This is a genomic window from Corynebacterium sp. HMSC06C06 (assembly GCF_001807295.1).
In the GTDB taxonomy this organism is placed as follows: domain Bacteria; phylum Actinomycetota; class Actinomycetes; order Mycobacteriales; family Mycobacteriaceae; genus Corynebacterium; species Corynebacterium striatum.
On the sequence record NZ_KV788491.1, the window covers coordinates 15633 to 113979 of the forward strand.

Here is a 98347-nt window from a genome sequence, read left to right on the forward strand (position 1 = left end):
CCCCCCCCCCGGAGATTCAGCCAGATCACTCAAGGTTCCGCTTCATCCACGCTAGCGTGAAAACTTTTTTCGCAGCTCGACAAACGTTTTTGTAGCGCCATATAGCTTCCTGTGAAATTGAACACATTACCCATTTAAGGGGGTAAACCTATTCGATTTTACCCCCGTCACATAGCAAGCAACCATCACACAGAAGAATGGCTTTTGGAGAGCACCCTCCAGCAACAGTAAAACAACCATTAATACTGCCAATACCAGCAGATAATTCAGAACCTTCAGCAGCCCAACAAAAGGAAGTATCGCCAAGAAGGCCCAGGGGTATTCCGAAGCCATTCAGATCCTCAGCTTTCAACAAGCCACATGACTGAAAGTTAATAGCGTTAAGATTCTCTGGAGCAGCTCTCTACGAAGCGTCAGCCGCGGATGCGGCACGAAGGAGCGCCGCATAAGCGCCATCGCGGGCCAGCAGGTCGGTATGGGTGCCGCGCTCAACCATACGGCCGGCATCGAGGACAACGATCTGGTCGGCATCGCGGATGGTGGACAGGCGGTGGGCGATGACCAGGCGGGTCGCATCCGCACCAAGGACTGCTTCCTGGATAGCGCGTTCGGTTTCGTTGTCGAGGGCGGAGGTGGCCTCATCCAGAATGAGCACCTGGGGTTGGCGCAGCAGCGTGCGCGCGAGCGAGAGGCGCTGCTGCTCACCGCCGGAGAAGCGGTAGCCACGCGAGCCTACGAGAGTATCGAGTCCCTCGGGAAGCGCAGCGATGACCTCATCCACGCGGGCGGCGTTAAGCGCCGCCCACATCTGTTCCTCGCTGGCATCCGGCTGCGCGAAGAGGAGGTTCTCGCGCACCGTGCCATGAATGAGGTAGATCTCTTGGGAGACCACGCCGATGACCTCCGCGCGCTGCTCGGCAGGAATGTCACGCAGGTCTACCCCACCTAAGAGCACGGAGCCTTCCGTCGGGTCGGCCAAGCGCGCCAGGAGCGCGGCCACCGTGGATTTGCCGGAGCCGGTATGCCCCACAAGTGCGGTGGTGGTGTGGGCGGGGATGGAAAGGGAGACGTCGGAAAGCGCGTCGGTGTCGGTGCCGGGGTAGCGGTAGGAAACGTGCTGGAGGGTGAGGGAGGCGTCGGCAAGCTGGGCGGGCTCGGTGGCTTCTGTGAGCTCGGGCTCCAGGTCTAGGTACTCGAAGACACGGCTAAACAGCGCCATGGACGCCACCCACTGCGCGCCCACGTTAAGCAGGCCGGTAATGGGGCGGAAGATTTGAGTCTGCAGGGTACTAAACGCGATGAGCGTGCCAATGGTAATCCCCGGGCCCAAGCCGGCGACGAGATAGATCAGCGCTGGCATGACGCCAAAAATGATTTGCGTGAGCGCCACCATCGCTACCAGAGTGGCCACCGTCATGGTGAGGCTGCTGGCCACGGAGGTCGCCGTGGTGGTCACCGTGCCGCGCATGGCCGCGATGTCGTTGGTCAGGCGGGACTGGATTTCCCCACCGCGGTTGTTGGTGAAGAACTGCAACGATTGGCGCCGCAGGTAGGCAAAGACCTGGGTGCGCGGCGAAAGGCAATCGGGTGCTGGGCCAGCTGATCGACGTCCGCCGGGTCCTTCACCGCGGTGTGCATCGGCCGAGCCATGACCTAACCGCAGGAGACGATGGGCTGCGGGTCGTAGACCGTGGTGGTGGTTTCGCGCGAAATCTCGCGGCCGGAGAGGTCCTTAATAATGCGGGTATCCGAGGTAGTAAAGCCCGGCGCGCCTGACGACGGCGAGCAATCCTCACCCACCGACATACGGGTTGGCTGGGTAGTGGCCCAGCGACCGTTGTTGACAGACTCCACGTTGTAGGTCTTCACGCCCTTGAAGCGGACGGTGATCTTGCCGCCACCGAAGCTGGTCTCAATGCGGACCGGGGTGTTCGTGGTGTTCTTGAACTGCAAGTCGATGGAACCCTCGTACACGGTAGCCTCGCGGCCGGCCGGGTAGCGGGAGATGTAGTAAGAGTGCGGCGTGTGGGCCACATCCTCGAAGCCGGCGAAGTAAGCGGCATTGTAGAGCGTGGTGGCGAACTGCGAGATGCCGCCGCCCACTGCGGTGCCGGAGTGGCCGTTGATGATGATGCCGGACTCCACGTAGCCCTGCGCCGTGCCGCGCGGGCCGGTGTAGCCGTTGAGGGAGAAGGTCTCACCTGGGTTGACCACAGCGCCGTCGACCTGCGCCGCCACGCGGCGGATGTTCTCGCCCGATGCGCCAGAAAAGCCGCCGGTGGAAAACTCCGACACGGTGTCGTTGAAGGTAGCCTTTTCCGCCATCTCGGTGGTGTACTCCGCCGGATCCGGCTTGTAGTCCGCATCCCAGGTGCGCTCGTCGCCCTTGACGCGCTTGTCGAAGTCCTTCAAGGTCTTCTCCCAGTCGATAATCGAGCCATCGACCGATGGAGTCACATTCATCTTGTCGCCGCTGAAGGAAATCTTGGCATTCTGGCCCGGCACCTGCGCGCCATCCATGCGCTCCTCGAAAAGCTGCTGCGCCTTCGGGGTATCCACCTTCAGTTCCAGCTTGCCGTCCTTCGCCTCAATGGAGACGAACTGCGCGATTTCGTCCTTGCGCAGCGTGCCCGCGACGTTGTTCTCGCCGTTGATGGTGAGCGGGTTGTCGAGGGCCTTGGCGGCTTCGCCAGTGCGCATCGCCTCAATCGCGTCGTCATTGATAGCGGGCTCCACCTCGACAGGCTCTACCTCAACGCCCGCTGGGTCGAGCCAGTTTTCGGTGATGCTATTTTTCAAATCATCCGGCTCCACCGTCTGGCCCAGCACTGGCTTGGTCACCTTAAGCTGGCCGTTGTTGAGCTCCAGCATGCCATCCTTCGGCGCGAAGGAGAGCTCGTTCTTCACGCGCTCCAGCGCACCATCCAGTGCAGTGTCGTCAATATCAACGGCGACCGGGATTTCCTTTGTAGCCTTTACGAAGCTAAACAGACGAGTCACCGGATTATAGGAAGCATCCGGAATGCCGTCCACGGCCTTCTGGTAGTTCAGCGTCAGGCCTGACTCGGCAGGGACTAACTGGGAAGACTTCTCCCCGGAGGTGACGTTGACGGGCTTGGTCTCGACGTCGCCAAGCTCGCGCTCCAATTTCTCTACCGCAGCGGTGCGCTCCATGCTGGAGATGTCCACACCGCCCACGGACGTCGCACGCGGAACCTTGCCCTGATTAGCAATAACGTCCCACGTGTAGGCGATGCCCGCGATCAGGAGAAGGCCGACGATCACGCCGAGGGTGATGCGCCAGCCTTTGCCAGTTTGCTGTCCTACTGCCTTTTTCACGCCTTAAAGACTATCGTTCGAGCTGCAACATTCCTAGTAAGGTCCCGTTTACTCCGCCAGACGCCGGGCAGAAGCCTGCAGTTGCCCCTCGTTCAAGGTGCCGTCATCGAGGGCTGCCACGACGGCGTCGATAGCCGCGTCGAAGCCCCCGTCAGTGGACCACAAGGGCATGTCAGCACCCGCCCCAATCGCAGCGACCACCGCCTGCGGCACGTCCATCGTATCCGCGATGGATGCCATTCCACCCAGGTCATCGGTGTAAATGGGGCCTTCGAAATGCAGATGCTCGCGCGCGAGCTTATAAGCGGCCGGATTGATAGAAGCCGCCGTTTGGCCATCGCCCAGGCCCGGCACAGCGAGGTGGCTCATCATCAGGCCGGCCCCAGGGGCCGCGGGGACGGCCTCCTCGAAGGGCACGAACTCGTGGGTGTAGAGCTCCTCCAGTGGCGGGGTCACGGCCTCAGCCAGGTGGGTATCCCCCGAGGCGCGCCCGTGGCCTGGGAAGTGTTTGAACACGGCTTCGACGCCGGCCGACTCAAGGCCGCGGGCAAAGGCTGCGCCATACTCACCGGCTTGCGCCGGATCGGTGGAGAAGGAGCGGTCCCCCACCACTTCGAGCCCGCCGCCGTCGACGTCGAGGACCGGGGCGAAATCCACGTTGATGCCGTGTGCCTTGAGCACGCCGCCGATCTCCGCGCCGATCCTCTCCACATCCTCCGGGCTGCCGTCTGCGGCCATCTGCTGCGGGGCCGGGAATGCCCCGAGGACTTCGGAGAAGCGCTGCACGCGGCCGCCTTCAAAATCAATGGAGACCTTGAAGTCGCGGTCCAGTTCCTCTCGCAGGGCCACGATGTTGCGGCCCTCTTCGGTGAGCAGATTTGGGTCCGCCCAGCTGGGGATGAAGATGCCGCCCGCGCCGGCTTCGAGCTTCTGGCGTGCGTCGTCGTAGTTGACGGCCGGCGGCATGAGCAGGGAGGCCGCCAGCTGCCGGCGGTCCGTTGCGGCGGGCGCGGCGCTGGTCTGTGGGGTAGCACTGGCGCTTGACGACGCCATGTTTTCCGGCGGCGCGACCTCCTCATCCGCGCAAGCCACCAAGGTACTTCCGAGCCCCACCGCGGCGAGTACGGCAGCTGCGCGCACTCGTACCTGCGGACGCGAAAAAGCGGCTGCAGATTCAGCCGCGGGACGGAAGCAATGGGAAAGATGCATGCCCTCCAGTGTGCACGATTGGCCACGCAGCGGCCGTGAAGGGGGTTACTATGGCCCCTATGAGTAACGCAGAGACCATGTTGATTGCTTACGACGGCTCCACTCGCGCTGCCCGCGCCATGGAGCACGCGGCCCGCCTGCTGCGCCCGCGCCGCGTGGAAATCCTCACGGCGTGGGAACCGGTTGCCCGCCAGGCCGCGCGTGCCGTGAGCCGCACGGGTTTGCACCAGTCCACCGTAGCGCCGGATAACGTCGAGGACGATCCCGCTTACGAGGAGGCGCTGCGCATCTGCAAGCAGGGCATCGAGGTCGCCGAGAGCCTGGGGCTGAGCGGCCGCGCTCACCTGGTGGAGTCGGTGACCACGATTGCTTCCGCCATTGTCGACGCCGCGCAAGAACTCGACGTCGACGTCATCGTCACCGGCACCCGCGCGCTCAGCGGCTTCCGCGGCTGGTGGACCAACTCCACTGCCGAGCACATCGTGCGTAATGCGGGCCTTCCGGTGTTCATCGTTCCGCCCGAGCTTGACGACGACGAGGACGACGAGGAACCCGAGGCCTACAGCTAGCCGCATCCCCGGCGCGATTCGTACAGGAATTGCGCCGTGTAGCTGCTAGTATCTAGGACCATGGCACTCGAGACGGACTCCCTCAACAAGCGCACCCTCGGCCCAGCCGTGGGCAGCACCGTCGTGGGCATCGCCCTCGGCGTCATTACGGTGATTGGCATCGCGCAGTTCTCCAACGCTGACGTGGTCCCGGCAGGCAACGCTGTGTCTACTTCCGACGCCGTCATGGGTGGCCCGGAGTACGGCTCCCGCAACTAATGTGCGTGGCTTTTTCTCCCGCGGCATAGCCCTCCGCCCGCAGCTGCGCTGGCACCTTGTCGGCCTGCTAGTGCTAGCGATTATTGTCTTTAGCCAGCCTTTTGGGCTGACCGCCGCAGACACCAAACATGACCTCGCCGCGAACCCACTGGGGTTTCTGCGCGGCGCCCTGCACGCTTACACCGAGGTCTTCACCTTGGGCCAGCTGCAGAACCAGGCCTACGGTTACTTGTTTCCACAGGGCCTGTTTTTTCTCCTCACTGACTTCCTCCCCGACTGGATAGCCCAGCGCCTCTGGTGGTGGCTCGTCCTCGGAGTGGGTTTTTGGGGCTTCCATCGTCTCATTTTCGCCGCTCTGCCGTCGCTGCGGCAAGCGCCCGGCTGGTGGCCTTTCTTGGCCGCGCTGCTCTACTCGCTCTCCCCGCGCGCGCTAACCACGCTGGGCGCCATCTCCTCGGAGACTTGGCCGGTCATGCTCGCGCCTTGGGTCGTACTGCCTTTCCTGCGCCGCGAGCTGAACTGGCGCGACGCCGCGGCCGCCATCATTCCCGTGGCGCTGATGGGTGCGGTCAATGCCACGGCTACGCTCGCGGCCTGCGTGCCCGCCGCCGTGGTCCTGTTCTATAGCCGCGCTTGGCGCCCCGGGCTGGCCTGGCTCGCCGGCTGCGCCGCGGTATCGGTCTGGTGGATCGTCCCGCTGCTAGTACTCGGCCGCTACGCCCCTCCGTTTACCGAGTTCATCGAGTCCTCTTTTGTCACCACCCGCTGGCTCAACCTGCCGGAGATTCTGCGCGGCACCACCAGCTGGGCGCCCTTCGTCGACACGGAACGCAGCGCCGGATATGCCCTAGCCGTCGAGCCTTTCTTCGTTCTGGTTACCATCGCGGTGGCGGCCGTTGGCCTGTACGGGCTTAGCCGCCTGCCCCGCGTATGGCCGGTGATGCTGTGCGTGGGCATCGCCATCTTGGGCACCCACGCCGCGTGGTACCTGCATGCTCTCGACGGCCCACTCGCGGCGCTGCGCAACCTCCACAAGTTCGACCCCCTAGTTCGCATCCCGCTCCTGCTCGGATTCACCGCGGCCACCGCCCCCCTTTCGCTGCCTGACTCGGGCCGCGCGTGGCTGCGTCCCTCCCGGAAGCAGGCGGTTGCCGTGCTGGTGGCGGCGCTCGCCTGTGCCTCCTTCTCGCCCGCGTGGACCGGCCGCCTCCTACCCAAGGGCGCCTATTCCGCGGTCCCCGACTACTGGCACGAGGCCGCGGACTTTCTCAACGCCACCGCCCGCGATACCCGCACGCTGCTCTTCCCCGAGTCCTCCTTCGCGCGCCAAGGCTGGGGCTGGACCCGCGATGAGCCGGCGCAGGCGCTTCTCGACGTCCCCTGGGCCGTCCGCGACGCCATCCCTCTGGTTCCGCCCGAGGCCATCCGCGGTCTCGATGGCATCGTCGCCGCGCTTCACGACGATCCCCGTACCGGCACCGCTGCACTCCAACGCCAAGGTATCGGGGCGATCCTGTTGCGCCACGACCTCGCCTCCACCGAGGGGGCCAGTGGCCGCGACGACTCGCAGCTAGCCGCTTGGCGCAACGCCTCCTCTTACGGCGGCCAGGTCCACGCTTTCGGCCCCAATGACGAGGTTGAGGTCATCATCCTGCCGCACCAAGACTCCGCGGGAGCGCTCAGCACCACTGAGCCCGTACGCGTCGCAGGCGGCGGCGAGTCCTTGGCCTTCCTCGATGCGCATTCGGCCAACCGGCCTGCGTATGAGCTGGTGGAGGGCAACGCCGACATCGTCACCGATACCCCTACCCTGAGCGACCGCAACTACGGCACCCTCGACGGCCCCATCTCCGCCCCGCTGGGCGCTGAGGATCCCTCGACCGTGAACAACCGCCTGCGCGACTACCCCTCCGCAGGCCCGCTGACCACCGTGGAGTCCCACGGCGGCACGGTCCGCGCCTCCTCGTCTGCCGCCGACGCCGACTCCTTCGGCGGCGCCAATCCGGCGCGCTCCATCACCTCCGCAGTAGACGGGGAGAACTCCACCGCCTGGTGGCCAGCGCCTGGCGACACCGGCTGGCTCGAGCTCAACAAGGACCCCCAAACGCCCGCCTGGGACGCCCCCGTCATCGATCTCATGGCCACTGGCCACACCGAGGTCACCGTGCGCTCGGGCAGCGCCAAGGTCAAGGTCAAGCTCAAGCCTTATCGCTCCCGCCAGGTGCGCGTGCCCGGCGGTGCGACGCACTCTATCCGCATCGAACTCAAAGAGCGGGTGGGAATCGCCAACGCACAGGTCATGGGCTCGCCCATAGAGCGCGTGGTCACCGTCCCAGACACCTCACCGGACGTGCGGCAGTTCTTCTTCCAGCAGCTGCTCCAGGACTCCCGCATCCTCATCCGCGACTTCACCGCGCCGCGTTCCATGCAGGTCACGCTCGATTCCACAAAGACCGTGCTTATCGACGGCGCGCGCTATAACCCCGGCGACACCCTCACCCTGCGCCCCGGCAAGCACCGCGTCCGCACCACGGGCACGTGGATAAGCCTGCGCGAAAAGGGCTGGAATCCGCCCAGCACCACCCCGGCCACCGGCCGGGACATCACCGCCGCCTCCACCGAGCGCCTCCTCATCACCGGCGACGCCTTCAACGAGGGCCTGCGCGGTCACCTCGATTCCCCCACCGGCAGCATGGACCTGCAGCCCCGGGAGATCAACGCCGGCGGCCAGGCCTACGTCATTCCGGCGGGCGCGAGCGGAAGCTTCCGCCAAAGCTTCGTCGCCGAGCGTCCCTACCAGGTGGCCCTGGGTCTCGGCGGAGCGCTGGCACTGCTCACGGTAGCCGGTTGCCTGCTCGCACTTCGCCGCCGTCCACGCGAGCCCTGGCTGCCCGCCGACAACGCATCCACGCACACCGTGGCGGCGCTATGCGGGCTGGGCACCCTCGCCCTGCTGGGGCTGCCCGCCGTACTGGCAGGGGTGGCGGCATGGGCGGTGCTGAGGTGGACGTCGTTAAGCGCGGCTCCTTTGGCGGCCTCCCTCACACTGGCCGCGGGCGCCATGCTTGCCCGCGCCCCCTGGGCAAGCGGCGCCTACGCCGGCGACTCCGTCTTGGTGACCTGCCTGTGCGCCGCGGCCTTGGCCTGCGTTCTGTGGCCGCGCAACAACCGACGCCCCGGATCCTCCACCACCACATAGCTCACCGCCGACACCAGCAGACTCAACGCCACCGTGGCCACGAGGACCACGCCAAAGTGGGCCACCGAGCCGCTAAACATCGGCACCCCCAGCAGCGGGAAGACCACCGCGAGCACCGCAACGTGCCACAGAAACAGCGAATAGGACCAGCGGCCCAGCGCTTGGAAAACCTCGCTCGCCAACACGCTTTTCTCCGCGCGCGGGGCCAGCGCCACCGGCACCATCACGCACGCACCGAACACTGCACCGACAATGATGCGCCGCGCGAACTCGCCCGGCTCCGGATGCTCCAGCCCCCGCGGGCCAAACCACTCGCGGCTGGCCAGCCACAGGCAACCTGCCGCCAGCAGCCACCACGCCCACCGAATGCGCAGGGCCCGCTCCACCCAGCGCGGAAGGCGCAGGCCCTCCGCCTCTGCAGCGAGCAACCCCACCACGAACCAGGACGCATACGCCGGCGGCCAAATCTGCGAATTGACGTCACCTTTGTCGAAGTCCGCCACGAAAGGCACAAAACCCCAGCCCCAACTCAGCACTGCTGCAGCCAGAAAGGCCGCCATCCGCTGCTGCCGGTTCCACCCCCTCATGAGCCAGGCCAGGGCCGGCAGCACGAGGTAGAACGCGAACTCCACGCACAGCGACCACAGCTGGGTCAGACCCGGCGCGAGACCATCGACCACGTAGATCTGCGTGCTCGTGAGGTTGCTGAGCACTTGGGTGAGGGTGACGGAGTGGGCGTCGGGAAGCAAAGCGAGCACCAGCACCACGCACACCAGGTAGGCGGGCGCCAGGCGCGCCACGCGTGACCAGGCATAATCCCGGGTAGTGTGCAGATGGCGGCGGCGCCACAGCAAAAAAGCGCTCAACGCGAAAAAGACCGCCACGAAGTAATCGAAGCGCTCCGCAATCCCCCATCCAGTGCCAGTTTGGAAGGAAACGTGGGTGACCACGATCCCCAAGGCCGCGCATCCGCGCAATCCATCCAGCTCGGGAAGGTGGCAGGGTACAGTCTTTGAGGAAGCCAAAACGGTTTTCTCCTTCCTCCGGCTAAGATTCATAGGGCCATGACGCCACAAGCGAACTGATTGGAACTTTACTGTAATGAAGCGGCTGATTAATTGGAGCTCGCGGATGACGAGGGTGATCGTCGCCGCGATTGTCTTTCTTCTACTTGGATCCGTCCTCCCGCCGCTGTATAAGAATCAGGCCCGTCCGCTGCCGCTCAACCTTAATTTCACGGTCACCACCGAGCCCGCCACCGGGCCCGCGCTGAACATCCTGCGCGCGCTGCACCACGAGAAGCCTGCCGATCCCCACGGCGACCCGGCCTGCGAATCGGAGCAGGCTCCGCTTTATTGTTACATCGAGGACCGGGTGATCACGCTCAAGCGCGTCACCACCACCTCCGCTACTAATGACGACGCCGTGGCCTCCGCAGATTCTTCGCTCGAGGTCACGGCCGACGGTAAGACCATCGCGGAGCTCAAAGAGAGTTCCCTGCTCAACCGCGAATCTGCCTATCCCATCCCAGGGTTAAATAGCACCCAGCAGTTCAACATCACGCCACTGGGCACGGGTGCTTCTTCCATGGACTTCGAGCGCGACGGCATCAGCTACTTCTTCCCTGCCAAGGCAGAACAGCGCAGCTACCCGTACTTCGACCCGATGACGCAGACGGCCGCGCCCATCGACTTCACGGGCACGGAGAAGCGGGAGAGCATCCCCACGTACTCCTTCCACCAGGAAATCGACCCGGTTTCAGTGGTGGACTCGCTGAGCTTTGCACAGCAGGACAACCTAGAGCAGCTGCGCCGCTCGGGCCCTGCGAAGGCGATGTTTAAGCCGGAGTCCCTCGAGCGCTTCGGGCTGAGCCCCACCGAGCATGTCATCCTCGAGCCCTTCTACACCGTCAAGCGCGACGTATGGGTTGAGCCCACCACCGGCACCATCCTGGACGTGCACGAGGACATCAAGATCTTCCTCGCCACCGACGCCGACCAAGCCCGCCAGATGGTGGAAGAAAATGACACCGCAGACCGCGCGCTCTTCCAGGCCGACTTGTCGTGGTCCGAGGCCACCAAGCAGGAGCGCCTCGATTCGGTACGTACCACGATTGAAAGCGCGAAGATCCTGAGCATCGTGGGGTGGGTCGGCAAGGTTATCGGCGTGGTTTTGCTTGCCTATGCTGCCTCGTTGTACATGCGCCGCCACCGTGACCGCGCATAGCTGGAGCCGCCGCGTCCTTGTCGCGTGGGGTCTCCTGCTCGTCGGCGCAGTGTGCTGGCCTTTCCTGGTGCCGGGCGAGCTGCTGTGGCGTGACATGGCGTTACTCCACCACCCGGGCCTGACGGCCACGAACTTTGGGCTGGGTACCTTGCCTGCCCGCAACGCACCGCAAGATGGGGTCTTGGCGTTGCTGGGCGGCGATTGGTTCGCGCGTGTTCTGGTGCTGGCCAGCGCCTTGGCGAGTGCGTGGGGGGCGGCAAAGTGGGCGCACACTCCGCTGGCGGCTGCTGCCGCGATGGCGTGTGCGGTGGCCAATCCTTTCGTTCTTGAGCGCCTTCTGCAGGGGCAGTGGTCGCTGGCGGTAGCCGCGTGGCTCGCGCCGGTGCTGGCGTGGGCCTGCCTTAACCGACGCCGCGCCGTCTCCTGGCTCGCGCTTTGGGCGTCCTCGCTGACTCCCACGGGCGGGGTCTTCGGGGTGGTGATTGCGCTGGTCACCGGACGCTTCCGGCTTGCCGCAGGGGGCGTGTTGCTCTGGTTGCCGTGGCTGGTGCCGGCGCTGTCCAACAACTCCGCACCTGGTTCCGCAGCCGCGCAGGTCGCCGCCTTTGCTCCCCGTGCGGAAGGCTTCGTGGGCACCGGGGGCGCACTGCTGGGCTTGAGCGGAATCTGGAGCGCCGACGCCGTGCCCGCCTCCCGCTTCGCGCTCGCGGGCCTAGCCGTCGCGGCCTTGGCGTTCATGGGGTCCCGGCACCTAGAGCATGCTTGTCGGCGCCCCCTTTACCTCCTCGCCGCCCTCGGCCTCGGCCTGGCCTGCGGGGCGTGGCTCTTCCCCGGCGCGCTGGGGTGGTTTATCGCGCACGTTCCTGGCGCGGGCCTGCTTCGCGACGCCTCCAAGCTCACCCTTCTCGCCATCCCCCTCTACGTCGCGGGGTTGGGGGCGCTGCCGAATCTGCCTGCCGCGGTAGGGCTCCTCGCCTGCCTCCTGCAAGCCCCCGGCGCCCCGCGCGACGTCGCCGTGCTCGCCCCGCGCTCCGAACAACCCGTGGTGGACCAGCAGCTTGTCGACGCCCTCGACGGCCGCGTCGCCTTCTTCCCCGACCGCCCCTCGCTGGTGAGCCTGCGCGGCGGCGGCGTGGCCGTGGACCCGTATTCCAAGGCGTTAAACAAGCTCGAGTCGGGCGAGCTCATCGTCGATGGCGTGGTAGTGGACCAAGCCCAGCCGGCTTACGTCGCCGCCCACGATGCCTGGCAGCGCCGCGATATGGACGCCCTGGAAGAACTCGGGGTGGGAGCCGTGGTGGTCGATAGCCGCATCGTCGCCGAGACCGCCGCGCCTGCCCCCGCGGTGCCGTGGGCTCTGACCACGCTCTGGCTCCTGCTTGCTAGCGCTGCTTTTCCACTAGCTCGCCAAGCAGCTTCTCGAAAGCCTGGCCAGTCTTCTCCCACGAGTACCTAGCCGCCAGTTGCCGGGCATTCTCGCCCAAACGACGCCGCTCATCTGGGTCTTCCACCAGCTTCTGCACGGCGTGGGCGAACTCGTCCTCGGTATCGACGAGCACGCCGGTCTCCCCGGCGACCACGCTATCGCGCAAGCCAAACGTGTAACCCACCGTGGGAACGCCGTGCTGCGCGGCCTCCATCACTGCCAAACCCCAGCCTTCTTTGCGCGAGGGCATGAGATGGACGTCGGCAAGCGCGAGCAAAGCGTGCTTGTAATCCTCCGTGACCTGGCCGCGGAAGCGCACCCGCTCGGCCACCCCGATGCACGCGGCATACTCGCGCAATTGCGCCTCCCACCAGCCGGAACCGATGACGTCGAGGACCGCGCCCGGCATGCGCGCCACGGTGTCCATGGCATGCTCAATCTGCTTGTGCGGCACCAGCCGCGAGAGCGTGACCAGGTGAATCGCGGTCTCGCGCTCCAGCGTCGGCACGTGCGCGGGCAGCGGATCCACACCGTTTTCGATGATGCGCGCCCCCCTGATGCCTAGGTCCTCGAGGTCGTGCTTCGAGGCCCGCGAGACCGTCACGTAGGGGCTATTACGGTAGACCCGCGGCGCCACCTTCGACTCAAGGAACCAGCCCAAGCGCGCCAGCAGGGGGCCTGCAACCGGCCACTGCTCACGGTGGCAATGGTGCGTGAGCAGAACCGTCGGCGCTGGCGAGACCAAGCGCGCGAAGAAGGGAATGCCGTTTTGGGTATCGACGATGACGTCCACGCCCTTCAGTTCCCCCAACCCCAGCCGGCCGGCGAGGATAGCCAGCCACGCGCGCGGATACACGCTGAACTTCGCTCCCCCGCGGGAGTAGAGCACGCCCGCCCGGCGCTCCCGCTTGGCGGCGTTCATGTGCCGGGCGGTGCGAAAGACCACCTCGTGGCCCTGCGCCGCCAGGTACTCACCCACTCGCTCGAGGTAGCGCTCCGAGCCACCGCCCTGCGGGTGGGTGGAATCGCGCCAGCACAGTAAAAGAATTTTCATGTCGAGCTACTAGCCTAGTGGGTTATGAAACAAACCCGCGCCATGGCCACGCTTGCGCGTTCGTGGCGGCTACTGCGTTCCTTCCGCTTCGAACAGACCCGGCCTGACATCTTCTACGGTGGCCTGGCCTCCGACACCGCCCTGCTTGTCGACGCCCTCTGCACCGACCTCGGCCTCTCCCTTTCCGGCGCGCGCGTGCTCGATGTGGGCGGCGGGCCAGGCTACTTCGCGGAGGCCTTCGCTGGGCGCGGGGCGCGCTACTTTGTCATTGAGCCCGATGCGGGCGAGATGTCGGCCGCGGGAATTCAGCTGGCCAACGCGGTGCGCGGCGACGGCACGCAGCTGCCCTTTGCCGACTCCACCTTCGACGTCACCTACTCCTCCAACGTGGCCGAGCATATCCCGCATCCGTGGGATATGGGAGAAGAGATGCTGCGCGTGACCCGGCCCGGTGGGCTGGTGATCTTGAGCTACACGGTGTGGCTGGGGCCTTTCGGCGGCCACGAGACGGGCCTGTGGGAGCACTACGTGGGCGGCGCCTTCGCCCGCGACCGCTACACCCGCCGCCACGGGCACCCGCCAAAGAACGTCTTTGGCACCTCGCTTTTCGACGTCTCCGCGCGCGAGGGCCTCAACTGGGCCACCGCGCATGACGCTTTGCTCACCTTTCCGCGCTACCACCCCAGCTGGGCGTGGTGGGTAACGCGCGTGCCTGTGCTGCGCGAATTCTTAACTTCGAACCTCGTCATCGTGCTGCGCGCCTAGAGGTCTCTCGCGTGCAAAAGGACCTCCCCGCTTCACCATGATGGTGGGCGGGAAGGCCCTAAGTTTTGGCTTAGGCGTTCTCGACGCGCGACTTCAGTGCGCGGAACTCATCCCAGACCTCGGAAGGAACGCGGGCGCCCAGGAAGTTGAGCCACTCGGCGTTGTCTTCCATGTCGCCAGCCCAGTCAGCGGCGTTGACGGCCAGCGCCTCGCGGACATCCTCGATGTCGAAGTCCAGGCCCTCGATGTCGATGTCCTCAGCGCGAGCGGTGTTGCCCACGACAGTCTCGACGGCGTCGACCTTGCCTTCGATGCGGTCCACGATCCACTTCAGGACGCGGGAGTTCTCGCCGAAGCCCGGCCACAGGAAGCGACCGTCCTCGCCGCGGCGGAACCAGTTAACCAGGAAGATGGACGGCATGCGGTCACCGCCCTTGACGCCCATGTCGATCCAGTGCTGCAGGTAGTCACCAGCGTTGTAGCCGATGAACGGCAGCATCGCCATTGGGTCATGGCGCAGTGCGCCGACCTTGCCCTCTGCTGCGGCAGTCTGGCCGGAGGAGAGCAGGGAGCCGATCATGGTGCCGTGGTTCCAGCTGAATGCCTGGGTGACCAGCGGAACGGTGTCCGCGCGGCGGCCGCCGAACAGGATGGCATCGATCTTGACACCCTTCCAGTCGTCGAACTCCGGTGCCGCAGTTGGGCACTGAGAAATCGGGACACAGTAGCGGGAGTTCGGGTGTGCAGCCTTTGTGGTGGATTCAGGGGTCCAGTCGTTGCCGTGCCAGTCGATGAGGTGCGCAGGAGCGTCGCCCATCTCCTCCCACCAGACATCGCCGTCGTCGGTCAGCGCGACGTTGGTGAACAGGGTGTTGCCCGGCTCCATGGTCTTCATGGCGATCGGGTTGGAATCGTAGTTGGTGCCTGGCGCCACGCCGAAGAAGCCGTTCTCCGGGTTCACGGCGTAAAGGCCGTCCTCGCGCAGGTGCATCCACGCGATGTCGTCACCCACAACTTCCGCAGACCAGCCCGGGATGGTCGGGGTGATCATGGCGAGGTTGGTCTTGCCACAAGCAGACGGGAATGCAGCAGCGACGTGGTAGTTCTTGCCCTCCGGGTTGGTCAGCTTCAGGATGAGCATGTGCTCAGCCATCCAGCCCTCTTCTTTACCCATAACAGAAGCGATGCGCAGCGCGTAGCACTTCTTGGCCAGGATGGCGTTTCCGCCGTAGCCAGAGCCGTAGGACCAGATTTCCTTGGTCTCCGGGAACTGGGTGATGTACTTGGTGTCGTTGCACGGCCATGTCACATCCTCCTGGCCCGGCTCCAGCGGAGCGCCCACGGAGTGCAGTGCGTGGACGAAATCGCCCTCAGCACCAATCTTCTCCAACGCCTGTGCGCCCATACGGGTCATGATGCGCATGGACAGGACCACGTACGCGGAGTCAGTGAGCTGGACACCCAGCTTCGGGTCAGGATCGTTGATAGGCCCCATGCAGAAAGGAACCACGTACATGGTGCGGCCCTTCATGGAGCCGCGGAATGCCTCGGTCATCTCTGCCTTCATGGCTGCCGGCGGTGCCCAGTTGTTGGTGGGGCCAGCGCCTTCCTCGGTCTCCGTGCAGATGAAGGTGCGGGACTCAACACGTGCGACGTCAGACGGGTTAGAGCGAGCGAGGTAAGAGTTCGGACGCTTTTCTTCGTTCAGCTTGATGAGGGTGCCCTTTTCCACGAGCTCCGCTGTGAGACGATCTGCCTCTTCCTGGGAGCCGTCGACGAAGACCACTCGCTCCGGCTGGAATAGTTCGACACTTTCGCTAATCCAAGAAATGAGCTTTTCGTTGCTCGTTGGCAGCTCGCCAACGAGGCCTTTAATGGTGGCGGTCATCTAAGAATCTCCTAGTGGTCCGGTTCGTGAGGTTGTATATCGCCAAGGGCTATGCGCTGCACACAGTCAGAGCACACGTCCCCCATGGGTCATTCACCTCAAGATTAACCCCACGTCGGTGTGAATTACCGCTAAACTTTGGCATTCAAAGCCAATGTGGTTATATCCACACCGTTCACCACAACTTAAACAAGCGTACGCTTGGTGTGACATTAAGCATATGTGACTTTTACCCACCCCAATATGGGGCTGAAATATCGCGAGTGCCGCGTCATTTTGTACGGAAGAACTCACCCCCTCGCAGCTCAACCCGGTTATATCCGGTGCATAATATGCGTACGAATGCCCCCTGGCCTAGCGGCGCGGCACTTTGTTAGTTACCCAGACACAGGGAACAATAATGGGCAATGAATACTGCAGATAATCCTCAAAACTCCCCAGCTGGCGAGATGCCACACGGCCGCCCGCTGCAGACCGACTTCAACGCTGAATTCGGCAACGATCTTGATTACCCACGCCTCGGCAACGTCACCTTCCGCCGCGGCACCCTCACCGACAACCAGAACGCCCTCTTCGAAGAGCACTGGCCGCGCCTGGGCAAGATGCTCGCCGACGAGCGCATCGACCTCGACGAATGGTTCGGCCGCAGCGGCGCCAAAACCATTGTTGAGATTGGCTCCGGCACCGGCACCTCCACCGCCGCGATGGCGCCGAAGGAGCAGGACACCAACATCATCGCCGTTGAGCTCTACAAACCTGGCCTGGCCAAGCTACTGGGTTCCGTTGTGCGCAACGACATCGACAACATCCGCATGATCCGCGGCGACGGCATCGAGGTCATGGTCCGCATGTTCGCACCAGAGTCCCTCGACGGCATTCGCGTCTTCTTCCCGGATCCCTGGCCCAAGGCCCGCCACCACAAGCGGCGCATCATCCAGTCCGGCACGCTCAACCTCTTCGCCTCCCGCCTGAAGAAGGGCGGCGTCCTGCACGTAGCCACCGATCACGCCGGTTACGCCGAGTGGATCACAGAGCTTGTCGACGTCGAGCCCAGCCTCGAGTTCAAGGGCTGGCCCTGGCCCGAATGCCCGCAGCTGACCGACCGCCAGCTCATCACCAAGTTCGAGGGCAAAGGCCTCGAAAAAGACCACGTCATCACCGAGTACCTGTGGGAGAAGAAATAATGGCCGGCTCTTATCTGCTTGTTTGGGACGCCCCCAACATGGACATGGGGCTCGGCGCCATTCTGGGCGGCCGCCCCACTGCGGCGCATCGCCCGCGTTTCGACGCCATCGGCCGCTGGCTCGTAGAAATCGCCCTGCAAAACGACGCCCGCCCCGAGGCCGCGGTCTTCACCAACGTCACCCCTGGTGGCGCTGATGTCATCCGCCCCTGGGTCGAGGCCATCCGCAACGTAGGCTTCGCGGTCTTTGCCAAGCCCAAGCTGCACGAGGACGACGACGTCGATCCCGACATGATCGCCTACATCCAGGAAAACCGCGACAACCTCGACAGCGTGATCGTCGCCTCCGCCGACGGCCAAAACTTCCAGTCCCTCCTCGAGGAACTCGCCGCCGAAGGCAAGCCGGTGTGCGTCCTCGGCTTCCACGAGCACGCCTCCTGGGCCGTGACCCACGAAGACATCGAGTTCGTCGACCTCGAGGACATCGAGGGCGTCTTCCGCGAGCCGCTGCCGCGCATCAACCTGGACAATCTGCCCGAAGGCGGCGCCTGGCTGCAGCCATTCCGCCCACTCACCGCCCTGCTCAAACAGCGTTAGGAGAACCATGTTCTATGCTTGGGGCCGTTTTTCCTACGCCCACCGCAAGGTCGTCCCACTCGTCATCGTGGGACTTATCCTGCTGCTCTTCTTCGGCTTCGGCACCCGCCTAGGCGAGCGCATGAGCCAGGAGGGCTGGGAGGACCCGGGTGCGGCGTCGACAAGCGCGGCGAAAATCGAGCAAGAAACGTTCGGCCGTGACAATTCGGGCGACGTCGTCTTGCTCTTTGCTGATCCCGACAAGAACTTCGACGCCGCCAAGGCGCACCTCGCCGAGCTCAAGGCCAACCACCCGCAGGAAATCGAGAGCATCACCAGCTACTTCGATACCAAGAACCCCAACCTGGTCAACCGCGACCACACCACGGCGTTTGCCGCCATCAGCCTCAAGGGCGACGGCGAGCAGACCCTCAAAGACTTCCGCGCCATCGAGGACGACCTCACTGCCACCGACGTCCCCCTCGAAGTAGGCGGCGCCACCGCCGTGGCGGACGCCCTCGACGAAGGCATGGCCAACGACATCTCCCGCGCCGAAAAGGCCGCCCTGCCCCTCGTGGGCTTGCTGCTGCTCTTCGTCTTCGGCTCTGTCGTGGCGGCGTTTATGCCGCTTGTCGTCGGCGGCCTGTCCATCCTCGGTTCCCTGGGCATCCTGTCCGTCCTCGCCGGCTTCCAGCAGGTCAACGTCTTTGCGCAGGCCGTCGTCACGCTCCTCGGCTTGGGATTGGCCATCGACTACGGCCTGTTCATGGTCTCCCGTTTCCGTGAGGAGCTCGACAAAGGCCGCGATGTCCGCGAGGCCGTGGCTACCACCACCGCCACCGCGGGCCAGACCGTGGTCTTCTCCGCGGGTATGGTCGCCGTGGCTCTGTCTGGGTTGTTCCTCTTCCCGCAGGCGTTCCTAAAGTCCGTGGCCTACGGCTCCATCTCTGCGGTCGGCCTCGCGGCGCTGCTTTCGGTGACCGTGCTGCCTTCACTGTTTGGCCTGCTGGGCAAGAACATCGACAAGTTCTCCGTGCGCAAGACCTCTCGCCGTGCGCGCCGCATCGAGGACACCTTCTGGTACAAGCTGCCACGCTGGGCCATGCGCCACGCGAAGCTGATGACCGTAGGCATCTGCGCCCTGCTCATCGCGCTCACACTGCCGGTCCTCGGCGTGAAGTTCGGCGGCATCAACGAGACCTACCTGCCGCCCACGCACGAGACCCGCATGGCGCAGGACAAGTTCAACGAGGAGTTCCCCTCCTTCCGCACGGAGCCAGTCAAGCTCGTGGTGACGAATGCGACGAACGCGCAGCTTGTCGACGTCGTCATGCAAGTGCGGCAGCTCGACGGCCTCACCAAGCCCATGGGCCCGACCACGCCGACTAAGGACGGCACCACCGTCCTGGCCGCAGGTATCGAGGACCGCGACGACTACGCCCGCATCGTGCACGAGCTCGAGCAGATTGAGGCGCCGGAGGGCGTTGAGCTCTACGTCGGTGGCACGCCGGCGATGGAGGTGGAGTCTTTGGACGCGCTCTTCCATAAGCTGCCGTGGATGGCGCTGTACGTGGTGGTGGCGACGTTCCTGCTGATGTCGCTGGTATTCGGCTCGTTTATCTTGCCGATTAAGGCCATCTTGATGACGCTACTTTCCCTCGGCGCCACGTTGGGCATCCTCACGCTCATGTTTGTCGACGGCTTCGGTTCCGACGCCCTCAACTTCACCGCAGGTCCGCTGATGAGCCCAATTCTGGTGCTGATTATCGCCATCGTCTTCGGCCTCTCGACGGACTACGAGGTCTTCCTGGTCTCGCGCATGGTCGAGGCCCGGCGCGCGGGGCAGTCCACGGATCATGCCATCGCCAGCGGTACCGCACACACCGGCGGCATCATCACTGCGGCGGCGCTCATCATGATTGTGGTGGCGGGTGCCTTCGGCTTCTCCGACATCGTGATGATGAAGTACATCGCGTTCGGCATGATTTTCGCCTTGGCTTTCGACGCCACCATTGTCCGCATGCTGCTCGTTCCCGCCGTCATGCACTTGCTGCGTGAGGACAACTGGTGGGCCCCGCGCTTCCTCACCCGCCTGACCCACCGCCTGGGCGGCGACTCCCCCGAGCCCGTCGCTGCGCAGCATCCTGCTGTGGCTGCAGCCCCGGCCCCAGCACCCGCGGCCAGCCAGGTACTCGCGGAGGAGGGGGCGTCGGCAAGCAGGGCGAACGAAGCCGCCGTACGCGGGGACCGCAGTGCCGATACTGACGAGGAGCTCATCCCCTTCTCCGAGCTGGTCAAGCGCCTCAATTCCACGGATGGTCGATGAAGAAGAACTGGCTGACCTGGATAATCTCCCTGCTGATTCTGGCCGCGCTGGCGTGGTTCTTCCGCGACCAGCTGGACTTCATCTCCGAGGGATTGCGCCGTCTGCGCCACGCCAAACCTTTCCCCGTGGTGCTGGTGGTGTTCTTCGCGCTGCTGTCCATCGCGGGCATGGCGGAAGTGATGAAGCGACTCATCGGCGCCGGCGGCGTCAAGGTCCCATTGTGTGAAACCTACGCCATTACTCTGGCCTCCAACGCGTGGTCCACTACCCTGCCCGCCGGCCCCGCCTTTTCCGCAGTGCTCACTTTTCAGGTGCAGCGCCGCTGGGACGCGTCGGTGGCGCTGTGCAGCTACTTCCTGTTCTTGTCCTCGATTGTTAGCTCGATGTTCCTCGCGCTCATTGGGCTCGGCGGGGTGTTTTTCCTCAATGCCGATATGGCCTTGGGATCGCTTATCACCACGGTTGTCCTCATGCTCGCGGCACTCGGCGGCATCTTCTGGCTGACCTCGCACCCGGTGACCCTTGAGCGCTGGCTGCGCAAGCTACGGCCCGGCCCGAAACGGGACCGCGCGATTCAGGAGGTCCGCAACCTCGGCGAGGTCCACCTTTCACGCGGCCCCTTTGCTGTGGTTGCTGGTGCGTCTCTGGTGCACCGCCTGGCCGATATGGCCGCGCTATGGGCTTCCGTGTGGGCGGTAACCGGGGAGATTCCGTGGCTGCGCGCGGGTGCTGATGACACCACCCTGGCCGGCGTTGCACTGGCCTTCCTCGCCGCGAAGCTGGCTGGCTCCGCGCAGGTCACCCCGGGTGGTCTGGGCACGGTGGAGGCCGCGCTCATCACCCCTCTGGTGGCGACAGGCCTGACCGTGGTGCACGCCACCTCCGCGGCCATCATCTACCGGCTTATTTCTTTTGCGCTCATCACTATCATTGGATGGGTCATCTACTTCGCTCACTACGCCCGCGATGGCTTTTCTTACGCGGCGTTGAACCGGAAGGAATCCTAAATGCGCGTTGCCCCGCTTATCGACATCCTCGCTCTCGCCTTCTTCGCCATCCTCGCCCGCCTGGCGCATGGTGGCCTGAGCTTTAGCTCCTGGGTTGATGCCTTCTGGCCGTGGACCGTGGGCGCGCTCGTGGGCTGGGTCATCATCATGGCCACGAAGCTAAGCGGCCTGTGGAAGGAGGGCGCCGTGGTGTGGCTGAGCGCCGTCATCGGCGGCATGGCTTTGTGGATGCTGGTCAACGGGCGTCTGCCGCACTGGTCCTTCCTCATCGTGGCCACCGTGATGTCCGCGCTATTCTTCTTTGGCTGGCGCGCCATCGCGGCCTTTGCGTCCCGCTCGCGTGCCTAATTGCTCACGGTAATCCGCAACTTACCCATTGCGCGATCCAGAATATCTTCCGGATCTTCTCCACCGCAGGCATGCGCTACGAGGCAACCAAGTCGCTCTGTTGAAGAACTCGCAGTCTCCACCCTTACACCAGGTTCCGCTGTGCAATAGCCAGCAAGAATTCCTGGCTCCGATAGCGCTTCTTCGACCCCACTAACGGCTGTGATAGTTCCGGGAGGGACTTGGATATAGCGAACAGCGCTACTGTGACCATCGCGCCGTTGAGGAAAGACAAATCCATCGTTAAGAGCGTTTTTTCTACCGTGCTGGCGCAAAGCATCTGCAATGAGAGGATCAAAAATGTTTGCACCATGTACAGAACTGACAAGTAGGTGAATGAAGTCGCCGCCTGGGCGCACATGCCCTTCACCTAGAACCACCCCCTGGCCGTCCACCCACCAGCCCTCGACATGAAAGAGCCCCGCGTTCAGTCCCCATGTGTTTAGGGCAGAAATGACAGATGCGGCTATCTCTTCTTCATGATCGGAGAGAAGGACGCTAGGGTAACGGTGGCCGATTTCCACCACGCCCTCAAGCCTCTTATCAGTGATACCGACTACGACAGGTTCGGAGGCGTAGAAGTATCCCTCCGCTGAAAACTCAGTGCCTTGGACGAATGTTTCGACGAAGCCGTCCGACAGTGTTCGGAGCGCCTCCCTCGCACTCTCGAGATCAGTGTGAACACTCACTCCAGCACTACCTGATCCGCTGCGGGGCTTCACGACCCAAGGACCTGGTATATCTCGCGGTTCCTCTGCCGTCGCCGGTTGTTCGAAACCAGCATCGCGCAAGCATTGACGAGCCTCATCCTTCCGCTTCAATCTAGCTACGTCCTCTGGAGCGTTACCAGAATCGTCGAGAAGAGCGGTCTGATATGTGTAGTCTTCGCGGAAGCATACGTAGCCTTCACAGTCACTGTATCCAGTTGATTCCTTCCGAGCGAGCGCCTCGTCGAGGTTCTTTCCGTCTAATTCGATGAGCTCTACGCCTTGGCGAGCAGCGGCATCTCGAAGCATGCCTAGCTGATGATGACCGTGCGGCATCCGAGGGAATGCGCCGACCAAGCCTATTCGTTGCTTATTCAACGACGACCTCCACTTCCCGAAGTCTCGATTCAAAAGCTTCAATCTCTCTCCGAGACGCCGCGACTACTACAACTTCCGCAAGGATTGAACTCAATGTGTCGGCAGGGGGTTGCGTAATCACATCGCCGACATGCACGTGTTGTTGGGATTCTACGACGATAGGAGCAGTAGGAAGCTGACCCATAGATTTAAGTACTCCCTCTTTATCAGTATGTAGCTTGAATGTTGCCGCCACATAGCCATCACGGGGCACTGCAAATGAAGGTCTTTGCCCCGTTGCAATGCGTACCAAATCACGAGCGAAGGATACACCGGTTACCTGCGGTACCAAGTGGGAGGCAATGTAGTCTCCACCTGGTCGAGCAGCAATCTCGACCAACTTAACTGTTGATGTTCTAGCATCAAAGAAGAATTCCATATGGAACGCACAATTATTGATTCCGAGGGCTTTGATTGTCGCTTGTAGAAGCGGCTTCACCGCATCCTGAATGCCCTCTACGGCCGATGGAAAAACCTGCCCAATTTCCAATCGAAACTTAGCTGTAGTCGTTTTATCTGTCACGCCTATGAGATGAACGTCCCCCTCGTACACATATCCCTCAGCGCTGTGTTCACTTCCGGTCAGTAACTCCTCCACTACCATCGGTCCGCCCCATCGGGACACCGCAGCCGAGACTTCGTCCGCCGTATGGCACAGGGAAAACCCTCGAGATCCAGAAGCATCCACTGGCTTAACCACACACGGGACCGTGATTCCTGCACCCTCCATTACCGATTGTGCATTATCCCCCGGCTCAATAAACGAAAAGGAAGGAACCATATGCGGTGCGATACTTTGCACGGCCTTTCGCATCTCAAATTTGTTCCGTGCCTTCAGAGCAGCGGCCTGCGATGGTGCAGGAAGGCCGAGTTTATCGGCAAGCAAGGACACCGTCTCTACATCACGGTCGCTGAAAGTGACAACTCCACGGATGTCGTAGCGGGATGACAATTCATCCACTGTTGCAGTGACAGCATCTTGGTCATTGGTATCGAGCTGCACTGTCTCTACGATGCCGGCAGGTCGAACTTCCTTGTCAGTGAGAAGCACCGCACCATCAGATGCTTCGAACGCTGGTGTCCATTCCGCTGCAGTCCTCCGGTGGTTGAGATAGAGAACTACATCGTTGGCCATCTTGAAACGAACCTGCGATGCGCGGCGAACTGCGTCCGCATGCGTATCAGCTTCCACGAAACCTACTCTGTCCCACGAACATGCTAGTTCGGAGACCCAGGTATTCGGTTCAACTGTGATAACGCCATGTCCCGTTGGATCTTCAATGCTCCGTACCAAACCCCGCGGCGCATGAATGAAGCGAATAGCTGCTGAAGAACTAGGTTGTTGTGGCACTGAAACCGCATATTGACACATAGCACGTGCCCACTGCTCATAGAGATTTACTCCCCACGCCCGACCAATGAGAAGCATGATTCGGTCGCCTGGTGGGCGGCCTGCGCATTCGATGGGTGTGGTGCCCTTGAATTCGGCATGCAGTAGAGCGGTCTGCACCCCCAATTTCGACACCAAGTCCCGCATGGCCTCCTCCACCCCAGGATTGTGCTGTCCTACTTCGTGTCCTAATTCCACGGCACCGCTAGTCTCTTTGCTCGTAATGTTCAGAAACACCACATCACCATCGACTACGAGGCATTCGGCCGACGTCTCATCTCCCTCTATCAAGCTCTCGCAAATGTAGCGAGTATCCCATGGTCGGCCCGCTTCCTGGCGAGGTTCGCGTGCGGTCGACGTATGAGTCCACGCCGACGAAATTTCTTCTGATGAACGAATGATTGAGACACCAAGTGAGGCTTGACGGTTCGCTGGCTTAATCACACAGGGAGGCTCGAAGATGTCGCTTTCGCTCTTAACCTCAGTCCATTGAACTCCGCCCACACAGCGGCGGAACGCAATTTTATCTCGTAAGGGAGCATCTTCCCCTGCATGCGGCAGGCCGACGGCGCGAGCTGCAGCATTGGCAGCACCTACGGCATACTCCAAGCCCGGCACGATGCCATCGATATGCGTATCCTTTAAAAGCTCACGGATGCATTCAACAGCTGCATCAGAGTTGTTCTGATACTCGCACCACTCCCACCGCGAAAGAACAGATCGAATTCGAGGATCAGCAGATCGCTTTTCGAGTCCCTTCTTTTCATACAGTGAACGCTCCTCCACCACGATGACGCAGAATTCTGTGTCTGCCTCGGCAAGAGCGCAAAGTGCCTCGTGATTATAGCCAAACATCACTAGCGTCAGCGTTCGAGGAGAACTGCCGGAACCATCTGCAAAGCGTTCGTTCAATTTCATATTCATCGCCTTTTTCATTGATCTGTTTGTTGGTTTGTCAGTTTCAGTGTCAATAGCCGCGCTCTCAATGCTTAGCCGAGGATGGACCCTTGTCGCATTGTTTAGCGTCATGTTCTCCACTCATTAAGCGCACAACAAAGCAGCAGACAATAAGCACGGCAGCAGACAACGCGATCCATTGAGGAGCAACGATGACACCAAGCCCAAGACCGATTCCTTCCCCAGTGGCAACCACTAACTGTCGCGCCTGAACCGCTTCTAAAGAACCCGTCATTGGTAACGAAAGAAGCGCTGCATCCACTAGCGGAATAAAAAGAGTCTCCGCGAAAGAAAAAATGATGATCCCAAGAAATGGATTAATTTTCACCGCGACCAGGGCAATTACAAAAACTAAAGGAGAAACCAGCACCAACGTCTGATTCGATAGTCCGCTATCTCGTGCTTTCTTAATCAATCGCGTACCCAGAGGCTGAAGCAGTACCACCGAAAGGGCATTTACCGCAAATACCGCTCCTCGGATGACCGGCGACGTGTAATGCGCACTGACTGCTACCGCTATGGAAGAAAAGAGCTGACTATAAAGCATGTACCCAACCACCACGCCGAGAACAACCCAACGCACAGGTGCCTTGCCTAGGGGCTGAATTACCCTACGAGCAAAGGAACCCCGGACGTCAGCTTTCCGAGGTCTTAGCTTGTATGACAACGTCAACGCCGGTACAACTGCAGCGGCCAAGTAGCACGCAGCGGTATAAAAAAAGATCACATTCGACGCCGATGAGAACAAGACATTGCCGATGACTGGCCCGACCGCTGCCGAGACGTTCACCGCAATATTGATCGATCCAAAAATCTCTAACTTAGTCGTCTCAGATGCTTCAGATTCAACAAGGTAGTGCCGAATACTCGATCCATTCATGTTTATTCCTGCTCCAGCCAAGAGCAAGGCAACGACGAGTATCGCCACATTAGGCTGCAATCCGATAATAAAGAAAGAAACTGACGCGGCAACTAGACCAATCTGCATGGCCGCAGCGAAGGGGAGCAACCGTAGGAGTCTCCCCATCACCAAGGTTGATGCTCTTACCGAAATGCCAAAGGCAGCCATCGCACAACCAGCGATGAACGGAGAAACCTTATCGGGAAGCCAGAGCGCCAGAATCGGCATCACAGCGAAGTAGCCGAGATGCGACAGAAAATAGTCAAACACAAAACTATATCGAGCCAGCCGCGTCACACGTGCGTCAACAACCATTTGCTATCCGATCGCCCAAGGATTCAGGAAAACGACAACTTTCAGCCGAAAACTCAGTCACAGATGATTGTTCCAACAGTGCACTGAGGTATTCCCCCATTCGGCGCGAAGCCGTGACACAATTCATGAGGTCCTCATCGGTATAGCGCTCTCCGGATTGTCGCATTGCTCTAATATCACCGAAACCAAGAAGCTGTTCTCCTCCATGGCTCAGAGAATAGGGGGCTCGAATCGCATGCCTTACGGAGTATCGAATGTGTCCAGTATGGTGAAAGTCCAGGTTAGACGAAATATCTGGCAGAGTAGCTGGGTGATACCTCATTGGACACATTTCCGCCGGCGAAGTGTTTCCCCAAGGCTGAAGATGCCACGAGTTGTATCGCATTCGAGACGAAATTGCGTGTAGCTCGTCCTCAGTATGCCGATCCCCGCCTAGTACCCAACAGTAATGTGAGTACATGTCAAAGCGGGAAAGCTCTTCAATCGTCCCCTCATCAAGAGCCTTCCTTAGCGCCCCGATCTCCCGAAATCCCCTGGTCATAACAACGTCGCTTCGCGTCTGAAACTTTATCTGTTCAATAGTTTCAGAGGCCAGCTCGACAAAACCTGCGAGCGTGTACTCTCGGTCCTCGCAGAGCTTCGAGGGGTTCGTGTCTCCCTCGGCAGAGTTAGTAATGTCCACTTCCGATACAATCTTGCGACGGGTAACGCCCTCGATCCGTCGACACTTCTCATTTTCTAAACCTTGCGGAAGCCGACGCTTCGTTACACTCCCACGATCTTGACCGTTGAGAGTTTCGAGCGAATTCGGACCGCCAGCTTTCAAGAGCTCACAGGCCCGGAAAAAATACAGGACTCGTGCAGTAACCGGGCCTAGGACCTCCTCTTCAGTAAAGTCTAAAACATGAGCTGAGCAGTCTTGCTGGCTCGGCAGAGACCTAGGCTCCCTGAAATTCTGAACAGCTTCGCCATTCCAATAGCAACAAACCGGAGGAATTTCCCGGAGCGCTTGATTCACACTTCGAACCCTTCGGGCGAGCTCTCCTCGTTGATGATATTCCTTGATCACAAGCGATACGCGACGACTAATGGAAATCGAACTGCTCTGACAGCTCTCTAATTCACGTTCAACCGCTTGGGACAGGTCAGGGCAAAATACAGTTCGATAACCGATTTCATCCTCACGGAGGCAATCTACCTTCTCCTCAGTTGGGAAAACCTCTAGCTTGATCTTTCCATGCACTAGAAGGGAGATTCGTAGCGCGACCTGATCGTCTTTTTCACCACAAGGGTTCCAATCAGAATCGCGAAGCAATCGTCGTAAGACTTTCTCACGCGGGGAAAGACTGATCAACGCCTCACTTCCGGTCAAACGTCCATCAAACGAAAGCAATTTGTCTATCCAGCGAGAAACCTCGATTCCTTCCCCTACTTGACGTTCCATTGCAGACCAGAGTGAATGAAACTTCGACTCAACGTCCAAACAGTTCGGCTCTGATGCGCCGGCTTGCACGCCTTTTCGGCTTGGAAGCCGGCTAAAATTCGTTTTCACGTTGCTCTACCTTTTTCCAAAGCTCTTCAGGGGTACCGTTGCGCTGACCCTCCAAATCTTCATATATGCAATCCATCGGGCAAGCTTTCACACACTGCGGACAACCTGAGCAGAGTTCGGGGATTATCACAGGTCCATGATCAAGAACCACGATTGCCGCAAAAGCAACTGGGCAACGTCTAACACATTCTTGACAATTTATACATTCGCCCCCCGCAATAAAACGCGGAAGGCGTTTCCAGCGCGGATCAGGTTTTCGCTGCTGAATACGAGCTGTCAAGTCTAACGCCATGAGGCATTCTCCCCATCCCTCTAACAACACCTTTGATAGTGATGTACCTTACATCTCGTCTTAGCTAGTGTCCATCATTACACGCGATTTGTTTTATTTATCTTGAACGAAACCATGGATTGAGCTTCTTCGACGGACAGAATAACGCCCGGCAAACTCCGATCCGCCCCGAGTTCGCCTAGCATAAGTCTAGTGCCGTCGTGTACACCAGAAACCACCAACCGAGCGTAAAACGAAGCACCCCTCTACACGGCCAGAAGAGGCCCGTGCAGAGGGGTGCGCGCGAACGCTACTTCGAGCTCAGGGACGAACCAGAGATGGTCACGCCGACGCGGTTGAGCAGCATGATAACGAGGTTGATAACGTCGCCGCTGAGGTCAAGAATGCTGGACAGCATTTTTCCTACTCCTTATTTCCGAGGATGTTTTCACTTAAAGATATCGTGCAGCCCACCGCTCGGCGTTACACACCTGCTTGACGGCGCCGCTTCAACAGCCCATAGCTAGGGACTTACATCGGGGAGATGGTGTGCTTCTTCGGCAGGTCATGCTGCGTCTTGCCAGCGAGCTGACGCAGCGCCTGACGCAGCGCCAAGCGCGACTGATTCGGCTCCACCATCGCATCCAAGTAGCCACGCTCGGCAGCCACGTACGGCGCGGTCATGGTCTCGTCGTAGAAGTCCATGAACATCTTCTTGGTCATCGCACGCTGCTCGGGCGTCTCCGCGGCGTCGAGCTGCTTGCCCGCAATCATCACCACAGCCGCCGCCGAACCCATCACGGCAATCTGCGCCGTGGGCCACGCCAGGTTGATGTCACCGGTCAGGTTCTTCGAACCCATCACCGCGTACGCACCGCCATAAGCCTTGCGCACAATCAGCGACACCTTCGGCACAGTCGCCTCCACCACAGCAAACGCGAACTTCGCACCGCGGTGAATCAGACCAGCCTTTTCCTGCTCCACGCCCGGCAGGTAGCCCGGCGTATCGACCACGAACACCAGCGGGATGTTGTAAGCATCGCAAATACGAATAAAGCGGGCGCCCTTATCCGCAGCATCGGCGTCAATACAGCCCGCCAAGTGCATCGGATTATTCGCCACAAAGCCCACGGCCTTGCCGTCGATACGGCCGAAGGCGGTAATCATGTTGGGGGCGTAGTTCTCTTGGATCTCGATGAGCTCGTCGTCGTCGCCAAGCTGCGCCAAAAGCTCCAACATGTCGTAACCCGCGTTGGTGTCATCCGGCATGAACTCGTTGAGTTCGGTGTCCTCGGCCACCTCGCCGTCGGAAGGCGCATCGAACTCAGGTGCCGGGTCAAAGCAGGTCAACGGCAGGTGATCCAGCAGGTCCCGCACGAGATCGAACGCGTCCTCCTCCGACGGAACCACCGCGCTCACGTTACCGTTGAGCTCCTGCTGGCGCGCCGAACCAAGGTCGTGGGACGTGATTTCCTCGCCCGTCACCTCTTTGATGACGTTCGGGCCAGTCACGTACATCTCTGCCTCGCCGTCGACAGCGATGACGAAGTCAGTTGTCACCGGCGCATACACCGCGCCACCTGCAGACTTACCCATCATGATGGAAATCTGCGGGCTGCGACCACTAAGCGGCAGCTGGCGGCGGGCAATCTCCGAGTACATCGCCAGGGAGGTCACGGCGTCTTGAATACGGGCGCCGCCGGAATCCTGGATACCGATAACCGGGCAGCCAATCTTGATGGCCATGTCCATGATCTCGGTGACCTTCTTGCCGAAGATAACGCCCACCGAACCGCCATAGACCGTCTTGTCATGCGCGTAAATGCACACGGGGCGGCCATTGACGCGGCCGTAACCGGTCACAACGCCATCAGAGTAAATCGCGTCTGGGTCACCCGGGGTCTTGGCCAGCAAGCCAGTCTCCACGAAGGAACCCTCGTCCAGCAGCGCGTTGATGCGCTGGCGCGGGGTTGAGCGGCCAGCGTCGTCGCGGCGCTTGCGGGAGCGCTCGCTGCCTGGGTCCTGCGCGCGCTCAAGGCGCTGGCGCAGGTCGTCCAGTTTATGAGCAGTGGTAGTCACTACCGAATCTTCTCCTCGATCCAATCGTTCATGTGCTTGCCCACGATACCGATGGCCGGCTCATCAGGGACCGCAAGATGATCACCCTGCAGTTGCACAATTTCCAGATCTTTAACGATAACTCCCCAGCCGCCATCGGGATCAATCTCCGCATAACGCGGCTCGAGCTCGATGGCGCCATCGTGCATGCGCTCGGAGCGGAACAACAAGACCGGGACGTCGACCTCGGCCCAGCGGCGCATGTCGAGCTTGCCCAGAATCTGATTGTCCACGAAGGAAGCACGCTGGTGCTCCAGCACGCCCGCTGCCAGGCCGTGCTCGGAGGCGTCGGTGGTGGAGAGGAACTCGGCGAGCATCGTCATCAGGGCATCCTCGCCCATGGTCTCGAGCATCTCGTAAGGCGGCTCGAAGTCCAGGCCGTAGGTCTTCTTCGCAAACGCTGCGTAGCGACCCCAGCGGGCTTTGGTCTCTTCGAGGGTGTCTGGTGCTGGGTCGGAAGGCTGGGTGGTATCCAGAAGCGCAATGAACGCCACGTCCACGCTCTCCTCGCCGCGGGCCTTGCGCTGGGCGAGCTGATAAGCCACCTCATACGCCAGGGCGCCACCGAAGGACCAGCCGCCGAGCACGATCTTACGGCCACGCGCATGCTTGACGACGTCCTCGATATAAGCCTCCGCACGCTCCTCCAGGGAGCCCTCGAGTCTCTCGACGCCGTATACCGCCACGTCTTCCGGCAGGCGGCGGGTCAGCGGCTGGTAGACCACGGTGGTGCCGCCGGCTGGGTGGAACATGAACACGGCGGGGCCGTCGGCTTCGCGCAGCACGCGGATGTTGCCCTCGACCTCGGTTTCGAGGCCCTCGCGGACGAGGTCGGCAAGTGGTTCGAGAGTATCGAACTCGAGGACCTGCTGGGCGCTGACCTCAATCCCGGCGCGCTCGGTGAGACGCTCAGCAATGCCTTTGGCCGTCGCCTCGTCGATCTCCGGCAGCGGCGACGTCACGCCCGCTGCGGCCTTGCCGGTGAAGGTGGCCCAGGTGCCGAATACCATGCGCTCCGAGGCATCACGCGGGGCTACGCCCACGCCTTCAGCCTCGCCGCCTGAAGACTCCGCAGACTCTGCGGCAGCAGCCTCCGGCAGCTCGGTAGAGCCGCCGGCGACGGCCTCCTCGACCATGGTGATGACGTCGGCGAGGGAGGCGTCGCGAAGCGCCTGCACCTGCATCGGCGGAATCTGGAAGTCGTTCTCCACGCGGTTTTTGATGCGCATACCCATCAGGGAATCCAGGCCCAAGTCGATGAGCGGCAGCTCGCGCGGCAGGTCAGAGACGTCGTAGCCCATGGACTCCGAGACAATGAGCGAGAGGCGCTGCTCCACGGTCTCCGTCGCTGGGTCCCAGCGCACGGCCTCGATGTCGTTGGCCTCAGTGAACGCAGCCGGAGCCTCAACCGGAACCGGAATCTCTGCCACGCCCGGGATACCGGAATCGCCCAAGCTCAGCGCCGATGCAAACCCCTCCGCGATAAGCTGCGTCGACGGACCATTCACGAAGTACACCGCAATGGACAGTCCACCCAGCGATTTCGTAACCACCGTGGACACCTCGCCCTGCGGCGGCAGGTCCCCGTGCTCCTCCGAAGCCACAATCTGCGCACCCGGGCTCACTGCCTCAGCAGCGGCCTCCAAGATGGCCAGAGCAGACGGCGCTTGGTCAGCATTCGTGGAGAACGCCACCTTGCCCTCCGGCAGATTCACGCGTGCGCCCGGCAGGCCAGAAATACCCGAAGACGGGCGAGCGTTGGTCCAGAAGCGCTGGCGCTTGAACTGGGTGTGAGGGGCGTCGACAAGCGCGCCCGAGCCAAAGACCGCACTGTAATCAACCGGCGCACCTGCCACGTACAGCTTGGCCAGCAGATCCAGCAAAGACTCCGTGGGGTCGACCTTGCGCTTCAAGCTAAACAGCAACTGCGCATCGGACTTGCCCACCGCAAAAGCCGTGGACATCAGGCCCATTAGCGCAATCGGGTTCGGGGAGATCTCCACAATCTGCGTGTGACCGGAGGCAAACGCCGCTTCCGTGGCATCCTGCAGCAGCACCGGCTGGCGAGTCATGCGGATCCAGTAGTCCTCGTTATGGACCACCGCGCCTGGGCGGTAGATCTCGCCGCGATCAACAGAGCTGTAGAGCGTCGTGTGCAGCGGGCGCGGCTCGATGCCAGCGATATCTGCATAGAGCTCACCCAGAATCGGCTCCACCGCCGAGGTATGTCCTGCGCCCTTCACGTTGAGTGCACGGGCGAACTTGCCCTCTGCGTCGAGCTTTTCCACCAGCGCAAGGACCTCAGGGCGCGGGCCGCCCACTGTGGTCATGCCGGGGCCCGTATAGACGGCGGGCTCGATGTTGCCGTCGAGTGCCTCGATCTCCTCGGCGGTCAGCTCCACTACGGCCATGGCGCCCTGCTGCTCCTCGGTCAGGGAGGATTCGCCCTCGCCCATCAGGCGGGAACGGTGTGCGGCGATGAGCATGGCGTCTTCAGCCGACAGACCACCCGAAGCGTAAGCTGCACCGATTTCGCCCATCGACATGCCGATAACTCCCGCCGGGCGCACGCCGAAGGAAGCCAGTAGGTCCGTCAGCGCAATCTGGATGGCGGTAATCGCGACCTGGGCGGTCTCAGTGTCGTAGGTCTGAGCGTCGTCAGCAACGATGTCCAGGATGGACCAGCCAGACTCGAACTGCACGATGCGGTCGAGTTCCTCCAGGCGATCCTTGAACGCAGGAGAAATCTCCAGCACGTCCTTGATCATCTTGCGGTGCTGCGAGCCAAAGCCGGAGTACATGAACACAGGGCCCGGCACGGACGGCGAGTCCGCGGAGGCGATGCCCATGGAGACCTTACCGTCGGCTACTTGGCGCAAGCGCTTGACGACGTCCTCCTCGTTCGTCCCCGTCACCACCGCACGGGAGCGTCCGTGGTTGCGGCGCGCAAGTGTACGCGCAAGGGAGAGGAGGTCAGGGTGTTCCTGCTCGATGAAGTCGGCGAGCTGGCCAGCCGCGGCGGCGCGGCGGGAAGGCAGCAGGCCGGAGATCGGGAGGGAGACTGGGGCATCGTCGCCCACGCTTACCTGTGGGGCGGTCTCTGCTGGCAGGCCGCGGTAATCGGTCATGACCACGTGCGCATTGGTACCACCGAATCCGAAGCCGGAGATGCCCGCGACCTTCTGGCCGGAGTATTCAGGCCACTCGCGTGGGTCCTCGACGACCTCAAGGTGCTCGTTGTCGAAGTCGATGTAGCGGTTCGGCGCGGAGAAGTTAATGCTCGGCGGGATGACGCCGTGGCGCATAGCCTCGATGACCTTGATCATGCCCACGACGCCCGCTGCGGACTCGGAGTGGCCGATGTTGGACTTTGCGGAGCCCAGCAGCATCGGGGCAGCCATGGTGCGGCCAGAACCCAGCACGCGGCCAAGGGCGGTGGCCTCGATTGGGTCGCCGAGGATGGTGCCGGTGCCGTGGGCCTCGACGTAGTCGACGAGCTGCGGGTCAACGCCTGCGTCAGCGTAGGCGCGCTCGAGGACGTCGACCTGCGCGTCTGGGTTCGGGGCGGTCAGGCCGTTGGAGTGGCCGTCAGAGTTGACCGCGGTGCCCTTGATGACGGCGAGGATGTTGTCGCCGTCGCGCTCGGCGTCGGCAAGGCGCTTGAGCACGAGGACGCCCGCTGCATCAGAACGCACGATGCCGTCAGCGTCGTCCGAAAAGGCGTGGATAGCACTGGTCGGCGAGATAACCCCCAGCTCGCTAAAGCCGGTCGAGGCGTGCGGTGCAGCCAAGATGTTGACGCCGCCGGCGAGAGCGACGTCGGAAGCGCCGGCGCGCAGGTCGTTGACGGCCTGGCTCACGGCCACCAGCGAGGAGGAGCACGCGGTATCGACGTTGATGGACGGGCCGCGCAGGTCCAGGGCATAAGAAATACGGTTGGCCACCACCGCGGAAGAGGTGCCGGTCATGGCATAAGGGTGCGCCTCTGCTGGGTCAGCGACGATGAGCATGCCGTAGTCGTTGTTGGTGGAGCCCATGTAGACGCCAGTGGAGGTGCCGCGCAGCTGGTTGGCAGGCAGGCCTGCGTCCTCGAGTGCTTCCCATGCCAGCTCGAGGAGGATGCGCTGCTGCGGGTCCATGTTGGCAGCCTCTAGCGGAGACAAACCGAAAAACTCAGCATCAAAGCCCGCGATGTCTTCGATGTAGCCGCCGTCGGTGTTTTGGGTCGCGATCTTGTCCGCCACCACCGGATCCGAGGCATACTCTGACCAGCGGCCCATCGGCAGCGGGCCGGTTCCCGAACGGCCCTCCACCAGCATGTTCCAAAACTCTTTAATATTCTCGGCGCCCGGAAAGCGTCCAGCCTCACCGATGACTGCGATGTCGCCACCGATGATGCCGGTGCTGCGGGGAGTGGCGGAGCTGGAGGCGTCGCTAAGCGCAGCTGCCCCACCACCGTTGACTAGACGATCCGCCAGCAATGCAATGGTGGGGTACTCGTAAGCGACAGTAGGCTCGAGCTTCATACCCAGCAAGTTTTCCAGTTCACCGGAAAGTACAACTGCATCGCGGGAGGACAGGCCGAAGTTTTCTAAAGGCTTGGTATCCGTGATCTCGTCTGTGGACAAGCCGGTCGTTTGCGCGACCCAGTTGCGCAGCCAGCCCCTTAGTTCTTCAACAGTCATCTAATTTAGCTTTCTTTAATTGGGAAGTTTTTGCGCAGCACAAATCGGCGCATGCAATATATATCGGTTCATTGTCTCATTTTGTTAACTTCCGTCACGTTTACAACTCACCTGCGCTAGGCAGCTGCCCAAGAGACACAAAAGTCCCCCTTCTCCCACCGAGCTTGCGCACGCGGGAACAAGGGGGACTAGAAGAAGTTAGGCTTCGAAGTGCTTTTTCGCCACTCGGCGAGCGATCTTGCCCGAGGAGGTGCGGTTGATTTCGTTCGCACCGAACCAACGGATGATATCCGGAGTCAGACCATGGTGCTTCGAGACGGCGGTACGGACAACTTCAGTTGCAGCTTCGTCACCAGACGGGTCAGCGTTGTCAGCGCGCTCGATGAGCAGCACCAGCTGCTCGGTGTTGTCGCCCTCCACGGAGAAGGCAGCCACGGAGTCAGGGCGCACGTGCTCGGACGCCTCTTGAACGGTGCCCTCGATATCCTGTGGATAGTGGTTGCGACCTGCCACCACAATGAGATCCTTGAGACGGCCCGTGATGTAGAGCTGGCCATCCACGATGGTAGCGAGGTCTCCCGTGGCCATCCAATTGTTGTCATCTGGGGCCCCTTCCACGCGGGAGCCCTCGGCGAGGCGCTCCCCCAAAGTGTTGTGGAAAGTGGAGGCGGTCTCATCCTCGCGACCCAAGTAGCCCGCAGCCATGTTTTCGCCGTGCAGCCAGATCTCGCCGATCTGGGTGTCGCCAAGCTCTGCCCGTGTCTCCGGGTCCACGATGGTCAGGAACTGGACCGGAACCGTCTGACCATTCGACGCGAAAGCTACAGTGTCCGCAGACTTTTCTGAAATGACCGCCTTGCCAGCAGCTAATTGCTCGCGATCGAAGTGAGAAATCAACGGGCGCTCGCCCACCTGCGGGGTAGACACCATGAGCGACGCCTCTGCCAAGCCATAGGACGGACGCAACACCTCGCGCTTAAGATTGAGAGTGCTAAATACCTCCAAGAAGCTCTCCACCGCGGTTTCGGTAACTGGCTCGGAACCGATGATGATTCCATCGACATTGGAGAAATCAAGTTCCTCGCCCGCCTCCGGCGCACCGTAGCGAGCCGCGAGCTCGAGCGCGAAGTTCGGCACCACCGAGTAAGTGGCGGCGAAGTTCTCATCCATCGGCTGTCGGCTGATCTGGCGTACCCAGCGCTTCGGCTGCTGCACGAAGTCACGCGGAGTCATAATCTCGAAGTTGAGGCCCATGATAGTGACAAAGGAAGCAAGGATAATGCCCATGTCGTGGTGCATCGGCAGCCAAGAAACAATTCGCGATGGGTGCTTGAGCTGCACTGCGGCAAAAATCTGCAGAACATTGGTCATGATGGAGCGATTTGTCAGCAACACGCCCGCCGGAGTTCGCGTGGAACCAGAAGTGTATTGCAGGAACGCCGGCTGATCGATAGGTGCGCCCTGCAGGTTCGCAGCAGCGGCCTGGCCAGCCTCGGTCTCCAACAGATTCACCCACGACGCCGCCAAAGAGTCCGGCAGCGAATCAATAGAGATAACGCGCGGGCGCTCCGCAGACGGACGGTCGGCAAAGTACTTGCGCACGGCCGCAGCAGAGACGTTGTTCGTCAACACGATGGATGGATTCGAATCACCGAATACGGCTCGCAGATGATCAGTATGACCTGGCTCGTTCGGGTCATACAAAGGCAGCGGAGTCATACCCGCATACATCGCCCCCATGAAGCCGAAGATGTACTCCGGGGAATTGCCGGCAAGAATTGCCACGCGGTCCCCCATTGCGCCGACTTGTTGCAAGCGCGCAGCCACGACCTTGATGCGAGTGTTGACCTGGGAACGCGTGAAGTCGCGTGGAACGCCGTTTGGATCTTCGGAGTAAACCCACTGGCGTAGAACCGGACGATCCGGAACCCCAGCCTGCTTTTCCATTCCATAGACATGCTCACTGAGTCCTGCCAAGGTCAGATGTGGCGGAAGAGCTATTTGCCCCTTCTCGTCAAAGAACTGGCCAATCAACGCATTGAGGTCCATCTAATCTCCTTTTGGGTTTAGATTGTTTACTTTTGACATTAAAAATATCAGAGCCAAGGTCTCATACGTTACATCACGCAGATTTTCTAGGTGTTATCGATAATTTCCCGCGCCCAATCGGTAACCCATTGGTTCGCCGTGGTGCCCGGAATCACGTTCGGGTTCGTGGCATACATCGCGTGCACGCCGTTTGCTTCAATGAGGCCGCGGGCGCGCTCGAGCCCGTTCAGGCCGTCGAGTGGCGCATCGCAAATAGAGTCATCCGGCGCACAAATCTGGAACGTGCGGTCCGCCAAAGAACCGAAGCCATTTGCACGCGGACCCCGCATGGTAGCACCCGGAACGATGCCCTGAATCAGCATGTTGAGCGGCTCCAGAGCAATTTCCGCGCCCACGCCCGCCACGTGCACGCCAGGGTTCTGACCCACGCCATCCTGCCGGCGACCATCGGCCACCAGAGCAACGCCGGCGACAGCATCCGCCGGAATCGGACCATTATCGCCACCGATACGGTCAGCGACGTCGCCAGCAATCACCGCTCCCTGCGAGAAGCCCGCAATGATGAACTTGGTAGCCGGGCATGTTTCATGCATCGTGATGAGCTCGCCCTCCATGCGGGAGGTTCCCTCATCGCGGGATTCGTCGTAGCTCATCTCCTGCTGGGCGTTGATGTTCTTGAACTGCGCCGTGTACGGCAGCGTCCAGACCTTTACGTCCTCCGGCACATAAGCCTCCTTCAGCGGGTTGCTGATGGAGAGCATGAAGGAATTGGGATTTGCGGTCGGATTGATGGGATCATCATCGGCCTTGGATTCCCACGTGCCAGGAGCAGAGATAACTTCTACGCGCGGGCACCAGTCGGGTTGCGCGGGGGCCTCGACTTCCCCGGACTCTGGTGCCGGCTCACCGAGGTTGTTCTTCTCCTGTGCCTGATTGGAGTTGAAGAAATGAACCGCGCCAGCGCCGATGACAGCAAGTACGACGAGTACGGCAACAACCGTAAGTGTTTTACGCATAAAAACTTCTCTATCTTAGTTAGCGCACAGGGTGCCGCGCGCCTGGTCCGTCAGGACAGCGGTGAGCTCTTCGTGCGGCAGTGTGGCACGGCCCTGCTCGATGAGCTGACCTGCCACTGCGGGGATGGTCACGGCATCGCCTTCGCGGCATGCCGCTTGGCCGGCGCCGATGATCTGGTCTTCGGCACCATCCGTGTTTACTCCCGCTTTCTGGACAGCGGCTATGAATTCCCGCTCAGGACCCTGGCTTTGTTCCGGGGTTGGGATGGCAGAGATTTCACGCGCACCGCTATCTTCCGGGGCGTCGGAAGCCGGCGCGCGGGACGCAGATGCGCTCGACGACGCCGTCTCCGAAGCCGCCGAGCTCGACGCGGCGTCGGAAGTTGGGGCTGCGGAACGCTCAAGCGGGGCTACCTTGGTGTCCGTTGGATCGTCCGTGCTTTCGACCGTGGCGGAACCGCAAGCGCCCAGCGTAAGCGCGGCAGCCATCACGGCTGCACACGCCGCGGGAACCTTGATGCGCATGGTTACTTCTTCTCCGCTTGAACGGTGCCCATGATTTGCCGGATTACACCGTGCTGGAAGTCCTGGGAAAGGCCGCCCGATGCGATTTCGGTGTAATCGGTGGTTGGCCAGCCGAACTCGCCCTGCTCGAAGCCGCGCTTACCCCACTCGTCCATGATGTCTCCGTAGAGGATGTAGTGCGCCCCACTGTTTGCGGACCAGTAGATGTTGCCGTGCTCGAATTCCTGGAAGAAGCCGCCCTTGACTGGCTTTTCGCCGCCCTTCGGGAAGCCTAGCTTGGAGGCAGGGCCACCCAGCTCCTTGTACTTGGCGCCGATTGCACCATGGACCACGGAGTTGGACTCGTCTGGGTTACGGGTCAGGACACCATTCTGGAATTCCTGAGCGTAGCCTTCGCCGACCTTGACCACTGCAGCGGTCGGGTACTTGAGGTCGCCGTTTTCGTAGCCGTTTTCGCCCCATGCCTTCACCATGTCGGCAGGAATTGCCCAGGCACCGGTCTCGGCGGTCCAGTAGATGGAGCCGTGCTGGAAGTGAACGAAGCGTCCCTTGCCGTCTGGGGTCTTCTCTTCGCCGGTGGTTGGGAAGCCCAGCCAAGAGGTCGGGCCGCCGATCTCGGAGTAGCGGGCGCCGATGCGGCCAAAGATGGCGTGAGCGCCGGTTTCTGGGTGCCAGTAGGCAGTGCCAGCCTGGAAGTCCTCAGCTTTGCCGCCTGCGACGTCGTATTCGTTGTTAAGGCATTCGCCGATAATTCCGGACTCGGTCACCTTTGCGATGTCGCCGATCGGGGTGCAGTCTGCACCGCGGTCTTCCTTCGGGATGCCGAGGGCGTCAGCGATGGTTGGCCAAGCCTCGTTCATCTCGAACTGCCAGTATTCCCAGCTGTGGACGCCGGATGGGCGGAAGCGTGTCACGACCGGCACCCCTGCACGCTTGGCGTAATCCACGAAGGTCTGGGTGGACATACGGGAAATGACCTCGAGACCGACGCCTGCAGCGTTAGCTGGGCCCTTGGCCACGGAGGAGAGGTTGCCGTAGTCGTCCTTGCCGGAGCCGGAGGAAACGTAGACCTTCATGTCCTTGAGGGCTTCGATACCCAGCTTCGGGTCGTGGTCGATCCAGTCCTGCGAGTAGTGCGGGCCCCACATGTTGGTGGAGCTAAATCCGCCTGCATCCATCTGTGCTGCAGCAATTGCTTCTGGCATGCCCCGGGTGGTGGTGTCCAGGTAGCCGGAGAAGGAACCGACGAACTGGAACAGGTGCGGGTTGCGCTCCGCCAGGTTGACGGCTGCCGTACCGCCCATGGAGATACCCGTGATGGCGCGCTTCTGGTTGGAGCGGTATGCCTTATCCAGGATTGGCACGAGTTCCTTGGTCAGGAAGGATTCCCACTTGTAGTTACGGCCATTGTCCGGCTGCTGCCAGTCGGAGTAGAAGGAGGACTCGCCGCCGACGGGCATGATGACGTTGACATTGCGGTCAGCGTACTGGCTCAGGATGTTGGTCTCGATGGTCCAGCCGGACTCATCGTCGCGCGCACGCAGGCCGTCGAGTGCCCAGACCTCCGGGAACTTCTTCTCCGGGTTGGAGTACCAGTCGCGGGCGAGCTGAATCTGAACAATCTGCTCCTTATCCGGCATAGCTGCGGATTTGATGTAGACCTTGAGGTGGCGATTGGAGAGGTACTCCACGCGGGAGACAGCAACGCCCTCCGGCAGACCCTCGATGGTCGGGTACTCGGTGTTGAGCGGAGTACGCTGCGGCGGGTTGCTCGGTGCGAAGGAGTCGGAAAGACCGGAGCTTCCCAAGTTCTGGGTCAAGGCTCCGAGAGAAGACTGAGCGGTTGCGTTCGGCAGGAGAGCGAGGCCAACTGCTACAGCGGTTGGCAGAGCTGCGATGGCCAGACCCTTGCGAGCCTTGGTCGGGGAACCTGGAGAGCGCAGGTTAGGGGCAGACGCATTTTTACGCATGGATGAGTCCTTGTAGGTATGTCGAGGGAGCGCCCTAGTAATACGGTTTCCGAAGGTTCCCCTCCTCCGGACGACGCTACTAGGCCACGAAGTGCTGTCTATTGTGCGCTCAAGTTTAAGTTGAACTTGAGACTTTTGGAAGAGGAACACGCCCAAAACCACAAAACCGGCCGTAGGAATTCCTACGGCCGGCTTGTTTAGAGCTTCGCTAGATACTCTCCTTGGCGTTTACCAAGCGTTCATTACGTTGAGAACCTGTGGCTTGGACTGCTCCAGCTGGTAGCCAAACTGTGCCCAGTTGTGCAGACCCTGCATCGGGTAGTTGGTGGTCACATGCACACCGGTTGCGCGAGCCTTACCCTCCCACATGCGGGTGGTTGCACGCGAGAACAACTCCAAGACCGCGCCAGAAAGCTGGTGCTGCGGGAGATAACCAGCATCACCGGCACCCGGAATGCCCGTTGCAGCAGAGATGTACACGTCAGTATTGCGCAGACGATCGGTCTGGTAGAAAGGATCGTTTTCGAAGCGACGCGGGTTAAACAGCGAACCGTACATTGCGTTGATGTTGAATCCGCCGGCATCGAGAAGCGCGAGGCGCATGAAGGTCTGCGCACCTGGCAAGGTGGTGGTCAGGTAGCCGGAGAAGGACAGTACCTGGCGGAACTGATCCGGGTGCTTACCAGCCAAGGTGATGGCAGCGGTGGCGCCCATGGACAGGCCAGCGATCGAGTTGTTATTGCGGGCAACGCCGAAGTTACGCTCCAAGTAACCCGGCAGCTCAGAGGTCAGGAAGGTTTCCCACTGGTAGTTGGTCGGCGCAACCAAGTCATAGGTAGCCGGGCCGTTCCAGTCAGCATAGAAAGAACCTGCGCCACCAACCGGCATAACCAGGGTGATGTTGTGAGGCTCGTAGGTGCGGGCAGCATTCACATCGTTAACCCAAGCATTGGTGCTGTCGGTAGCACGCAAGCCGTCAAGCAGGTACAGGCCAGCGTTGCCGCCGTTTTTCGCAGGCTGGATCTGGACTGGGATGTTGCGGCCCATTGCTTGCGACCAAACGTCACAACGCTGAACCCACCAACCCACGCGGTCCCATTCGCACGAACCGGTGGCATCGGCACGCAGCCAGTCACGGTTTGCTGCCGCGGCTTCTTGAGTGCCTGTAGCTACGACGAGGCCAAGCGCGACCGCAACGGTCATTACCACTGTGAGTACACGCGCTTTGAGACCCGAACTCAGTGCAGTCATGTCTCTCCTTTTGTACTTCTCAACTTCGAGATCAAGAAAAATTTTTAGTGCTATTCACACTTATCGTCGCCACATGTCTAAACGTTACCGTCACGGAAATATAACGAGGAATCTTTAGCAGCTTAACCCACGCAGCCCGATTTCTCCCACCTTGTACCCCCGCGCACTACGGTGGCCGATCCGTCTATAGGTGGCGACACGCCGAAGTTTGGGAAAACTCTCCGCTATTTCACAAGGTAATCGTCAGGATCCGCCGAAAAAGTCAGAGTCCGCCCATCCGTCAATGCAAACTTGATGTTTTCAAAGAAACGGTGCGCATCAAGCGGGTCTTTATAGGTTGCAAAGAGCGTTTGGAAATCTGACGTTTGCAACGCCTGACGAGCCTTAGCAGTTTCCTTCTTGTCGTACCACTGTGGCAGCGAATCGATATCCACGCCCGTCAAAGCAGCCTGCCAGTACGAAGGCAGGTCCTTGTCATGGCCAATCCGTCCGTTTTCTATGCGTGGCTGGCGGGCGGCGAGGGGCGTCGCCAAGCCAATGTTATCGAGCACGCGCACGTCCAACGGGGCATTCATCGAAGTCATGCCCATGTTAATGAAGTACAAAGTAGGCGGCTCGTCCCGGCCGGGTTCGCGAGCAACACCTTTCCACGCATACTTGTTCTCCTCGCGTGGAAGCGCATATAGAACAGCGAGAGCATCACCTTTTTCAAGATCATCGATGCCCTCTTGGTAGGCCCCCATTTGCCGCATAGGGAGGAAGTCCCTCTCAGAGCGAGGTGGATCGCCTGGTTCCCGCTTGACGGCATGGGTCCAGAAGTCGCGCTCATCGACAATATTGATTTGCCCTTGGTAGGTATTCCAATCCGTGGGGTGTCCGCGCAGGATAATCACCACGGACCAAACTGCGCAGAAGAGTGCCGCACTGATAGACGCTACGGAGCGCAACGGGAGGACAAACACTGGCAGCAACATCGCAAAAAGCGGTAGCAAGAGCATCCGACCATGCATGAAGTCCCCGCCGACGCGCAAGATGTAGACAAAGTGCAAAACCGCTGCGCCCACCAACAAGTAAGTAATGCTGGCTTGGGAGCGAAGCCGCGTTGGACGCAGGCTAGAGCGATAGGTCCACAGGGCCCAGCCGCCCAACACGAGGAGTGGAATATAGAGGGCATAAGGGAGGGCGAAGTCACCAAGGTAGCGGAAACCATGGCTCCATGCAGCTTCCGACGCCGACTTAGCCACCGCAGTGTGGGGAGTCAAAAGGCCGTAGTAGCCCATGCGGAAAATCTGATATGCGCCCGGCAAGGGCAGCGCGGAGGCCAAGATTCCTAGCCAGGCTTTCCACCCACGGTGGGTAGTGAGCAGCAAAAGTCCCACCAGGCCGCCATAAAGGGCAAGCTCAGGTCGAACAAGCCAAGAAATGCCCGCCCACAGCGCTAGCCAGTACGGCATAGAGTCACTAGCGCACTCTTTTGCATTGTCGACGCCGCGGGTCCACTTGACCAACATCCACCACAGCACCGCCAGATAGAAGATGGACAATCCCCATTCGAGACCGGACGTAAAGAAATCACGCGCGGGCGGTAGCGCTAGATAAACGAGGCTGCCCGCCGGAGCTAGAACGGCAGTGCGGTGGGCCCTGCTCGTAGCCCAAGCGCCGATGAACATCGCGGCGACAGAGAAGAACAAGCCCAAGTAGATGGCGATACCTGACAGATCCGCACCTGTTACCCATCGCACGAGAAGGATGAGGTATTGCCACAGCGTCGAGGTATTGGTTTCTACTCGCTCACCGGCGTTAAAGACTGGGCCATTCCCAGCTTCTAGGTTGCGGACCGTGCGCAGGACGATGAGGCCGTCATCGGAAATCCACCGGCGGGCGAAGCCACCCCAAAACGCAAAAACACCAATAACAAGAGCTGACGCAACGGCACTATACCGAAGCAGATTCCTGTTATCAGTGTTATTCATGGGGAAGAAGTTTAACATCCCCCTTTAGATTTGGCCCCATTCGCGGCGCTCACGGCGTTAAAGCATTGGGATAATATAAACCGCCATTGCGATACAAGCCAGCCACAAAAGGGCGAGTACTTGCAAGGCATGATCCTCGAGCGCGATCTCATCAGGTGCGCCGCCATTACCGCGGTCGACATCGGCAGCATAGCGCAGCACGGCAATCGTAAATGGAACCATCGAAACCTGGTACCAGACGCCAGCTGGGCCATCAGCGGCGTTGGAAAGCTGGAAGCCCCACAGCGAGTAGGACATGACCAAAGCGGTAGCCGCAAGGGTCCAGACAAAGCGTAGGTAGGTCGGCGTATAGCCCTCGAGGGACTTACGGATCTTGGCGCCGGTGCGCTCGGCCAAAAGAATCTCCGAGTAACGCTTACCGGAAGCCATGAACAGCGAACCGAATGCCGCCACCAACAGGAACCACTGGGAAAGCACGATGCCCGCTGCCACGCCACCGGCCATTGTGCGCAACATGAAGCCGGAGGAAACCAGCGCGATGTCGATGACCGGCATGTGCTTCCAGCCAAAGCAGTAGCCCAGCTGCAAAGCGATGTACACAGCCATCACGATTGCCAGCTGTGGGCCAGCGGTGGCCAAGAAGGACAAGCCGATGGAACCGACAATGAGCAGCGCTGCCATCGCATACGCCAGGCCCACCGGCAGCACGCCGGCCGCGATGGGACGGAAGCGCTTGGTCGGGTGAGCCCGGTCAGCCTCGACGTCGCGAGCGTCATTGATGAGGTAAATCGAGGACGCACCCATACAAAAGACGATGAAGGCAAGGAGGACGTCGAGAAGCACGCGCGAATGGAACAGTGCGTCCGCACCCGCTGCTGCTGGAGCGGCGAGGACGAGGACGTTTTTAACCCACTGCTTTGGGCGCAGCGCCTTGATCATTCCGTCGACGAGGTTCTTCGGCGGCTTACGCTTGCGGCCGGTGTCGATGCCTGAGGTATGCGGTTCAGAGTGGAATACCCGCTGCGAACCGTCTTCGTGGTGTGTCTCGCTCACGCGGTCTTCCTTTCATAGCGGGTTAATGCCTCTGCGGTGACTGCGCCAATGGCAGCTCCAACCGCGGTATCCGTTGGGTAATGCACTCCGAGCACCATACGCGAAGCCATCATCACAGGCACACCAAGGAGCGGCAACGGATTGCCGGTTAGGTGTGCGACGCCCACGAGGAACGCGGTTGTCGACGTCGAGTGCGAGGACGGAAACGACAGCTTGGACGGGGTGCCCACGCCGACGCGAACGTAGGGGTAGTCAGGGCGCTTGCGGCGCACGATGCGCTTGATTACAACGCTCGCCGCGTGGGCTGTAAATGCACCCGCGCCTACGTATGCCCACTGGCGACGCCGCGCCTTGTCATCATGGTTGACCGCGTACATCACTGCGGAAGCACCCATCCAGCCGAGGGCGTGCTCGCCAAGGTGGCTCAAGCCGCGGGCGGCAGGTACAACTCCAGGGACGTCGAAAGCTGCGTTCTGGATGCTTTCCAGAACGTGTGATTCAGCTACAGAAAGCTTACTGGGCATCGAATACCTTCCTCCAGGATTCGCGGGAAGTCAGCTCCGGCATCGCGGCGCGATACTGCGCCTTCAGATCATCGAAGTTCTCCTCGATCTCCTTGAGCAGGCCGCGGGTCTGCTTGACGAGGTCGGTGGCCAGATCGCGGTCGCGTTTGCGGAAGGCCACGCCGGTACCGCCGGCGGTGGAAACTGTTGCGGAGTCCACGCGGGACAGGGTGAACCAGCGCGCCTCGTCGAGGGTGAGGTTGAGCTGCGGCGCCTCGTGGTGCGCGCGGTCTTCCTTGGTGACAAGGTGCTTCGCGGATTTGAGCAGCCATGGCAGCTTCTTGACCTTGCCGAGGCGGCCGCCGATGTTGCGGGTCGGCACGCCCGGCGCGCCGGTCGGAGCCGGCAGTTGGTCGGCAGACTCGATGATGACGGCATCGGAGTAGTTCTTGCGGATTTCCGCGATGCGCGGCAGGGAGGATTCCAGGATGTCGAAGAGGTGATCCGGGCCGGCGAGGAAGTCCTTCATAGCTTCCAGCTGGATAGCCATGGTGGAGTACTCCATGCACATCGTGTGCTTGAGGGTGGACTTGAAGATGGACTTCGTAATGCCCTTGACGTCGCCGTCGTGGTACATCGCAGCGACGATGAGGCGGTTGCGCAGGTGGAAGTACGCCTGCCAGTCGATGGCGTCGTCCTTGTCCGCCCATGCCATGTGCCAGATTGCGGCCCCCGGCCAGGTGACAGTTGGGAAGCCGTTAGCGGCTGCGCGCAGGGAGTACTCGGTGTCATCCCACTTGATAAACAGTGGTAGCGGCTGGCCGTTGGTCTCAGCTACGACGCGCGGGAAGAGGCACATCCACCAGCCGTTGTATTCGACATCGACGCGGCGATGGAGAGCACGAGAGTCGTACTTGCGTGGGTCGAGGTGCGACTGGGCGTCGCCAATAGCGCGCAATGGGTACTTGGCGAAGTCGTGGTCGTAGACCGCGTGCGGGGCCCCGCCCCACATGAAGTCGTGTTTGTTGACCTGCTCGCCAGTGGTGCGCAGCTGGGAGCGCTCCTGCAGGTTCAGCATCTGGCCGCCAACGATGATCGGCTTGGCGGCGTATCGCGCGGCCTGCACTGCGCGCAGGATGGAGTCCGGTTCGATGGCGATGTCATCATCCATGTAGAGGATGAACGGGGAATCGGTGTTCTCCAACGCCTCGTACATGATGCGGGAGTAGCCGCCGGAGCCGCCCAGGTTGCCCTGACGGAACTCGCGGAAGCGCGGGCCGAAGTGCTCGACGGCCTGCTCGTAGCCTGGCTCGTCTGCTGGGTGCTGGTTGCCCTGGTCCGGCATGAGAACGTAGTCAATGATGCCGTCGACCACTGGGTCCTCGGCGAGAGCCTGCAGCGCTGCGACGGCGTCGGTTGGGCGGTTGAAGGTAGGAATGCCCACGGCAACGCGCTTTTCCGACGCCGGGATCTCCGTACCGTCCGGCATGATCTGCGGGCCTGGCTCGTGCGGTGCGCACCATGCCGCATTAGAAAGGACGGTTTCCTTCTCTGCGGTGATGTCGAACCACAGCCAGCCGCCGTCTTCGAAGTTCTTCAGCGGCAGTTCGAAATCGTGGTGACCGCTGCCGACCAGGTGATTGGCCACGGAGATGCGCTGACCATCCTGCTTGGAGCGATAAATGGAGACGTTGGCTTGGCCTTCGAGCTCGAGGGAGAGCACGATGGACTTCAGCTGGGACCAGCGGCGCCAGTAGGAGGCAGGGAAAGCGTTGAAGTAGGTCTCGAAAGAAGCCTCTTCACCCGCTGGAATCGTCACCGCGGTGCGGTTGGTCCAGCTCAGGCGCTCGCGGTTTTGCTCAGACTCGATGAGATAGAGCATCCGGACGTCAAAAGGCTCGCCGCGCTTGGGCAGCAAGATTCGCTGAACAGGTTCGAAAACGCGGGTTTCGCTGCCAGCGGCGCTGGCGGAGGAATTGTTGGCAGTCACGATTACTTCGATTCTCCAAACGGTTTTATGACAATATTCAGTCAAACAGCCTAGTGGTTTGTGGCCGATAACCTCGCTCCCACACGGATTCATGGCTGCAGTGACGCGCATTTAACACAATCTGGCCGTGAGCACGACGATTAATCCGCACCGAAAAGGCCATAAATGCGCTCGCATTCTCCATCTATTAAAAAGCAGAGCCTTCTATCTTTCGATGAAGGTCATCTGCTTTCGCCCTCGGATGAATCAACTCTGCGCGAAGAATCGGAGGCACTCGACCTATCGCTTCTAGTTGGGAGATTAGGCCTCGACAGGGGCCTTATCGCCTACTGGCTCGATGCCCAGCTTGCCCAACATGTAAAGCACGCGGGCGCCGAGGTCATCAATAAGTTCGCACTCTTCCTCTGGCGTATTGGCCGCAGCGATATCCCAAATCTTGACGTCCTTGCCTGCTTCGTCGCGTGGGATCTCGCGGCCTAGGTACACGATGAAGTCAGGCATGCTGACCATGCGGTTGTTGGGGTCAACCTCGGTGTGGAAATGAGCGGCGTCGGCAAGCAAGGCGTCGCCGGCCTGTTCCTTGGTCAATTCAACAACCTTCTCCGCAAGGGCGTGGTTGGTGCCGGCAGAGAAACGGACATGGATGCGGTGCCCGCCGAAGTATTCCTTTACCTCGCGTTCAACCAGAACAGGGATGAATTCTTCGACCGTTGCACCGGCAGTATGGCGCGCGATTGCCGCGTCTACCTCGGCGTCGATTTCCGCGGCAGCGTGAGTGTTGCCGTACAGGTCGTGGAGGTCCTGGCGCAGGGTCGCGAGGCGGTGATCATTGAGATGCGTCATGGTACTCACCCAATTACTTTCTGTTCTCTGTTTGTTAACCTAATGTTAACCTTACGGAGTTTCACTCCTGTATTCAACACCGACTCACGGCACGCGTAAACCGGCAAAGCGCCGGCGTACAGACACAAAAAGCCCGCCGAAGAAGATTCAAAGCTCCTCGTCGGCGGGGATTGAAGCAGGCAAGCTGTTTTAGTGGCCGCGCTCCTGCTCAAGCGCCTTGCCCTCGTTCCAGAACGGAGCCAGCTTGTTGTCGAACATGCTCAGCGCGGAGACGATAGCCATGCACATGTCGACTTTGAAGCCCGATCCCCGCGAAAACCAAACCACTCTTGGGCAACACTCTTTTATTATTAATTAATCGGCCTTAAGCCCCCTTCAGGATAATTAACAGACTAAAAGCTGGGTACTTTAATCGAGTTCATTTAACGTATTGGACAGAGCGATCAGCGATGACCGCTCGCCCTTGTTCCCCATCACTACCCTATGAAAGGAGGCCTCAAGTGACCGCAACACTGACACTCGCCGATGTCGCCCGGCTGACCGGCGTTACGCGCCCCGCGGTCAACGAGTGGATTCAGCGCTTTAACTCAGAATCCATCGCGCCCTTCCCCTCCCCTTGCGGAGAAAATGATGGCCACCCCTACTACGCCATCACCGAAATTCAAGGCTGGCTGCGAGCAACTAAGCTCGGCCGCCGCGACACAGCCGTTGAAGACGCCCTCTTTTATTCTTCGCTCTACCGAATGCTGCTCGGCAATCCGGCACGCGCGGCGTTGGGCCTTTTGAACTGCAACACGGCTTCCTCCCCTCAGGATTTTTCGCCCTCTGCTGCAGTAATCGACTCTCTTACCGCGGCGTACCAGCGCGCAGCAGACAACATTCCTTCTGATGCCTCTGAAGCTGACATCGCACAAGCAGCAGAGCAGGTAGCCGAGGCAGCTTTCGGGCCCGCGGCCGCGCTCGCCCGTCTTGCAGATGACCTCAGTGCTCAGCGCCAGGTAACACTCTCTTCCCGTTTTACTTCCCGCGCTATGCAAGCAGTATCGGAAGCCCTCACGCTAGAAAACCCAACTCCACCTATCATCCCTACTGATGAATACAGCCTAGGTTTCGTCACTGGACTCGCCCGGGAACTCGAAGAAACGCTGGCGCTCAACATCGGATATCGAAAGGACTGCGCACCAGACTCTCTCTACTGGGCGGAACTAGCGTGCCGAAACGTGGAATTCATCGACGCTAGCGAGGAGATCCCAGCGAATTCTCTCATCGTCCACGCTGCTCCTTCCCCTGCCAAGAATGCGCCCGAATACTTCGAGCACCTCCAGGACTTGCTCGACAACTTGGACGAACGCGGCGCAATGTTCTGTATTTCCACCGCAGACATGCTTATCGAGGACTCTTTAGCGGAGGTCGTCCGACGGCGTTTCCTCGCACCGACTGAAACCGGCGCAATTGCACCACTGCGTTACAGCGCACGGCTGCCCCGAGGCATTTTTCCGGACCGCGGACAGCAGCAGGGCGCACTATGGATTCTCAAGCGCCCTAATCGCGAGGCCATAGGCAACCCTGCCGATGCTGCTGCCGTTATCGCTGACGTGCCGGACCTTAAGACACCCGGTCTCGTCTCTGACTGGGCAACCATGCTCACCACACCGGATGAAGCACGCAAGCACACCTTTGTCCGCGGTCGTATTCTTCGCGCCGCTGATGCCTGGCGCAGCCGTACTCATTCTCTCGATGACTCGGTCTTTTCTTCTACGTCGACGTCTTCCGCCGCCGATCTCATGCACACCGCGCATCAGGCAGGGTTAGACATCAGTTCAGCAGGGTTGGAGGACGCGCAGCCAAAGATTGGTATGCGCGCTGAATCGGGGGCAACGCGCCTTGAGTACCTACCGTGGAAGGCCGCGACCAACGCTCGCACTGGGGTGCTGCAGAAACTCAGCGGCTCCCGCATTGCCAAACGTGATCTCGCCCCTGAAGCAGTAGCAAAACTGGAACTCATCGGTGAACCCGAAATTCTGGGGAGCATTCCACAGGGCGCACGTTGCATCGATCGTCTCCGGCTGGAAGACATTGCACCGCGCGGCACCCTCACAGAACCGGGAGACGTGGTCTTCATCAAGAGCCCAAGACCACGCGCACTCATCGATGAGGAAGGCGGCAAACTAGTCACTGCACCGGCTCAAGCACTACGATGCCGCACCTTCCGTGGACGCAGCCACACTCCCTTGGAACAGGTCTGCATTCCCTACCTCGTAGAGAAGGCTATCAACGAAGCTGTCTCCTCCGAGTTGGGATCGGTTTACTTCCCCGTATTGCCTCGCAAGAATGCGCAGCACCTCAGCACAGTCGAGCAACAGCTCCGCGCACGACGCCAGCAGCTCTTAGAACAGTTACATAGCCTCGATGAACTTGAGCACGGCCTCGTCATGTCGATAGGTACCGGTGCTGTCACCGTCGCTGAATCTCGTGCACAATCCCCGCCAGGCTAATAACAGAGTTCAACATTCAAATACACAAACACCGTTATATGTAAGGAGAAAAAATGACTAACTCAGTCAAGGATGAGCAGAACGTAGAGGCTGCCTCCGCCACCACCCTCAAAGAGCTCAAGGACACTTTATGGAAGGCAGCAGACAAGCTGCGCGGTTCCATGGACGCCTCCCAGTACAAGGACATCGTCTTGGGACTGGTGTTCCTCAAGTACGTCACTGATGCCTTCGATGCTCGGCGCGCGGAGCTGCGTGCCGAGGGCGAGGAGCGCGGCGATAGCGAAGAGTACATCCAGGAAGACCTGGAGGATATCGACGCTTACCGTGAGAAGAACGTTTTCTGGGTCGACCCCATCGCTCGTTGGACCTTCCTGCGTGACAACTCGAAGGGCAAGTCGGCCGACGCCGGCCAGGAGTACCAGTCCATTGGCAAGCTCATCGATAACGCGATGAAACAGCTCATGCTGGACAATGAGTCACTGTTAGGTACCCTGCCCACGAACTTCGCCTCGGAAAGCGTTGACCAGCGTCGTTTGGGCGAACTCATCGACTTGTTCAGCACCACCCGCTTCACCGCGGAGGGTCCCGAGCGTGCTCGCGATTTGCTAGGTGAGGTCTATGAATACTTCCTGGAGAAGTTTGCCCGTGCTGAGGGTAAGCGTGGCGGCGAGTTCTACACCCCGCGCCCCGTCGTCCGCACTCTCGTAGAAATCCTGGAGCCGACCCAGGGTCGCGTCTACGACCCGTGCTGTGGTTCAGGCGGCATGTTCGTGCAGGCTGAGAAGTTCCTCGAGACCACGGAGAAGGACCGCACTGCTCTGGCCATCTACGGTCAGGAGCTCAATGAGCGCACCTGGCGCATGGCCAAGATGAACCTGGCCATCCACGCCATTAGCTCTGCTGGCTTGGGTGAGCGTTGGGCCGACACCTTCGCTCGCGACATTCATCCGGATAAAAAGATGGACTACGTCATGGCCAACCCACCGTTCAACATCAAGGATTGGTCGCGAAACGAGGAAGACACTCGCTGGAAGTACGGCGTCCCGCCCAAGCGCAATGCAAACTTCGCGTGGATGCAGCACATCATTTCTAAGCTCACTTCTCAGGGTGAGGCCGGTGTTGTCATGGCCAACGGCACGATGACGTCGAACTCCTCCGGTGAAGGCGATATTCGCAAGGCCATGGTGGAAGACGACATCGTCTCCTGCGTCATCGCACTTCCTGCGCAGCTCTTCCGCGGCACGCAGATTCCGGTCTGCGTCTGGTTCTTCGCCAAGGACAAGAAGGCCGGTTCCAAGGGCACCATTGACCGCACCAACCAGGTGCTTTTCATCGATGCCCGCGAGCTCGGCCACATGATTGACCGCACGGAGCGCACCTTCAGCGACGAGGACATCCAGAAGATCGCCGACACCTTCCGCCTGTGGCGCGGCCGCACCTCCGCACCGAAGGACGAGGCCTACGAGGACATCGCCGGCTTCTGCAAGTCCGCCTCCCTCGACGACATCCGCGATGCCGACTTCGCCATGACCCCCGGCCGCTACGTCGGCTTCGCCGAGGTCGAAGAAGACGACGAGCCCATCGACGAGAAAATCACCCGACTCACCAACGAGCTCACTGCAGCGCTTGACGACGCCGCCCGCCTCGACAAGGTTGTGCGCGAACAGCTGGGGAGGTTGAAGTAATGAAAAAAATCGTTTCGCTAAAAGAAGTATGCGAGTCTGACTACGGAGTCACCGCCAGTGCGACCGAACAGCCTACAGGCACCCATTTCCTTCGTATCACTGACATAGTTAACTTCACTGACTATTCCGGTGTACCTTTCGTCGACATCGATGACGAAGATCGGAGAAAAAAGCTACTTAAACAAAATGACATCGTTGTAGCCAGAACAGGTGCAACCGTGGGGGCTAGCCATCTCTTTAGAGGTACCGAGCCAACAGTCTTCGCTTCTTATCTAGTGCGATTCAGACCAAAGACCTCAGACGTCGACCCAGTCTTTGTTTCATATGTATTGAATTCCCCAGCATGGAAGCAGTTTATTTTTGCCAACGCTCACTCCAAGTCGGCACAACCGAATCTCAGTGCTGCGGCAATGATGGACTTCCAGTTCTCTTTGCCCGAAATACGCGAACAACAAAAGATCGCGTCCGTCTTGAAAGCACTCGACGACAAAATCGCCGCAAATTCACGCATTATCAAAATTGCCACTCATCTAAACATCAACCTTGTTGAGAAGGCCGTGACAAAAGAACTTGAACATCTGCAGAATCTCGCAGACATCACAATGGGTTCTTCCCCCAAAGGAGAGTTCCTGAATGAAGAAGGTATTGGTGAGCCTTTCTTCCAAGGCGTGCGTGACTTTGGCGAGCTCTTTCCATCTGAACGCGTCTTTGCGGAGAAGGCCGTGCGCACTGCCCAAGAAGGCGACATCCTGTTTGCAGTCCGTGCACCAATTGGTGAAGTAAATATCGCTGAACGCCCCTGCGTCATTGGCCGCGGCATCGCAGCAATTCGCGGGAAACAATCGCATCTAGGCTTGTTCTATCTGCTGAAGGGCCATCCTGAGCTCTGGGAAACGTACCAATCCAGTGGAACTGTCTTTGCTGGTATTAACAAGTCTGACCTTCACAACGCAGTAATTCCTGTGCTGCGTGACTCCGAAAAACTCGAACAGCAGCTCACTCCCATCCACGAACGCGCAATGCACGCTCTACGCGAAAACCAAGTCCTCGCCCGCACCCGCGACGAGCTCCTTCCTCTCCTCATGAGCGGCCGCATCACGGTCGGTGAGGCTGCGGACGTTGCGGGCATGGCGGCGTCGGAAAGCTAAGCAAACCTACCCCTACAACTCCTAAGGAGAAGCTCATGTTGAGCGAAGAATCCCTCGAACTCATTGTTCAGGACCACCTGGCGGAACTGGAATGGCAGGCCGGCCACGGCCCGGACTTTGCGCCGGGCTCCGGCGAGCGCGACACGTGGAATGACATCGTGCTGCGCGGGCGTCTGCGCAATGCCGTGCGCAACCTCAACCCGGGCGTACCGGAGGAGTACCTCGACCAGGCGATTGGTGAGGTCATCACGCCGAAGTCGCAATCCGCGATTGCGGAGAACCGGCGCATTCACCAGATTCTGGTGGAAGGCTACCGCGGTATCGAGTACATCGACCACGAGGGCAGTATCCAGAACCCAACCATCATCTTCCTGTCCTCGCAGCCACACATGAACGACTATTTGTCGCTCAACCAGGTCACCGTTGCGAACCTGGACGGCGAGCGTCGCTTCGATGTGGTCTGCTACGTCAACGGCATGCCGCTGGCATTCATCGAGCTGAAGAAGACGGGTGCGAATACCTCAATCGAAGGCGCCCACAACCAGCTGCAAACGTACGTCAAGGAATTCGGCATGGCCTTCCGCTTCGCCAATATTGTGATTCCTTCGGATGACCTCAGCGCCAAGTACGGAACGCCGTTTACTCCGTGGAACCACTTTGCGCCGTGGAACGTGGATGAAGACGGCAGCCCGGTAGACCCCAACAATATGGTTGTGGCCGGCGAGCCGGTCACGCAGCTGGACCTGTTGCTTGATGGTCTGTTTAATGTGGAGCGTTTTGGACAGCTCTACAGCGACTTCACGGCGTTCGATGACACCGCCGAGGGGCTAGTAATGCGCATCGCCAAGCCGCACCAGTACTTCGCGGTGACCAAGGCAGTGGGTTCCACGATCACGGCGGCGCGCGGCGACAAGCGCGCTGGCGTCATCTGGCACACGACGGGAGCGGGTAAGTCCATGGAGATGGAGCTCTACACCGCCAAGATTATGCGCCGGTCCGAGATGCTCAGCCCGACCGTCATTGTGCTCAATGACCGTACCGAGCTAGATGAGCAGCTCTTCGAGACCTTCAACCGGTCCACCATCCTTCCGGAGGCACCGCGCAATATCGAGTCGCGTGCTGAGTTGCGTGAGCTGCTGTCGCAGAAAACCTCCGGTGGCATCTACTTCTCTACCCTCCAGAAGTTTGGCTTGAACGGCCAGGGTGAGTTGCGTGAGACCGAGCACCCGTTGCTCTCTGACCGGAGCAACATCGTGGTCATCGTCGACGAGGCACACCGTTCCCACTATGGCTTTGGCGATACCGCCGCTGATGGTTACGCACAGCACCTGCGTAATGCGCTGCCGAATGCCACCATGTTGGCGTTTACCGGTACGCCGCTTAAGGAGTGGGACCGCGATACGCGCAAGGTCTTCGGTGACGACGTGGATGTCTACGACATGAACCGCGCCGTCGAAGATGGTGCCGTGGTGCCCGTCTACTTCGAGCCGCGCCTCATCCCGCTCAAGCGCATTGCTGGAATCACGTATGACGATATTGATGACTCTGCCGAGGAAGTACTCACGGGTCTCGACGAGGTGGAGCGCGACCGGATTCAGCGCTCCGTCGCCGCGTTGGAAATCATTTACGGTTCCGACGACCGCTTGGATGCGCTCGCTGAGGACTTTGTTCGCCACTGGGAAGACCGCCGCGAGAACATGCGGGAATTCATCGGCGCACCGGGCAAGGCGATGATTGTCACCGCCACGCGTTCCATTGCAGCACGCCTCTACTCCAAGATCGTGGCGCTGCGCCCTGAGTGGCATTCGGATGCCGATGACAAGGGCAAGATCAAGGTGATCTACTCTGCAGCGCCTTCGGATCCTGAAGAGCTCAAGGTCCACATGCGCCGTCCGAGCGCGCTCAAGGCCGTGAAGAACCGCATCAAGGACGTCGACGACGAGCTGGAAATCGCCATCGTTCAGTCCATGATGCTCACCGGCTTCGACGCACCGCCGCTGCACACGCTCTACATTGACCGCTCCCTCAAGAGCGCGCTGCTGATGCAGACGCTTGCCCGCGTCAACCGCACGTTCCGAGACAAGCAGGATGGCCTCCTTGTGGCCTACGCACCCTTGGTGGAGAACCTGGAAAAAGCTCTTGCGGAGTTCACCCTTAACCCCTCCGACGACGGAACCAAGGTCACAGGCCAGGACGTTGAGGAAGCACTAACTCTGGCGAAGGGATTCCTGGCTCGTCTCGACGACATTGTGGGAATCAAGTGGAAGAACACCGCTTTCATCGATGACACCAACCTTCGCCGCGCTTTGCTCGATGTCACTGGTTTCCTTCGCAATCCAAGAACCGAAGGCAACTACGACCCCGAGAAGCCAAATGCGCGTCCCGTCGCGGACGAGTTCAAGCGTCAGGCAGGAAGGCTCGCACGTGCATGGGCGCTTGCGTCCAACAGCCCGGCCGCCGATGAATTCCGTCCGAGCGTGCAGTTCTATTCCGAGGTCAAGAACTGGCTCATCAAGCTCGATGCGGGCGACCGCGTGGCCAATGGCGAGCCGATTAGCGACTCCATCCGCAACGCCCTAGGCAAGCTGGTCGTTGATTCGGCTGAGGCCACCGGTGTCATCGACATCTACCGCCAGGCCGGGATTGAGATTCCGAACTTGCAGGATCTCACCGTCGACCTGTTCAAGGACAAACAATCCCCCTCTGAGGTCTCGTTGCTGATCGATGCGTTGCGCCGCCAGCTCCAGCAGGAAGCCCGCACCGCCACAGGAAACAACGAGCTGCGCTCCAAGCAGTTCTCCGAGCGGATCACCGAGCTGATGAATCGGTACACCAATCAGCAGCTCACGGCCGCTGAAATCATCGCCGAACTCATCCGCCTGTCCAAGGAGATTGTCAAGGAAAGCAAACGCGGTGAACAATTCACCCCGCCACTAGGCAATGACGAGCTCACCTTCTTCGACGCGGTGTCGACAAACGAATCCGCAACCGAGCTCATGGACGACGAAGTTCTTGCTGAAATCGCACGCCAGCTCGTTTCCATGCTGCGTCGCGATGTGAAGACCGACTGGACAGTACGCGATGACGTACGTGCGAAACTACGACGCTCGGTCCGCAGGTTGCTACGCGACTACAAGTATCCACCGGACAAGGCGCCAGAGGCCATCAAGCTCGTGCTTGAACAGATGGAGAAATTCGCGCCACGGTATTCAGCGGCGGCGCGCGAACAAGGTGACGTTGAACACCGTGGTTAGCCCTGCAGCCGATAGCGCTGCTTCGGGCTCTTCAGCGGCTCAGTGCGAACGATGACGCCTTCCTCAACAAGTTCGTTGATGGTCCTGCGCACGCCGTTGAGGGACAGCCCTGCAGCCGCTGCCAATTCGCGGCTGGACGCTGTCCTGTGTTCGCGCAGATAGTCGAGCACGCGCCCGCGGGTTCCGCCACCCAACGCCGCGGTGTGCTCCGGGGTAGTCGGATTTCGCCGCGCAAAGGTGAGTTCAAATTCGGTTAATGAATCCCGTGGCACCGGTGGCGGCAGCAGCTGCCGCTCCAGTTGGTCGAGAATCTCGATATATCCGGTACCACGGTTTTCCGCAACGTACCCATCTCCGTCACCGGCAGGAGTCACCTCCAGCAACGCAGACAAATGCTGATTGCGCGCGCTAGACATACCCGCAGTGCCCAATCGATCAACGGTGACTGTTCCATAAAGACCACCGGGGTTGAGGATCTCCAGCCGGTCGACATACAGGTTCACTTGTACCTGCGTGCCCCGCGCCTGCGGCGAATAGTCACGGTGCATAAGCGCATTAGCGACTGCCTCACGCACAGCCTCCGGAGGGTAGTCCGGCAAGTCCTTACGGAAGACTCCCCCGATTACGCCTCCGACGCGCATATTGCGTCGGACTGCCCGCACGGCATCCGCGACCAGCACCGGAATGGGCCCCACCAGACTCTCGTTGTCGAGGAAGCGCTGCTTGCCTATTCCGGCCGATTTATCGGTGCCGGGATATGCTGCAAAGGTCACGTTGAGCCGCGGGAAAAACTGTTGCGGGTAAGTGCCCGCTGCCATAAGTCCGCCCAGAGTTGGCACTAGTTTTCCGTTGTCATTCCGGGTAATCAGGTGGAGCGCTAACATCGCCTCTTCATCGCTCAACCGTCCAAAAATGCGTTCATGGATGGAGCGCTCGCGGGCCAAGATCTCGGCCACAATGTCAGGATCCAGATCGTCGATGTCAGCATCAGGAACCGGCTCCAGATCCCATTCCGGCTGGGTTTTGTTTTCCTCCAGCCGGTCAATCTCGTATGGCTTTAGTACGCGGTCCCCATCATGGACCCGGATATAGCTGCCGTGATACTTCGACTGAGAAACGACCCAGCAAGGCTTCTCAAAAGGAGCACATTCGGGAATGGTGCCAACGACAATGCTCGCGCCCTCCCACTCAACAATGTCGATCTGGGCGCGAACCGACGGGGTCACGAGGTCTGCACATGCGCCAGCCAGGGCATCCGCCATGGCGGTAGCATCAAAGCCTGGTACCGGAACGAACCCGTTGTCTTCATCCAGCCCCAAGATGATGATTCCACCGGTTCCGTTAGCAAAGGCAGAGATAGAGCGAACAAGCTTCTTGGGAAAACCTCCCGCAGCTGCCTTGACCTCTACGGCACGCGTATCGGTGCCCTGAGATCGCAGGCTTCCAATGATCTCGGCGATCTCCGCTTGGTCATCGTCCCAGACCACAATCACTCACCCCTATCAGTGCTCAACGCTCCTGAACACCCTCAAACACTACACACAACACTACACACACTGTGGTGTGTTGTGTAGTGTTCGCACGTGTTCCTCGTCCGAAATCCTCACAGTGAGGGTTGATTTCGCAGGTCAATCATGATTTTCCCGACATACACAACACTACACAACACTGCATACAACACACCACCCAACACTCCATAGTGTGGTGTGTTGAGTGGAGTGTTGGGTGGTGTGTTGAGTGTTAAGTGTTCTGTTGACGGAGTTCGGCTTAGTGGCCACGCTCCTGCTCAAGCGCCTTGCCCTCGTTCCAGAACGGAGCCAGCTTGTTGTCAAACATGCTCAGCGCAGAGGCAATGGCCATGTGCATGTCGAGGTACTGATAGGTGCCCAGGCGGCCGCCAAAGAGAACCTGGTTCTCCTTCGCCTCGGCCGCAGCGCGGCGTCGATAAGCCTCGAGCTTGGTGCGATCCTCTGGAGTGTTGATTGGGTAGTAAGGCTCGTCGCCCGACTCAGCGAAGCGCGAGTACTCCTTCATGATGACGGTCTTGTCCTTCGGGTACTTATCCTGCCGCTCCGGGTGGAAATGGCGGAACTCGTGGATGCGGGTGTAGTCAACGTCAGCATCGTTGTAGTTCATCACCGGGGTGCCTTGGAAGTCACCGGTCGGCAAGACCTCTAGATCAAAGTCCAGGGTGCGCCAGCCCAGCTCGCCTTCCGCGAAATCGAAGTAACGATCCAGCGGGCCGGTGTAGACAACCGGTGCATCCGGGTTCTCTTCGCGAACTTGTTCGCGAACCTCGAACCAATCGGTGTCCAGCTGGACGTCGATAAGCTCGTGGTCTGCCATGTTCTCCAGCCATGCCGCGTAACCGTCTACTGGCAGGCCCTCGTAGGTGTCATTGAAATAGCGGTTGTTGAAGGTGTAGCGAACCGGCAGGCGGGTGATGTTGCCGGCCGGCAGCTCCTTCGGGTCGGTCTGCCATTGCTTGGCGGTGTAGTCGCGGATGAAAGCCTCGTACAGCGGACGGCCGATCAGTGCGATGGCCTTTTCTTCCAGGTTCTGTGCCTCATCGACATCGAACTCGCCTGCCTGATCCTTGATGAGCTGACGCGCCTCATCCGGCGAGTAATACTTGCCGAAGAACTGATTGATAAGGCCCAGACCCATCGGGAACTGGTAAGCGGTGCCATCGTGCATGGCGAACACGCGGTGCTGGTAGTCGGTGAAATCAGTGAACTGATTGACGTAGTTCCACACGCGCTCGTTAGAGGTGTGGAACAGGTGCGCACCGTACTTGTGCACCTCGATGCCGGTCTCTGGCTCGGCCTCGGAGTAGGCGTTTCCGCCTAGGTGGTTACGGCGCTCGACGATGAGCACCTTCTTGCCCAGCTGCGAGGCAGCACGCTCGGCCACGGTCAAGCCGAAGAATCCAGATCCAACAACGATGAGGTCATAAGAAGTCATGCCACCACCTTATTGCAGATCCCGCCCACTACCGCGGAGGACACCCAGATGACACGCATTAGAAGTCTTCCCAAGAATGCACCCTCAACGCGTGTCGCAACAAAATTCACAGCAATAACAGAAGTAACATCTTGCCCAACTGTTAACTTTTGTATGCGGTTTTAGCTGTCGAAACCTCCTGCACTGGTTAACTGCCATATCCAGCTTTCCCTGCGTAGTGCGCTAAGCACTCTCGGTGCGTGAGCATCCATCACGTGCAGTCCACACACGCTACGCAAAACCCTAGGGAGAAAACGTGCAATTACGACTACGACGCCGCATTGTTCCCACCAAGTCGAAGTGGTCCACGCCGCTCATCGCCGCAGTCACCTCGATCTCCATGGTCGCGGCCGCTGCCTTCGGCAGCAATCAGGTCCTGCGCACGCAGGAAAACGGCTCCGGCCCAATTGACGTTTCCTCGGCCTCGACCAGCTTTGGCGATGGCGAGACCGTCATTGTCGAAGACGCCGCCATCTCCGCACAGGGCGAGGGCGACGGCCCCCGCGCCGTGAAGCAGTTCCACCGCGACGAGCCTTTCTCTATGTTCGCCGTGACCTGGAAGGGCCCCCGCGACGTGGCAGCATTCGTGCGTGCAAAGCAGGCCGACGGCTCGTGGACGCAGTGGTACGACATGGATTCGTTGAGCTACAACAACGACGACCCCAACGCCGTCAACGGCACCGAGCTGATCTACACCGGAACCACCAACGACGTGCAGGTTTCCATCAGCAATGTGGACCTCGTCTCTGGTTCCAACCTGGATGAGAGCTTCAAGGAGACCGAGGTGGAGCCGGGTGCCGCGGAGTCCCTTCCAACCGAATCTGCTGCGCCTTCCGAAGCGGCACCTTCTGAGGCCGCACCTTCCGAGACTTCCGTTCTCGACCAGGCAGCCGAACAAGCCGCAGAGCAGGCCGCCAACCCTCGTCCGGCTCCGCTGCCATACAACGTTGGCGCCATCGCTCCTGTAGCTGACGTCGAGGAGCTCGATGCCGAAAGCCCCGAGCAACCGGCAGACCAACCGGCAGAGCAGCCGGCCGCCGCTGCTAACACCAGCGTCGAGGGCATGGAAGCTGTCTTCATCGACGGCAACGCTCAGGCTGGCGAGGCTATCGAGCAGACCGCCGTTACCGACGGCATGCCGAAGGTTGTCTCCCGCGCGGGCTGGGGTGCTGACGAGTCCAAGCGTTGCATGGGCCCGACCTACGACAACGGCGTCAAGGCCATGACCCTGCACCACACCGCGGGCAACAACAACTACACCAAGGCTGACGCGGCTGCACAGATGCGCGGCATCTACCAGTACCACGCCGTGAACCTCGGCTGGTGCGACATCGGATACAACGTCCTCGTGGACAAGTTCGGCACCATCTATGAGGGCCGCTACGGCGGACTCGACAAGGCTGTCCAGGGCGCACATGTCGGTGGTTTCAACTCGAACACCTGGGGTATCTCCATGATTGGTAACTACGATCAGGCTGAACCAACCCAGGCAATTCTCAACTCCGTGGCTGAGATCGCTGGCTGGAAGGCCGCTATCTCCAACATCGACCCTCGCGGTTACGCGGACCTGCGCTCCGGCGGTTTCAGCGGCTCCAAGTTTGCTGCGGGACAAATAGCTCACGTTCCAGTCTTCCACGGACACCGCGACCTGCACTATCACACTTGTCCAGGCAACTACACCGTTCAGCACTGGGATGAGATCCGTAATGCAACTTACAAGAAGTACCAGGCTGTAAAGAGCGGCTCTTCCGGTACCGGCTCCTGGGTCACCCCGGGCACCGGCAACGCTGGCGGCAATACTGGCGGCAACACCCCGCCGCCGGCAGCCGGCGTCCAGTCTTCCCTTGGCGGCACACAGGTTCCGGTCGCCGTCATCCAGGCCGTCGCAGGTATTGCCGCTGCATTGGTTGCCGTCCTGCTCAGGCGTTCAGGCACAAGCATTGATGGCGGTCAGAAAGTCGTCGGCGGTCTCACCGCCGCTGAGGTTCCGACTGTGGTCAACAAGGTCGTCCAGATCTCCGGCAACCCAGGTCTCCAGAAGTCTTGGACCGCCATCTTGAATGCCTTCGGACCGGTTCTCGGTTTGGCAGTAGGCGGCCCAGATGTCAACGCTGGCGTTGTCTCGCAGCTCTTCGAAAACGGCGTGGTGCTCTCCTCCAAGGACACCGGCACCCACGCGCTGGTGGGCAAGGTCGCCAAGACTTGGGCTGAGAACGACAACTCCACCAAGCTCGGACTGCCGACGACTGATGAGATTTCCACCGGCAACGGTCGCGAGATCCGCGTCAACTTCCAGGGCGGCTACATTCAGTACGACCCTGCGACTGAGAAGATTAACGTCTTCACCAACTAAGTCGCCGCCGAAAGCATAGAAGGAGCCGTCCTCCTACCTCACCGGAGTTGAGGAGGAGACGACTCCTTTTTCTATCGGTTTAGAACCACTGCTCCAAGACTTTGGCGACGCCGGATTGGTGGTTGGCCACGGTCACTTCATCTGCGGCCTCTTTGACGTAGGGATGCGCATTATCCATCGCCACGCCGTGACCCACCCAGGAGAGCATCTCAATGTCGTTGGGCATATCCCCGAACGCGATGATGTCCTCACGGTCCACACCAAAACGCTCGGCGAGCCATTCCACCCCTTTGCGCTTGGTTACATTCGGCGCCGCGACTTCGAGGATGCCTTCGTTCATCGAGTAGGTGACATGCGCAACCGTTGGGTCAACCCGTGGTGCGATGAGTGAGTACAGCTCAGGAGCAGTGAAGTGAGTGTTGCGGACCAGCAGTTTTACCGCGGGTTGGGAGGCAAGCTCGTCGATGCTTACGAGGCCGAATCCGTCAAAGAGCGCATTCTCTGAATAGTGGGGCTCCACCACAAAGAGCTCTTCGACTGGGTCCGCCAACGAGGAACCGGTGCGCTCGGCGCCAAACCCCACTCCCCCATAAGGCGCCAAGGCTTCTTGGGCCACGGCGATAACCTTACTGATGGCGGCGGGCTGTAGTTCATGTGCGCTGAGGATCGTATCGGCGGCGGAATCATAAATCACGGCGCCATTCGACGTCACGCATACAGGGCGCACGGTGAGCTGTTCAAGAACGGGCGCAATCCAGCGGAAAGGCCGCCCAGTCGAAAGCGCAAAGTAGGCACCCGCACTAACTGCGCGGGCGATTGCTTCACGGTTGCGCCGCGTGACACGGTGATTCCTGTCCAACAGAGTTCCATCAATGTCACTGGCGATAAGGCGCGGTGCCGACTGGGAATGGACCATGCCTCATAGTCTACGTGGCCCCACAGCTTAGGACGTGGCCCCACATCTTAAGATGTGGGGCCACGGAGGTTTTGTTCTAACTACAGTCAGCAGGTTCAGTATTTAGCTGGGACACTTAGCTGCGACTACTGGATCGTGTCATCCTCGTCAGAGTCCTCCCAGTCGAGGGAGCGCTTGATGGCGCGCTTCCACTCGCTGTAGAGGCCAGCGCGCTCTTCCTCTTCCATCTGCGGCTTCCAGACCTTGAACTCGCCGGCGCCGGTGTCCAGGATCTTCAGGTCCTCGAAGTAACCGGCCTGCAGGCCAGCCGCGAAGGCCGCACCTGTTGCGGTGGTCTCTACGTTCTTCGGACGGTGGACCTCCACGCCGAGGATGTCGGCCTGGAACTGCATCAGCAGCTCGTTGTGGGTCATGCCGCCATCCACGCGCAGCTCGGTAATCTCCACGCCGGAGTCAGCGACCATGGCATCGGCGACGTCGCGAGTCTGGTAAGCAGTCGCCTCCAGGACCGCACGTGCAATGTGGTTGCGATTTGCAAAGCGGGTCAGGCCAACGATGACACCGCGTGCGTCCGGACGCCAGTACGGTGCGAACAGACCAGAGAAAGCAGGAACAAAGTAGACGCCGCCGTTGTCTTTCACGGAACGAGCCATGTTCTCAATGGACGCAGCGTTAGGAATCATCTGCAGGTTGTCACGCAGCCACTGAACCAGGGAGCCACCCATGGAGACGGAGCCCTCGAGTGCGTAGACCGGCCTCTCACCTTCACGCTGGAAGCAAACCGTGGTCAGCAGGCCATTCTCGGAGAACTTCGGAGTGGTACCGGTATTGAGCAGGAGGAACAGGCCGGTGCCGTAGGTGTTCTTTGCAGAACCTGGGCGGAAGCAGCCCTGGCCGAACATAGCTGCCTGCTGGTCACCGAGGATGGCGTGAATCGGAACGCCCGCCAGCGAACCGCGGGAACGCACGGTGCGGAAGTCGCTCAGAGACGGGCGAATCTCCGGCAGCATGGAGGTAGGAATTCCCATCTCCTTGCACAGTTCCTCGTCCCACTTGAGAGTCTCGATGTCCATCAAGAGGGTACGGGACGCATTAGTGACGTCGGTTGCGTGCAGAGCTGGCTCATCGCCATCGCCCTCAGCACCGCCGGTGAGGTTCCACAGCAGCCAGGTATCGATGGTGCCGAAGAGCAAGTCACCAGCCTCGGCGCGCTCGCGAGCACCCTCGACGTTATCGAGGATCCATTTGACCTTTGGGCCTGCCGGGTAGGAGTTGATGACCAGGCCGGTGCGGCGACGCCACTTGTCCGGGCCCTCTTCCCCCGCCAGCTCCTTGCAGATCTGGGTGGTGCGGGTGTCCTGCCACACGATTGCGTTGTAGACCGGTTCACCAGTGTTTTTATCCCACACAACGGTGGTCTCGCGCTGGTTGGTGATGCCCAGCGCAACGATTGACTCGACGGCGACGTCGCCGTTGGCCAAAGCCTCGCCGACAGCACGGCGGGTGTTGTCCCAGATTTCCTTCGGGTCGTGTTCAACCCAGCCCTTTTCCGGGAAGATCTGCTCGTGCTCGAACTGGCCGACAGCGACCTGCTCGCCGTCGTGGTTGAAAATGATGCAGCGGGTGGACGTAGTGCCCTGGTCGATTGCTGCTACGAACTTGTTTTCGCTCATGGGTTTACTCCTTGCGTATTTCTAAAGATGCGGTGAGATGCGTATTTAAGCCAAAGCCATGGAAAGGAAACCGATGGCTACTGCAGCGAGCATCGGGGCGACGATTGGTACCCAGGCATAGCCCCAGTTGGCGCTTCCCTTGTCCTTGATGGGAAGGACGAATGCGTACATCAAGCGCGGGCCCAGGTCACGGACCGGGTTAATGGCGTAGCCGGTTGGGGTACCCAGGGAAAGGCCGACCGAAACGACGACGAATGCGACTGCGAAATACTTCAGTGCACCAATCTCACCGCCGGAAGGACCAAAGGCAATGAACATCAACAGTACGCAGGTACCGATGAACTCAGTGACCGCATTCCAGAAATTATTCGGGTGAGCAGGGCCAGTGAAGAAGATGCCACCGGTGGAGGCGTTCGCACCGGTTTCATTGCCAGCTTCGTCGAGGTTATTGGCGTCGAAAAGCTGCTTGAAGGCCGCCCAAGCAAGCAAAGCGCCGAGCATTGCGCCCAAAAGCTGGCCTGCGATGTAGGCAGGAACGAGGTTCCACTCAAGGCCGCCGTTGATGGCAACCATCAAGGTCACGGCCGGGTTGAGGTGGCCGCCGGATGGGTCCGCCACGCTGGCGCCCACGAAAACTGCCATGCCCCAGCCCAGGGCAATGACAATCCAGTCAGATCCTTTAGCACCGGAGGTGCGCAGGTTGACCAAGGCGCACACGCCGTTACCCAGCAGGAGGAGCAGGGCAGTTCCGATGAACTCCCAGAGGAAAGCATCCATTGCGGTCATGCTTTTAGTCTTTCTCTTGAATGGTCCTTATCCCTGCGGCTTACCCGCCGCGCGCACGAGGATGTCGTTTGCTTCTTGATCGGTAAGTGCTGCCTCAGCCTGGAGTTCAGCCTCAGTGTGCTCCTTGAATGCAGCGATTTCTGCTTGCTTGGTAGCCTCATCCCAGCCCAGCAAAGGCGCGATGAAGTCGGCCACCGCATCGGCGGAATCGACGCCGCGATCGGCGTACTCAATGGCGATGCGCAGTCGGCGGGAGAGAACGTCTTCGAGGTGCAGTGCGCCCTCATGGGTGACGGCGTAGCGCACCTCGGCCCACAGGTAGTGCTCCGCATTCGGCAGCGGTTTGAGCAGCTCAGGGTCGTCCTCTGCAGGAGCCAGGACTTCGCCCAGCAGGGAACCGTAGCGGCCCAGCAGGTGCTCGATGACGTCCTGGTGCACTCCGTAGCGCTTAGCCAAGGACGGTACCTGGTTAGCCAGCGCATGGTAGCCCTCGGCACCCAGGATTGGGGTGCGTTCGGTGACGGACTCTGGGACGTCGAAGGTCAGCTCCTTGACGGCCAGGTCAACGGCGTCCTTACCGATGACGCGGTAGGTGGTGTACTTGCCGCCTGCAACGGAGACGAGGCCCGGAGCAACCTTGGCCACGGCGTGGTTGCGGGACAACTTGGTGGTGGTGTCGGACTTGCCGGTGAGCAGCGGGCGCAGGCCCGAGTAGACGCCGACGATATCGGAGCGGGTGATAGTACGGGAAACGCGCTGGTTGACCTGGTCAAGAATGTAGTCGATGTCGGCCTTGGTCGGTGCTGGATCTGGCAAGGACAGACCCTTCTCCCAGTCGGTGTCGGTGGTACCGATAATCCAGTATTCGCCCCATGGGATGACGAAGAGCACGGACTTCTCGGTGACGAAGCACAGGGCTGCGTCAGCGTCGAGGGCATCCTTCGGCACAACGATGTGCACGCCCTTGGAGGCGTGAACGGTAAACTTGCCCTCCACGCCGGCCATTTCCTGAATCTTGTCATTCCAGACACCGGTGGCGTTGATGAAGACGCGGCCTTTGATGGTGGCCTCGCGGCCGGTTGCGAGGTCGCGAACATGAGCACCGATAATGCGGCCGCCACGATCCTTTTCGAAGCCGATGACCTCGGTGCCGGTGCGCACGTTGGCGCCGAACTCAGCGGCAGTGCGCAGGACGGTCATGGTGTGGCGGGCGTCGTCGACAAGCGTGTCGTAGTAGCGCACTCCGCCCACGACAGCGTCGTCCTTCAGACCCGGCGCAACCTTGAGCACGCCCTTGCGGGTCAGGTGCTTCTGCATAGGAACGCTCTTTGCACCGCCCATGAGGTCATACAAAGTAAAGCCACCGAACATCATGACGCGCTCCCAGACTGGGTGGGTGAGCGGGAAGATGAATTTCAGTGGCTTAACCAGGTGCGGCGCGAGGGTCGACATGTTGAGCTCGCGCTCGTGGAGCGACTCGGCTACGAGACGGAAGTCGAACATAGCCAGGTAGCGCAGGCCGCCGTGGAACATCTTTGAAGAACGTGAGGAGGTACCTGCTGCGAAGTCGCGGGTCTCCACTACTGCCGTCTTCAGGCCACGGGTTGCAGCGTCAACGGCAGCACCCGCACCCACGGAACCGCCGCCGATGATGACAACGTCGTATTCCTCAGTGGAGTAGTTCTCCCAAGCCTTCTCGTAGTACTCCGGATTGAAACTTTGGTTGCTTAGCGTAGTCATTACTGACCCCATCTCCTCTCTTGCCCCTGGCGCCACCTTGCTTAAAGGACGCTACGGTGGCCAATGGAGCGTCATCGTCGCCCAAAGTGGTCCATTCCCCGCCTCGGGCCTTGAAGATCTTTTCTCCTGGGATTCATGTTAAAGGTCACGGCGCGGTCGCGAATGTGAAGCTACTCACCCGTAACTTTCGCGTGGCCAACCAGCAATTTCCACGAGTTTTTATAAAGGAAACAAAGCTCTTTCACCCCAATTAAGGGGGAGTAGTGGGCATAGAAGAAGGGGCGTCTGGTCATATCCAGAGCCCCTTGGTTGATGCGGGTGGTACTAACGGCGCGTATTAAGCTTCGCCATTGCTTCGAGCACCTCAGGAATGCCAGCACGATCCGCCGAATACGTCACCGAGGACGCCTCCTTCACCAGCTCAATCGGTGCGGTCTCCAGGGCCACTACCTGCGCATGGTCGAGATAGACCTCGTCGCCATCCTCTCCCGCAAAGACAGTAATGTCCTTAGGCTCAGCGGCAACGGCGTCCAAGATACGTTGCGTTGCATTCCAGCGATTAACCTCAGCTGCTACAACGATGAGACCAGCAGGGGTATCAATGAGGCCGATACCTGGCACCTCTCCGAGCTGCTCCGCCACTTCCTTCAGCTCGCGCTTGATATGGCCAGAGACAATGTCATCGCCCTCACGCGACCACTCGACGACCATCTCGGGGATGGATTCGATGGCGGTGACGGTGGCGTCGTCAAGCGCATGCACGGCGATCACTTCGGAGCCGTGCTTGACGACGCCTCCCTGATGCTCAATCCTCCATAGTTCTTGTTGAATCGGGTCAAAGGTCGAGTCAGGATGCTGCGCCGCCTGCGGCGACACCAAGATGAGGATCTCCGACTCGGGATAGATTCCAGCGAATGCATCGTGCAGACGCGTGGTGATGGAGTCGCCGTCATAGTTCATCGCAGACTCATCGGCCACAACGATGCGCGGGATCTGCGTGAAGTTAGCCTTCATGCGATGCGGCAGGCGGGAGACGATAAGGCGCGACTGCGTCGCGGCGCTGAGCAAGCCCTGCTCCACGACAGAACCGGCGAAGACCTCCTTGCTGCTTGTCGCAAGATTAGCCTGAGCTTCTGCAACGTCGAGCTTGAGTTGGGCCATGATCTCCGTGACTTTGTCGCGCCCTTCCTCAAGCCCGCGGGTAGCCTCCTCGAGGACCGAGTTCAAGTTCTCCTTGACCCAATCAAGTGTCTCTGGGGCCGTATGCTTAAGCTCTTCGAGTTCGTCCGTCGAAGGCTTGGCGGTGATAGCAAGACGTTCCCTGAGCAGCTCGGAGGTTGCCTCGGTGATGCGGGTCTTGAGCCCCATCAGATCGTCGCGGAGGCGGCGCACACGGTAGCGCTCCGACTCCACGGCCTTGTCCTCGCGCTCGGCCTCCTCCAGGGTGGGCGCTCCTCCACCCATGCGGGCAGGAACCCAGAAAGCGCCCTTGGGCATGGGGCCAAACTCGGCCTCGTAGTCCTTCCACAGGCCCTCAACACCGGCCTGCATGCGGCGACGGATTTCGGCGGTGTCTGCCTCGACGTTGCCCGTCGGGGTAAATGGCTCCAGCGCCCGGATCAATAGCGGGGTGTTGCTGCGGCCCAGGTTCTTCTTCTGCCCTTTTGTCCAGATGCGCTGCGAGCCAAAGACCACCATGGGAATGACGGGGACGCCTGCTTCATAGGCGATGCGGGCCGCGCCGCTGCGCATGCTGCGTATCTCAAAACTGCGGGAAATCGTACCTTCGGCGAAAACGCCGACAAGCTCGCCCGCCTTCGCCAGCTCGATCCCGCGGCGGATGGATTCGCCCCCGTCGATGCGATCGACTGGAACGTGACCCATCATGTTCAGCAATGGGCCCACAACTGGGGTTTTGAATACGCCGGCCTTGGCGAGGAACCGTACCAGACGCTTCTTTTGATGCGGAATGAAGCCACCGAATACGAAGTCCATGTAGCCAGTGTGGTTGACCACCAACACTGCGCCGCCTTTGTCAGGAATGTTCTCTTCGCCCCACGTACGGATCTGCAACCCCTGCGCGATGGTGACACCTCGGGCCAGGGTAACAATTCGTTGGTAAAAGAAGTCTTTAATTGCGTTCATCATGGTCCCCTGACGAGTGGCGGATTGGATAGAGCAGTGAAATCAAAGCGCTAAAGGGTCTGGGATACACGGACCCCCGGGCTGCAAGAACCCGGGGGAGAGGCGTACATAATCAATACTTTTTACAGTTCCTTATTTCGGACGCAGAACATCCTTGCCCACGAATGGGCGCAGTGCCTCAGGAACAACAACGGAGCCGTCAGGCTGCTGGTGGTTCTCAAGGATGGCTACAAGCCAACGGGTGGTGGCCAAGGTGCCGTTGAGTGTTGCAGCGTACTGGGTCTTGCCATTCTCATCGCGGTAGCGAGTCTGCAGGCGGCGCGCCTGGAAAGTGGTGCAGTTCGAGGTCGAGGTGAGCTCGCGGTAGCAGCCCTGGGTAGGAACCCATGCCTCGTTGTCGAACTTGCGGGCTGCAGAGGAGCCGAGGTCACCACCAGCGATATCGATGGTGCGGTATGGCAGCTCCATCGCAGCGAGCATGTCCTTTTCCATATTCAGCAGCATCTGGTGCATCTCTTCTGCTTCCTCTGGCTTACAGAAGACGAACATCTCCAGCTTGTCGAACTGGTGGACGCGAAGAATGCCGCGGGTGTCCTTACCGTGGGAACCAGCCTCACGGCGGAAGCAGGAGGACCAACCGGTGTACTTGATTGGGCCATCGCTGAGGTCCAGGATCTCATCCTTGTGGTAGCCAGCGAGGGCGACCTCGGAGGTACCAACCAGGTACAAATCATCAGCAGGCAGGTAGTAGATCTCATCGGAGTGCTGACCCAAGAAGCCGGTGCCAGCCATGATGTCTGGGCGCACCAGAACTGGCGGGATCATCAGCTGGAAACCTGCTTCACGCGCCTTCTGCGCGGCCAGCATGAGCATGCCCAGCTGCAGGAAGGCACCGTCACCGGTGAGGTAGTAGAAGCGAGCGCCACCAACCTTGGCACCGCGCTTGACGTCGATGAGTCCAAGGGACTCGCCGAGCTCGAGGTGATCCTTCGGCTCAAAGTCGAATTCTGGGATGGCGCCAACCTCTTCAAGGACGATGAAGTCATCCTCGCCGCCCGCTGGTGCTCCCTCAACCACGTTCGAGATCTGGAACTGAAGATCTTTAACCTTTGCCTCAGCCTCAGCTAGCTCAGCCTCGGCCTTCTTGACCTTTTCCTTCAGCTCATTGGAGCCCTCCAGAAGAGCAGGGCGCTCTTCTGGGGAAGCTTGTCCAATTTTCTTGCCAAAAGCCTTCTGCTCGGAACGCAGCTCGTCTGCCGCCAAGATAGCGGAACGGCGAGCTTCGTCGGCAGCCAGGAGCTGATCGACAAGAGCTGGGTCCTCCCCACGGGTGACCTGGGAGGCACGGACAACGTCTGGGTTTTCGCGGAGGAACTTAAGATCAATCACGTTGAAAAGCTTACCGCACTACATGAGCCTTGCAGTGGTAATAACCAGCGAATTATTATGTGAATATGACCGCACAAATCATCACCGACGGACCAGTCCCCAAGCATGCCCAGCTTCGTGACATCCTCACTGAGCTGTGCAACACAACGCTCAAGCCAGGGGACATTCTCCCTGGTGAACGCATTTTGGAGGAGACGTATGGCGTTTCCCGCATCACGGTTCGCCGCGCCATCGGTGATCTTGTGGCCACTGGTCGCCTACGGCGAGTACGCGGAAAAGGCACTTTCGTGGCCCCTAATCCCCTCGTTTCACGCCTTCACTTGGCCTCTTTTTCCGACGAAATGGGCGCACAGCACGTCCAGGCTTCGAGCAAAATCTTGTTAGGCGGGCGGGCATCAGCCCCAGATGAGGTATCCGAGTTCTTCGGCACCGATTCCACTTTGACCCACACTCACCTTCGACGCCTGCGACTGGGCGACGGGGAACCCTATTCCATCGACGACGGTTGGTATAACTCTTCTTTTGTCCCCAACCTCCTAGAAAATGATATTTACAACTCTGTCTACGCCATTTTGGACTCTAATTTCGATCTGCCGATTACCGAGGCAGACCAGACAGTAACTGCTATTGCGGCTGACCCCGAGATCGCCGAGCTTCTCGACGTCGAACCTGGAACCCCCTTGCTGCACATCATCCGCAAGTCCCGCTCAGGCGACCGTCCCGTCGAGTGGTGTTCCTCCGTTTATCGCACCGACCGCTACCATCTCACCACCCGCGTGAGCCGCGCCCTCGAGAACTAGCGACCTTCTTCCACGCAGGCCGCATGGGCAAGCGGCCTCCCAGGATTTCCGAGCTATGCAGCACTAGCGGGTACTATAGGAGGCCTTATGAGTAAAACTTCCCCTTGGCGCTCATCCTTTGCCGTCCGCCTTTTCCTAGTGGCCGCCCTCGCCGCGGCCGCTTTCTTGGGCGCATATGGATTTTGGAGCCCCTCCACCGGCACCACCGCGGGCGAAACCTCAACGGATGAGACCGCGCCGACCTCCGAAATGGAAGTTGCCTCCTTTACCTCTGCCGAATCTGGAACCTGCTTGACATGGGACATCGACGCCAAGGGCGAGATCTCTAACTTCCAATCCATCTCCTGCGCTGAACCGCACCGCTTTGAGGTCGCCGCTCGCGAGGATCTCAGCACCTACCCCACCAGCGAGTTTGGCCCTACCGCCAAACGCCCCGACGTCACCCGCCAGAACGCGCTACGCGATGAGCTCTGCGCGTCCAGCACTTTGGGTTACTTAAACGGCAAATGGGATCCGGCAGGAAAGTATGACATCGCCTCAGTCTTGCCGCCGTCTAACGCTTGGGACAAGGGCGACCGCACCCTACTGTGCGGCTTACAAACCACTGATGAAACTGGTGTACCGCAGCTGAGCACCGGCAACGTGGAGGCAGTGGACCAAGCTGTCGTGGCCAAGGCCGGCGAGTGCCGCAGCATCGATGACAAGCAGATCATGCGCACCGTTGACTGCGCTCAACCGCACCAGCTTGAGACCGTATCCGTTGTTAACTTGGGCGAACGCTTCCCTAACGGTTACCCAGCCGGCGAGGAGCTCGACACCTACCTCAACGAGACCTGCACCGCCGCCGCTGAGAAGTACTTGGGCGGGGAAGAAAACCTCTACCAATCCACGCTGCAGCCATTCTGGGGCTCTGTCAGCGAGGCCTCCTGGAACGGTGGCTCCCGCTCAGTGAACTGCTCGCTGATGCACCCTAACAACGGTTCCTTCTCCACTATCACGGGCTCGGCCACGGGTGGCCGCGCTGCGCTGACCATCGATGGTGCCCCACCTGCACAGCAGCCTGAGCGCAACCCGATCCGCAACAACGCTTCGGCAGCGCCGTCCGCTGCACCATCTGCGGCCCCTGGCGCGGCAGCACCAACCCCTGCGGTAGCACCAGGTCAGTAGGTTCACGCCTCGGTCTGCCTCGGTCTACATCGGAAAGCTTATGTACCTGGTCAGTGAAGAACGCTTCGAAGAGATGGTCACGGATGCCCTGGACAAGATCCCAGATGAATTCGTGCACCGCATGCGAAACCTGGCCATCCTCGTGGAGGATTACAACGAGGACAACCCCCACCTGTTGGGCTTATACGTAGGGGTCGCACTCCCTGAACGCACTTTCGACCACACGGGTTTTCTGCCCGATACCATCTTTATCTATCGCGGCGCCCTGCAGCACTGGTGCAACAGCGAAGAAGAGCTCGCGCATGAAGTCGAAGTAACCGTCTTCCACGAGTTGGGGCATTACTTCGGCCTTGAAGAGGACGAGCTCCACCACTTGGGCTGGGGTTAGTCAGCCTCCTCCCCATCGCCTGTTTAGTACATGGTCGGTGCGACACCGCTGGCTTCATCAATATCGGTGTCGGCCCAGCGCTTAAGCGTCCACTGGCCAAAGGGTTTGCCGCCTGGCTCCATGAGGGTAAATCTGCCGTTGGGCATGTATCCGGTGTACGCAAAGTCGGCGTCGATGCCGGTGGCATGGCGGCTTACCACGCGGATGGCCGCGCCATGGCTGACAATCACGGCGTCGTCATCGTCACCGAGTTCCGCCGCGATCTCCTCAACCACCGGCTGGTAGCGGGCCAGGACGTCGGAATAGGTCTCGCCACCCTCCATACAGGCGGCGGCGTCGCCGTCAATCCAGCCGCGCAACGCCACCATGTAAGAACGGTGCGCTTCTTCGCTGCCGTCCATCTCAAAGTCGCCTGCGAGGATCTCGTGCAGCCCAGCCTTGACCTCAACCGGGACGCGGAACTGGTCGGTAGCCTCCGCAAATGAAGCAGCTGCCAGCATCGCAGTCTGCTGCGCACGGAGTGCCACGGAGCAGTAGAAGCGCACCTTGCGGCCTGCGGTCAGCTCCGCGAGCTCGCGGCCTACCTCAGTGGCTTGGTCACGGCCGCGCTCAGTAAGCTCGGCTCCCGGAGGGCGGGTATCGAGGAGACGCTCTACGTTGGAAAACGTCTGGCCATGGCGCACAAGAAAGATTCTTCCGGACATGGCACCTACATTATTTGCCCTGACGCGCCTGCGCTACCCATTCATCCGCGGCCACCAAGCGATCGAGATCACGCGGCTGTTCACCAATTTCCGCAACAGACGGCCACGAGCCCACAAACATGAGTTCCTCTGCGCGTAGCCACACCGCGCGCAGCGCCTCTGCTACCGGCTGGTCCTCAATGTGCCCAATGAGGTCCACATGGAAGCGGTAGGTACCGAAGGTCTTGCGGGTGGGGCGCGACTCGATGCGGGAAAGATCCACGCCACGGTGAGCAAATTCCTCCAACGCACCGACCAACGAACCAGGTTCATTAGGCAGCGTAAAAATCACCGAGGTCTTGTCGTGCCCCGTGCGCGCAGTCGGCTTGCCAGCAGGCCCAACCAGCACAAACCGGGTGGTAGCGTCTGCGACGTCTGCGACGCCGTCGGCAAGCGTGTCCAAGCCAAAGAGCTCAGCCGCACGCGCGGGCGCGGCCGCTGCGTCAATCTCCCCCTGCGCCACCGCCTGGGCAGCGGCACCGTTGGAGCTAGCCGGCACGAACTTCACGCCTGGCAGGTTCTCCTTCAGCCAACCACGCACCTGCTGATAAGCCACGGGGTGGGTGGCGAATGTCGCGACGTCGCCGAGCTGCATTCCTGGACGCACCATGATGCTAAACACCACTGGGAGGTCCACCTCGCGGTAGACCTGCACGCGCTCGCCTTCCACGAGGGCGTCGAAAGCCGCAGTCACAGCGCCATCGACAGAGTTCTCAATCGCCACACAAGCAAAGTCAGCAACACCTGCGCGCACCGCGGCCAGGGCTTCCGAAGGCGAGCTCACTGGCAAGGGTTCCACCTGTTCAAAGTGCACGCTCAACTGCTGCATAGCGGCTTCGGTAAAGGTCCCCGCAGGGCCCAAGAAAGCAATCTTCGTGCTGGCTTTTGTGGTGGTGCTCATAGGGGAAACCTTAGCCCACTAGACTGTGCTGCCATGGAGTTCACCCTGGAAAAGCTGCGCGAGTCTGTGTCTTCTCTTTCCGCAGAAGAGCATGGTTTCACCCACCTCGACTTGGACCGCCGCCCGCAGACGCAGGGAAGGCTGAGCGGTTGGATTCTCTCGGCCAAGGATTTGAACGACGTCGTGGGAATGCCCACCACGCTGGGGCATAAGGCGCGCACGTATTTTCCCGACGTCACGGACCCGTTCATCGCGGACTTGGAGGCGCAGGGCGCGCTTTTCATCGGCAAGTCGGCAGCCCCCGAGTTGGGTTTGCGCGTGGACACGGAGCCGGTAGGCCTGCCGCATCCAGACAATCCGTTGTATCCGGGACACACGCCAGGTGGTTCTTCTGGTGGCGCAGCAGTGCAGGTAGCGCGCGGTCTGCTCCGGGCCGCGCACGCTTCTGACGGCGGCGGATCCATCCGCGTTCCTGCAGCCGCGTGCGGTGTGGTGGGCTTCAAGCCCGCAGGGGAGGATCTCTCGGTGCAGGGTTTCATCACGCGCACGCTTGCCGACGCCGCTTTTCTCCACGGCCTCACTCCCCGCACGCCGCGGGCCCGCATTGGCGTGCTGACGCAGCCGCTCTTTGCTGACGTGGAAATTGCACCGCACATGCTCCACGCAGTTAAAGAGGCAACGACCGCGCTTGAAGCGCAAGGCTTTGAGACGGTGGCTATCTCGCCATATCCGCAAGCAGCTGAGACCTTCGAGACCTTCCAGCGCCTGTTCATGTGGCGCTTGGCCACGCTTCCTGATGCTGCCGGCTACACCGATTGGGTCAGGCAACGGGGCAAATTATTCAGCAAGGAAGAGCACACGGCCGCGCGCCTACATGCGGCAGCACTGCCTGAGCTTCTGGCGCAGTACTGGCAGGTAGACGCGGTTTTAAGCCCGATGCTGGCCTACGACCCTCCCCGGCGCGGCACCTTCTTGTCGCTGGATCATCAGGAGAACTTCGACGAGCAGACACGCTGGTCACCGTGGGGCTCGTTGTTTAATGTGGCCAAGCTTCCGGCGGTATCGATTCCTTGGCCGGTACACGATCACCCACCGGTCGGCGTCCAGTTGGGAAGCATCACGCTTGACGACGCCGAGCTTCTCGGCCTAGCGAAGGCTCTCCACCGATGACTAAGGATATGAACACAGCAAAGACGCTTAAGACGCTAAAAGCGCTCCGGAGCGAAATCCTGATAGTCCTCGTCATCACCTTTGGCATTTCCGGTGTTCGTTCTGCACTACGCTTGACCGATGCTCTGCTCAATCCGGCTCCGCTCAACGAGCAGTCGGTGACGATTAACGCGAGCCAATCCACTCTGCCGCTCATCGATATCGGGCTCCAGTTGTGCTCTGCTGCAGTGCTCTTTGCCTGGGGTGCGTTGGCTTTGTACTTGTTGCACGTGCACATGTCGCCGCGCACTATGCTCGGCGGAAGCGGTGCTCAGCCGACCACTCGGGTTCTTGCCTGGGGCAGGGATTGGCTGCAAGGCGCTGGTCTAGCAGCGCTAATTGGACTCCCGGGCTTGGCGTTGTACTACACCGCACTGCATTTTGGCTGGACCAAGGAGGTAGTCCCCACCTCCTTCGACAATGCCTGGGTGGAGATGCCCGTGCTGCTTGTGAAGTCTGCGGCCAATGCCTTTGCGGAAGAGGTCGTGGTGGTCTACTGGTTCATGACGCGCCTGCGTCAATCGGGATGGGGCCTGCCAGCAACTCTCGCAGCTTCCTCGATCCTGCGCGGTTCTTATCACCTTTACCAGGGCGTATCCGCTGGATTCGGCAACATTGTGATGGGCTTGGTCTACGGCTACTTCTTCCATAAGACCGGAAAAGTTTGGCCGCTTGTCATTGCGCATTTCCTCATCGACGCGGTGGCGTTCGTGGGATACGCTTTCCTCTTCTAAGACCCACATCACTACCCCGAGGTCTGTGAACCATTCCGCGGCGCCACCCGTCTCCTTGTTTATGAGGAGGAGGGCGGTGTGTGCCTTGTGGGGCGGATGTGAATTCGTTGTAAGGTTGAGCGCATGACTGAATCTGGACGAGACCCGCATCGCGAGGCGCGCCGCGCAGGCGATAGCCCTGTCCCCGCCCCTGGAGCAGATTCGAATTCCAGCTCGCCCGCCGACTATGTCCTCGGCGCCGACGGCAAACCCATCAGGGACCGCTACGGCCGCCCGGTGCGGCGTCGCCAAGCGCAGCAGCGCCCACCTCGTGCAGGTTCCTCCAGCGCCTCTGCCGTCGCTTCTTCCCCTTCCGCGTCGCGTGCTACGCCGCGGGCTAACTCGCTCCCAGCACAGCGCGCAGAGGAAACTCGCTTCGACGTCGGCGCCTACATGGAGCGCAACCAGCGCCCTGCTCAGAACACCGGATATCGGAGCACCCCGGCCGCTCCCGCCCCACGCCGCCCCACTCCCGAGGTGCCACGCAGCTATCGTGCGCCCGAATCAGCGCCGAAGCAACGCCCACACCGACGCCGCAAAAAGGCCAACCCCATCAAGCAATCCCTGGGCTGCTTTGGCTGGGCCGTGGCTATCCTGCTCGTTTTCACGCTCGTGTTTACCCTGTGGACGGACTCGCGCCTGACCCGCATCGAGGCCATGCCGGCCGAGCAGGTGGCCAAAACCGCCGGAACAAACTGGCTCCTGGTGGGCTCCGATTCCCGTCAAGGCCTCACCGAAGAAGAACAAGCAGAGCTCGGAACCGGTGGTGACGTGGGCGTGGGCCGTACTGACACCATCATGCTGCTGCACATCCCTTCCTCCGGCAAGGCGAAGCTCATCTCGATCCCGCGCGATAGCTACGTTGAGGTCCCTGGCTTTGGCATGGACAAGATCAATGCTGCCTTTACCTACGGCGGACCCCAGCTACTCACCGAAACCGTGGAGCAATCCACTGGCCTGCGCATCAACCACTATGCGGAAATCGGTATGGGCGGACTTGCCAACGTGGTCGACTCCGTCGGCGGCGTGGACATCTGCGTCAAGGAGCCCATCGACGACCCACTAGCGGGCATCAACCTGCAGGCTGGATGTCAGGAGCTACGTGGACGTGATGCGCTGGGTTACGTGCGTACTCGTGCCACAGCAATGGGCGACCTGGACCGCGTGCAGCGTCAACGCGAATTCTTCGCAGCGCTGCTCGACAAGATCACCTCACCGGGCACGCTCATTAACCCGTTCCGCACAATATCCCTGGTCAACCACACCGCAACCTCCTTCGTCGTGGGTGAAAAGGATCACGTGTGGCACCTCGCTCGCGTGGCCCTAGCCATGGCCAGCGGCGTGGAAACTGAGACCGTGCCAATTGGCGGATTCCAAGACACCACCGTGGGCAACGTGGTGCTGTGGGATGACGAGGCAACGCAGCAGCTGTGGGACTCGATGAAGTAAGCTGCGCAACAAAATAAAAGGGGAGAGAAGCCATCTTGGTTTCTCTCCCCTTTGCCGTGTAGCACTAAGGCTCAGGCTAAGCATCTAGAGCTGCCTCTAGCGCAGGGTCACCTGGCGGGACTTGATGTTCTCCAGCTGCTTGCGCTCGTCAGCGGTGAGGTTAGCGTCATTCTTGAGCTCCTCGGCCAGCGCCTTGTCCACGCGGGCAAGTTCAACTTCGTAAGAGTCGTGGGCCACCTCAGGCTTGAGGTCGAAGACCGGCGCGATGAGGCCGTGGGTACGGAAGACACCAGCGAACTTGGTACCCTCGCCCAGGTTCAACTCGCCGCGTGCAGCGACGCGGGCCAGGGCGTTGAGGAAAGCGTTCTCATCATCGTTAGGGCGGACCCAACGGATGTGTGCCTTGCCGCCGCCAGCGTTAGCCCAGAATGCGATGCCCTCAATGTCATTGCCCACCTGGTGGGACTCAATGACGGAATCGTTGGCCATCTGCATGGACTGCGCCACCTGCGGGGTGATCTGCGCGCCCTCAGGCATCCACCAAGCGAAGTCCTGGTAGACGTTGATATCCAGCTCAGCGGATTCCTCAAGCAACTCGCTCAAGGCCGGCTCGGTGCCGTCCGCAGCGGTGGACTCCAGAGCGGAGCCAGGCTTGTTGTTCTTTACCCAGTTAAGCGCATAAGCGAGGTCGCGCCCAGGGTTGTGGGTATGGGACTGGACCTGCAGGCCCACGAATGCCTCGCCACCAAACTCCTCATCACGGATGAGGGCCGCGGATGCACCTGGGAGCACGGTCGAGACGTAAACGTCCTTGTCGAAGCCCTTCAGGGAAAGCTTTGCCGTTGCGGAAGGAACGAATTCCTGCATTGCAACGAGGGACGCCTCAGCGGCTAAACCGCCGAAGGGGCGGGGATCCTTTTCGAGGGCAGCGCGCTCAGCGGCGCGAGCAGCGAGCTTTGCCTGACGACGGGACATGCCCTCAGGCAGCTGTTCGTTGTTCTTTTTCTTCTTGGCCATGCCCACCAATTTACCTGCTGCCTACAGTTCTATGGCGTGTAGGGCTACTTCTGGTTGATTCGTGGCGAGGATATCGATGCCGTTCGACCACGCCCACTTCATATCGTCGGACCTATCCACGGTCCACAGATAAGTGGGCAGGTCGAACGCCCCAATGTCATCGGGACGCATTTTTGCACGCAACAGTGACATTCCCAGCCCCGTCGGACGAGACAGAAGGATATCTGGGAAATGGCGTTCCCAGTCACGCCGCAAGTAGAAACGGTCCACCTGAGGGACAAGGGACTGCATCCGGCGGATTGCTTTATGGGAGAAGGAAATCATGTGGATGCGGGGGTCGTCGAGAAGCCCGGCGTAGCGCAAGCGCAGCACCAGCTGTTCTTCAAGGACATCGCCCTGGCCGGAGGGATGCTTGGTTTCGATGTAGAGATGGTGCGGATTATCGCCCAGCATCTCTAGCAGTTCATCGAGCAGCAGCATGTTCTGCCCATCGCCGATGTCGACGTGGCGCAGCTCGTCCCAGTCCATCTGTGCGATGCGGCCGGGCCTACCTGCGGTGCGATCCAAGGTGGGGTCATGGTTGACCACAACTTTTCCGTCCCTGGACAAACGAATATCGCACTCGACGCCGTGGATAGGCAGCTCGAGCGCCTTAGCAAATGCGAGAGGGGATAGCTCCGGATATTTACCGGAGTATCCCCTATGGGCGACAATTTTCACTAGCCGAAAATCTTGGTCTTAATTTCGTTCAGCGTCTCGTAAGAAGCGTTGAAACGCTCCTTCTCATGCTCGTCGAGCTGCAGCTCAACAACCTTGTTGATACCGGAACGGTCGATGACAGCTGGGGTGCCGATATAAACATCCTCAACGCCATACTCGCCCTGCAGGTACGCAGAAACCGGAAGCACAACTGCCTGGTTCTGAATGACTGCACGGGTGATGCGTGCCAGGCCCATGCCGATGCCGTAAGACGTGGAACCCTTGGCGTCGATGATGGTGTAGGCAGCGTCGCGAGTATCTTCGAAGATCTTCTCGATGCGCTCGTTGTAGCCTGGGTCCTCTTCGGAGCGGTGGGACAAGGACACACCGCCGATGTTGGCCGAAGAGACAACCGGGAGCTCGGAGTCGCCGTGCTCACCGATGATGTAAGCGTGTACGGAAGTCGGGGCGATGTCATCCATCTCGGAGAGCATGTAGCGGTAACGAGCGGAGTCCAGGATGGTGCCGGAGCCGATGACGCGCTCGTGCGGCAGACCGGAGGCCTTCCACACTGCGTAGGTGAGCAGGTCCACTGGGTTGGAGGCCACGAGGAAGATGCCGTCGAAGCCGTTCTTCATGACGTCACCAACGATGGAGTTCATGATGTTGACGTTCTTGTCCACGAGCTGCAAGCGGGTCTCGCCCGGCTTCTGTGCAGCACCAGCACAGATGACGACCATGGAGGCGTCAGCGCAGTCTTCGTAGGTGCCCTTGGTGACACGGGTGCGGGATGGCGCCCAGACGACGCCGTGGTTGAGGTCCATTACGTTACCGGCGAGCTTCTTCTCGTCGATATCGATGATTGCAAGATGATCGACGGTGCCTTGGTTTACCAATGCGAATGCGTAGGCAATTCCAACGTCGCCTGCGCCGATGAGTACAACTTTGTTTCCAACATGATTTCCCATGGCTCCCATTGTGCCCTCTATTTCTGATTTGTGCCCGTTGTGCGCCCGATCTCACACAGTCGGCAGTCTGATCTCACACACAAAATGTCCGATCGGACATACTCTGCAGGGTGCTTTCCGAGCTGGTTGAATGGTGCCCATGCGCCAACTCGCCCGCAAATTCGCCCGCGCCGCAGCGATTCGTACCTTGTCATTTGCGGTTTTTGGGCTGGAAGTGCTCAGCGATCTTACACCTGGTGTACGCATGACTGGCAGGAGACGTTTGCCACAGAACATGGCGCCCGGCATCTTTGCCGCCGAGATTGCTACCTGGGCGGCGGTCTCCCCGTCGCTTTTGCCGCGCCCGTGGTGGGTCACGGCCGCCAACGTCGCCATCGGCCAAGGCGTAGGCCACTTGGCCGCGACCACGGCCGCGTTCATCACCAAGCGTGGACTACACGCCATTGGCAAACGCCCCCAGGATCGCGTTGGCCCTACCCTGCGCAGCCGTATGCACCTAGCCCTAGGCGCCATCACCCTGGCCGTAGGCGTGCGTTCCCTTCGCAACCAGAGCGCGCAGGCAAAGCTGGTCAACAAGCACAACGAGCGCGGCCCTGAATCCGCCTTTCTCGGCATTGCCCTCGGAACAGTTGGTTACGGCACGCTGCTCATCGTCGGGGAAGCCGCACAGATCACTGTCACTCAGCTCTCCCGCGGGGTCCAGCGGTGGCTCCCCTGGTGGGTCGCTTGGCCGTTGGCCGGTGCCGCGGTCAGCTACGCCGCTGCTTTCCTCAGCAATCGCATGCTCTGGCGCCGCTTCATCCACGACGCCTCCCTAAAAGCACTGCAGCTCAACAAGCTGGTTTATCCCGGCTCGGTCATGCCGTGGGAGCCGGAGCGAAGTGGCAGCCCATGGTCCCTTGAGCCGTGGACCGCAGTCGGCTCCCAAGGCCGCGCCTTCTTGGACCGCGGCCCGCGTGCGCACGACATCAAAGAGGTGATGATCTGCAACCACGCCCATGAGCCCATCCGCATCTTCGTCGGCTTAGTCCAAGGGCGCGGCCCCATCAGCGCCGCTCAGCAGGCATTGGCCGAGTTAGAACGCACCGGCGCTTTTCGCCGGGAGACCATCGTCATCCAGTTGCCAGCTGGCTCCGGCTGGATCAACAACTATTCGGTTTCAGCATACGAGTTCTTAACCCATGGCAACTGTGCCACGGTCACCCTGCAGTACTCCTATCTACCTTCGGTGTTTTGCTACGTCGTTGACCGCCAGGCGCCAGTCGACGCCGCGCGGGAGCTCATCAACGCTGTGCAGTCGCGGCTTTCCACGCTGCCCGAAGACGATCGCCCGAAGCTGTACTTCGCCGGTGAATCCCTGGGCTGCTACGGCATCGTGGAAAACTACCGTGACCTAGACGATCTCCTGCAGTCTTGCGACGGTGCGGTATTCACCGGCCCTCCTCGCATGACTACGTTTACGCGGCGGCTGGCCCGCGGGCGTGATCGCGGTTCCTTGGAACGCCTGCCGCTTATCGACGCCGGCAAGCACGTGCGTTTTGCCTCCACCCCAGCGCACATGGAACACGATGCCTTCGGCAGCGAATACGAGCGCTGGTGCCGTCCCCGCGTGGTCTTTGGCCAGCACGCATCCGATGCCATCGTGTGGTGGGATCGCCACCTTATCTTCATGCGCCCAGACTGGATTCATGAACCGGCACCGAACACGCTGTATGCCGATACATTCAAACGCCTGCCGTGGGCACCTTTCATCACTTTTTGGCAGGTAGCCCTCGATCAGCTCAACTCCCTCAATGTGCCGGGCGGCCACGGCCACAACTACTTTGAGGAAACATTCTGGTACTGGGATTGCGTCCTCGGCTCACAAGCACGCACCCAGCTTACGCCAGAGCTGGCGGAGAGGATGCGCGTGTTCGTGGAACGCGATCAGCTCAACAAGCCCTCAGATTTCCGCACCCAAGTAAGGAAGCGGTTCTAGCCGCACTTGACGCCAGTGGAGTGATGTGGACAGTAGCCTTTGGGGTTCTTGTGCAGGTATTGCTGGTGCTCGTCCTCGGCGAGGTAGTAGGCACCGGAGTCCGTTTCTGAGAGGAGCTTGACCTCAGTGGTGGTGTCACCGAAGCCGGCGTCGGCAAGCTTGCCTGCGTAGGAATCCACGATCTCCTGGATCTCCGCACGCTCTTCCTCAGTCTCTGGGTAAAACGCGGAACGGTACTGCGTGCCCACGTCATTGCCCTGCCGAAAACCTTGGGTGGGATCGTGGGCTTCCAAGGCCTTGACCACCAAGTCACGCAGGCTAACCTGCGCGGGATCATAGGTAATCTGCACGGTCTCAGCGTGGTTAGTCAGGCCGCGGCAGACCTCGTAGTACGTAGGATTCGGGGTGGTGCCACCGGCATAGCCAACGGACGTGGACTCCACACCGGGGGTTTCCCAGAACATTTTCTCCGCGCCCCAGAAACAGCCGATAGCGATCAGAAGGGACTTCTGTCCCTCTTTCCACGGGCCAGTGATCGGAGTGCCGAGCACCGCGTGCGGGCGTGGATCCAGGATCGGCTCCTCCCGGCCGGGAAGGGCATCTTCCCTGTTCACAATCTTTGGTTCCGGCTTAAACAACCACGACATGACATCTCCTTGCTCGTTGTCTGGGGACATTTGGGCGGCAACTTCGCCCACAGGGCAGGCGTTCGCACACCGCCCCATGACGGCCCATATAGGTTTTAACGCGCCCCGAGTGTAATTCGTTCCGGATAAATTGTGGCGGAATTCTTTCAGCGCTCCTATCATTGGGCACCGTACCCAAAGAAAGGAATTAACAATGGCTGTCTACGAACTTCCAGAACTTGACTACGCATACGACGCTCTCGAGCCACACATCTCCGCAGAGATCATGGAGCTGCACCACACCAAGCACCACGCAAACTACGTTGCTGGCGCAAACGCAGCTCTCGAGGCTATCGACGCTGAGATTAAGGACGAGGGCAATGCAGACCGCCTCCGCGCTCTGTACAAGAACCTTGCTTTCAACCTGGGTGGCCACACCAACCACTCCATCTTCTGGAAGAACCTTGGCCCTAACGGTGGCGGCGAGCCAACCGGCGAGCTGGCTGAGGCTATCAACCGTGACTTCGGTTCCTTCGAGGCTTTCCAGAAGGCCTTCAACGCTGCGGCTCTTGGCCTGCAGGGCTCCGGCTGGGCTGTCCTGGGCTACGACCACATCGCTGGCCGCCTCCTCGTTGAGCAGCTGACCGATCAGCAGGGCAACACCTCCATCAACTTCACCCCGCTGCTCATGCTCGATATGTGGGAGCACGCTTTCTACCTGCAGTACAAGAACGTTAAGGCTGACTACGTCAAGGCTGTCTGGAACGTCTTCAACTGGGATGATATTGCAGAGCGCTTCGCTGCTGCTTCCAAGTAAGCCGCATACGCGTTAGCTTGCATTAGTTAAGACCGCCTTCGGGCGGTCTTTTTCTTGCCCCAGTCAGACTGAGCGCGCCACGATGAAGTCGCGGAACTGCTCCACGGGCGGGGCGTCATCGCCGGGGCGCCACACGAGGCCGAGTTCGCGGAAGGCAGGTGGCTCCAACGGGATGAGGTTGCGGGCTTGGAGATAAGGGTCGTCGAGGGGAAGCAGTGCGGTGCCGAGTCCGGCGTCGACAAGCCCGGCCACAGTGGTCAGCTCCATCGATTCGAACACCAGCTGCGGGGAGAATCCCGCTTTGGTAGCGAGGGCATCGAGAAGCATGCGCGTGCCATAGCCAGGCAACATGCCGATGAATGGCTCATCGCGGAAATCAGCGATGTCCACGCTTTCCCGCCCCGCTGCCCAATGCCCCTCAGGCACGGCGAGGCCGAGACGCTGCAGCTCAATCTGGTGCCAGCCAATTTCCGTCACGCTCGATGAGGGCGCCGATTCGCCTGACTGCGCCACCCCTGCCGGACGCGGGCCCACAAGGGCGAGGTCCGACTCGCCGGCAAGCACGCGCTCGACGAGCTCACGCGCGGCTCCTTGGCGCAGCCGTATATCGACGTGCGGGTGCTGGGCGCGATAGGCCTTGACCAGGTCAGGGACCATCCAAGTGCCCAACGAATGCATGAAGTCAAGGCGCACGGTTCCCCGCTCAGGATCCATAAGGCGTGCCACCGCATCGCGCGCAGCGGTCTGCGCGTTGAGCATAGTCCGCGCATGTTGAACAAAGGCCACCCCGCGGGAGTTGAGGACCAGCCGCCGCCCTGTGCGGGAGAACAAGTTTGCCCCGAGCTGCTGCTCAATTCGCTGCACACGCCGAGTCAACGCCGATTGGGAGATCCCCAGGTCATCAGCTGCAGCACCCACCAAGCCTTGCTCGGCCACGGCGACTACTCCGCGCACATCCTCGAGATTCATCGCTTGGATTCTTCCTGTAGTTTCTTCCTGCCGAGCAAAATCATGCTCGCTATGCCATGCGTATCACGCCATGCGCATCTCATCATGCATGTCATGCATGGAAATATATGGTTTCACACATTTTACACATGCGTTGGTGGCGAGCATCCTAGATGCATGACCAGAACCCGGCGCGCCACACTCGCGATGCTCTTCGTGGGCCTCGCAATCTTCTCCTGTTTGTACACCACACAGGCCATGCTGCCGACCTTGGTCGCCCAGATGGGTCTAAGCTCCACGCAAGCCGCGCTGACGATTTCTGCAGCGACCGGTTCGCTGGCTGTATGCGTGGTCCCCGCCTCGATCCTGTCGGAGCGCTTCGGCCGCGGGCGTCTGCTTATCATCTCCGCCATCGCAGCGACGGTGCTCGGGCTCGTGGTGCCACTAGCCCCGAATGCCGCCACGCTCATCGCGTTGCGCGGCCTCCAAGGTGCAGTGATGGCTGGCGCACCTGCCACGGCAATGGCCTGGCTCTCGGAAGAACTCGACGCCAAGGATCTTGCCCGTGCGATGGGTCTCTATATTGCCGGCACCTCCATTGGGGGCCTTAGCGGGCGTCTTATCCCCACGGGAATTTTGGAATTTAGTTCTTGGCGCTGGGCGCTATTCGGTTCTGCCTGCGTCTCCCTGCTCTTTGCGGCGATCTGCATCATCCTGCTTCCTGCGCAGCGCAACTTCACGCCGAAGTCCATCCGCCTGGGCAATGAGCTCCGCGCCATCTTCGCTCATTGGCATAATCGCCAGCTCGCACCCCTGTTCCTAGTCGCATTTTTGGCGATGGGCACCTTCGTGTCCATGTATAACTTCTTGGGATTTAGGCTCATTGAGCATTTCGGTCTCGCCCCGGCGTTGGCGGGTTCGGTGTTCCTCTTCTACCTCACCGGCACGTGGTCCTCAGCACGCGCGGGCAAGTTGGTGCAGCAGATTGGTCATGGCAAGACGTTGTTCGCCTCGTCGCTGCTTTTCGCGGTGGGCATCGCGCTATGCGCTGGCCCGCTGCCGGTGGTGTTGGTAGGAATCGTGGCACTGACGGTGGGATTCTTCGCAGCGCACTCCACGGCTTCAGGTTGGGTGGGCCACCTTGCCACGCACGACCGCGCTGAGGCTTCAAGCATGTACGTGTTTTGTTATTACTTCGGCTCTTCCGTGGTGGGCGCGGTGGCAGGGCTGCTTTTCGACGCCCTCCCCTGGGCCGGCTTCGTCGTAGTCTATACGGGACTCGCGGTGGTGCTTACTGTGCTGACTTTGACCTTGAGAAAAAACGAATAAACTCGTGTTTTATGGATAAGTGGTCAGCACGCACGTGGCATCGACGGGCTTCTCGTCCCGTGACGGTATGGATGATGGTCTTCATCATCGTGGGTGCGATCCATACTTTCACCCCTAACACCCGCTGGGTGCTCATTCACCTGTTTACGCTGGGCATCCTGACCAATTCCATCGTGGTGTGGTCGCAACACCTGACTGAGAAGTTCGTCCAAGCACGCCTTCCTGATTCCGCCCGGCCGCGCCAGCTCTATCGCATCTATATGCTCAATGCGGGCATTGTCTTGGTCCTCATCGGCCAGCTCCTCCACAAGGCTTGGGAGCAGCACTGGATTCTGACGCAGGTGGGCGCCACGATTGTTGCCGCAATGGTGGCCTGGCATGGAGTTTCCCTCTTTGGGCAATGGCGTGAGGCAAAGGACAAGCGCTTCCGTCCGGTGATTGCGGCCTATGTAGCCTCGGCATTCTTCTTGGCGGTGGGCGCTACTCTGGGCGCGTTACTTTCGGTTTATCCGGCACATCCACGCCTACTCATCGCGCACGTCACCGCCAACGTTGGCGGTTTCGTTGGGCTGGCAGCCGCAGGTTCGCTGACCATCTTGTTCCCCTCCATCTGGCGCACCAAGGGCGTCAACAAGCGGATGCGCTCGAGCTTCACGCTGCTGGCGGTGGGCGTTGTGGTCACCCTGTTGGGCACGATTGTGAACCACCCTGAAGCCGGACTCATCGTCTATTGCCTGGGCTGGATACTTAGCCTCGAGGGCTGGGTAGGCAATGTCCTCACTGTGGCCAAAGATCCGCGCGGGCGCATCAACTACCCGTCTGTCTCCATACTGGCTGCCGCCTTTTGGTTGGTGGGCGCGCTGACCTATTACACGGTGCAGCACTTCTTTAGTTCTGAGCCGGCTATCCCAACGCTAGCTTTGGTGATTGGCTTCGCCGCGCAGTTGTTGTTCGGTGTGATGAGCTACCTGCTGCCCACCACGATGGGCGGCGGACCCGCTGCTACCCGCGCTGGCCTGCGTGAGCTTAACCGCGCGGGCTTGCTGCGCGCGACTTTCATCAATGGCGGCGTGGCCATCTGGATGGGTACCTCCAGCTCGTGGGCCATGATTCTGGCAGCGCTGCTGTGTCTCGGCTCGCTCGCGGTCTACCCCATCTTCATCGTCCGGGCCGTGAAGGCGCAAAAAGCCGTTCTACAGAAAAAGGCCGAGGGTCCAGCCCCAGAGACCACTGTCCCCTGGGAGCAGGTCGCACTTGGCCTCGGCATCTTGGCCCCGCTTCTGCTCCTCTAATAGCCGGTACCAGTTTCAGACTCGTAGTCAGAGTCGTATTCACTGTCAAGGTAAAAGGTCTAAGGCCTAGGGGACGGAAATGGCTCCAAGATTGGGCACGCCTGGCGCGCCGGCGCTCATGAACTCGCGGATTGCGCGGGTGGCTTGTACATCGCCTGCGTTGTAGTCAAGGATCTGCTGGCGAACTTTAAGATCACCGGCCAAAGCTTCGCGCCTTGCGTTGACGGATTCCTCGCCGTCGAAGTCCTCCGGCCACTCAAATCCGGCCAGCGGCGCCACCGTCTTCAGCCCCAGGCCATAAGGGCCCGCGAAATTACGCTTGACATGCACAAACATATCGACCCACTCGCCCGAAGAGATGAATTCCTCCACCTCCGCCAGGGCAGGTCTGCCAAAGCGCTTCGCTGACATCCGCATCCAGTGGTTCTCCCCGTGCGCCGAGTAGCAATACGCAGCAAAGGTCTTACCCGCAGCGTGTGCTTCCGCGCGCAGGCCCATGAGCCAGGACCAGAATTCCTCAAAGTTTGCCGCCTCAGCTCTGCCACCGAGCGGCTCCCACGTCACGAATGCGCGATACTCGCCCTGGTACCAAGCACCCCAGAGATAGGCGCCTTGGTCGAGATAGGCCTCCATGTCCACGTCTACTTCCACGTCGGCACGGGGCACTTCGATGCCCACGCTTGGCGACGCCGCCGCGCGCCGCAGCAGCGGCTGCCCTTCCCGCCAGGCCTGGGCCAACTGAGAGGGTTCGCCAAGGTGGGCATCGATAAGCGCCTGCACTGTCTCAATGCCGCGCTCCCGGTATGGGTTCGCACGATCGCCCGGCAAGAACAACGAGATATCATCGCGCTCTACCAACTCAGGCTCGCAAAGCTGCCAGAAACGGCACGTCGCACATTCTTTTACCCGACGCGGCCCCGTCGGCAGAGGCTGCGCTAGCGCACCCTCAACGTTGTAACGGGACGTGTCAGTAAAAAAGGCTTGGGAGCGATCCTGCCCTATCGCGCCGCCCCGGCCAGAGTTCAAGCCCAACTCCTCCAGCGCCAGCGCCGCAAATGCCAGCCGGTAACCATCCACGGCATGGTGGCGAATCTTGTACGGCATCTCAAGCGGCTCGCTCAAACCGATGCGATGAGTCGGCACCGCCAGAGTGCGTGCCCTCTCATTGCGCCGAGCGACGCGGTGATTCGACACGATAACTGGTGTGTACTTTTCGCCCTCTTGCAGGAGAAGATCTACCTCCACCTTCCATTCATCGGTGGCAAAGACGGCATTAGTGATGTGCGTGTAGCCATAAGCCAGCGCCTCCAGCGTGGCCATGGAGCGTTCCCACTCATCCCCTTCAATATCGATGCGTCGGAAACGCCCGGGTGCCTTAACCGGCAAATTCGCCAAGGCTGCGTCGACAGCCGCAGCATGCCGCTCGGCCCTAGCCAGCGAAGCATGCGTGCGCGGAATCTCCGGGTGGGCACGCCGCTGCACGAGCCTATAACGACACCCCACGAGGTCCGCAGCACCAAGCACATCCTTCACAACGGGTGAGCTTAATAGAACAGCAAGGTAAAGTTGAACCCAGACAAAAAGCAAAGGATGAAAATGAGCATTATTAAGAAGATTAAGAAGGCCCGCCGCGAAGCACGCGCGGAGCTCAAAGCAGCTAAAACCCGCGTAAAGGCGGAAGTTAAGGAAGCCTCCAAGGCACAGAAGCGCCAGCAGAAGCTGCTGGCAAAGCAAGAGAAGGCACTCATCAAGTCCGAGGAAAAGGGGTTAAAGAAGCGCCGCAAGCATGAAAAGAAGATGGCACAGCTGGAGCTGGATAAGCTCAAGAATGGCCGTCTAAACAAGAACAATGTCAAGCGCTACGCAGGCGCATTGCGAACCGCTGCGCCGCTGCTCCTGCCGCTCATTTACCGCGGCGTCGTAGCCGCTCAAGGCCAGCTGGAGGCCAACCGTGCCAAAAAGGCAGGCCTGACTACTGACCAGCTCGCTTCCTTCTCCGGCCATGGAGCTTCCCTGAAGGCACGCACCACAGGTATCCGTAACTCCCTTAAGGAATCCAACCTTCCGGCTGGCTTTAAGCGCGACATCAAGGAGCGCCTGACCGAGGTGGAAGCCTCCATCGATAACGCTGAGTTCATGACCGATCAGCAGCGCCGCCGTGTTCACAAGACCATCGAGGGCGAGATCGATAACATCACTGCTGAAATCCAGAAGCGTTTACAGGACTAAGTTCCGACAAAAGCCCCTTCTAAAGAACGCCTTGTTCGCGGGCTGCTGCTACAGCAGAAGTACGGGAGCGCACCCCCAGCTTGTCGTAAATATGTACCAGGTGCGACTTCACCGTGGCTTCCGAAAGCATAAGGTCCTGTCCAATCTCGCGATTTGACGCGCCCGCGGCCACGAGCTTGAGTACCTCTAGCTCGCGTGGAGTCAACGAGGTACGAGGGGTGCGCACACGCGTCATGAGACGGTCCGCCACAATCGGCGAAAGCGCAGAGTCACCATCCGCGGCCGAGTGCACGGCAGCCAGCAGCTCGTGCGGCGGCGCATCCTTCAGCAGGTATCCCACAGCGCCTGCTTCGATGGCGCCGAGGATATCTGCATCCGTGTCATAGTTTGTTACCACCAGGACCTTTGGTGGAGTGCTCATCGAGGAGCGAATGGCCGCGGTTGCCTCAGCGCCACCCATCACGCGCGTGCCCTCGATTCCTGCGCCAAAACGAAGATCCATCAAGATCACGTCGATACCGCCGGCCTGCGCCGCGGAAACCGCAGCCTCCGCCGTTGCTACCTCGCCGACAACCTCAATGTCCTCTGCGCCTTCGAGCACAGATCGCAGCCCGAGGCGAACGATCTCGTGGTCATCTGCCAGCAAGACCCTAATCACGTGCTCTTCCTCCTAAAGTGGTTGAGAAAATCATCCAAAAGTTTAATTTACAGGGTTATCTAAGGGCATACTAACTGACACCGCGGTACCTGACCCCGGGGTGGACTCAATGATCACTTCGCCGCCGAGCTCCTCCGCGCGTCGGCGCATCGCCGAGAGCCCAATGTGCCCCAACCCCGCCGGTTTGTTCTGTACTGCCGTTACGTCAAAACCGTGCCCGTTATCGACTACGTCCACGCGCACTTCACCCGGCGCGTAAGTTACGGTAATGCGCGCACGTGTTGCCTCCGAATGTTTGACCACGTTGCCCACCGCTCCCTGCGCGATGCGCAAGAGGGCAGCCTCGACCTTCATCGGCAATTTGAGCACGTCGCCCTCAGAGTCGACTTCAACGTCAAGCCCGCTCGTGGCAGCGAAGTTCTCCGCCATGCGCGTGAGCGCCCCTTCCAGGGAGGCCTCAGCAAGCGCTGGCGGCTGGAGTGCTGCAATCATGGCGCGCGCTTCATGCAGGTTATCTGCTGCGGTGCGGCGTGCAAGTTCGATACGCTCTTTGGCGCGCGGCACGTCTTCTGTGTCGAGATCTCGATCCGCTGCGTGCAGCAGCATTTGGATGGAGGACAGGCCTTGGGCGAGAGTATCGTGGATTTCGTGCGCAATGCGCTGGCGTTCAGCAATCATTCCGCTCTCCCTTTCTGACTCTGCCAGCTGAGAGCGGGTCTCAATCAGCTCACGGTTCATCAGGGACAAGGCACGAAACGCATAATAGATCGCCACGGTCACCAGTGCAGAGACCGCTGGGCCCATAACGCCACCGAAGGTCAGACCCCCAGGAATCTGCACCGTAACGGAAATGATCGTCGCGATAACTACGCAGACCACACCCGCATACAAGTCGAGCACGTAAAGGTAGAGGAAGAAAAGGGCGAAGACCAAGTAGATAGCTGCCGGAGCTACGAACATGTCCGCCAGCCACACCACCGTCAGAATGACGAGCCACAGGTACCGCGCCCCACGCGGCCACTGCTCCACGTAGACGGAACCCGCGAAGTAAACCACTGCAAAAGCGGTCAACAACAACAGGTTGATGACTGCCTGCCACAGCGGCAAACGCACGGTGGTAAAAATCGCAACGACAAGCAACGTTGCAGTAAGAATATGGATGCCGTTGCGCAAGGCCTCCGTATCTGGCGAGCGCTGATCTATTGTGGACATCATGCGAAAAAGCCTACTGTCCTCCCTCATGGTCGTCACGCTCGCCCTATCTGCCTGCGATTCCCAAGGCTTATCTTCCCCCGAACTTTCGGCAGCGCCTGACGACGCCTCCCCCACCGCCGCGGCACTACCCAACGACGGTTTGCCCATCGACACCACCGCAGAGGCCAGCGCCGACCAGGATTGCCCTTACCTGGACTCCCAGTGGGTTGCCGATACCAACGGCCAGAGAATGACCCGTGTGGCCGTCGATCAGCGCTTTAAGACGCCCGCTTGCATCTTCTGGTCCTACCCAGAGGACCCACAGGCCACAGTCATCGTTCGCGAAATGCCCTCGGTAGAAGAAGCTCGTGCGGTGGTTGACTGGGCAGCGCCCGTTGACTCCACAGAGCCTGCGGAATTCGATGGCTGGTCCGGCGGACGTGGTGTCTTCGAGGATTCCTACTCGGTCTTCGCGGTGCAAAAGGACAACAAGGCCGTGCTCGTCTGGTCCAACCAGGCGCAGACCTTGAAGGCGGAGCTTATTACCAAGGAAACGATTAAGAACCTGGCGCTCTAAGCCCTCAGGAGTTGAAGCGACGTTAGACTGCGACGTCGTTGTACGGCATCATCGTCGAGACCCACGGGAAAACAACTTCCATAAGAAGGAAGAACACTCCAACCGCAATCGCAATCGCGAGTATCACCTTGACCACTGTGGGGCCTGGCAAAAGATTCCAAAGTGCGCGGTACATTTAACTCTCCTCCAGTACGGCCGGGATCTGTCCCTTTACCTTCGGCTCGTGCCCGACTTCCATCGCGTGGACGATCATGCGTTCTGCATTCGAAAACTGCGGGTGGCAAGTGGTTAGGGTGAGCAAGGCCTCTGATGCCTGCTCCACTGGCGTATCCATCCCTGGGATGGGGTTAATTACGGCACCATCATCGGGCAGCGTTATGTGGCGGCCATTGATGCCCTGGTATTCGGGCTTAGCCTGCTGTTCCGGGGTAAAACAATCGGCCTGCACGCCATCGATTGGCATGACGCGATAGGTAATCCACTCTCTTTGGGTCTCAATCACAATGGCGTCGCAGGTCTCAAGATTGCCCAAATCGTTGAAAGGCGCACCTTTACCCACGCGGTGACCCGCCACACCAAAATTTCCTAACTCGCCTGGCATCTGGGTGTCGGCATAATGTCCAGGTCCGCGTAAGAGGTCTTCATCTTCCGTGCCTTCCAAGATGGCAAAGTGGAAATCGGACCCGAAGGTAGGAATATACATACGCGCAAAAGCCTCGCCAAGCTCGGGTTTTAGTTTACCGCGAGGGTTGTGCCACTGGGTATCGAGCTTCTCATTGGCTTTGTCCTGCAACTTCCCGGACTCTAGATTGGTCCAATACGCCTCATAGAAGGAAAAAAGCAGCAAGATCACGCCAGCGGTCAGCATCAACTCACCGATGACGGTGCTCACTCCGGTCTTAGTCATGGAATTACCTTAACCGCTGTACAGTAAGAGTGCCCTATCCATGGATCGCAAAGGACAATCATGCTCGAAGTTTTCATGTACCCCGTTTCCGGCATCTTGAAACTATGGCACCTGCTCTTTGCCTCTTTTCTTGATGAATCCATGGCCTGGCTCGTGGCGATCGTATTCCTCGTTCTTACTGTTCGCAGCTTCATCGCACCACTGAACTGGCTGTCCGTTCGCTCAGGTCGCATCAGTGCTTTGATGCGCCCCGAAGCCAATGCAATTAAAGCTAGGCTTGACGCCGCAACCACGGTAGAGGAGGCAGTCGCAGCCTTACAGGATCAAAAAGAACTACACGAGCGCTATAAGTACAACCCGCTCGTGGGCTGTCTACCTGTTTTCATCATTGTGCCCTTCTTCCTCGGCCTCTACCAAGTTGTGCTGCGTGCCTCGCGCATCGGACAAGTGGACCACGTCGGCCTGCTCACACCTGGCGATGTCACGTCATTTCGCGCTGCGCTACTCAACGGTGTGCCGATTACGGACTTTGCCCGTGAACACCGTGATCTTGTAGTTCCCATCCTGGTGCTGGCCATCGGCTTCACCATTCTTAACATGATCATCACCCAATACCGCAGCTTCCTCACCTTGCAGTTCGATGAGAAAGTGCCACGACGCATGTTCTGGTTCATGTTCTCGATGATCATTTTGATGCCATGGATACTGTGGAGCGCAGCAATGAGCGGACCAATCCCTGTCGCCATCATCTTCTATTGGGCTTGGACCTATCTCTACACACTGGTCCAAACTTTGGTCTACGAATACATCATGTACCGCCGTTACCCGCTTACCGACGCCGTGATACAGCTGCGGCGTGATAGCTTCCGCGCCTGGCGCAACAAGGACACCAAAAAGAATAAGAATCCCGAAGGGCTCAGCAAGGAAGACCTACGTGCAAAGCGCAAGCACCACGCCCAGATCCTGGGTGAGGCGCGCAAGCAAATTAGATTGAATAGTCAGCAGGCGGCTCAGAAAGAAGCTGAATAGCGAGTTCCCGCGCCGTCTTAAGAGGCGATAGTTCGCGGGTCAGCCTAGCACCGGCCATGCCGCCATCTAGGAAAATAAGTAGCTGGCTAGCCTGTGTTGCCGAGGGATAGCCATTCTTCGCAGTCAGCAGTGCCGTCATAGTGGAGTGCATCCAATTGCGGTGCTCCATACAGGCTGCAACGATTCCCCGCTCAGCATCAGTTTCGGGGCGCGGGTATTCGCCCGCTGCGTTGAGAAAGTGCGAGCCGCGGAATTCCATATCGGGCTGTTCTTCGATTGCCTTATCAAAGAACGCAAGCACCTTCTGGTGCGGATCCGTAAGCCCCTCAGTGCGCGCTTCCCAGTCAGCTCGGTACTTCTCATCGAGGGACTCTACGTACGCAATGACGAGTGCGTCTTTTGAGCCGAAGAGGGAGTAAAGGGATGCTTTGGCCACGTCAGCTTCGCGGAGAATGCGGTCGATGCCGATGACACGAATGCCCTCAGTGGTAAAGAGATTGGTCGCGGACTCGAGGAGTCGGCTGCGCGGGCTCGGACGATTCCTGCGCGACTTCTTTTCTGGCATATCCTCTCCTAAAACGACGAAACCGGTTCATCTACACAATATAGACAAACCGGTATGTTTGCGAATTAGATTCGGATCTACTTCGCCGACTTCTTGGTAACGAGACCAACAATCCACAGAAGCAAACAAGCACCCAAGGTGGCGACGACGATCATCATGATCCAGCCATTCGGGGAGCTCGAACCGAAGAAGGACATAATGCCTGCGCCCAAGAGACCGCCAAGCACACCGACGATAAGGTTAGTCAGCAGGCCGTGATCGCGTTTCATGATCTTCTCAGCCAACCAGCCAGCAATAATACCCACGATAATCGAACCAAAGAATCCTAGACCCATACCCATAGCAATCTTCTCCTTTTAGTATCAGTTGTTTCAGCTACAGGTGCCATGGTTCCAGCATTTTTGGGAAAAAGAAAGGAGCGATCTGCCTTTCCGCAGGTCGCTCCTAAAATCGTGTCTCAATCGTTAGTAGATTGCCAGCCAATTCGGCTGGTTGCCAGCTATTAAGCAGAGTCTGGGCGCACAACCATCATTGGGCAAGGCGCCGACTGCAGCAGTGCACGGGAGGTAGATCCGAGCAGCATGCCCTTGAAGCCACCACGTCCATGGGAACCAACGACGAGCAGCTGGGCGCCATCGGAGGCGTCGGTAAGCGCACGCACCGGACGGTCGCGGGCGATGAGCTTCTTTACCTGAACGTTCGGGTACTCCTCCTGGAAGGAAGCGATGCGCTCGGTCAGCAGCTCCGCCTGTTCCTTCTCGACTTCTGCCCACTCAGCCTGGGCTGCGGACAGTCCGGCGAGGGAAGCCTGAACCTGCATGTCCATCCAGGTGTGAACCGCAATCAGCTCTGCGCCACGAGCGTCAGCTTCCTTGAAAGCGTACGCGGTGGCCTTCTGGGAAACCTCAGAACCGTCGACACCGACAACAACCGGACCGTACTTGTTCAGCTCGGTGACGTTGTTGTTCTCACGGACAACAACAACCGGGCAGGCAGCGTGGGAAACCACGGAAGCGGAAACAGAACCCATCACCATGCCGGAGAGGCCACCCATGCCGCGGGAACCCATGACAATCATGGTGACGTCCTGGGACATCTCCAGGAGCATATCAATCGGGGAACCCTCTGCGACGGTGTGTCCGATCTTCAGCTCTGGAGCAACCTCGTGCGCAATCGCGCGACCCTCTTCAATCTTCTCGAGGGTTTCAGCCTGCAGATCCTCAAAGAGCTCCTTTGGGGGAACCATGCCTTCTGCATAGAGGAACTGTGGCATCGTGTAGCTGGAGGCAATGCGGAGAGGAATACCACGCTTGAGGGCAGTGTTAGCTGCCCAACGAACAGCGTTCTTGGAGGCTTCCGAACCATCTACGGCAACAACAACAATGTCTTCCTTGGCCATGTTCTTTCCTTTCAGGTGGTTATACCATCAAGTGTAGTACGTATTAACCAATCTCCGCAGTTGTTGCAGCGCCTGCGTTAGCTGGGAAAAGTACGCTGTAAATAAACTCCGCGACCTTGGCAATTACAGCGCCAATGCCGGTGGAGAAGAATTCAATAACCGGTGCAAGAAGAGAGTCAAAATCCATGGAGAACAGACTAGTACATATGCGCAAAGGCTTCAGCCCGTTGCCGATTAAAGATGGGTTGAACCCCACCCGTGCGCGTGTACCGGAAGGCTCTATTTCAGCCTGGGCTTTTCTCGAGCACCTCATTCAGACTCAACGCCACCGGCACCCAGACGACAACGCGGCGGCGCTCCAAGCACGCTTCGACGCAGGCGAAGTGGTCTTGCGCGATCAAACAGTGCTGAAACCAGAGACCCTGCTCACCAAGGACCAGGACGTCTTCTTCTATAGGATCCCTGCACCGGAGGAGCCGGTACCTTACGACATTCCGATCCTGTTTGAAGACAAGCATTTGCTGGTGGTCGACAAGCCACCTTTCATGGCCACGATGCCGCGTGCCAAGCACATCGTGCAGTCCGCCACGGTTCAGATGCGGCGCATCACGGGCATCGATGACCTGTCGCCCGCGCATCGGCTAGACCGGCTCACGTCAGGCATCCTCGTGTTTACAAAGACCAAAGAAATTCGTGGCGCCTACCAAACACTGTTTGCGGAACGACGAGTCCACAAGACTTACGAGGCTATCGCCCCACTTTCCGACGTCCCCGTCGGCGCCATGTGGGAGTCACGCATTGAGAAAACCCCGGGTGAGATCCAGGGCAGGCTGGTAGCGGGCGAACCAAATGCTTTCACTGAGGTTGCCGGCGTTAACCCCGTGGATAACGAACCCTACGAAGCTATTCACGGTCCGCAGCCGCCTTTGGCTAAGTACACGCTCAAGCCGAAGACCGGAAAGACGCACCAGCTTCGCCTACATATGTGGGAGGCCGGTGTGCCGATCCTTGGCGACCCCGTCTACCCGGTTACCTTCCCCGCCGACGCCGAAGACATGCGCGTACCAATGCATCTCACCGCGACACGCATCGAGTTCATCGATCCTCTGACTGGAAAACCAAGGGAATTCGTTTCGAATTTACCTTTAGTAGCCCATCATTTCCTCCACCCATAAATGTTGTAATTCGTACGTCGATCCCAGCGACAAAATAAGCAGCGGAAATGATGCAAACCGAACACGGCTATTGATACGCCCAAACACAGAAACAAGCAATAAACACCCAGTTGCCCAAGATTAATTTCCCAAAATAACGAGAAAATCAGACCATCACCGGAGACGTTGGCCTCACCTAAAGTCGCAAACAACGACTTCTAGGCGACAAACGCTTGGCCCTAATCGCACGCAGCGGGATAGATCACGACGCAAATAGGCTCGCCTACCGCACCAAATCGAAGGCGCCCCCATGCACCAACGCGCGATAGGAATATCAACAAAACAAGCCCCGCCGATCTGAGGCCTAACCCCACGCAGCTCCCAAAGACAAGACCACGACGCTACAACAGAAAGCGGAAACCACTAGTCGAGTTCCCGCTCCCAGGCATTAAAACCTATCGGATCGACAAAATGCCCCGCCCAAGGCTACGGGCGACCTCAATACAAACACTCCAGCATTCCCTAACGACACCAGACTTGAAACGAAACCACGCCGGGCCAAAGGAATGATGTGATTTGAAACAGAAGAGACTGAATACGGAGTTATAGAAACCCGGCCCGATCCACCCCTGGAGCCCAAATGGAGAAAAAGACAACCAGCTAGGCCGACCGATATCAGAGAATAAGACAAGGAAACGTATAGCCGACCCGCACAACCAATCGCCTTCCTCCGCGCGCAGTACTCGAATCTGCGCCCAATTATCCATGGAAACCACCTTTCCAATTCTGATTGAATGGGCTACCATTCGACCGCTGCTACTGGGCTACTTTTCAACCGTCATTAACACCTTCTTCAAACCCGCCCCTTCTAAGCGAGTCGTAGGAGAGAAATCTCAAATCTTGCGGTGCATATCGTTCCGAGTCCCGGCACCTGGATCGAACCAGAAGACCTCCAAGAACTGATGCACTGCTCATCGCTAAGGCCGTGGCCAACTACGGCATAACGATCAAAAGAGGGCTGGTCCCTGACGTTGTAGTCAGGGGCC

General features: G+C 60.0%; 76 protein-coding genes. 30 read left to right on the plus strand and 46 right to left on the minus strand.

Translation table 11 applies throughout. The features are described from left to right. Window positions 1-403: 403 nt before the first annotated feature. The 3 genes from HMPREF3153_RS06115 to HMPREF3153_RS06125 form a co-directional block, all read right to left on the minus strand. Window positions 404-1534, minus strand: coding sequence for an ABC transporter ATP-binding protein (locus HMPREF3153_RS06115; RefSeq protein ID WP_246817173.1), 1131 nt, complete (start codon window positions 1532-1534; stop codon window positions 404-406). Between the two features lie 119 nt (window positions 1535-1653). After that, window positions 1654-3339: a VanW family protein gene (locus HMPREF3153_RS06120; RefSeq protein ID WP_210385558.1), complete on the minus strand. Its 1686-nt coding sequence runs from the start codon at window positions 3337-3339 to the stop codon at window positions 1654-1656. Between the two features lie 48 nt (window positions 3340-3387). After that, window positions 3388-4479 (minus strand): glycoside hydrolase family 3 N-terminal domain-containing protein, encoded by a 1092-nt coding sequence (locus HMPREF3153_RS06125; protein ID WP_083280963.1) that lies wholly within the window; start codon window positions 4477-4479, stop codon window positions 3388-3390. 128 nt (window positions 4480-4607) lie between these two features. Between HMPREF3153_RS06125 and HMPREF3153_RS06130 the strand changes: the two genes are divergently transcribed. The 3 genes from HMPREF3153_RS06130 to HMPREF3153_RS06140 are packed head-to-tail and all read left to right on the plus strand — an operon-like array spanning window position 4608 to window position 8574. Next, the gene (locus tag HMPREF3153_RS06130) at window positions 4608-5117 is read left to right on the plus strand and encodes a universal stress protein (RefSeq protein WP_046646137.1); all 510 of its coding nucleotides are present in this window, start codon (window positions 4608-4610) and stop codon (window positions 5115-5117) included. Window positions 5118-5177: 60 nt separating this feature from the next. Next, entirely contained in the window at window positions 5178-5375 is a 198-nt protein-coding gene (locus tag HMPREF3153_RS06135) for a DUF2613 domain-containing protein (protein ID WP_005529528.1), read from the plus strand. A 1-nt stretch (window position 5376) separates the two neighbouring features. Beyond that, window positions 5377-8574, plus strand: coding sequence for an alpha-(1->3)-arabinofuranosyltransferase domain-containing protein (locus tag HMPREF3153_RS06140; protein WP_210385559.1), 3198 nt, complete (start codon window positions 5377-5379; stop codon window positions 8572-8574). On the opposite strand, the gene HMPREF3153_RS12425 is transcribed toward HMPREF3153_RS06140, so the two are convergent. After that, window positions 8469-9599, minus strand: a complete 1131-nt coding sequence (locus tag HMPREF3153_RS12425; protein WP_083280964.1) for an acyltransferase family protein — start codon at window positions 9597-9599, stop codon at window positions 8469-8471. The genes HMPREF3153_RS06140 and HMPREF3153_RS12425 overlap by 106 nt on opposite strands. Window positions 9600-9705: 106 nt before the next feature. Here HMPREF3153_RS12425 and HMPREF3153_RS06145 point away from each other — a divergent pair, with 106 nt between their 5' ends. Continuing rightward, window positions 9706-10800, plus strand: a complete 1095-nt coding sequence (locus HMPREF3153_RS06145) for a PorA family protein (protein WP_246817174.1) — start codon at window positions 9706-9708, stop codon at window positions 10798-10800. Further along, window positions 10787-12256 (plus strand): MmpA family trehalose lipid delivery protein, encoded by a 1470-nt coding sequence (locus tag HMPREF3153_RS06150; protein ID WP_141740924.1) that lies wholly within the window; start codon window positions 10787-10789, stop codon window positions 12254-12256. Before HMPREF3153_RS06145 ends, HMPREF3153_RS06150 begins: the two co-directional genes overlap by 14 nt. Here the strand turns inward: HMPREF3153_RS06150 and HMPREF3153_RS06155 are convergent. Beyond that, window positions 12183-13280, minus strand: a complete 1098-nt coding sequence (locus HMPREF3153_RS06155; RefSeq protein ID WP_049062264.1) for a glycosyltransferase family 4 protein — start codon at window positions 13278-13280, stop codon at window positions 12183-12185. The genes HMPREF3153_RS06150 and HMPREF3153_RS06155 overlap by 74 nt on opposite strands. 24 nt (window positions 13281-13304) lie before the next feature. Here HMPREF3153_RS06155 and HMPREF3153_RS06160 point away from each other — a divergent pair, with 24 nt between their 5' ends. Then, window positions 13305-14045, plus strand: a complete 741-nt coding sequence (locus HMPREF3153_RS06160) for a class I SAM-dependent methyltransferase (RefSeq protein ID WP_070420338.1) — start codon at window positions 13305-13307, stop codon at window positions 14043-14045. A 70-nt stretch (window positions 14046-14115) separates the two neighbouring features. Here HMPREF3153_RS06160 and HMPREF3153_RS06165 read toward each other — a convergent pair whose 3' ends face one another. Continuing rightward, window positions 14116-15933, minus strand: a complete 1818-nt coding sequence (locus HMPREF3153_RS06165; protein WP_070420339.1) for a phosphoenolpyruvate carboxykinase (GTP) — start codon at window positions 15931-15933, stop codon at window positions 14116-14118. A gap of 407 nt (window positions 15934-16340) precedes the next feature. Here HMPREF3153_RS06165 and trmB point away from each other — a divergent pair, with 407 nt between their 5' ends. The 5 genes from trmB to HMPREF3153_RS06190 are packed head-to-tail and all read left to right on the plus strand — an operon-like array spanning window position 16341 to window position 21373. After that, window positions 16341-17117: a tRNA (guanosine(46)-N7)-methyltransferase TrmB gene (gene trmB / locus HMPREF3153_RS06170; RefSeq protein ID WP_005529512.1), complete on the plus strand. Its 777-nt coding sequence runs from the start codon at window positions 16341-16343 to the stop codon at window positions 17115-17117. After that, window positions 17117-17713, plus strand: a complete 597-nt coding sequence (locus tag HMPREF3153_RS06175) for an NYN domain-containing protein (protein ID WP_005529510.1) — start codon at window positions 17117-17119, stop codon at window positions 17711-17713. Before trmB ends, HMPREF3153_RS06175 begins: the two co-directional genes overlap by 1 nt. Before the next feature lie 7 nt (window positions 17714-17720). Next, the gene (locus HMPREF3153_RS06180; RefSeq protein ID WP_070420340.1) at window positions 17721-20018 is read left to right on the plus strand and encodes an MMPL family transporter; all 2298 of its coding nucleotides are present in this window, start codon (window positions 17721-17723) and stop codon (window positions 20016-20018) included. Then, a complete protein-coding gene (locus tag HMPREF3153_RS06185; protein WP_046645886.1) occupies window positions 20015-21025 on the plus strand; it encodes a lysylphosphatidylglycerol synthase transmembrane domain-containing protein in 1011 nt (336 codons plus the stop codon). The genes HMPREF3153_RS06180 and HMPREF3153_RS06185 overlap by 4 nt, the downstream gene beginning before the upstream one ends. Next, entirely contained in the window at window positions 21026-21373 is a 348-nt protein-coding gene (locus HMPREF3153_RS06190) for a DUF3054 domain-containing protein (RefSeq protein WP_005529505.1), read from the plus strand. It abuts the gene before it with no gap. Here the strand turns inward: HMPREF3153_RS06190 and HMPREF3153_RS06195 are convergent. From HMPREF3153_RS06195 to HMPREF3153_RS06265, 16 genes are all read right to left on the minus strand, one after another. Continuing rightward, window positions 21370-22455 (minus strand): ATP-grasp domain-containing protein, encoded by a 1086-nt coding sequence (locus HMPREF3153_RS06195; protein ID WP_049062260.1) that lies wholly within the window; start codon window positions 22453-22455, stop codon window positions 21370-21372. The two genes, HMPREF3153_RS06190 and HMPREF3153_RS06195, sit on opposite strands and share 4 nt — an antisense overlap. A 34-nt stretch (window positions 22456-22489) precedes the next feature. Further along, entirely contained in the window at window positions 22490-24844 is a 2355-nt protein-coding gene (locus HMPREF3153_RS12430; RefSeq protein ID WP_168161716.1) for an ATP-grasp domain-containing protein, read from the minus strand. A gap of 64 nt (window positions 24845-24908) precedes the next feature. Continuing rightward, window positions 24909-26099, minus strand: a complete 1191-nt coding sequence (locus HMPREF3153_RS06205; RefSeq protein WP_005529499.1) for an MFS transporter — start codon at window positions 26097-26099, stop codon at window positions 24909-24911. Window positions 26100-27634: 1535 nt separating this feature from the next. Continuing rightward, the gene (locus HMPREF3153_RS13220) at window positions 27635-27943 is read right to left on the minus strand and encodes a DUF362 domain-containing protein (RefSeq protein WP_080548614.1); all 309 of its coding nucleotides are present in this window, start codon (window positions 27941-27943) and stop codon (window positions 27635-27637) included. A 510-nt stretch (window positions 27944-28453) separates the two neighbouring features. Next, a complete protein-coding gene (locus tag HMPREF3153_RS06210; RefSeq protein ID WP_070420341.1) occupies window positions 28454-30001 on the minus strand; it encodes an acyl-CoA carboxylase subunit beta in 1548 nt (515 codons plus the stop codon). Then, window positions 30001-34725, minus strand: a complete 4725-nt coding sequence (locus HMPREF3153_RS06215) for a type I polyketide synthase (RefSeq protein ID WP_070420342.1) — start codon at window positions 34723-34725, stop codon at window positions 30001-30003. The genes HMPREF3153_RS06210 and HMPREF3153_RS06215 overlap by 1 nt, the downstream gene beginning before the upstream one ends. A 198-nt stretch (window positions 34726-34923) precedes the next feature. Further along, window positions 34924-36774: a FadD32-like long-chain-fatty-acid--AMP ligase gene (locus HMPREF3153_RS06220; RefSeq protein ID WP_070420343.1), complete on the minus strand. Its 1851-nt coding sequence runs from the start codon at window positions 36772-36774 to the stop codon at window positions 34924-34926. Window positions 36775-36860: 86 nt separating this feature from the next. Next, complete coding sequence (locus tag HMPREF3153_RS06225) at window positions 36861-37790, minus strand: cutinase family protein (protein ID WP_005529489.1); 930 nt, start codon at window positions 37788-37790, stop codon at window positions 36861-36863. A gap of 15 nt (window positions 37791-37805) precedes the next feature. Next, window positions 37806-38315, minus strand: a complete 510-nt coding sequence (locus HMPREF3153_RS06230; RefSeq protein ID WP_005529487.1) for a DUF732 domain-containing protein — start codon at window positions 38313-38315, stop codon at window positions 37806-37808. A gap of 2 nt (window positions 38316-38317) precedes the next feature. Next, entirely contained in the window at window positions 38318-40285 is a 1968-nt protein-coding gene (locus HMPREF3153_RS06235; RefSeq protein ID WP_070420344.1) for an alpha/beta hydrolase-fold protein, read from the minus strand. A gap of 228 nt (window positions 40286-40513) precedes the next feature. Then, on the minus strand, window positions 40514-41536 hold the full coding sequence (locus HMPREF3153_RS06240; protein ID WP_070420345.1) for an alpha/beta hydrolase: 1023 nt from the start codon (window positions 41534-41536) through the stop codon (window positions 40514-40516). A gap of 224 nt (window positions 41537-41760) precedes the next feature. Beyond that, complete coding sequence (gene zomB / locus HMPREF3153_RS06245) at window positions 41761-43509, minus strand: arabinofuranosyltransferase AftB family protein (RefSeq protein ID WP_070420379.1); 1749 nt, start codon at window positions 43507-43509, stop codon at window positions 41761-41763. A 57-nt stretch (window positions 43510-43566) separates the two neighbouring features. Beyond that, window positions 43567-44562: a decaprenyl-phosphate phosphoribosyltransferase gene (locus HMPREF3153_RS06250; RefSeq protein WP_070420346.1), complete on the minus strand. Its 996-nt coding sequence runs from the start codon at window positions 44560-44562 to the stop codon at window positions 43567-43569. Then, window positions 44559-45086 (minus strand): phosphatase PAP2 family protein, encoded by a 528-nt coding sequence (locus tag HMPREF3153_RS06255; RefSeq protein WP_049062253.1) that lies wholly within the window; start codon window positions 45084-45086, stop codon window positions 44559-44561. Before HMPREF3153_RS06255 ends, HMPREF3153_RS06250 begins: the two co-directional genes overlap by 4 nt. Continuing rightward, window positions 45076-47055, minus strand: a complete 1980-nt coding sequence (locus HMPREF3153_RS06260; RefSeq protein WP_070420347.1) for a glycosyltransferase — start codon at window positions 47053-47055, stop codon at window positions 45076-45078. The genes HMPREF3153_RS06255 and HMPREF3153_RS06260 overlap by 11 nt, the downstream gene beginning before the upstream one ends. A 300-nt stretch (window positions 47056-47355) precedes the next feature. Beyond that, the gene (locus tag HMPREF3153_RS06265; RefSeq protein WP_070420348.1) at window positions 47356-47898 is read right to left on the minus strand and encodes a three-helix bundle dimerization domain-containing protein; all 543 of its coding nucleotides are present in this window, start codon (window positions 47896-47898) and stop codon (window positions 47356-47358) included. A gap of 500 nt (window positions 47899-48398) precedes the next feature. Here HMPREF3153_RS06265 and HMPREF3153_RS06270 point away from each other — a divergent pair, with 500 nt between their 5' ends. From HMPREF3153_RS06270 to HMPREF3153_RS06285, 4 genes are read left to right on the plus strand one after another with little or no spacing between them, the layout of a single operon-like run. Further along, the gene (locus tag HMPREF3153_RS06270; RefSeq protein ID WP_070420349.1) at window positions 48399-50393 is read left to right on the plus strand and encodes a hypothetical protein; all 1995 of its coding nucleotides are present in this window, start codon (window positions 48399-48401) and stop codon (window positions 50391-50393) included. A gap of 53 nt (window positions 50394-50446) precedes the next feature. After that, the gene (locus tag HMPREF3153_RS06275) at window positions 50447-52078 is read left to right on the plus strand and encodes a class I SAM-dependent DNA methyltransferase (protein ID WP_070420350.1); all 1632 of its coding nucleotides are present in this window, start codon (window positions 50447-50449) and stop codon (window positions 52076-52078) included. Continuing rightward, the gene (locus HMPREF3153_RS06280; protein WP_005529471.1) at window positions 52078-53226 is read left to right on the plus strand and encodes a restriction endonuclease subunit S; all 1149 of its coding nucleotides are present in this window, start codon (window positions 52078-52080) and stop codon (window positions 53224-53226) included. Before HMPREF3153_RS06275 ends, HMPREF3153_RS06280 begins: the two co-directional genes overlap by 1 nt. Before the next feature lie 35 nt (window positions 53227-53261). Next, on the plus strand, window positions 53262-56480 hold the full coding sequence (locus HMPREF3153_RS06285; RefSeq protein WP_070420351.1) for a type I restriction endonuclease subunit R: 3219 nt from the start codon (window positions 53262-53264) through the stop codon (window positions 56478-56480). On the opposite strand, the gene HMPREF3153_RS06290 is transcribed toward HMPREF3153_RS06285, so the two are convergent. Both HMPREF3153_RS06290 and glf read right to left on the minus strand, forming a co-directional pair. Further along, window positions 56477-57967, minus strand: coding sequence for an ATP-binding protein (locus HMPREF3153_RS06290; protein WP_049160104.1), 1491 nt, complete (start codon window positions 57965-57967; stop codon window positions 56477-56479). The genes HMPREF3153_RS06285 and HMPREF3153_RS06290 overlap by 4 nt on opposite strands. Window positions 57968-58247: 280 nt before the next feature. Next, the gene (gene glf, locus HMPREF3153_RS06295; RefSeq protein WP_070420352.1) at window positions 58248-59444 is read right to left on the minus strand and encodes a UDP-galactopyranose mutase; all 1197 of its coding nucleotides are present in this window, start codon (window positions 59442-59444) and stop codon (window positions 58248-58250) included. A 295-nt stretch (window positions 59445-59739) separates the two neighbouring features. On the opposite strand from glf, the gene HMPREF3153_RS06300 reads away from it, so the two are divergent. Beyond that, entirely contained in the window at window positions 59740-61836 is a 2097-nt protein-coding gene (locus HMPREF3153_RS06300) for an N-acetylmuramoyl-L-alanine amidase (protein WP_070420353.1), read from the plus strand. A 79-nt stretch (window positions 61837-61915) separates the two neighbouring features. On the opposite strand, the gene HMPREF3153_RS06305 is transcribed toward HMPREF3153_RS06300, so the two are convergent. The 6 genes from HMPREF3153_RS06305 to serS all read right to left on the minus strand — a co-directional run bounded on the left by HMPREF3153_RS06305 (window position 61916) and on the right by serS (window position 70485). Beyond that, entirely contained in the window at window positions 61916-62752 is an 837-nt protein-coding gene (locus HMPREF3153_RS06305; protein ID WP_070420354.1) for a Cof-type HAD-IIB family hydrolase, read from the minus strand. A gap of 125 nt (window positions 62753-62877) precedes the next feature. Continuing rightward, on the minus strand, window positions 62878-64425 hold the full coding sequence (glpK, locus tag HMPREF3153_RS06310; protein ID WP_049064276.1) for a glycerol kinase GlpK: 1548 nt from the start codon (window positions 64423-64425) through the stop codon (window positions 62878-62880). A gap of 45 nt (window positions 64426-64470) precedes the next feature. Beyond that, a complete protein-coding gene (locus HMPREF3153_RS06315; protein ID WP_005529455.1) occupies window positions 64471-65211 on the minus strand; it encodes an MIP/aquaporin family protein in 741 nt (246 codons plus the stop codon). A gap of 27 nt (window positions 65212-65238) precedes the next feature. Continuing rightward, complete coding sequence (locus HMPREF3153_RS06320; protein WP_070420355.1) at window positions 65239-66951, minus strand: glycerol-3-phosphate dehydrogenase/oxidase; 1713 nt, start codon at window positions 66949-66951, stop codon at window positions 65239-65241. A gap of 324 nt (window positions 66952-67275) precedes the next feature. After that, window positions 67276-69099, minus strand: a complete 1824-nt coding sequence (locus HMPREF3153_RS06325) for a lysophospholipid acyltransferase family protein (RefSeq protein ID WP_070420356.1) — start codon at window positions 69097-69099, stop codon at window positions 67276-67278. A gap of 129 nt (window positions 69100-69228) precedes the next feature. Next, window positions 69229-70485 carry a serine--tRNA ligase gene (gene serS / locus HMPREF3153_RS06330; RefSeq protein WP_070420357.1) on the minus strand — a complete coding sequence of 419 codons (1257 nt, stop codon included), beginning with the start codon at window positions 70483-70485 and terminating at the stop codon, window positions 69229-69231. Window positions 70486-70550: 65 nt separating this feature from the next. On the opposite strand from serS, the gene HMPREF3153_RS06335 reads away from it, so the two are divergent. The 3 genes from HMPREF3153_RS06335 (at window position 70551) to HMPREF3153_RS06345 (ending at window position 72840) form a co-directional block, all read left to right on the plus strand. After that, on the plus strand, window positions 70551-71285 hold the full coding sequence (locus tag HMPREF3153_RS06335; protein WP_070420358.1) for a GntR family transcriptional regulator: 735 nt from the start codon (window positions 70551-70553) through the stop codon (window positions 71283-71285). Between the two features lie 87 nt (window positions 71286-71372). Beyond that, window positions 71373-72452 carry a septum formation family protein gene (locus HMPREF3153_RS06340; protein ID WP_070420359.1) on the plus strand — a complete coding sequence of 360 codons (1080 nt, stop codon included), beginning with the start codon at window positions 71373-71375 and terminating at the stop codon, window positions 72450-72452. A 40-nt stretch (window positions 72453-72492) separates the two neighbouring features. Then, complete coding sequence (locus HMPREF3153_RS06345) at window positions 72493-72840, plus strand: metallopeptidase family protein (RefSeq protein WP_049151334.1); 348 nt, start codon at window positions 72493-72495, stop codon at window positions 72838-72840. Window positions 72841-72863: 23 nt separating this feature from the next. Here the strand turns inward: HMPREF3153_RS06345 and HMPREF3153_RS06350 are convergent, their stop codons facing one another. Both HMPREF3153_RS06350 and pheA read right to left on the minus strand, forming a co-directional pair. Beyond that, entirely contained in the window at window positions 72864-73544 is a 681-nt protein-coding gene (locus HMPREF3153_RS06350; protein WP_070420360.1) for a histidine phosphatase family protein, read from the minus strand. Window positions 73545-73554: 10 nt separating this feature from the next. Next, a complete protein-coding gene (gene pheA, locus HMPREF3153_RS06355) occupies window positions 73555-74484 on the minus strand; it encodes a prephenate dehydratase (protein ID WP_049160071.1) in 930 nt (309 codons plus the stop codon). Between the two features lie 33 nt (window positions 74485-74517). On the opposite strand from pheA, the gene HMPREF3153_RS06360 reads away from it, so the two are divergent. The 3 genes from HMPREF3153_RS06360 (at window position 74518) to HMPREF3153_RS06370 (ending at window position 77915) form a co-directional block, all read left to right on the plus strand. Further along, window positions 74518-75654: an amidase gene (locus HMPREF3153_RS06360; RefSeq protein ID WP_070420361.1), complete on the plus strand. Its 1137-nt coding sequence runs from the start codon at window positions 74518-74520 to the stop codon at window positions 75652-75654. 8 nt (window positions 75655-75662) lie between these two features. Beyond that, complete coding sequence (locus HMPREF3153_RS06365; protein WP_070420380.1) at window positions 75663-76427, plus strand: CPBP family intramembrane glutamic endopeptidase; 765 nt, start codon at window positions 75663-75665, stop codon at window positions 76425-76427. 123 nt (window positions 76428-76550) lie between these two features. After that, window positions 76551-77915: an LCP family protein gene (locus HMPREF3153_RS06370; RefSeq protein ID WP_083280966.1), complete on the plus strand. Its 1365-nt coding sequence runs from the start codon at window positions 76551-76553 to the stop codon at window positions 77913-77915. A 96-nt stretch (window positions 77916-78011) separates the two neighbouring features. On the opposite strand, the gene HMPREF3153_RS06375 is transcribed toward HMPREF3153_RS06370, so the two are convergent. From HMPREF3153_RS06375 to HMPREF3153_RS06385, 3 genes are read right to left on the minus strand one after another with little or no spacing between them, the layout of a single operon-like run. Further along, window positions 78012-78932: a DUF5926 family protein gene (locus HMPREF3153_RS06375; protein ID WP_070420382.1), complete on the minus strand. Its 921-nt coding sequence runs from the start codon at window positions 78930-78932 to the stop codon at window positions 78012-78014. A 21-nt stretch (window positions 78933-78953) separates the two neighbouring features. Further along, on the minus strand, window positions 78954-79652 hold the full coding sequence (locus HMPREF3153_RS06380; RefSeq protein ID WP_070420362.1) for a glycerophosphodiester phosphodiesterase family protein: 699 nt from the start codon (window positions 79650-79652) through the stop codon (window positions 78954-78956). Next, complete coding sequence (locus HMPREF3153_RS06385; protein WP_070420383.1) at window positions 79652-80599, minus strand: L-lactate dehydrogenase; 948 nt, start codon at window positions 80597-80599, stop codon at window positions 79652-79654. The genes HMPREF3153_RS06380 and HMPREF3153_RS06385 overlap by 1 nt, the downstream gene beginning before the upstream one ends. Before the next feature lie 130 nt (window positions 80600-80729). On the opposite strand from HMPREF3153_RS06385, the gene HMPREF3153_RS06390 reads away from it, so the two are divergent. Then, window positions 80730-82577: an alpha/beta-hydrolase family protein gene (locus HMPREF3153_RS06390; protein WP_210385561.1), complete on the plus strand. Its 1848-nt coding sequence runs from the start codon at window positions 80730-80732 to the stop codon at window positions 82575-82577. Here HMPREF3153_RS06390 and msrA read toward each other — a convergent pair. After that, window positions 82574-83224 (minus strand): peptide-methionine (S)-S-oxide reductase MsrA, encoded by a 651-nt coding sequence (msrA, locus tag HMPREF3153_RS06395; RefSeq protein WP_070420363.1) that lies wholly within the window; start codon window positions 83222-83224, stop codon window positions 82574-82576. The genes HMPREF3153_RS06390 and msrA overlap by 4 nt on opposite strands. A 193-nt stretch (window positions 83225-83417) precedes the next feature. On the opposite strand from msrA, the gene HMPREF3153_RS06400 reads away from it, so the two are divergent. After that, window positions 83418-84020, plus strand: a complete 603-nt coding sequence (locus HMPREF3153_RS06400; protein WP_070420364.1) for a superoxide dismutase — start codon at window positions 83418-83420, stop codon at window positions 84018-84020. 63 nt (window positions 84021-84083) lie between these two features. On the opposite strand, the gene HMPREF3153_RS06405 is transcribed toward HMPREF3153_RS06400, so the two are convergent. Beyond that, window positions 84084-84989: a LysR substrate-binding domain-containing protein gene (locus tag HMPREF3153_RS06405; protein WP_070420365.1), complete on the minus strand. Its 906-nt coding sequence runs from the start codon at window positions 84987-84989 to the stop codon at window positions 84084-84086. A 156-nt stretch (window positions 84990-85145) separates the two neighbouring features. On the opposite strand from HMPREF3153_RS06405, the gene HMPREF3153_RS06410 reads away from it, so the two are divergent. Together HMPREF3153_RS06410 and HMPREF3153_RS06415 are read left to right on the plus strand one after the other, a co-directional pair. Continuing rightward, window positions 85146-86297: an MFS transporter gene (locus tag HMPREF3153_RS06410; protein WP_070420366.1), complete on the plus strand. Its 1152-nt coding sequence runs from the start codon at window positions 85146-85148 to the stop codon at window positions 86295-86297. A gap of 11 nt (window positions 86298-86308) precedes the next feature. Continuing rightward, complete coding sequence (locus HMPREF3153_RS06415) at window positions 86309-87589, plus strand: copper oxidase (protein ID WP_246817175.1); 1281 nt, start codon at window positions 86309-86311, stop codon at window positions 87587-87589. Window positions 87590-87655: 66 nt separating this feature from the next. Here HMPREF3153_RS06415 and HMPREF3153_RS06420 read toward each other — a convergent pair whose 3' ends face one another. After that, window positions 87656-89122 carry a TM0106 family RecB-like putative nuclease gene (locus tag HMPREF3153_RS06420; protein WP_172453485.1) on the minus strand — a complete coding sequence of 489 codons (1467 nt, stop codon included), beginning with the start codon at window positions 89120-89122 and terminating at the stop codon, window positions 87656-87658. Window positions 89123-89185: 63 nt separating this feature from the next. Here HMPREF3153_RS06420 and HMPREF3153_RS06425 point away from each other — a divergent pair, with 63 nt between their 5' ends. Beyond that, window positions 89186-89818 (plus strand): DUF6474 family protein, encoded by a 633-nt coding sequence (locus tag HMPREF3153_RS06425; protein WP_034657035.1) that lies wholly within the window; start codon window positions 89186-89188, stop codon window positions 89816-89818. A 19-nt stretch (window positions 89819-89837) separates the two neighbouring features. Here the strand turns inward: HMPREF3153_RS06425 and HMPREF3153_RS06430 are convergent, their stop codons facing one another. Next, a complete protein-coding gene (locus HMPREF3153_RS06430; protein WP_005529414.1) occupies window positions 89838-90476 on the minus strand; it encodes a LuxR C-terminal-related transcriptional regulator in 639 nt (212 codons plus the stop codon). A gap of 42 nt (window positions 90477-90518) precedes the next feature. Continuing rightward, complete coding sequence (locus tag HMPREF3153_RS06435) at window positions 90519-91691, minus strand: sensor histidine kinase (RefSeq protein ID WP_049064301.1); 1173 nt, start codon at window positions 91689-91691, stop codon at window positions 90519-90521. Between HMPREF3153_RS06435 and HMPREF3153_RS06440 the strand changes: the two genes are divergently transcribed. After that, window positions 91690-92247: a DUF2020 domain-containing protein gene (locus HMPREF3153_RS06440; protein ID WP_049146823.1), complete on the plus strand. Its 558-nt coding sequence runs from the start codon at window positions 91690-91692 to the stop codon at window positions 92245-92247. The two genes, HMPREF3153_RS06435 and HMPREF3153_RS06440, sit on opposite strands and share 2 nt — an antisense overlap. Before the next feature lie 22 nt (window positions 92248-92269). Here HMPREF3153_RS06440 and HMPREF3153_RS12725 read toward each other — a convergent pair whose 3' ends face one another. Together HMPREF3153_RS12725 and HMPREF3153_RS06445 are read right to left on the minus strand one after the other, a co-directional pair. Next, a complete protein-coding gene (locus tag HMPREF3153_RS12725; RefSeq protein ID WP_046645857.1) occupies window positions 92270-92422 on the minus strand; it encodes a hypothetical protein in 153 nt (50 codons plus the stop codon). Then, window positions 92423-93154, minus strand: a complete 732-nt coding sequence (locus HMPREF3153_RS06445; RefSeq protein ID WP_070420368.1) for a class E sortase — start codon at window positions 93152-93154, stop codon at window positions 92423-92425. It abuts the gene before it with no gap. A gap of 60 nt (window positions 93155-93214) precedes the next feature. Between HMPREF3153_RS06445 and yidC the strand changes: the two genes are divergently transcribed. Next, complete coding sequence (gene yidC, locus HMPREF3153_RS06450; RefSeq protein ID WP_049146760.1) at window positions 93215-94183, plus strand: membrane protein insertase YidC; 969 nt, start codon at window positions 93215-93217, stop codon at window positions 94181-94183. On the opposite strand, the gene HMPREF3153_RS06455 is transcribed toward yidC, so the two are convergent. From HMPREF3153_RS06455 to HMPREF3153_RS12730, 4 genes are all read right to left on the minus strand, one after another. Then, window positions 94140-94748 carry a TetR/AcrR family transcriptional regulator gene (locus tag HMPREF3153_RS06455; RefSeq protein WP_046645855.1) on the minus strand — a complete coding sequence of 203 codons (609 nt, stop codon included), beginning with the start codon at window positions 94746-94748 and terminating at the stop codon, window positions 94140-94142. The genes yidC and HMPREF3153_RS06455 overlap by 44 nt on opposite strands. A gap of 77 nt (window positions 94749-94825) precedes the next feature. After that, complete coding sequence (locus tag HMPREF3153_RS06460; RefSeq protein ID WP_005529400.1) at window positions 94826-95089, minus strand: GlsB/YeaQ/YmgE family stress response membrane protein; 264 nt, start codon at window positions 95087-95089, stop codon at window positions 94826-94828. A gap of 161 nt (window positions 95090-95250) precedes the next feature. Beyond that, the gene (locus tag HMPREF3153_RS06465; RefSeq protein WP_005529399.1) at window positions 95251-96147 is read right to left on the minus strand and encodes a universal stress protein; all 897 of its coding nucleotides are present in this window, start codon (window positions 96145-96147) and stop codon (window positions 95251-95253) included. Window positions 96148-96190: 43 nt separating this feature from the next. Then, window positions 96191-96334 carry a hypothetical protein gene (locus HMPREF3153_RS12730; protein ID WP_005529397.1) on the minus strand — a complete coding sequence of 48 codons (144 nt, stop codon included), beginning with the start codon at window positions 96332-96334 and terminating at the stop codon, window positions 96191-96193. Here HMPREF3153_RS12730 and HMPREF3153_RS06470 point away from each other — a divergent pair. Then, on the plus strand, window positions 96282-97322 hold the full coding sequence (locus HMPREF3153_RS06470; RefSeq protein ID WP_193387746.1) for a pseudouridine synthase: 1041 nt from the start codon (window positions 96282-96284) through the stop codon (window positions 97320-97322). The two genes, HMPREF3153_RS12730 and HMPREF3153_RS06470, sit on opposite strands and share 53 nt — an antisense overlap. The last annotated feature ends 1025 nt before the right edge of the window (window positions 97323-98347 follow it).

Coding starts and splice junctions, on each gene's coding strand:
- zomB (WP_070420379.1), bottom strand. CDS start 43,509: ATGAATAACACTGATAACAGGAATCTGCTTCGGTATAGTGCCGTTGCG.
- HMPREF3153_RS06205 (WP_005529499.1), bottom strand. CDS start 26,099: ATGGTTGTTGACGCACGTGTGACGCGGCTGGCTCGATATAGTTTTGTG.
- HMPREF3153_RS06230 (WP_005529487.1), bottom strand. CDS start 38,315: ATGCGCATCAAGGTTCCCGCGGCGTGTGCAGCCGTGATGGCTGCCGCG.
- HMPREF3153_RS06265 (WP_070420348.1), bottom strand. CDS start 47,898: ATGACGCATCTCAATGATCACCGCCTCGCGACCCTGCGCCAGGACCTC.
- HMPREF3153_RS06240 (WP_070420345.1), bottom strand. CDS start 41,536: ATGACTGCACTGAGTTCGGGTCTCAAAGCGCGTGTACTCACAGTGGTA.
- HMPREF3153_RS06385 (WP_070420383.1), bottom strand. CDS start 80,599: ATGGGAAATCATGTTGGAAACAAAGTTGTACTCATCGGCGCAGGCGAC.
- HMPREF3153_RS06305 (WP_070420354.1), bottom strand. CDS start 62,752: ATGGTCCATTCCCAGTCGGCACCGCGCCTTATCGCCAGTGACATTGAT.
- HMPREF3153_RS06175 (WP_005529510.1), top strand. CDS start 17,117: ATGGCCGGCTCTTATCTGCTTGTTTGGGACGCCCCCAACATGGACATG.
- trmB (WP_005529512.1), top strand. CDS start 16,341: ATGAATACTGCAGATAATCCTCAAAACTCCCCAGCTGGCGAGATGCCA.
- HMPREF3153_RS06155 (WP_049062264.1), bottom strand. CDS start 13,280: ATGAAAATTCTTTTACTGTGCTGGCGCGATTCCACCCACCCGCAGGGC.
- HMPREF3153_RS06400 (WP_070420364.1), top strand. CDS start 83,418: ATGGCTGTCTACGAACTTCCAGAACTTGACTACGCATACGACGCTCTC.
- HMPREF3153_RS06160 (WP_070420338.1), top strand. CDS start 13,305: ATGAAACAAACCCGCGCCATGGCCACGCTTGCGCGTTCGTGGCGGCTA.
- HMPREF3153_RS06435 (WP_049064301.1), bottom strand. CDS start 91,691: ATGATGTCCACAATAGATCAGCGCTCGCCAGATACGGAGGCCTTGCGC.
- HMPREF3153_RS06345 (WP_049151334.1), top strand. CDS start 72,493: ATGTACCTGGTCAGTGAAGAACGCTTCGAAGAGATGGTCACGGATGCC.
- HMPREF3153_RS06390 (WP_210385561.1), top strand. CDS start 80,730: ATGGTGCCCATGCGCCAACTCGCCCGCAAATTCGCCCGCGCCGCAGCG.
- HMPREF3153_RS06185 (WP_046645886.1), top strand. CDS start 20,015: ATGAAGAAGAACTGGCTGACCTGGATAATCTCCCTGCTGATTCTGGCC.
- HMPREF3153_RS06365 (WP_070420380.1), top strand. CDS start 75,663: ATGAACACAGCAAAGACGCTTAAGACGCTAAAAGCGCTCCGGAGCGAA.
- HMPREF3153_RS06220 (WP_070420343.1), bottom strand. CDS start 36,774: ATGGACCTCAATGCGTTGATTGGCCAGTTCTTTGACGAGAAGGGGCAA.
- HMPREF3153_RS06135 (WP_005529528.1), top strand. CDS start 5,178: ATGGCACTCGAGACGGACTCCCTCAACAAGCGCACCCTCGGCCCAGCC.
- HMPREF3153_RS06285 (WP_070420351.1), top strand. CDS start 53,262: ATGTTGAGCGAAGAATCCCTCGAACTCATTGTTCAGGACCACCTGGCG.
- HMPREF3153_RS06225 (WP_005529489.1), bottom strand. CDS start 37,790: ATGCGTAAAACACTTACGGTTGTTGCCGTACTCGTCGTACTTGCTGTC.
- HMPREF3153_RS06440 (WP_049146823.1), top strand. CDS start 91,690: ATGCGAAAAAGCCTACTGTCCTCCCTCATGGTCGTCACGCTCGCCCTA.
- HMPREF3153_RS06405 (WP_070420365.1), bottom strand. CDS start 84,989: ATGAATCTCGAGGATGTGCGCGGAGTAGTCGCCGTGGCCGAGCAAGGC.
- HMPREF3153_RS06375 (WP_070420382.1), bottom strand. CDS start 78,932: ATGGCCAAGAAGAAAAAGAACAACGAACAGCTGCCTGAGGGCATGTCC.
- HMPREF3153_RS06235 (WP_070420344.1), bottom strand. CDS start 40,285: ATGCGTAAAAATGCGTCTGCCCCTAACCTGCGCTCTCCAGGTTCCCCG.
- HMPREF3153_RS06465 (WP_005529399.1), bottom strand. CDS start 96,147: ATGGCCAAGGAAGACATTGTTGTTGTTGCCGTAGATGGTTCGGAAGCC.
- HMPREF3153_RS06360 (WP_070420361.1), top strand. CDS start 74,518: ATGGAGTTCACCCTGGAAAAGCTGCGCGAGTCTGTGTCTTCTCTTTCC.
- HMPREF3153_RS06350 (WP_070420360.1), bottom strand. CDS start 73,544: ATGTCCGGAAGAATCTTTCTTGTGCGCCATGGCCAGACGTTTTCCAAC.
- HMPREF3153_RS06335 (WP_070420358.1), top strand. CDS start 70,551: ATGACCGCACAAATCATCACCGACGGACCAGTCCCCAAGCATGCCCAG.
- HMPREF3153_RS12430 (WP_168161716.1), bottom strand. CDS start 24,844: ATGAAATTGAACGAACGCTTTGCAGATGGTTCCGGCAGTTCTCCTCGA.
- HMPREF3153_RS06275 (WP_070420350.1), top strand. CDS start 50,447: ATGACTAACTCAGTCAAGGATGAGCAGAACGTAGAGGCTGCCTCCGCC.
- HMPREF3153_RS06425 (WP_034657035.1), top strand. CDS start 89,186: ATGAGCATTATTAAGAAGATTAAGAAGGCCCGCCGCGAAGCACGCGCG.
- HMPREF3153_RS06255 (WP_049062253.1), bottom strand. CDS start 45,086: ATGCCCAGTAAGCTTTCTGTAGCTGAATCACACGTTCTGGAAAGCATC.
- HMPREF3153_RS06460 (WP_005529400.1), bottom strand. CDS start 95,089: ATGGGTATGGGTCTAGGATTCTTTGGTTCGATTATCGTGGGTATTATT.
- HMPREF3153_RS06320 (WP_070420355.1), bottom strand. CDS start 66,951: ATGACTACGCTAAGCAACCAAAGTTTCAATCCGGAGTACTACGAGAAG.
- HMPREF3153_RS06180 (WP_070420340.1), top strand. CDS start 17,721: ATGTTCTATGCTTGGGGCCGTTTTTCCTACGCCCACCGCAAGGTCGTC.
- HMPREF3153_RS06370 (WP_083280966.1), top strand. CDS start 76,551: ATGACTGAATCTGGACGAGACCCGCATCGCGAGGCGCGCCGCGCAGGC.
- HMPREF3153_RS06195 (WP_049062260.1), bottom strand. CDS start 22,455: ATGCCGCACGGTCATCATCAGCTAGGCATGCTTCGAGATGCCGCTGCT.
- HMPREF3153_RS06215 (WP_070420342.1), bottom strand. CDS start 34,725: ATGACTGTTGAAGAACTAAGGGGCTGGCTGCGCAACTGGGTCGCGCAA.
- HMPREF3153_RS06340 (WP_070420359.1), top strand. CDS start 71,373: ATGAGTAAAACTTCCCCTTGGCGCTCATCCTTTGCCGTCCGCCTTTTC.
- HMPREF3153_RS06165 (WP_070420339.1), bottom strand. CDS start 15,933: ATGACCGCCACCATTAAAGGCCTCGTTGGCGAGCTGCCAACGAGCAAC.
- glpK (WP_049064276.1), bottom strand. CDS start 64,425: ATGAGCGAAAACAAGTTCGTAGCAGCAATCGACCAGGGCACTACGTCC.
- yidC (WP_049146760.1), top strand. CDS start 93,215: ATGCTCGAAGTTTTCATGTACCCCGTTTCCGGCATCTTGAAACTATGG.
- HMPREF3153_RS12730 (WP_005529397.1), bottom strand. CDS start 96,334: ATGGATTTTGACTCTCTTCTTGCACCGGTTATTGAATTCTTCTCCACC.
- HMPREF3153_RS06445 (WP_070420368.1), bottom strand. CDS start 93,154: ATGACTAAGACCGGAGTGAGCACCGTCATCGGTGAGTTGATGCTGACC.
- HMPREF3153_RS06325 (WP_070420356.1), bottom strand. CDS start 69,099: ATGATGAACGCAATTAAAGACTTCTTTTACCAACGAATTGTTACCCTG.
- msrA (WP_070420363.1), bottom strand. CDS start 83,224: ATGTCGTGGTTGTTTAAGCCGGAACCAAAGATTGTGAACAGGGAAGAT.
- pheA (WP_049160071.1), bottom strand. CDS start 74,484: ATGAGCACCACCACAAAAGCCAGCACGAAGATTGCTTTCTTGGGCCCT.
- glf (WP_070420352.1), bottom strand. CDS start 59,444: ATGACTTCTTATGACCTCATCGTTGTTGGATCTGGATTCTTCGGCTTG.
- HMPREF3153_RS06410 (WP_070420366.1), top strand. CDS start 85,146: ATGACCAGAACCCGGCGCGCCACACTCGCGATGCTCTTCGTGGGCCTC.
- HMPREF3153_RS06130 (WP_046646137.1), top strand. CDS start 4,608: ATGAGTAACGCAGAGACCATGTTGATTGCTTACGACGGCTCCACTCGC.
- HMPREF3153_RS06455 (WP_046645855.1), bottom strand. CDS start 94,748: ATGCCAGAAAAGAAGTCGCGCAGGAATCGTCCGAGCCCGCGCAGCCGA.
- HMPREF3153_RS06280 (WP_005529471.1), top strand. CDS start 52,078: ATGAAAAAAATCGTTTCGCTAAAAGAAGTATGCGAGTCTGACTACGGA.
- HMPREF3153_RS06470 (WP_193387746.1), top strand. CDS start 96,282: ATGCCGGTGGAGAAGAATTCAATAACCGGTGCAAGAAGAGAGTCAAAA.
- HMPREF3153_RS06315 (WP_005529455.1), bottom strand. CDS start 65,211: ATGACCGCAATGGATGCTTTCCTCTGGGAGTTCATCGGAACTGCCCTG.
- HMPREF3153_RS06190 (WP_005529505.1), top strand. CDS start 21,026: ATGCGCGTTGCCCCGCTTATCGACATCCTCGCTCTCGCCTTCTTCGCC.
- HMPREF3153_RS06145 (WP_246817174.1), top strand. CDS start 9,706: ATGACGAGGGTGATCGTCGCCGCGATTGTCTTTCTTCTACTTGGATCC.
- HMPREF3153_RS13220 (WP_080548614.1), bottom strand. CDS start 27,943: ATGGCGTTAGACTTGACAGCTCGTATTCAGCAGCGAAAACCTGATCCG.
- HMPREF3153_RS06415 (WP_246817175.1), top strand. CDS start 86,309: ATGGATAAGTGGTCAGCACGCACGTGGCATCGACGGGCTTCTCGTCCC.
- HMPREF3153_RS12725 (WP_046645857.1), bottom strand. CDS start 92,422: ATGTACCGCGCACTTTGGAATCTTTTGCCAGGCCCCACAGTGGTCAAG.